General features: G+C 73.0%; 100 protein-coding genes and 5 pseudogenes (1 of these 105 running past the window's edge). 54 read left to right on the top strand and 51 right to left on the bottom strand.

Annotated elements, in window-relative coordinates:
* The 3 genes from ACWC0C_RS26640 to ACWC0C_RS26630 all read left to right on the top strand — a co-directional run.
* Positions 1–757 carry the 3' portion of an alpha/beta fold hydrolase gene (locus ACWC0C_RS26640; protein ID WP_449193890.1) on the top strand. Its footprint begins 545 nt before the window's first position, so only the last 757 of its 1302 coding nucleotides appear in the window; its start codon lies beyond the left edge, outside the window; the stop codon is at positions 755–757.
* 122 nt (positions 758–879) lie between these two features.
* Positions 880–1623 carry a PIG-L deacetylase family protein gene (locus ACWC0C_RS26635; protein WP_450866315.1) on the top strand — a complete coding sequence of 248 codons (744 nt, stop codon included), beginning with the start codon at positions 880–882 and terminating at the stop codon, positions 1621–1623.
* 26 nt (positions 1624–1649) lie between these two features.
* On the top strand, positions 1650–2498 hold the full coding sequence (locus tag ACWC0C_RS26630) for a pentapeptide repeat-containing protein (RefSeq protein ID WP_450866313.1): 849 nt from the start codon (positions 1650–1652) through the stop codon (positions 2496–2498).
* Here ACWC0C_RS26630 and ACWC0C_RS26625 read toward each other — a convergent pair.
* Positions 2460–4013 carry a cytochrome P450 gene (locus tag ACWC0C_RS26625; RefSeq protein ID WP_450866311.1) on the bottom strand — a complete coding sequence of 518 codons (1554 nt, stop codon included), beginning with the start codon at positions 4011–4013 and terminating at the stop codon, positions 2460–2462. The two genes, ACWC0C_RS26630 and ACWC0C_RS26625, sit on opposite strands and share 39 nt — an antisense overlap.
* Before the next feature lie 103 nt (positions 4014–4116).
* Here ACWC0C_RS26625 and ACWC0C_RS26620 point away from each other — a divergent pair, with 103 nt between their 5' ends.
* Together ACWC0C_RS26620 and ACWC0C_RS26615 are read left to right on the top strand one after the other, a co-directional pair.
* The gene (locus ACWC0C_RS26620; protein WP_450866309.1) at positions 4117–4722 is read left to right on the top strand and encodes a TetR/AcrR family transcriptional regulator; all 606 of its coding nucleotides are present in this window, start codon (positions 4117–4119) and stop codon (positions 4720–4722) included.
* 92 nt (positions 4723–4814) lie between these two features.
* Positions 4815–5540 (top strand): DUF2470 domain-containing protein, encoded by a 726-nt coding sequence (locus tag ACWC0C_RS26615; RefSeq protein ID WP_450866307.1) that lies wholly within the window; start codon positions 4815–4817, stop codon positions 5538–5540.
* Here the strand turns inward: ACWC0C_RS26615 and ACWC0C_RS26610 are convergent.
* From ACWC0C_RS26610 to ACWC0C_RS26600, 3 genes are all read right to left on the bottom strand, one after another.
* Positions 5508–6728, bottom strand: a complete 1221-nt coding sequence (locus tag ACWC0C_RS26610) for a lactonase family protein (protein WP_450866306.1) — start codon at positions 6726–6728, stop codon at positions 5508–5510. The genes ACWC0C_RS26615 and ACWC0C_RS26610 overlap by 33 nt on opposite strands.
* Before the next feature lie 112 nt (positions 6729–6840).
* Entirely contained in the window at positions 6841–7899 is a 1059-nt protein-coding gene (locus ACWC0C_RS26605; RefSeq protein WP_450866304.1) for a hypothetical protein, read from the bottom strand.
* Positions 7900–7969: 70 nt separating this feature from the next.
* Positions 7970–9223, bottom strand: a complete 1254-nt coding sequence (locus ACWC0C_RS26600; protein ID WP_450866302.1) for an FUSC family protein — start codon at positions 9221–9223, stop codon at positions 7970–7972.
* Between the two features lie 119 nt (positions 9224–9342).
* On the opposite strand from ACWC0C_RS26600, the gene ACWC0C_RS26595 reads away from it, so the two are divergent.
* Both ACWC0C_RS26595 and ACWC0C_RS26590 read left to right on the top strand, forming a co-directional pair.
* Complete coding sequence (locus tag ACWC0C_RS26595; RefSeq protein ID WP_450866300.1) at positions 9343–9504, top strand: hypothetical protein; 162 nt, start codon at positions 9343–9345, stop codon at positions 9502–9504.
* Between the two features lie 21 nt (positions 9505–9525).
* Positions 9526–9810, top strand: coding sequence for a hypothetical protein (locus ACWC0C_RS26590; protein WP_450866299.1), 285 nt, complete (start codon positions 9526–9528; stop codon positions 9808–9810).
* Between the two features lie 134 nt (positions 9811–9944).
* Here the strand turns inward: ACWC0C_RS26590 and ACWC0C_RS26585 are convergent, their stop codons facing one another.
* Positions 9945–10523: a CGNR zinc finger domain-containing protein gene (locus tag ACWC0C_RS26585; protein ID WP_450866297.1), complete on the bottom strand. Its 579-nt coding sequence runs from the start codon at positions 10521–10523 to the stop codon at positions 9945–9947.
* Between the two features lie 131 nt (positions 10524–10654).
* Between ACWC0C_RS26585 and ACWC0C_RS26580 the strand changes: the two genes are divergently transcribed.
* Positions 10655–11647 (top strand): quinone oxidoreductase family protein, encoded by a 993-nt coding sequence (locus ACWC0C_RS26580; RefSeq protein ID WP_450866296.1) that lies wholly within the window; start codon positions 10655–10657, stop codon positions 11645–11647.
* A gap of 9 nt (positions 11648–11656) precedes the next feature.
* On the opposite strand, the gene ACWC0C_RS26575 is transcribed toward ACWC0C_RS26580, so the two are convergent.
* Positions 11657–12151: an FBP domain-containing protein gene (locus ACWC0C_RS26575; protein WP_449193902.1), complete on the bottom strand. Its 495-nt coding sequence runs from the start codon at positions 12149–12151 to the stop codon at positions 11657–11659.
* 131 nt (positions 12152–12282) lie between these two features.
* The gene (locus ACWC0C_RS26570; protein WP_450866294.1) at positions 12283–12924 is read right to left on the bottom strand and encodes a PAS domain-containing protein; all 642 of its coding nucleotides are present in this window, start codon (positions 12922–12924) and stop codon (positions 12283–12285) included.
* Positions 12925–13158: 234 nt separating this feature from the next.
* On the opposite strand from ACWC0C_RS26570, the gene ACWC0C_RS26565 reads away from it, so the two are divergent.
* Complete coding sequence (locus ACWC0C_RS26565) at positions 13159–16374, top strand: cytochrome P450 (RefSeq protein WP_450866293.1); 3216 nt, start codon at positions 13159–13161, stop codon at positions 16372–16374.
* 153 nt (positions 16375–16527) lie between these two features.
* A complete protein-coding gene (locus tag ACWC0C_RS26560; RefSeq protein ID WP_449193905.1) occupies positions 16528–17817 on the top strand; it encodes an ROK family protein in 1290 nt (429 codons plus the stop codon).
* A gap of 86 nt (positions 17818–17903) precedes the next feature.
* Here ACWC0C_RS26560 and ACWC0C_RS26555 read toward each other — a convergent pair whose 3' ends face one another.
* Entirely contained in the window at positions 17904–18155 is a 252-nt protein-coding gene (locus tag ACWC0C_RS26555) for a hypothetical protein (protein WP_449193906.1), read from the bottom strand.
* Between the two features lie 35 nt (positions 18156–18190).
* Positions 18191–19222, bottom strand: coding sequence for an SDR family oxidoreductase (locus ACWC0C_RS26550; RefSeq protein WP_450866291.1), 1032 nt, complete (start codon positions 19220–19222; stop codon positions 18191–18193).
* Positions 19223–19399: 177 nt separating this feature from the next.
* Here ACWC0C_RS26550 and ACWC0C_RS26545 point away from each other — a divergent pair, with 177 nt between their 5' ends.
* Entirely contained in the window at positions 19400–20284 is an 885-nt protein-coding gene (locus tag ACWC0C_RS26545) for an alpha/beta fold hydrolase (protein ID WP_450866289.1), read from the top strand.
* A 246-nt stretch (positions 20285–20530) separates the two neighbouring features.
* Here the strand turns inward: ACWC0C_RS26545 and ACWC0C_RS26540 are convergent, their stop codons facing one another.
* The gene (locus ACWC0C_RS26540; protein WP_450866288.1) at positions 20531–21571 is read right to left on the bottom strand and encodes a PHP domain-containing protein; all 1041 of its coding nucleotides are present in this window, start codon (positions 21569–21571) and stop codon (positions 20531–20533) included.
* A gap of 85 nt (positions 21572–21656) precedes the next feature.
* Between ACWC0C_RS26540 and ACWC0C_RS26535 the strand changes: the two genes are divergently transcribed.
* Positions 21657–21902, top strand: coding sequence for a hypothetical protein (locus ACWC0C_RS26535; RefSeq protein ID WP_449193910.1), 246 nt, complete (start codon positions 21657–21659; stop codon positions 21900–21902).
* A gap of 12 nt (positions 21903–21914) precedes the next feature.
* Here ACWC0C_RS26535 and ACWC0C_RS26530 read toward each other — a convergent pair whose 3' ends face one another.
* Complete coding sequence (locus ACWC0C_RS26530; protein WP_450866286.1) at positions 21915–23150, bottom strand: lectin; 1236 nt, start codon at positions 23148–23150, stop codon at positions 21915–21917.
* 361 nt (positions 23151–23511) lie between these two features.
* Between ACWC0C_RS26530 and ACWC0C_RS26525 the strand changes: the two genes are divergently transcribed.
* The 8 genes and pseudogenes from ACWC0C_RS26525 to ACWC0C_RS26490 all read left to right on the top strand — a co-directional run bounded on the left by ACWC0C_RS26525 (position 23512) and on the right by ACWC0C_RS26490 (position 28892).
* Positions 23512–23706: a hypothetical protein gene (locus ACWC0C_RS26525; protein ID WP_450866284.1), complete on the top strand. Its 195-nt coding sequence runs from the start codon at positions 23512–23514 to the stop codon at positions 23704–23706.
* Positions 23703–24155 (top strand): MrpF/PhaF family protein, encoded by a 453-nt coding sequence (locus ACWC0C_RS26520; RefSeq protein WP_450866283.1) that lies wholly within the window; start codon positions 23703–23705, stop codon positions 24153–24155. Before ACWC0C_RS26525 ends, ACWC0C_RS26520 begins: the two co-directional genes overlap by 4 nt.
* A gap of 473 nt (positions 24156–24628) precedes the next feature.
* Positions 24629–24889, top strand: coding sequence for a Na(+)/H(+) antiporter subunit B (locus tag ACWC0C_RS26515; RefSeq protein ID WP_450866281.1), 261 nt, complete (start codon positions 24629–24631; stop codon positions 24887–24889).
* Positions 24886–25626 carry an MnhB domain-containing protein gene (locus tag ACWC0C_RS26510; RefSeq protein ID WP_450866279.1) on the top strand — a complete coding sequence of 247 codons (741 nt, stop codon included), beginning with the start codon at positions 24886–24888 and terminating at the stop codon, positions 25624–25626. The genes ACWC0C_RS26515 and ACWC0C_RS26510 overlap by 4 nt, the downstream gene beginning before the upstream one ends.
* Positions 25627–25634: 8 nt before the next feature.
* Positions 25635–25982: a sodium:proton antiporter gene (locus ACWC0C_RS26505; RefSeq protein WP_450866415.1), complete on the top strand. Its 348-nt coding sequence runs from the start codon at positions 25635–25637 to the stop codon at positions 25980–25982.
* The gene (locus ACWC0C_RS26500; RefSeq protein ID WP_450866278.1) at positions 25982–27754 is read left to right on the top strand and encodes a complex I subunit 5 family protein; all 1773 of its coding nucleotides are present in this window, start codon (positions 25982–25984) and stop codon (positions 27752–27754) included. Before ACWC0C_RS26505 ends, ACWC0C_RS26500 begins: the two co-directional genes overlap by 1 nt.
* Before the next feature lie 36 nt (positions 27755–27790).
* A pseudogene (locus ACWC0C_RS26495) lies at positions 27791–27883 on the top strand (short-chain dehydrogenase); the annotation flags it as partial.
* A gap of 61 nt (positions 27884–27944) precedes the next feature.
* Positions 27945–28892 (top strand): ribose-phosphate diphosphokinase, encoded by a 948-nt coding sequence (locus ACWC0C_RS26490; protein WP_449193917.1) that lies wholly within the window; start codon positions 27945–27947, stop codon positions 28890–28892.
* 10 nt (positions 28893–28902) lie between these two features.
* Here ACWC0C_RS26490 and ACWC0C_RS26485 read toward each other — a convergent pair whose 3' ends face one another.
* Complete coding sequence (locus ACWC0C_RS26485) at positions 28903–29283, bottom strand: anti-sigma factor antagonist (protein ID WP_450866276.1); 381 nt, start codon at positions 29281–29283, stop codon at positions 28903–28905.
* Between the two features lie 153 nt (positions 29284–29436).
* Positions 29437–30387 carry an NADP-dependent oxidoreductase gene (locus tag ACWC0C_RS26480; protein WP_450866275.1) on the bottom strand — a complete coding sequence of 317 codons (951 nt, stop codon included), beginning with the start codon at positions 30385–30387 and terminating at the stop codon, positions 29437–29439.
* Positions 30388–30458: 71 nt separating this feature from the next.
* Between ACWC0C_RS26480 and ACWC0C_RS26475 the strand changes: the two genes are divergently transcribed.
* The gene (locus tag ACWC0C_RS26475; protein ID WP_449193920.1) at positions 30459–31421 is read left to right on the top strand and encodes a GlxA family transcriptional regulator; all 963 of its coding nucleotides are present in this window, start codon (positions 30459–30461) and stop codon (positions 31419–31421) included.
* A gap of 39 nt (positions 31422–31460) precedes the next feature.
* Here ACWC0C_RS26475 and ACWC0C_RS26470 read toward each other — a convergent pair whose 3' ends face one another.
* Both ACWC0C_RS26470 and ACWC0C_RS26465 read right to left on the bottom strand, forming a co-directional pair.
* Positions 31461–33086, bottom strand: coding sequence for an amidohydrolase (locus ACWC0C_RS26470; RefSeq protein ID WP_450866273.1), 1626 nt, complete (start codon positions 33084–33086; stop codon positions 31461–31463).
* 18 nt (positions 33087–33104) lie between these two features.
* The gene (locus tag ACWC0C_RS26465; RefSeq protein ID WP_450866272.1) at positions 33105–34607 is read right to left on the bottom strand and encodes an APC family permease; all 1503 of its coding nucleotides are present in this window, start codon (positions 34605–34607) and stop codon (positions 33105–33107) included.
* A gap of 124 nt (positions 34608–34731) precedes the next feature.
* On the opposite strand from ACWC0C_RS26465, the gene ACWC0C_RS26460 reads away from it, so the two are divergent.
* Entirely contained in the window at positions 34732–35451 is a 720-nt protein-coding gene (locus ACWC0C_RS26460) for a TetR/AcrR family transcriptional regulator (RefSeq protein WP_450866270.1), read from the top strand.
* 44 nt (positions 35452–35495) lie between these two features.
* Complete coding sequence (locus tag ACWC0C_RS26455) at positions 35496–35960, top strand: pyridoxamine 5'-phosphate oxidase family protein (protein ID WP_449193924.1); 465 nt, start codon at positions 35496–35498, stop codon at positions 35958–35960.
* On the opposite strand, the gene ACWC0C_RS26450 is transcribed toward ACWC0C_RS26455, so the two are convergent.
* Together ACWC0C_RS26450 and ACWC0C_RS26445 are read right to left on the bottom strand one after the other, a co-directional pair.
* Positions 35947–36270, bottom strand: coding sequence for a DUF4235 domain-containing protein (locus ACWC0C_RS26450; protein ID WP_449193925.1), 324 nt, complete (start codon positions 36268–36270; stop codon positions 35947–35949). The genes ACWC0C_RS26455 and ACWC0C_RS26450 overlap by 14 nt on opposite strands.
* Positions 36271–36298: 28 nt before the next feature.
* A complete protein-coding gene (locus ACWC0C_RS26445; RefSeq protein ID WP_450866268.1) occupies positions 36299–37315 on the bottom strand; it encodes a glutathione S-transferase family protein in 1017 nt (338 codons plus the stop codon).
* Positions 37316–37414: 99 nt separating this feature from the next.
* On the opposite strand from ACWC0C_RS26445, the gene ACWC0C_RS26440 reads away from it, so the two are divergent.
* On the top strand, positions 37415–38437 hold the full coding sequence (locus ACWC0C_RS26440; RefSeq protein WP_450866266.1) for a cation diffusion facilitator family transporter: 1023 nt from the start codon (positions 37415–37417) through the stop codon (positions 38435–38437).
* 79 nt (positions 38438–38516) lie between these two features.
* Here the strand turns inward: ACWC0C_RS26440 and ACWC0C_RS26435 are convergent, their stop codons facing one another.
* Entirely contained in the window at positions 38517–38966 is a 450-nt protein-coding gene (locus ACWC0C_RS26435; protein ID WP_450866265.1) for a nitroreductase family deazaflavin-dependent oxidoreductase, read from the bottom strand.
* A 193-nt stretch (positions 38967–39159) separates the two neighbouring features.
* On the opposite strand from ACWC0C_RS26435, the gene ACWC0C_RS26430 reads away from it, so the two are divergent.
* From ACWC0C_RS26430 to ACWC0C_RS26420, 3 genes are all read left to right on the top strand, one after another.
* Positions 39160–39618, top strand: coding sequence for a nuclear transport factor 2 family protein (locus ACWC0C_RS26430; protein WP_450866263.1), 459 nt, complete (start codon positions 39160–39162; stop codon positions 39616–39618).
* Between the two features lie 169 nt (positions 39619–39787).
* Positions 39788–41017, top strand: a complete 1230-nt coding sequence (locus ACWC0C_RS26425; protein WP_450866261.1) for a cytochrome P450 — start codon at positions 39788–39790, stop codon at positions 41015–41017.
* 12 nt (positions 41018–41029) lie between these two features.
* On the top strand, positions 41030–41230 hold the full coding sequence (locus ACWC0C_RS26420; protein WP_449193931.1) for a ferredoxin: 201 nt from the start codon (positions 41030–41032) through the stop codon (positions 41228–41230).
* Here ACWC0C_RS26420 and ACWC0C_RS26415 read toward each other — a convergent pair.
* Positions 41205–41792 carry a TetR/AcrR family transcriptional regulator gene (locus tag ACWC0C_RS26415; protein WP_450866260.1) on the bottom strand — a complete coding sequence of 196 codons (588 nt, stop codon included), beginning with the start codon at positions 41790–41792 and terminating at the stop codon, positions 41205–41207. The two genes, ACWC0C_RS26420 and ACWC0C_RS26415, sit on opposite strands and share 26 nt — an antisense overlap.
* A gap of 126 nt (positions 41793–41918) precedes the next feature.
* On the opposite strand from ACWC0C_RS26415, the gene ACWC0C_RS26410 reads away from it, so the two are divergent.
* Positions 41919–42377, top strand: a complete 459-nt coding sequence (locus ACWC0C_RS26410) for a nuclear transport factor 2 family protein (protein ID WP_450866258.1) — start codon at positions 41919–41921, stop codon at positions 42375–42377.
* A gap of 25 nt (positions 42378–42402) precedes the next feature.
* Positions 42403–42927, top strand: a complete 525-nt coding sequence (locus ACWC0C_RS26405) for a flavoprotein (RefSeq protein WP_450866256.1) — start codon at positions 42403–42405, stop codon at positions 42925–42927.
* Here ACWC0C_RS26405 and ACWC0C_RS26400 read toward each other — a convergent pair.
* Positions 42924–43781: a hypothetical protein gene (locus tag ACWC0C_RS26400; protein ID WP_449193935.1), complete on the bottom strand. Its 858-nt coding sequence runs from the start codon at positions 43779–43781 to the stop codon at positions 42924–42926. The genes ACWC0C_RS26405 and ACWC0C_RS26400 overlap by 4 nt on opposite strands.
* Before the next feature lie 198 nt (positions 43782–43979).
* Positions 43980–44159 (bottom strand): annotated as a pseudogene (locus ACWC0C_RS26395) (endo alpha-1,4 polygalactosaminidase); the annotation flags it as partial.
* 158 nt (positions 44160–44317) lie between these two features.
* On the opposite strand from ACWC0C_RS26395, the gene ACWC0C_RS26390 reads away from it, so the two are divergent.
* Positions 44318–45286, top strand: coding sequence for an aldo/keto reductase (locus tag ACWC0C_RS26390; protein WP_450866255.1), 969 nt, complete (start codon positions 44318–44320; stop codon positions 45284–45286).
* Positions 45287–45314: 28 nt separating this feature from the next.
* On the opposite strand, the gene ACWC0C_RS26385 is transcribed toward ACWC0C_RS26390, so the two are convergent.
* Positions 45315–46124, bottom strand: coding sequence for a phytanoyl-CoA dioxygenase family protein (locus tag ACWC0C_RS26385; RefSeq protein ID WP_450866254.1), 810 nt, complete (start codon positions 46122–46124; stop codon positions 45315–45317).
* A gap of 74 nt (positions 46125–46198) precedes the next feature.
* Between ACWC0C_RS26385 and ACWC0C_RS26380 the strand changes: the two genes are divergently transcribed.
* From ACWC0C_RS26380 to ACWC0C_RS26370, 3 genes and pseudogenes are all read left to right on the top strand, one after another.
* Positions 46199–47098 (top strand): helix-turn-helix domain-containing protein, encoded by a 900-nt coding sequence (locus ACWC0C_RS26380; protein ID WP_450866252.1) that lies wholly within the window; start codon positions 46199–46201, stop codon positions 47096–47098.
* A gap of 301 nt (positions 47099–47399) precedes the next feature.
* Positions 47400–48186, top strand: a pseudogene (locus tag ACWC0C_RS26375) (hydrolase); the annotation flags it as partial.
* Positions 48187–48623: 437 nt separating this feature from the next.
* A complete protein-coding gene (locus ACWC0C_RS26370) occupies positions 48624–49886 on the top strand; it encodes an RICIN domain-containing protein (protein WP_450866413.1) in 1263 nt (420 codons plus the stop codon).
* 61 nt (positions 49887–49947) lie between these two features.
* Here ACWC0C_RS26370 and ACWC0C_RS26365 read toward each other — a convergent pair whose 3' ends face one another.
* From ACWC0C_RS26365 to ACWC0C_RS26355, 3 genes are all read right to left on the bottom strand, one after another.
* Positions 49948–51186, bottom strand: a complete 1239-nt coding sequence (locus ACWC0C_RS26365) for a hypothetical protein (RefSeq protein ID WP_450866251.1) — start codon at positions 51184–51186, stop codon at positions 49948–49950.
* A 199-nt stretch (positions 51187–51385) separates the two neighbouring features.
* The gene (locus ACWC0C_RS26360; RefSeq protein ID WP_450866249.1) at positions 51386–52081 is read right to left on the bottom strand and encodes a DUF4232 domain-containing protein; all 696 of its coding nucleotides are present in this window, start codon (positions 52079–52081) and stop codon (positions 51386–51388) included.
* A gap of 166 nt (positions 52082–52247) precedes the next feature.
* Positions 52248–53639 carry a serine/threonine-protein kinase gene (locus ACWC0C_RS26355; protein ID WP_450866248.1) on the bottom strand — a complete coding sequence of 464 codons (1392 nt, stop codon included), beginning with the start codon at positions 53637–53639 and terminating at the stop codon, positions 52248–52250.
* A 59-nt stretch (positions 53640–53698) separates the two neighbouring features.
* On the opposite strand from ACWC0C_RS26355, the gene ACWC0C_RS26350 reads away from it, so the two are divergent.
* Positions 53699–54235, top strand: a complete 537-nt coding sequence (locus ACWC0C_RS26350) for an RNA polymerase sigma factor (RefSeq protein ID WP_449194253.1) — start codon at positions 53699–53701, stop codon at positions 54233–54235.
* Between the two features lie 87 nt (positions 54236–54322).
* Here ACWC0C_RS26350 and ACWC0C_RS26345 read toward each other — a convergent pair whose 3' ends face one another.
* Positions 54323–56704: a SpoIIE family protein phosphatase gene (locus ACWC0C_RS26345; protein WP_450866246.1), complete on the bottom strand. Its 2382-nt coding sequence runs from the start codon at positions 56702–56704 to the stop codon at positions 54323–54325.
* Positions 56705–56969: 265 nt separating this feature from the next.
* Here ACWC0C_RS26345 and ACWC0C_RS26340 point away from each other — a divergent pair, with 265 nt between their 5' ends.
* Positions 56970–60068, top strand: a complete 3099-nt coding sequence (locus tag ACWC0C_RS26340) for a glycoside hydrolase family 2 TIM barrel-domain containing protein (RefSeq protein ID WP_450866244.1) — start codon at positions 56970–56972, stop codon at positions 60066–60068.
* A 26-nt stretch (positions 60069–60094) separates the two neighbouring features.
* On the opposite strand, the pseudogene ACWC0C_RS26335 reads toward ACWC0C_RS26340, so the two are convergent.
* Positions 60095–60605, bottom strand: a pseudogene (locus tag ACWC0C_RS26335) (methylated-DNA--[protein]-cysteine S-methyltransferase).
* Between the two features lie 164 nt (positions 60606–60769).
* Here ACWC0C_RS26335 and ACWC0C_RS26330 point away from each other — a divergent pair.
* The 3 genes from ACWC0C_RS26330 (at position 60770) to ACWC0C_RS26320 (ending at position 63423) form a co-directional block, all read left to right on the top strand.
* Positions 60770–61009 carry a hypothetical protein gene (locus tag ACWC0C_RS26330; protein ID WP_356316855.1) on the top strand — a complete coding sequence of 80 codons (240 nt, stop codon included), beginning with the start codon at positions 60770–60772 and terminating at the stop codon, positions 61007–61009.
* 3 nt (positions 61010–61012) lie between these two features.
* Entirely contained in the window at positions 61013–61390 is a 378-nt protein-coding gene (locus ACWC0C_RS26325) for a hypothetical protein (RefSeq protein ID WP_023544880.1), read from the top strand.
* 311 nt (positions 61391–61701) lie between these two features.
* Positions 61702–63423 (top strand): RICIN domain-containing protein, encoded by a 1722-nt coding sequence (locus ACWC0C_RS26320; RefSeq protein ID WP_450866242.1) that lies wholly within the window; start codon positions 61702–61704, stop codon positions 63421–63423.
* Between the two features lie 113 nt (positions 63424–63536).
* Here the strand turns inward: ACWC0C_RS26320 and ACWC0C_RS26315 are convergent, their stop codons facing one another.
* A complete protein-coding gene (locus ACWC0C_RS26315; RefSeq protein ID WP_450866240.1) occupies positions 63537–64223 on the bottom strand; it encodes an alpha/beta fold hydrolase in 687 nt (228 codons plus the stop codon).
* Positions 64224–64612: 389 nt separating this feature from the next.
* Here ACWC0C_RS26315 and ACWC0C_RS26310 point away from each other — a divergent pair, with 389 nt between their 5' ends.
* Positions 64613–65047, top strand: coding sequence for a protease inhibitor (locus ACWC0C_RS26310; RefSeq protein ID WP_450866238.1), 435 nt, complete (start codon positions 64613–64615; stop codon positions 65045–65047).
* A 199-nt stretch (positions 65048–65246) separates the two neighbouring features.
* Here the strand turns inward: ACWC0C_RS26310 and ACWC0C_RS26305 are convergent, their stop codons facing one another.
* The 5 genes and pseudogenes from ACWC0C_RS26305 to ACWC0C_RS26285 form a co-directional block, all read right to left on the bottom strand.
* The gene (locus tag ACWC0C_RS26305; protein ID WP_449193949.1) at positions 65247–65456 is read right to left on the bottom strand and encodes a CDGSH iron-sulfur domain-containing protein; all 210 of its coding nucleotides are present in this window, start codon (positions 65454–65456) and stop codon (positions 65247–65249) included.
* 43 nt (positions 65457–65499) lie between these two features.
* Positions 65500–66513 (bottom strand): iron-containing redox enzyme family protein, encoded by a 1014-nt coding sequence (locus ACWC0C_RS26300; RefSeq protein WP_450866237.1) that lies wholly within the window; start codon positions 66511–66513, stop codon positions 65500–65502.
* A gap of 48 nt (positions 66514–66561) precedes the next feature.
* Positions 66562–66729 (bottom strand): hypothetical protein, encoded by a 168-nt coding sequence (locus ACWC0C_RS26295; RefSeq protein ID WP_449193951.1) that lies wholly within the window; start codon positions 66727–66729, stop codon positions 66562–66564.
* A 60-nt stretch (positions 66730–66789) separates the two neighbouring features.
* Positions 66790–67287, bottom strand: a complete 498-nt coding sequence (locus ACWC0C_RS26290) for a methyltransferase family protein (RefSeq protein ID WP_449193952.1) — start codon at positions 67285–67287, stop codon at positions 66790–66792.
* A gap of 76 nt (positions 67288–67363) precedes the next feature.
* Positions 67364–68025 (bottom strand): annotated as a pseudogene (locus tag ACWC0C_RS26285) (MFS transporter); the annotation flags it as partial.
* Between the two features lie 84 nt (positions 68026–68109).
* Here ACWC0C_RS26285 and ACWC0C_RS26280 point away from each other — a divergent pair.
* From ACWC0C_RS26280 to ACWC0C_RS26260, 5 genes are all read left to right on the top strand, one after another.
* Entirely contained in the window at positions 68110–68430 is a 321-nt protein-coding gene (locus ACWC0C_RS26280) for an ArsR/SmtB family transcription factor (RefSeq protein ID WP_449193953.1), read from the top strand.
* A 29-nt stretch (positions 68431–68459) separates the two neighbouring features.
* Positions 68460–68987 (top strand): SRPBCC family protein, encoded by a 528-nt coding sequence (locus tag ACWC0C_RS26275; RefSeq protein WP_449193954.1) that lies wholly within the window; start codon positions 68460–68462, stop codon positions 68985–68987.
* Positions 68988–69233: 246 nt separating this feature from the next.
* The gene (locus tag ACWC0C_RS26270; protein WP_450866234.1) at positions 69234–70088 is read left to right on the top strand and encodes an SDR family NAD(P)-dependent oxidoreductase; all 855 of its coding nucleotides are present in this window, start codon (positions 69234–69236) and stop codon (positions 70086–70088) included.
* A gap of 6 nt (positions 70089–70094) precedes the next feature.
* Positions 70095–71009: a DMT family transporter gene (locus tag ACWC0C_RS26265; protein ID WP_450866232.1), complete on the top strand. Its 915-nt coding sequence runs from the start codon at positions 70095–70097 to the stop codon at positions 71007–71009.
* Complete coding sequence (locus ACWC0C_RS26260; protein ID WP_450866230.1) at positions 71009–71746, top strand: polysaccharide deacetylase family protein; 738 nt, start codon at positions 71009–71011, stop codon at positions 71744–71746. Before ACWC0C_RS26265 ends, ACWC0C_RS26260 begins: the two co-directional genes overlap by 1 nt.
* A gap of 432 nt (positions 71747–72178) precedes the next feature.
* Here ACWC0C_RS26260 and ACWC0C_RS26255 read toward each other — a convergent pair whose 3' ends face one another.
* Positions 72179–73288, bottom strand: coding sequence for an MGDG synthase family glycosyltransferase (locus tag ACWC0C_RS26255; protein ID WP_450866411.1), 1110 nt, complete (start codon positions 73286–73288; stop codon positions 72179–72181).
* Positions 73289–73470: 182 nt separating this feature from the next.
* Here ACWC0C_RS26255 and ACWC0C_RS26250 point away from each other — a divergent pair, with 182 nt between their 5' ends.
* A complete protein-coding gene (locus tag ACWC0C_RS26250) occupies positions 73471–74298 on the top strand; it encodes a ribonuclease BN (protein WP_449193958.1) in 828 nt (275 codons plus the stop codon).
* A 29-nt stretch (positions 74299–74327) separates the two neighbouring features.
* Here the strand turns inward: ACWC0C_RS26250 and ACWC0C_RS26245 are convergent, their stop codons facing one another.
* The 5 genes from ACWC0C_RS26245 to ACWC0C_RS26225 all read right to left on the bottom strand — a co-directional run bounded on the left by ACWC0C_RS26245 (position 74328) and on the right by ACWC0C_RS26225 (position 81353).
* Positions 74328–77144 (bottom strand): NHLP bacteriocin export ABC transporter permease/ATPase subunit, encoded by a 2817-nt coding sequence (locus ACWC0C_RS26245; RefSeq protein WP_449193959.1) that lies wholly within the window; start codon positions 77142–77144, stop codon positions 74328–74330.
* Between the two features lies 1 nt (position 77145).
* Positions 77146–79365 carry an NHLP family bacteriocin export ABC transporter peptidase/permease/ATPase subunit gene (locus ACWC0C_RS26240; protein ID WP_450866229.1) on the bottom strand — a complete coding sequence of 740 codons (2220 nt, stop codon included), beginning with the start codon at positions 79363–79365 and terminating at the stop codon, positions 77146–77148.
* On the bottom strand, positions 79362–80168 hold the full coding sequence (locus tag ACWC0C_RS26235) for an HlyD family efflux transporter periplasmic adaptor subunit (RefSeq protein ID WP_450866228.1): 807 nt from the start codon (positions 80166–80168) through the stop codon (positions 79362–79364). The genes ACWC0C_RS26240 and ACWC0C_RS26235 overlap by 4 nt, the downstream gene beginning before the upstream one ends.
* A 100-nt stretch (positions 80169–80268) precedes the next feature.
* Positions 80269–80484 carry a type A2 lantipeptide gene (locus ACWC0C_RS26230; RefSeq protein WP_449193962.1) on the bottom strand — a complete coding sequence of 72 codons (216 nt, stop codon included), beginning with the start codon at positions 80482–80484 and terminating at the stop codon, positions 80269–80271.
* 455 nt (positions 80485–80939) lie between these two features.
* Positions 80940–81353: a PaaI family thioesterase gene (locus ACWC0C_RS26225; RefSeq protein ID WP_450866225.1), complete on the bottom strand. Its 414-nt coding sequence runs from the start codon at positions 81351–81353 to the stop codon at positions 80940–80942.
* A 184-nt stretch (positions 81354–81537) separates the two neighbouring features.
* Here ACWC0C_RS26225 and ACWC0C_RS26220 point away from each other — a divergent pair, with 184 nt between their 5' ends.
* Positions 81538–82965, top strand: coding sequence for a S1 family peptidase (locus tag ACWC0C_RS26220; RefSeq protein ID WP_450866224.1), 1428 nt, complete (start codon positions 81538–81540; stop codon positions 82963–82965).
* 205 nt (positions 82966–83170) lie between these two features.
* On the opposite strand, the gene ACWC0C_RS26215 is transcribed toward ACWC0C_RS26220, so the two are convergent.
* Positions 83171–85315: a SpoIIE family protein phosphatase gene (locus tag ACWC0C_RS26215; protein ID WP_450866222.1), complete on the bottom strand. Its 2145-nt coding sequence runs from the start codon at positions 85313–85315 to the stop codon at positions 83171–83173.
* A gap of 375 nt (positions 85316–85690) precedes the next feature.
* Here ACWC0C_RS26215 and ACWC0C_RS26210 point away from each other — a divergent pair, with 375 nt between their 5' ends.
* The gene (locus ACWC0C_RS26210; RefSeq protein ID WP_449193965.1) at positions 85691–86299 is read left to right on the top strand and encodes a LuxR C-terminal-related transcriptional regulator; all 609 of its coding nucleotides are present in this window, start codon (positions 85691–85693) and stop codon (positions 86297–86299) included.
* On the opposite strand, the gene ACWC0C_RS26205 is transcribed toward ACWC0C_RS26210, so the two are convergent.
* The 4 genes from ACWC0C_RS26205 to lanKC form a co-directional block, all read right to left on the bottom strand.
* On the bottom strand, positions 86229–88139 hold the full coding sequence (locus ACWC0C_RS26205; protein WP_450866219.1) for an ATP-binding cassette domain-containing protein: 1911 nt from the start codon (positions 88137–88139) through the stop codon (positions 86229–86231). The two genes, ACWC0C_RS26210 and ACWC0C_RS26205, sit on opposite strands and share 71 nt — an antisense overlap.
* Positions 88140–88479: 340 nt before the next feature.
* Positions 88480–90261, bottom strand: a complete 1782-nt coding sequence (locus ACWC0C_RS26200; protein WP_450866217.1) for an ABC transporter ATP-binding protein — start codon at positions 90259–90261, stop codon at positions 88480–88482.
* Between the two features lie 286 nt (positions 90262–90547).
* Entirely contained in the window at positions 90548–90661 is a 114-nt protein-coding gene (locus tag ACWC0C_RS26195) for a SapB/AmfS family lanthipeptide (RefSeq protein WP_449193968.1), read from the bottom strand.
* A 37-nt stretch (positions 90662–90698) separates the two neighbouring features.
* The gene (gene lanKC, locus ACWC0C_RS26190; RefSeq protein ID WP_450866216.1) at positions 90699–93311 is read right to left on the bottom strand and encodes a class III lanthionine synthetase LanKC; all 2613 of its coding nucleotides are present in this window, start codon (positions 93309–93311) and stop codon (positions 90699–90701) included.
* 194 nt (positions 93312–93505) lie between these two features.
* Between lanKC and ACWC0C_RS26185 the strand changes: the two genes are divergently transcribed.
* The 3 genes from ACWC0C_RS26185 (at position 93506) to qcrB (ending at position 98327) form a co-directional block, all read left to right on the top strand.
* On the top strand, positions 93506–95965 hold the full coding sequence (locus ACWC0C_RS26185) for a SpoIIE family protein phosphatase (RefSeq protein WP_450866214.1): 2460 nt from the start codon (positions 93506–93508) through the stop codon (positions 95963–95965).
* 596 nt (positions 95966–96561) lie between these two features.
* Complete coding sequence (locus tag ACWC0C_RS26180) at positions 96562–96837, top strand: hypothetical protein (RefSeq protein WP_449193971.1); 276 nt, start codon at positions 96562–96564, stop codon at positions 96835–96837.
* Positions 96834–98327: a cytochrome bc1 complex cytochrome b subunit gene (gene qcrB, locus ACWC0C_RS26175; RefSeq protein WP_450866213.1), complete on the top strand. Its 1494-nt coding sequence runs from the start codon at positions 96834–96836 to the stop codon at positions 98325–98327. Before ACWC0C_RS26180 ends, qcrB begins: the two co-directional genes overlap by 4 nt.
* On the opposite strand, the gene ctaF is transcribed toward qcrB, so the two are convergent.
* Positions 98263–98646: an aa3-type cytochrome oxidase subunit IV gene (ctaF, locus tag ACWC0C_RS26170; protein ID WP_450866211.1), complete on the bottom strand. Its 384-nt coding sequence runs from the start codon at positions 98644–98646 to the stop codon at positions 98263–98265. The genes qcrB and ctaF overlap by 65 nt on opposite strands.
* Positions 98643–100307 (bottom strand): aa3-type cytochrome oxidase subunit I, encoded by a 1665-nt coding sequence (gene ctaD / locus ACWC0C_RS26165; RefSeq protein WP_449193974.1) that lies wholly within the window; start codon positions 100305–100307, stop codon positions 98643–98645. The genes ctaF and ctaD overlap by 4 nt, the downstream gene beginning before the upstream one ends.
* Positions 100308–100490: 183 nt before the next feature.
* Here ctaD and ACWC0C_RS26160 point away from each other — a divergent pair, with 183 nt between their 5' ends.
* Positions 100491–100676 (top strand): hypothetical protein, encoded by a 186-nt coding sequence (locus ACWC0C_RS26160; RefSeq protein WP_449193975.1) that lies wholly within the window; start codon positions 100491–100493, stop codon positions 100674–100676.
* 159 nt (positions 100677–100835) lie between these two features.
* Here the strand turns inward: ACWC0C_RS26160 and rfbC are convergent, their stop codons facing one another.
* From rfbC to ACWC0C_RS26135, 5 genes are all read right to left on the bottom strand, one after another.
* A complete protein-coding gene (gene rfbC, locus ACWC0C_RS26155) occupies positions 100836–101444 on the bottom strand; it encodes a dTDP-4-dehydrorhamnose 3,5-epimerase (RefSeq protein WP_449193976.1) in 609 nt (202 codons plus the stop codon).
* Between the two features lie 4 nt (positions 101445–101448).
* A complete protein-coding gene (locus ACWC0C_RS26150; RefSeq protein WP_450866210.1) occupies positions 101449–103398 on the bottom strand; it encodes a glycosyltransferase family 2 protein in 1950 nt (649 codons plus the stop codon).
* Positions 103399–103548: 150 nt separating this feature from the next.
* The gene (locus ACWC0C_RS26145) at positions 103549–104133 is read right to left on the bottom strand and encodes a hydrolase (RefSeq protein WP_450866208.1); all 585 of its coding nucleotides are present in this window, start codon (positions 104131–104133) and stop codon (positions 103549–103551) included.
* A gap of 7 nt (positions 104134–104140) precedes the next feature.
* Complete coding sequence (locus tag ACWC0C_RS26140; RefSeq protein ID WP_450866207.1) at positions 104141–105550, bottom strand: MFS transporter; 1410 nt, start codon at positions 105548–105550, stop codon at positions 104141–104143.
* Positions 105547–105984 carry a MarR family winged helix-turn-helix transcriptional regulator gene (locus ACWC0C_RS26135; protein ID WP_450866206.1) on the bottom strand — a complete coding sequence of 146 codons (438 nt, stop codon included), beginning with the start codon at positions 105982–105984 and terminating at the stop codon, positions 105547–105549. Before ACWC0C_RS26135 ends, ACWC0C_RS26140 begins: the two co-directional genes overlap by 4 nt.
* A 138-nt stretch (positions 105985–106122) precedes the next feature.
* Here ACWC0C_RS26135 and ACWC0C_RS26130 point away from each other — a divergent pair, with 138 nt between their 5' ends.
* The 3 genes from ACWC0C_RS26130 to ACWC0C_RS26120 all read left to right on the top strand — a co-directional run bounded on the left by ACWC0C_RS26130 (position 106123) and on the right by ACWC0C_RS26120 (position 111361).
* Positions 106123–109164, top strand: coding sequence for an FAD-binding and (Fe-S)-binding domain-containing protein (locus tag ACWC0C_RS26130; protein ID WP_450866204.1), 3042 nt, complete (start codon positions 106123–106125; stop codon positions 109162–109164).
* Complete coding sequence (locus ACWC0C_RS26125; RefSeq protein WP_450866202.1) at positions 109161–110270, top strand: enolase C-terminal domain-like protein; 1110 nt, start codon at positions 109161–109163, stop codon at positions 110268–110270. The genes ACWC0C_RS26130 and ACWC0C_RS26125 overlap by 4 nt, the downstream gene beginning before the upstream one ends.
* A gap of 80 nt (positions 110271–110350) precedes the next feature.
* Entirely contained in the window at positions 110351–111361 is a 1011-nt protein-coding gene (locus tag ACWC0C_RS26120; RefSeq protein WP_449193982.1) for an SDR family oxidoreductase, read from the top strand.
* Positions 111362–111452 lie beyond the last annotated feature (91 nt).

The following is a 111452-nucleotide window of genomic DNA, read 5'->3' as shown; positions in this document are numbered from 1 at the left end:
CGCGGCCTACCCGCGCATCGAACGCAAGGTCAGCGCGCACTACGCCCGCTACCCGCAGGACGTGGAACGGGCCCGCCGTATCGCCGACCACCTCCTCACCAACGAGGTGGTCCTGCCCAACGGTTACCGGTTCACCGTCGAGGCGTTCCAGTCCCTCGGCCTGATGCTCGGCGGGGGCGACGGCAGCCACCGGCTGCACCACCTCCTCGAGGACGCCTTCGTGCGCACACCGTTCGGCCTGGAGCTGTCCGACGCCTTCCAGGAACAGGCCCAGTCCCTGCTGTCGTACGCCGGCCACCCCCTCTACGCCCTCGTCCACGAGTCGATCTACGGCCAGGACGCCCGCCCCACCGCCTGGGCCGCCGAACGGATCCGCGCCGAGTTCCCGCAGTTCGACGCGGCCAAGGCGCTGGCGGGGGACACCCCGGTGCTGTTCACCGGCGAGACGATCCACCCCTGGATGTTCGACACCGACCCCGCACTGCGCCCCCTGCGCGAGACCGCCGACCTGCTCGCCGCCCGCACCGACTGGCAGCCCCTGTACGACCCCGCCCGCCTCGCCGCCAACGAGGTCCCGGTCGTGGCTGCCGTCTACCACGACGACATGTACGTCGACACCGCACACTCCCTGGAGACCGCCCGCGCGATCCACGGCCTGCGCACCTGGATCACGAACGAATTCGAACACGACGGCCTCCGCGCAGGCGCCCCACGAGTCCTGGACCGACTCCTGGAGATGGCACGCGACGACGCGTGAAGCGCCCGAAGGGGCGCGGGGAACTGCGCGCCCAGCCACGACGGCGCCGCAGACGAAACACGGCCTGACGCGGCACACACCTCCATCGCGGCCCACCCAGCGGAGCGCCTAGGCTGCGAGCCATGACCGAGCCCAGCATCCCCCAGCTCCGGCCCATGCCCGACGACTGGCAGCGCGCCCTGGCCGTGGTGGCCCACCCGGACGACCTGGAGTACGGGTGCTCCGCCGCCGTCGCAGCCTGGACCGGCGGCGGCCGGGAGGTCACCTATGTCCTGGCGACCCGTGGCGAGGCGGGCATCGACACCATCGACCCCGCGACCTGCGGCCCGCTGCGCGAACGCGAGCAGCGGGCCGGCGCGGCGGTCGTGGGCGTCGACGCCGTGGAGTTCCTCGACCACCGGGACGGGGTGATCGAGTACGGGCCCGCGCTGCGCCGGGACATCGCCGCCGCGATCCGCCGGCACCGGCCCGAACTCGTCCTCACCCTCAACCACCGCGACACCTGGGGCGACGTCGCCTGGAACACCCCGGACCACGTGGCGGTCGGTCGGGCCACCCTGGACGCCGTCGCGGACGCCGGCAACCGGTGGATCTTCCCGGAACTCACCGAGCAGGGCCTCGACCCCTTCAACGGCGTCCGCTGGGTGGCGATAGCGGGCTCCAGCAGGCCCACCCACGCGGTCGACGCGGGGCCCGGCCTGGAGCGGGCGGTGCGTTCGCTGCTCGAACACCGCACCTACATCGAGGCGTTGACCGACCAGGACCCCGAGACCTACGTCCGCGACTTCCTGACCACGCAGACCACGGCCAACGCCGCGCGCTTCGGCGGCACACCGGCGGTGGCGTTCGAGGTGTTCAGCCGTTGACCGAGCAGGTCAGTAGGCTGTCCCTCATGCCAGATCAGATAGCCGGCCTTCCGGAGCTGCGCGGGGACTGCGCGCGCTGTTTCGGGCTGTGCTGTGTCGCCCTGCCCTTCGCCGCGTCCGCCGACTTCGCGCTCGACAAGCCCGCCGGGAAGCCGTGCCCGAACCTCCAGGGTGACCACCGCTGCGGCATCCACGCCGACCTGCGCAAGAAAGGGTTCACCGGCTGCACGGTCTACGACTGTTTCGGCGCCGGACAGAAGGTCTCGCAGGTCACCTTCGGCGGGCAGGACTGGCGTACGGGGACACAGGAGCACGCGCGCCGGATGTTCGACGTGTTCCCGGTCGTACGCCAGCTGCACGAGCTGCTGTGGTACCTGACCGAGGCGCTTGGCCTGCCCGCCGCCCGTCCCGTCCACGCCGAGCTGCGGCGGGCACTGGAGGAGACCGAGCGGCTGACCCGGCAGACCCCCGAGGAACTGGCCGCACTGGACGTGGCCGCGCACCGCGGGCAGGTCAACGTGCTGCTGCTGCGGACCAGCGAACTGGCCCGGGCCGGTGCCGCCTCCGGGAAGGGCAAGAAGGGCAAGGGCAAGGACCGCCGGGGGGCGGATCTCATCGGGGCCCGGCTCCGGGGCGCCGATCTGCGCGGGGCGAGTCTGCGCGGTGCCTATCTCATCGCCGCCGACCTCACCGGCGCGGATCTGCGCGACGCGGACATGATCGGCGCCGATCTGCGGGACGCCGACCTGACCGACGCGGACCTCACCGGCGCCTTCTTCCTCACCCAGCCGCAGTTGAACGCGGCCCGGGGGAGTGCCGGGACCCGGTTGCCGGGGTCAGTCAGCCGGCCGGTGCACTGGACAGCGGACCGCTGACGTTTCGACGTGCCGCGAGGTACGTTGCTCCTCAGCCCCGCTCAGCGGTATCGCCCGCCGCTCCAACCCCAGCCGCAGCCCCTCCGGCATCACCGTCAGGCGTTCGGTGACGGTCAGGCGGTAAGCGGGGTCGGCCCGCAGGTCGTAGCGGCGTAGCAGCAGGCCGAGGACCAGTGTCGCCTCGTGGAGGGCGAACTGGCGGCCGATGCAGGCGCGTGCGCCGGTGCCGAAGGGCTTGAAGGTGTGCGGGGTCCGGGCCCGTACGGCCTGGGCGTCGAAGCGGTCCGGGTCGAAGCGTTCGGCGTCCTCGCCCCAGACCTCCGGGTCGCGGTGCAGCATCGGTGTCAGGACCAGCGCCCAGGCGCCCTGGAGCATCGGGTGCTCGTCGGCGAGGACGGTGTCGTGCCGGGCCTCGCGGGCGAAGGCCGGTGCGGTCGGCCACAGGCGCAGGGACTCGTCCAGCACCCGGCGGACGTAACGGAGCTTGGCCACCTGGTCGTAGTCCGGTAGTGCGGTGTCGCCCCAGACGCGGTCCACCTCGGCGCGGGCCCGGGCGGCGATCTCGGGATGCCGGGCGAGGTAGTACAGGGCGAAGGAGAGCGCGCCCGAGGTGGTCTCGTGGCCCGCGACCAGGAAGGTGATCACCTGCTTGCGGACGTTCTCCGCCGACAGTCTCTCGCCGGTCTCCGGGTGGGCCGTCTCCAGCATCCGGTCCAGCAGGTCGCCTTCTGCGCGGCCCGACCGGCGCCGCTGCGCGACCAGGTCGTCGACCGTGCGGTTGAGGAAGGCCATGTCGGCCGCGTTGCGCCGGGCGGCGGTGCGCAGCAGCAGCGGAGCCAGCGGAGCGGGCACGCTGTTCAGGCGCTGGGCGTAGGTGAGCGTGCCGACCATCGCGGTGACGAAGGGGTGCGGCCGGTCCCGCTCGAAGGAGCCGAAGTCGTGCCCGAACCCGGTCCGCGCGATCGTCTCCAGGGTCAGCTTGGTCATGTCCCCGGGCACGTCCACCGTGCGCCCGGCCGCCGCCTCACGGTCCCAGTGCCCGGTCAGGCGCTCGGCGACCGCCAGCATCATCCCGTGGTAGCCCTCCATGGCCTCCCGGCTGAAACCGGGCGCCAGGACGTCGTGCGCCAGCTGCCAGTTGGGCTCGTGGTTGTAGGCGGTGAACAGGCCGTCCCCGGCGACCGGCCGCAGATTGGCCACGCCCAGACCTACGTGCTTGGCGAACCGGGACTCGTCGGCCAGGTCCGCGGCCAGTCGGGTGCCCCACACGAACACGAACTCCTTGCCGAAGGCCCGCCGCCGGAAGATCGGCCCCAGCTCGCGCGCGAAGCGCATGGAGTCCTGCACCGGCTTGCGCCGGTCGGCGCCGAGCACATCGCCGAGCAGCGGCAGCCGGCGCGGCGGATGTGGGATGCGGTGCAGCTCGGGCCAGCCCAGTTCGGCGCTCCGGAAACCTTTCGGCAGGCCCGCGTCCGTCGGCTGCGTCGTGTCCGTCCTCTGCGTCGTCTGCGCCATGACGCCGATCTCCCTTGATCCAGCGGCCGCGTGTTGTACGTGGGTTCAATAACCGGCTTCAGTCTGGTCCGCCTGTTGAACCCACGTCAAGTAAAGTGACGCCATGCCCGCGAACCAGGGGGAACGCACCCGGCGCAGACTCAGCACCGAGGAGCGTCGTGAGCAGCTGCTCTCGGTCGGCGCGAAGCTGTTCTCGGAGAGCCCCTACGACGACGTGTGGATCGAGCAGGTCGCCGAGATCGCCGGGGTCTCCCGGGGGCTGCTGTACCACTACTTCCCGACCAAGCGGGACTTCTTCGCGGCGGTCGTGGAGCGCGAGAGCGAGCGGATGCTGCGTATGACCGCGGCCGTGCCCGGCGTGCCGGTGCGCGAGCAGCTCGCCGCGGGCCTGGACACCTACCTCGGTTACGTCCAGGCCCACGCCCATGGCTTCCGCGCCTTCCACCGCGCCGACGCGGCCGGCGACCAGGCCGTACGCCGGGTCTACCAGAGGGCCCTGGCCGCCCAGGAACAGCAGATCCTCGCCGCGCTCGCCGCCGACCCCGAGTTCGGCCCCGTCCTGGAGGGTGCCCCGCATGTCCGCCTGGCCGTGCGCGGCTGGCTCGCCTTCACCACGGCCGTGTGCCTGGAGTGGCTGCGCGATGGCGAGTTGAGCCGCGAGCAGGTGCGCGACCTGTGCGCGCGGGCGCTGTTGGGTGTCATCGCCTGATCGGTGTCCGCTCCTGTCCGCCGGTGGGGACGTGGTTGGCGCGCGCCCCGATCTCCGATAGGTTAGGCAAGGCTTACCTAAGGAGGTCGAGGATGGGTGACACGCAGGACTGGACGGCCGCACCCGGCGCGGCGGAGCGGGCACGGTCGGTGCTGGCCGCTGCCTGGTCGTGCGCGGTGACCGCGGACGGCGCCCGCGAGGAGTACGTCGGCGCGCACACCGTGACCGACGACGGCGCCGTACGGCTGGCGGTGCCCGATGACAGCGCCCTGCTCACCGCGGCCATCTGCGCCCCGCGCCAGGAACCCGCCGCCGTGCTGGAGTTCGCCGACGTGGCCCCCGTACCCGTACGGGGCCGGATCCGGGCCCGGCTCTATCTCGCCGGCTGGTTCGCCCCGGACCGCGGCGCCCTGCTGCTGCGGCCCACCCGTGTGGTGCTCCGGCAGTCCTCCGGATCCGTCGTCGTCGACCTCGACGAGTACGCGGCCGCCCGGCCCGACCCCCTCGCCGAGGCCGAGGCGCGGCTCCTCACCCACCTCGCCGACGCCCACCCGGACGCCGTGGAGCGGCTGACCCGCCTGGTGCGGCCGGAGAGCCTGCACGCCGCGACCCGGGTGCTGCCCCTCGCCGTGGACCGGCACGGACTGACCCTGCGCATCGAGCGCACCCGCGCCCACGGCGACGTACGACTGCCCTTCCACACGCCCGCCGACGACGTCGCCCAGCTCACCGAGCGCATGCACGCCCTGCTGGCCCAGGCCGTCGCCGCCGCCTGCCCGCGCGCGCTACAGCGGCAGCGCGCAGACGGCGACGGGTGAGGCGAACGGCTCGCCGGCCGACCGGAGTTCGCCGCTGTCCGCGTCCACGTGGAAGACGGTGACCGTCCCCGAGCGCTGGTTCGCCGCGAACAGCAGCCCGCCGTCCGGACAGAGGGCGATCTGCCGCGGGAAGTCCCCGCCCACCGGCACCGTGCCGAGCAGCCGCAGCCGTGCCCCGTCGGCCTCGATCGCATACCGCGCGAGGCTGTTGTGGCCCCGGTTGGCCAGGAACGCGTACCCGCCGTTCGCCGTCACCACGAACTGCGCCGGGTAGTTGGTGCCGCCGCCCGAGCCCGTGGGCTGCGGCTCACCGATCATCAGCCGGCCGGAGCCGGGGTCGTAGGCGCAGACGGCGACCGTGTCGTCCACCTCGTTGGCCAGATAGGCGTAGCGGCCGCCCGGATGGAAGGTCAGATGGCGCGGTCCCGCCCCGGGCCGGGTGTGCGCCTGCGCCACCTCGGTCAGCGTGCCCTCGGCCTGGTCGAGTCGGTAGCTGTAGACGGTGTCGGTCCCGAGGTCGACCGCGAGGACGTGGCCGCCGTCCGGACTCGTGATGAACTGGTGTGCGTGCGGCCCCTGTTGACCCGGGCCGGGTGATGGGGTCGTGTGCGTGACGACGTCGGTGTGCTCGCCGAGGGCGCCCGAGGCGTCGACCGGATGCACGGCCACACTGCCCGACCCGTAGTTCGCGCTCAGCAGCCACCGCCCGGAGGGATGCACCGACACGTGACACGGGCTCGCGCCGCCCGTGCTCCGGGTGCCGAGGATCCGCCGGTCGGCGAGGCGTACGGCCGTCACCCCGCCGTCCTGGCGCTCGTCCACCGCGTACAGCGTGCGGCCGTCCGGGTGCACGGCGAGATACGACGGGTCGGGGGCGCCGGTGAGCGTGCCGGAACCGGTGATCCGGCCGGTCACCGGGTCGTAGGAGGCCAGCCCGATGCCGGTGCCGCCCCCGTCGGCCGAGGTGTAGGTCCCCACGTACAGCGGACGCGGCCCGGACGCCCCGCGGGGCGGTGCGGCGGCCCCGGGTCTGTCCGCCACGGCCGGGTCGTCCGCCGGCGGGGCCGCCGGGGCCGGCACCGTCACCACGGCGGCCGTGCCCGCCAGGGCTCCGACGAACCGGCGCCGGCTCCAGCCGCCCCGGGAGCCCCCAAGCCTGCCTCGCGCCGCCCGTGCCTCCCCGTCCATGCCGCACCTCAGGTCGTCGGTTGCCCCGGTCGTGACAGCCACCTTGGCCCCAACCCGCCGCCAAGGGCAACCCAGGCAACGGGCATTGCGCGAAGCGCAACAGGCGGCGGGTCTACCAGTCCCCGTCCTCGACCGGCTTGCCCGGCGCGTCCTTCAGCGGGGTCACCTGGCCGGCCGACGGCGCCTGCCACGGGTCCAGATCGTCCCCGAGCCACTCGCCCACCGGCTTGACCGCCCCCAGGGTGTCGGTGGGGGCCAGATCCGCGGCATCCGCGTCGTAGTAGTCGTACCAGGGCAGTCCCGCGCTCGTGTACGCCGCCCGGTCCACCGGCGACGGCGGGGGCGCCTCGCCGGTGATGCGCCGCCACTGCGGCGGGGTGACCAGATGGACGAACACGCGCCCCGCGGGCTCCTCGGACCAGTCCGTCAGCGGCCGGTCGTCCCGGTACACCTCCTGGCGCATCGAGCCGCCGACACCGAGCCCCATGGCCGCGGCCCGCTGCGGTGCGGCACCGCCGACCGGCGGCGTCGGCGCGCCGGGGGCGGCCGGCCCGTAGGCCATCATCGGCGCGCCGTACATGCCCGCCGGTCCGGCCGCCAGGGCCCTGCGGCGCGCCTCCTCCCGCTCCCGCTCGCGGCGCCGCCACTCGGTGAGGAGCGGCTCGCGCAGCGGGAACGACTGCAGCTGCACCCCGCCCCACACCTCCTCGCCGGTGACCTGCCCCTCGACCGTCGCGCCGAGACCCAGCGGTACGGCGACGAACTGGCGGACCGTCCCCTTGCCGGAGTTGATGCCGTCCAGCCAGGGCTGGCGGGGCAGCACCACGTAGTTCTGCGGATCGCGGGCGAGACGGTCGCTCCAGGGCCGACCGGACACCGCGCACACCTTGCCGACCCCGACCTGGAGCGCGGCCGGCTCCCTCGAACCGGAGAAGCTCAGCCACATCGCCTCGCGCAGGTACACCGGCAGCATCACGCCACCGCGCGCCCGCCACTCCTGCGGAACCGTGTCCGCGTAGTCCGCGACCCGCCGGACCGGGAACTCGCCCAGCCCCGGCGGCAGCGGGTGCGTGCCCGTCTCCGGCAGCCGCAGCGTGCGGATGAACCGCACCGCCACCCCGCCCGGCAACCGCAGTGTGTTCCCTTCGATCCGCACCTCGGAACCGGCCATCCGGTCGCCCCCTCGCGCTCTGCGCCGGCTGTCCCGGCGCCGTCCCGCCGGGCCCCGCCCGGCATCTTCCTCACCGAGAACGTTCGCCGAACCCCGTACGGTTCCGCCACAGCTCCTCCTGCACCCCGAGCCGCTCGCGCAGCCGGGTCATCCGCGGCAGCTTCGCCCGGTTCCTGCGGGACACCCGGTCCAGTTCCTCCAGCAGGCGGCGGGTGCGGTGCTCGGTGTTCAGCTCGTCGATGATCCGGGTCGTCTCGGTCAGCACGGCCCCGTACAGCTGCCAGTTCGCCCAGTCCGCGCCGATCTCCTCGCGAAGCAGCTCGGCCAGCCGGTCCCGGGTGCCGGCCGCCGTGTGCAGCTCGGCGGACAGGCGGGCCTCCGCCGACTCGGCGTTCGTGCTCAGATGCGTGGTGACCAGGACCGCGAAGCTGACCACCGCGTCGGCGATCTCCGACAGCAGCTGTTCCACGGTCGCCCCGACCCGGGGCGGGAACAGGTCCTCGGCCCCGCGGGCCTTCGCCAGGTCCGTGAAGGACCGGGCCAGCACCCGCAGGACCACCGTGCAGATCTCCAGCGCGTCCAGACCGGTGCGCAGCACCACCCGGTGCAGCAGGCCCTCCTTGACCCGCGGGTTGAACCGCAGACTGTCCTCGGCCTGCCGCAGCGAGGCGTCCACCTGGCTGATGTGCTGGTCCAGCTGCCGTGCCTCGTGCAACCGCTCGGCCGCCCGCTCCCAGGGGATCCGGCCGCCCGCCTCCTCGCCCATGCGCAGCATCAACTGCCGCACCCGGCGCGCCTGGTCCTCGATCGAGTGGCCCGCCTCGTCCACCCACACCGGGGGCGGGAGCAGCAGATTGCAGGCCGTCCCGACGACCGCGCCGATCAGGGTCTCCACGATGCGCGCCCAGGCGGTGAACCCGACGGTGGTGACCCCGAGGACCAGCATGGCGCTGATCGCCACCTCGGCCACGTACTCGTCGACCCGCACCAGGTGCCCGACGGTCAGCGAGGCCACGATCAGCAGCGCGAGGCTCCACCAGGTGAGCCCCACCAGCCCGCTGAAGGCGATGGCGACCAGCACCCCGGCCACCACCGAGTTCACCCGGCGGATGCCGTTGGTGAGGGTGGCGTAGAAGGTCACCTGGACGACCAGCAGCGCGGTCAGGGGGGCGGTGAGCGGGGCCGGCTCGGGGCTCAGCCGCAGGGCGACGACATAGGCGATCGTCGCCGCGGTCGCCGACCGCAGCGTCTGGACGACGACCGGCTCCCGGCGGCGCTCCACCAGGCGCAGCAGTCCCGTGGTCCACTTCCGTTCGTCGTGCATCCCTTGGCCTGTTCCCATTCCTCGGGTGGGTCGAACGTGCCGTGATTGAGGACCGCAACTGTCCGCAAGTGTTCGTACGGTGTTCTCGGTGGGTGGGGAAGCCGCCGCATCGAGAGCCGATGAGAGGCCGACGAGAGGCCTTCGACCAGCAGGCCTACGGCCTCGCGCTCGCCGCCGACCGGCCCGGAGAGGACCCGTTCCAGCCGGCCGACGCCCTGCACGGCGACCCGGTGGCCGAGCTGGACAAGGTCCTGGACGCCGTGGCAGGCGCCTATGCGTAGCTGGCCGCCGGCGCCGAGTCCGTGCCGACGCCGCTCGGCCCGCTGCCCCTGCCGCAGGCCGCCGGTGCGGCCGCGCTGGACGCCGCCGTGCACGCCTGGGACATCGCCGTCGCCACCGGTCAGAACGGGCCACTCACGACGGCACTGGCCGCGGGCCTGCGGCCGACCGCCGACCAGCTGGTGCCCGGGCTGCGCGCGTACGGCGTGTTCGCCCCCGCCCTCGCGTCCGGCGGTCCCTCGGACGACGCGGCGGCACTGCTCGCCTTCCTCGGCCGCGACCCGGAGTGGGCGCCCCCGGCATCCTGACCGCGCGGCACATCGGGCCGAGTTCTTCGCCCTCAAGGACCGGGTGTTGCGCCATCCGGCCGAGGGGAAGGGATGCCGAACCTACTGACGTCCGCAGCGGCTGTCGGCCCGCGGCCACGATCCGGTGTCGATCTTCACCGGGTCGCGGCCGCCCGGCTGCGCGACCGGTAGCCGGCGACCTTCGCGAGGTTGCCGCAGCGCTCCATGGAGCACCAGCGCCGCCGCCGGGCCTGGGAGTCGTCGAGGAACAGCAGCGAGCAGTCCGGGTTGCCGCACTCCTTGACGCGCTCCAGCAGCGGGCCGCCGACCAGCAGGACGGCGTCCCGGGCGACCGTCGACAGGGCGGCACGTGCCGGATGGTGTGCCGTCCAGCGCCGGGCGCCCAGCTGGGGCGCGAGGTCGGGCCGGGCGGCGACCTCGTTGACCAGAGCCGCGTCCTGCGGGTCCGGTTCCCGCGCGGCCATCGCCGCCCGCAGGACCCGGTAGACCGCCTCGCGCAGGGCGCGGGCCTCGGTGAGGTCCCGTACGGCCACCGGGACCGGGCCGTCCCCGGCCGCCAGGCCCGCCTCGGCGATCCAGCGGGCCAGGGCGTCGGGATCGGGGATCCGCTCCACGGGCGTGGCGTGCCGCTTGCCGAGCGTGGCCACGAAGTCGAGACAGGGGCGGCCGCCGACGAAAGGGAAGGCGAGCGCGGGGTCGGTCGGCGTGGTCATGGCATCAGCCTAGCGTGCGACACCGTTTCATGGGGTGTCTTGACACCGGTTGAAGCGGTGTCGCATGGTGACACCACTTCAACCGGTGTCCGCAGTGGGTGCCGGAGGGTTCCGAGCAGGGTGGGTGTGTCATGCGTGCGGTGCGGATCGAGGAGTTCGGCGGGCCCGAGGTGCTGGTGCCGGTGGAGGTACCGGACCCGGTGCCCGGCCCCGGACAGGTGCTCATCAGGGTCGCGGCGGCGGGCGTGAACCGCGCGGACGCGCTGCTGCGCGCCGGTTCCTACCATCGGGCGGGCCGGCCTCCGCTGATCCCCGGCGCGGAGGCGGCCGGCACCGTCGCCGCCGTGGGGGAGGGGGTGACCGGACTACGCGCCGGGCAGCGGGTGATGGCCCTCGACGGCATCGACTCGCCCGGCTTCTACGCCGAGTTGGCCGCCGTGTCCGCCACGCATGTGGTCGCGGTGCCCGACGGGCTGGACCTCACGACGGCGGCGACCCTGCCCATCGCCTGGCTCTCCGCCTGGTACTGCCTGCTCCGCCTGGCCAGGGTCGCCGAGGGGGATACGGTCGTGGTCAAGGCCGCGGCGAGCGGGGTCGGCAGCGCGGCCGTCCAGATCGCCGCCCGGGCCGGAGCCCGCGTCATCGCCCTCGCCGGATCGGCCGAAAAGGCGGCCTGGGCGGGGGAGTTCGGGGCCGCCGACGTCGTCGACACCTCGCGGTACGCCGACGAGGGCGAGGTCGAGGAGGTGCTGCGGCTGACCGGCGGGCGTGGCGCCGACATCGTCCTCGACACCGTAGGCGGCCCGGCCCTCGGGCGGAGCCTGCGCGAGACCGCGCACGGCGGCCGGGTCGTCTCCCTCGCCAACGTGGCCCTGGAGCCGAGCACCCTCGACACCCGCGACTTCTACCCGAAGAACATCGCGATCCTCGGCTTCCAGCTCACCAACCGGCAGATCCACGGCTACGACCCGCGCCCCGACCTGCGCGAACTCGCCGAGCGCGTGGCCGCGGGCGACTACCGGGTGCCGGTCGAGACCGTGCTGCCGCTCGAACGGGCGCGGGTCGCGCACGAGCGGCTGGAGAGCCGGGACAACCGGGGCAAGATCGTGCTCACCGTGGAGTGAACGGCACCCTCACGCGTACAGCTTGTCGATGAACGCGGACAGATTGCCCGTCGTACGGGCGATCTGCTCCTGCGTCGTCAGGGTCTCCTCGAACCGGGCACCGGACTCCGGCACCTTCCTGCCCCGCACATACAGCGAACACGCCAGGTCGGTGCACATGTACAGGCCGACCGAGTTGCCCTCGCGGCCCGCCGCCCCCGCCTTCCGCGCCGCCATCAGCGTCACGCCGCCACCGGGATGCGTGGTGAGACACACCGAGCACATGCTGCGGTGCAGAAACCCGCGCTGAGCCGCCTGGAAACGCAGGGTCACGCCGACGAGCCGGTCGTCCCGTTCGGTGACCAGATAGCTGCGGTCGGGTGCCCCCGGATCCCGCCAGCCGAGGAAGTCCAGGTCGTCCCAAGGGCGTTCACCGAGGTCCCGCGGCACCGCCAGTCGCTTGGCCTCCCCCTTGGAGCAGTTGATGAAGGAGTTACGGATGTCCTGCTCGGTGAGCGATCTCATGGGGGAGTCCTTCTGGAGGCGTCATTCATCGGCATGCGCCGATGGAACCTAATAGGTCTAGGTTCATGGCTAGCCTAGGTAGTCATGGGGAGGGTGGGCCAATGGATTTCTTTGAGTCCCCCGGCCGCTGCCTATCCCTCCTCCGCCGTCCTCGCCTCCGGTGGCCACACCCCCGGTCTCAGGACGCCCAACGCGTAGGCGCGGGCGACCAGTTCGGTGCGGTTGGACGCGTTCCAGCGGGCCGACAGGCGCCGTAGGTGGTAGGTGACGCCGTCCTTGCTGAGGCCCAGTTCGCGGGCGGCGCCGGCCGTGGTGGCGCCGCCGGCCAGCAGGGCCAGCACCCGGCCCTCCACCGGTGTGACCCGCGCCGGCTCCGGCTCGGGCGGCGCGCACTCGCCCCGCACCCGCAGCATCACCAGCAGGGCCGGCGTCTCGTCCACACTGTCGCTGACCGGGTCCGCCGTCAGCTCCCCGAACCGCTCGGTCCCGCCGGGCCCCTGCCAGCGCACCGACACCTGGTACCGCGAGCGGTGCCGCAGCCGCAGCGCCTGGGCGATCCGCTCCACCTGAGTGGCCTCCTGCGGACGGAACAGCTCCAGCACGTCCCGGCCGCGCAGCCCGCCCGGCGTCGTACCGCACTCCGCCGCCATCGCGGGATTGGCCAGCACCACCCGGCCATGCACATCGCACACCGCGACCGGCACCGACACCCGGTCGAAGACCATCAGGGCCCGGTTGCGCCACACGACCCCGTCGGCCCGCCGCAGGTCCATGCCCACCTCCCGAAGTGCCGAGCCACCCCCTCATCCAAGACGAAGATCCAGGTCAGCGGCAAACCTGGCGGGGGACCCTGGAATGCGGCGCCGTGCTCGGGACCCGCGGTCGGCGCAAGCCCCGTGAGCAACTTTTGACTGCGCGATCGTGTAGTGCCGGGGCGCCGCTCCGCGCCGCCGCTCGCCCACTCTGGAGCGCAGTACTCGGTTACCGCGAAAGGCAGTTGTCGCGCCATGCCCCCCACCGCACTGCACCCCGATCCGGCCGGAACCCTGCCCGGCGTCCCGGTCGTCGACATCACCGCCACCGGTCCCGGCCGCACCCCTCTCCAGCAGATCATGGGCCTGATGCGCACGCACGGCCCGGTGCTCGTGCGCCGGCTGCACGGCCGGGACGCGCTGTTCGTCGCCGACGCCGACCTGGTCGCGGACCTCGCCGACGAGGAGCGCTTCGCCAAGCACATCGGGCCCGCGCTGGAGAACGTGCGCGCCTTCGCCGCCGACGGCCTGTTCACGGCGTACAACGACGAACCCAACTGGGCCAAGGCGCACGAGATCCTGATGCCCGCCTTCGCGCTCGGCTCGATGCGCACCTACCACCCGGTGATGCTCAGGGTGGCCCGCCGGCTCGTCGACTCCTGGGACCGCGCGGCGCACGCCGGGCAGCCCGTCGACGTAGCGGACGATATGACCCGCATGACCCTCGACACCATCGGCCTGGCCGGGTTCGGCTACGACTTCGGCTCCTTCGAGCGCGGTGAACCGCACCCCTTCGTGGAGTCGATGGTCCGCTGCCTGGAGTGGAGCATGACCCGGCTGGCCCGCACTCCGGGACAGGACTGCACCGCCGCCGACGCGGCCTTCCGGGGCGACGCCGACTACCTCGCCGGAGTCGTGGACGACGTCATCGCCTCCCGCACCGGCACCGACCAGAGCGGTGCCGAGGACCTGCTCGGCCTGATGCTCAGCGCGCCGCACCCGGCCGAAGGCACCACCCTGGACGCCGCCAACATCCGCAACCAGGTCATCACCTTCCTGATCGCCGGCCACGAGACGACCTCCGGCGCCATGTCCTTCGCCCTGTACTACCTCGCCAAGCACCCCGCCGTGCTCCGGCTGGTGCAGCGCGAGGCCGACGCGCTGTGGGGCGACACCGCCGACCCGGAGCCGACGTACGACGAGATCGGCCGGCTCACCTACACCCGGCAGGTCCTCAACGAGGCGCTCAGGCTGTGGCCGACGGCCGCCGCCTTCGCCCGGCACGCCCGCGAGGACACCCTGCTCGGCGGCCGGATCCCGCTCGCCGCCGGCCAGGCCGTCACCGTGCTCACCCCGATGCTGCACCGGCAGCCCGTGTGGGGCGACAACCCGGAGCTGTTCGACCCCGAGCGGTTCACCGCCGAGGCGGAGGCGGCCCGCCCGGTGCACGCCTTCAAGCCCTTCGGCACCGGCGAACGCGCCTGTATCGGGCGGCAGTTCGCGCTGCACGAGGCGACCATGCTGCTCGCCATGCTGGTCCACCGCTACCGGCTGCACGACCACGCCGACTACCGGCTCACGGTGAAGGAGACCCTCACCCTCAAGCCCGAGGGCTTCACCCTCACGCTCACCCCGCGCACCTGCGCCGACCGCGCGCACGCCCCGCTGCCCGGCGCCGCGCGCCCGCACGAGGACGGCGCCCCGGCCCCTGACACGCTGCCCGCCCGGGTCCGCCCCGGCACCGGCGTCCTCTTCCTGCACGGCAGCAACTACGGCACCTGCCGCGCCTTTGCCGCCCAGCTCGCCGACGAGGTCGCCGCCGTCGGCTGCGCCACCGAGGTCGCCGCCCTGGACGCATACGCCCAGGGACTGCCCGCCGACCGGGCCGTCGTCATCACCGCCGCCTCCTACAACGGCCGCCCCACCGACGACGCCGGCGCCTTCACCGCGTGGCTCGACGGCACGCCCGACCTCACCGGTGTGACCTACGCCGTCCTCGGCGTCGGCGACCGCAACTGGGCCGCCACCTACCAGCAGGTCCCCACCCGCATCGACGCCCGCCTCGCCGAACTCGGCGCCACCCGGCTGACCGACCGCGCCGCCGCCGACGCCTCCGGCGATCTCACCGGCACGGTCCGGGAGTTCACGGCCTGGCTGCGCACCGCTCTCCTCACGGAGTACGGCGACCCGGACGCCCTGCCGGGCACCTCCACCGAACCCGCACACGCCTACGAGGTCCGCACCCTGAGCGGCGGCCCGCTCGACGCCGTCGCCGCCCGGCACGAACTGGTCCCGATGACCGTGACCGAGGCGTACGACCTGACCGCGTCGGGATACCCGCGCACCAAGCGTTTTCTGCGCATCGCGCTGCCCGAGGGCGTCACCTACCGCACCGCCGACCACCTGACCGTCCTGCCCGCCAACGCCCCGGACCTGGTGGACCGCGCCACCGTCGCGTTCGGTCTCGACCCCGATGCCGTCCTGGACATCCGGGCCACCCGTCCGCGCCGCGACCGCCTCGCCGTGGACCGTCCGCTGACCGTACGCCACCTCCTGACGCACCACGTCGAGTTGCAGGAACGGCCGACGCCCCGGCAGCTGGCCCTGCTCGCCGAGGCCAACCCCTGCCCGCCCGAGCGCGCCGCGCTCGCCGCCCTGACCGGGGACGATCCGCGCACCCTGGTGGAGCTGGCCGAGGACCACCCCGCCCTGCGCGGCGCCCTCGGCTGGCCGCTGCTGCTCGATCTGCTGACCCCGCTGCGGCCCCGCCACTACTCGGTCTCCTCCTCGCCGGCCGTCGACCCGGGCCACGTGGACCTCATGGTCTCCGTCCTCGACGCCCCATCCCTCCCCCACTCTCGACTGCGCTCGAGCGGGGGGACCCCCATCGGCCGTGGCCGCTACCGGGGCACGGGCTCCGGCCACCTCGCCTCCCTCAAGCCCGGTGACACGCTCCACGCCCGGATCCAGCCCTGCCGCGAGGCATTCCGGATCGACGGCTCGGCACCGGTCGTGATGGTCGCCGCCGGCACCGGGCTCGCCCCGTTCCGCGGTGCCGTCGCCGACCGCGCGGCAGCCCGCGCCCGAGGAGCCGAACTCCCGCCCGCGCTGCTGTACTTCGGCTGCGACGCGCCCGACGCCGACTTCCTGCACGCCGGGGAACTGCGGGCCGCCGAGGCGGCCGGCGCGGTCTCGCTGCGCCCGGCCTTCAGCGCCGCCCCCGTGCACGGCGCCGCCTTCGTGCAGCACCGCATCGCCGCCGAGGCCGACGAGGTCTGGGAGCTGCTGGAGTCCGGCGCCCGGGTGTACGTCTGCGGCGACGGCGCCCGGATGGCACCCGGCGTCCGCGAGGCGTTCCGCACGCTGTACCGGGAGCGCACCCCCGGCGGCGACGAGACGGCGGCCGGGCAGTGGCTCGACGCGCTGGTGGCGGACGGGCGTTACGTGGAGGACGTCTACGCGGCGGGCTGAGCGGCACATCGAACACGCCCCGCGCCCCTCGCGGCGCGGGGCGGATCCGGTTCCGCTTAGCTCATATCGTGAACTAAGGCATGGGAGAATGTCGCATGCCGACTGCTCGAAGGGGTATGTTGCAGGTCGGGCAGGGTTCGTGAAGGGAGCCGCATGGCGGGGCGGAACGGGCGCACGGTACGCGACCTCAGGCGGGGCAACCGCACGGCCGTGCTGCAGAAACTGTACTTCGACGGCCCGCTGAGCCGCTTCGAGCTGGGCCCGGCCACCGGCCTGAGCTCCGGCTCGGTCAGCAACGTGGTCGCCGACCTGATCGCCGACGGCCTGGTCGAGGAGGCCGGCAGCGTCGACTCCGACGGCGGCCGGCCCCGCACCCTTCTGCGCGTCGCCCCGGACAGCGGACAGATGATCGGCGTCGACGTCGGCGAGACCCGGGTCCGCGTCGAGCTGTTCGACCTGGCCCTGACGGAACTCGCGCGCACCGAGCGCCGGCTGGCCCCGCAGGGCTACGACGTCGAGGTGATCGCCGGTCACATCCGCGACGGCATCGCCGAGGTCCTCGGCGCCCAGCAGGCCGCGCCCGAGCGGCTCCTCGGCGTCGGCGTCGGTGTCCCCGGCATCGTCGAGCACACCCCGGACCAGGGTGCCGTCGTCCACGGGCAGACCATCGGCTGGGACGCGGTCCCGCTGGAGCGGCTGCTCCGCTCGGCCTCACAACTCCCCGACCGGATCCCGTACTTCATCGACAACGGCGCCAAGACCCTGGGCCAGGCGGAGATGTGGTTCGGCGCGGGACGCGGCGCCCGCAACGCCGTGGTCGTGCTCTTCGGCTCCGGCGTCGGCGCCTGCGTGGTCACACCCGAGGTGGAGAACGGGCGGGCGGTCGAGTGGGGGCACCTGACGGTACGGGTGCGCGGGCGCCGCTGCCGGTGCGGTGCGCCCGGCTGCCTCGAGGCCTACGCGGGCGCGGAGTCGTTGCTCGCCCGCTGGCGGGAGGCGGGCGGCCGGCCGCCCGAGGGCACCGACGAGGAGACCGCGCTCACCGCGATGCTCGCCGCCGCCTATCCGGCCCGAGGCGGCGAGCCCGACCCGGTCGCGCTGTCCGTCCTGGAGGAGACCGCCGAGTATCTCGGCGCCGGTCTGTCCGACCTGATCAACCTCTTCCAGCCCGAGCGGATCCTGATCGGCGGCTGGGCCGGGCTCCAGCTGGGTGCGCGCTTCCTGCCCGCCGTACGCCGGCACGCGACGACGTACGCGCTGCGCCATCCGGCCGACAGGGTGACCATCGACCTCGGCCGGCTCGGCCCGGACGCGGTCACCGTCGGCGCGGCGATCCTGCCGCTGGCCGACTTCTTCGCCGGCGGGGGGCGCCGCCCGGAACCCATCACCGAGGACCGGCTGCCGGCGTGGCGGGCGGCACTGCGGCAACGGGCGCCGCGCTGAGGCCTGCCGTGCCGTGGCACCGCCGTCGTGCCGGCCGATCGTCGTCCGAGCCGGGCCCGGTGCTGACGGCCCCCGCCGTCCGCCGCCTACGCGGGCGGTTCGTCCGGGGCCGGGTGTTCCGGATGGACCGTCCCCGACCGCGGCGCGCCGCGCGGGCCCGTGCCGGCCTCGTCCGTGTCGGGTACGTCGTCGGGCGGGGCCGAGTCGTCCTCGGGCGGGCGGCCCGCCGCGACCTCCCACGGATCCTCGCCGGCGCCCGCCTGCTGGTCCGGCATGTCCCTCGGTACGGGCCCCGGGCCCGGCTTCCGGCCCGGCTCAGGGTCTTGTCGTGCGGCCATGGTGTACTCCCCTCGGCCCGTGCGCACGGCGCGCGTCAGCCGACCTTGCGTCCGCGCAACGGCTCGGTGTCCATCCCCGCGCCCTGCTGCAGCCCGTCCAGGAACTCCTGGACCACCTCGGTCGCCGTACGCCGCGGCTGCCAGCCCAGCTCGGTGCGGGCCCGGCCGCAGTCCATCAGCGGCAGCCGCAGCACGGCGTCGAACAGGTGCGGTGAGGCCGGCAGCAGACGCAGCCCCCAGGCCGCGGCGATCGCCGACCGGGCCGCCGTACGCGGCAGCCGTAGCGGACGGCTGCCCAGCAGTCCGGCGAGTACCCCGGCGTCGAGCGGCGGGTCGGCGGCGAGGTTGAAGGCGCCCCGCGCGCCGGCCGAGCCCACCGCGAGCCGGTAGGCCTCCGCGGCGTCGTCCGTGTGCAGGGCCTGCACCCGGAGCCCCGGGACGTCCGGCAGGAACGGCAGCAGCTCCGGCCGGGCCAGCGGACCCGGCAGGAACCGCCCGCCGAAGATCCGCCGTTGCTCGCTCGCCGACTGCCGCTTGAACAGGAACGCCGGCCGCATCCGCACCACCCGCACCTCCGGATGGTCGCGCTCGAACACGTCCAGCGCGCGCTCCAGATAGGCCTTCTCCCGGCAGTACGCGGCGCCCGGCCAGCCGTGCGTCGGCCAGGACTCGTCCACCGCGTGGTCCTTCGGGCCCGGCGAGTACGCGCCCACGGAGGAGGCGTGCACCAGCACCGGCACCCGCGCCGCGGCCACTGCCTCGAACATCCGGATGCCGCCGAGCACGTTGGTCCGCCAGGTGGCCGCCGGATCGTGCGTCGGCTGGAACGCCCAGGCCAGATGGATCACCGCGTCCGCGCCCTCGCACCGCTGCGCGAGGTTCGCCTCGTCGGAGGCGATGTCGACCGCGGACCACTCGGTCTTCGGCGGCGACCACTCGGGCGTACGCCGGGCCAGTCCGCGCACCGACCTGATCCCGGGGTCCGACGCGAGCAGCCGTACGACACTCGTGCCGACATTGCCGGTCGCGCCCGTGACGACGACCCTGCTGCCCGCTGCGCTGCTCACCCGCGCCTCCTCTCGGTCCCCGGCTCGGCGGACGGCCGGGTACCCGGGCCCGGGCCCGCGCACACCCGGCCATGACGTGACAGGTAATCGACCCGTGCGCGGGATCCGGGCAGCATCGAGGACGTCAGCGCGACCGAGCCGAGTCGCACCTGATCCGGACAGCCCGAGGAGGCACCCATGCCGTACTACGAGAGCCCCGTCGACGGCACCCGTCTGCACTACGTCGACCACGGCCCCGCGACCGGGCCCGTCGCCGTCTTCGTCGCCAGTGCGTATGTGGGCCACGAGATGTGGGAGTACCAGATGCTGCCCCTCGCGGAGGCCGGTTACCGCTGCGTAGCCCTGGACCGCCGCGGCCACGGCCGCTCCGACGACACCTGGTCCGGCTACGACCTCGACACCCTCGCCGACGACCTGAACGGTCTGCTCGACCACCTCGACCTGCGCGAGGTCACCCTGATCGGCCACTCGGTCGGCACCGGCGAGGTGGTCCGCTGCGTGAGCCGCCACGGCCTCGCCCGCGTGGCCCGGCTCGCCCTCGTCGCGGGAGTCGCCCCCGGGGTCGTCCGCTCGCCGGGCACCCCGGACGGCCTGGACCCGGAGGCCGTACGGGCCGACGACGAGGTGTTCCGGCGGGACCGGGCCGCGTACTTCACCGCCCTGGCCGACGATTTCTTCGCCGTCCACCTGCCCGGCAACCAGATGTCCCCGCCCTACGTCCGCTACCTGATCGACCGCTGCCTGAGCGCCACCCCGCGTGCCGCGAACGGCGTCCGGGCCGTGGTGGCCGCCCTGGATCTCGCCGCCGAGCTGCCCGCACTGGACCTCCCGGTGCTGGTCGTGCACGGCACCCACGACACCTCCGCACCGCTGGCGCTCACGGGTGAGCGCGCGGCCCGGCTGGTCCCGGACGGCACCCTGAAGGTGTACGAGAACGGGGGGCACGGACTGTTCGCCACGCATGCCGCACGGCTCACCGCCGACCTGCGGGAGTTCATCGAGGCGGGGACCGGCCGCACCGCCGAGCTGGCCGGTGCCGGAGCCGTCGGCCGGTGGGCATGAGAAAGCCCCGGCCGTGACGGGGGAATCACGACCGGGGCGGCCAGGTGGTGGGCACGGATGGCGGTCGCCTCTCGGCGAAAGGCTCCACGGGGCTTCAGCCGAACGGTCGTCCCCGTGGGCAAAAGGTGAGGCCCGGGGACACTGTCCCATCCACACCCACGGCTTGTTCAACGGACAACTACCCGGTGGTGTTCCAGCCGGTCATGTGACCTGCACCACTCTCGGTGGTGTTCAGCTCCCGGCAGGTCAGGAAGCCGTCGCGCGAGCCGGGAGACGGCCCTCGCGGGTCCAGGCCAGCAGCTCGTCGGCGGACCAGGTGGTCACCACCCGCTCGGCGGGCACCCCGCACTCCTCGGCCCGGGCGCAGCCGAGGATCTGCCAGTCCAGCTGGCCGGGCGCGTGCGCATCGGTGTCGACGGAGAACAACACCCCCGCGTCCACGGCCCGGCGCAGCAGCCGGCGGGGCGGGTCGAGCCGCTCGGGCCGGCTGTTGATCTCCACGGCCGTACCGGACTCGGCACAGGCGGCGAACACCGCGTCGGCGTCGAACTCCGACTCCGGCCGCCCCCGGCCCGTCACCAGGCGCCCCGTGCAGTGCCCGAGGACGTCGGCGTGCGGATCCCGTACGGCGGCCACCATCCGGCGGGTCATCGAGCGGGCGTCCATCCGCAGCTTGGAGTGCACGGACACCACGACCACGTCCAGCCGCTCCAGCAGCCCGGGCTCCTGGTCCAGCGAGCCGTCCTCGAGGATGTCGCACTCGATGCCGGTGAGCAGCCGGAACGGCGCCCACCGCGCGTTCAGCTCCGCCACCGCCTCCAGCTGCTCACGCAACCGCTCCGGCGACAGGCCGCGGGCCACGGTCAGCCGCGGGGAGTGATCGGTGAGGGCGGTCCACTCGTGCCCGAGCGTGATCGCCGCCCGCCCCATCTCCTCGATCGGGCTGCCCCCGTCGGACCAGTCCGAATGGGTGTGACAGTCCCCGCGGAGCAGCGCCCGCAACCCGGCGCCGGAGCCCTCGGCGGGCGCGGTCCCGCTCTCCTCCTCCAGCCTGCGCAGATAGCCCGGCACCTCCCCGGCCAGCGCCTCCCGCACCACCTGCGCGGTCTTCGGCCCGACCCCCTTCAGTGCCTCCAGGGTCCCGGCGGCCGCCCGCTCGGCAACCTCACCCTCGGGCAACGCGGCCAGCGCCCGCGAGGCGGTACGGAAGGCCTTCACCCGGTAGGTGGGCGCGAGCGACCGCTCCAGCAGGAAGGCGATCCGGTCGAGAGCGGCCACGGGATCCATGCAACCAAGGTTGCCCCAGGCGCCCCGGAGGGGCGCGGGGGACTGCACATCTCGTTGCCGACCGATGCGTTCTACGCTCTATTGCATGACCGAACAAGCAGCTCCCCACATCTCCCATCCGCGGATCCTGGTGCTCGGAGTGTGCCCGGGCAAGCCCGGCGAGCGGCCCTTCCGGATCATGGAGATCGACGGTCAGGTGATCGGTGAGGCCAGGACCGTCACCGACGTACTGGAGGCCGCCGCCTCGTACGGCATCACCATCCACGACATGGACGACCCCGACGTGGTCCGCTGGGTCGGCGGGGACAAGTACACCTGGACGCTGCACTGAGCGAGGGGCGGCTCAGCCGACCGTCCACTTCTGGTTGGCGCCGCCCGTGCACGTCCAGATCTGCAGGCGCGTGCCGTTGGCCGAGTTGTTCCCGGTGACGTCGAGGCACTTGTTCGCCTGCGGGTTGACGATGTCGTGCGCCCCGGTGACGGTCCACTTCTGGTTCGGGCCGCCGGTGCAGTCCCACAGCTGGACCGTCGAGCCGTCCGCCGTGCCGTTGCCCGTGACGTCCAGGCACTTGCCGAGTGCCCGGAGCGTGCCGTCCGAGCCCACCGTCCACTGTTGCGCGGCCGTGCCGTTGCAGTCGTACAGCTGCACCGGTGTGCCGTTCGCGGAGTTCGCGCCGGCCACGTCCACGCACTTGCCGGCCAGACCGCGTATCGGCACCCCGGTCGCGCTGTCGCTCGTCGTCACCGACACCGAGTCCACCACCAGCTGCTGGGGGAACCGGGTGCTGCCGTCCGGGTCGCCGGGCCAGTAGCCGCCCACGGCCAGGTTGAGGATCAGGAAGAACGGCTTGTTGTCGAACACCCAGGTCTTGCCGCCGAGGTCGGCGGGCGTACGCCGCTCGTAGACGTTCCCGTCCACGGACCAGGTGATCGAGCCGGGTGCCCAGTCGACGGCGAAGGTGTGGAAGGCGTCCGCGAAGGCCTGGCCGCCCGGCAGGGTGTAGGCCGCGCCGATGCCGCCGGAGCCGGAGTAGCCGGGGCCGTGGATGGTGCCGTGCACGGTGGAGGGTTCGAAGCCGACGTTCTCCATCACGTCGATCTCGCCCGAGTCCGGCCAGTTCACGGGCGTGCCGAGCATCCAGAACGCCGGCCACATGCCCTGCCCGCGCGGGATCTTCATCCGCGCCTCGACGTGCCCGTACTGGGCGTTGAACCTGCCGGCCGTGTTCAGCCGGGCGGAGGTGTACTGACAGGGGCCGTACCAGCACTGGTAGCCGGCCGGGTTCTCCTTGCGGGCCGTGATCACCAGGTGGCCCTGGCCGTCCAGGGCCGCGTTGTTCGTCCCCGGGGTGTAGTACTCCCGCTCGTGGTTGTTGACGTTGTCGCCGGTCTCCAGATTCCACTTCGAGGAGTCGACGGCGGAGCCGGCCGGCCCGTCGAAGTTGTCGGAGAAGGTGCTGACGGTCGCCGCCGCCGGCGCGGCGTCCTGGGCCCGTCCCGGGCCGACGGCGGCGGAACCGACCAGTGCGGCGGACAGGGCGGCGAGGAGGCATCTGCGGAGCAGACGTGGGGAGACCATGGCTCTCCGTTCGGGGTGGGGGGTGTGATGCCTCTTGATTTAAGGAGTGAGAAAAGAGGTCGTCAATACTCCGGTACGGACCTGTTGTTGACGATCCATCAGAGGGCTACTCCGATCACGGGATCCCTCGAAGGGTCAACTTCCCCGCTCCGCAGGCCGGTTGCCCGGCAACCGGCCCGGGATGCCGCAGCCCGGTCGGCTCCGGGCGCACGGCGGGGTTTGCGTTCACGCTCCCGGGGCACTCCGGCTGCGGACCAGCGTGCCGCCACCCCTCCATGGGCCCGGCGGTGCTTGGATGCCCCGAGCGGCGCGTCGGGCACATCGCCGCGCATCTGTACAGAGCGGACCGAGGAGGCGGCCGATGAACCGGCGTACGGCCCCGCGTACCGCTCTCCGCGCCATCGGTGAACTCCTCGCCTGGTGGGGGGCGCTGGCGCTGCTGTGGCTGGTCTTCATCACCTCGGTCGACACCCTGGAACGCATCGTCGGGTCCGGCGCCGCGGCCGTCGGGGCGCTGCTGGCGCGGGCCGGCCGGCGGGCGGTGACCTGGCGGTGAACGGCTGGATCCTCGCGGCGACCGTCGAACTCGGCGGGGGAGGGGCGGCGGCCCTGTGGGGCGCCACCACCGGAACCCCGGCCCGCCGGGTCGTCGCCCAGAACATGACCACCTCGGCCCTGTGCCCCGCCTTGCTGCTGCTCTCCCAGGGCTACGCACGCCCGTCCTACGTCGACCTCGCCCTCCTGCTCGCCCTGCTCGGCCCCGTCGGCACACTCGTCTTCGCCCGGCTCCTCTCCGACGACCTGGAAGGCGAGCGGCCCAGCGCCTGGGGGCTGACCTGGACCGCTGCCGGCCTCGGCGCGGCAGTAGTGGCCGCCGTCTCCACGGCCACCGGCCCGGGCCGCGCCATGGCGAAACTCCTGGTCATCGGCGCCCTCCTGATCACCGGCAACGTCATCGCCTCACGCGCCCTGTCGGGCGGATTCCGGGGGGTGCGGGGTGGCTGACATGCACTCGGTCGCCCGGGCGGCCACGGAGCCCGGAGGGCGGCTGCGGGGATGTGCGGCGCCTGAGGTAGGTGCGGGACGGCTACGGGAATGTGAGGCGGCCGATGCGCTTGCGGGTGAGGTGCGGGGGCGTGCCGTGCCCGCCGTCCCCATGGGACGGCTACCGGGATCCACGGTGGGCCGGTCACAGGCATGCGCGGTGCCTGAAGTGCCCGCAGGCCGGCCGCAGCGGCGTCCGGTACCTCAACTGCGTGCGCGCCGGCTGTACGGGCGTGCGGTGTCCGAAGCGCGTGGGCGCCGGTTGCGGGGGATGGTGGCGGCCGATGCGCCTGCGGGGCGGTTGCCGGGGTGTGCGGTGCCCGCAGGGTGTGTGGGTCGGTTGCCAGGGGCTGCGGCGGCCGAAGCGCGCGCATGCCGGTTGCCGGGAGGCCTGGGGTTCGGTGGGCCCCCGGCGAGGGCGGTGGGGGTGTGGCATGGATGAGGGCGTGATCGTCGTCGCGTTGCTGCTGATGGCTGCCTCCGCCACCGCTGCCGTGGCCCAGCGCGATCCCGCCCGGCAGGCGCTGGTGCTGTCTGTGCTCGGGGCCGTGCTGGCCGTGCTGTTCACCGTGCTCCAGGCGCCGGACGTCGGTCTGTCCCAGCTGGCCGTCGGCTCCGCGCTCACCCCGCTGCTGATCATGCTGAGCGTGCGCAAGGTCAGACGCCGAGGCCGCTCGAAGGACGGTGCGAAGTGAACCGGCTCCGGCTCGCCCTGCTGGCGGCCGGCGGCACCGGGCTCGCCGCGCTGCTCGTCGCCGCCTGTCTCGACCTGCCCGGCTTCGGCGGCAGCAGCCACCCCTACGGCACCCGGGCCGTGCACGCCTCCCTCACCCGGCGCACCGCCAACACCATCGCCTCCGTCAACTTCGACCAGCGCGCCTACGACACCCTCGGCGAGATGAGCATCCTGTTCGCCGCCGTCCTCGGCTGCGTGGTGCTGCTCCGCCAGGCCCGCGACGAGCACCGGGCACAGCCGGAACCGGCCGAGGTGGCCCGGCCGGTCCGCCGCTACGCCCTGATCGTGCTGCCCGTCGCCCTGATCACCGGCCTCTACGTCATCGCGCACGGCCAGCTCAGCCCCGGCGGCGGCTTCCAGGGCGGCGTCGTCGCCGCGACCGCCCTGCACCTGCTCTACCTCGGCGCCGACTACCGCGCACTCGAACGCGTCCGCCCGATCGCCGTCTACGAGACGTCCGACGCGCTCGCCGTATCCGCCTACCTCCTGCTGGGCATCGCCGCGGTCCTGGCCGGCACCGCGTTCCTGGCCAACACGCTGCTGCCGTACGGCACCTTCAACACCCTGTCCTCCGGCGGCACCGTCCCCCTGCTGAACGCGGCCGTCGGCGTCGAGGTGGCGAGCGCGGTCGTCGTCCTGCTCGCCCACTTCCTCGACCAGGCCGTCGAGATCGAGGAGGAAGACGGGAGCCGATGACCGCCGTGATGCACGTCCTTCCCTATATGATCGCCGCCTACATCTTCCTGACCGGCTGTTACGGCCTCGCCACCAGCCGCAACCTCATCCACGCCGTGGGCTGTCTGGCTGTCTGCCAGTCCTCCACGTACGTGCTGCTGCTGGCCGTCGGCTACCAGGACGGCGCCACCGCCCCCGTCTTCTCCGATCTGAAACCCGGTTCCCGGCCGGTGGTCGACCCGGTCGTGCAGGCACTCACCCTCACCGACATCGTCGTCGGCGCCACCGTCACCGCGCTGCTGCTCGCGCTCGTCCTGCAGATCGCCAAACGGCACGGCACGGTGGACCCCGACGAACTGCGGGAGCTGCGCGGCTGATGCACCGCCTGCTCCCGTTGCTCCCCGCGATCCCCCTGCTCGGCGCCGCCCTGCTGGTGGCCACCGGCAGCCGTCTGCCCCGGATCGCCGCCGAGATCACCGGCTACGCCGTCTCCGGCGGTACCGCCGCCCTCACGCTCGTACTGCTGCTGAACTCCTCGCCGCCGATGGTCGAATGGGTCGGCGGCTGGCTGCCCGTCGGCGGTGAGAGCGTCGGCATCGTCGTCGTCGGCGACGGCCCCGCGCTCGGCATGGCCACGCTGGCCTCGCTGCTGACACTGGCCGCCCTCGCCTACTCCTGGCGCTACTTCGACGAACCCCCGCGCGGTCACCCCGGCGCCTTCACCGCGCTGATGCTGGTCTCCCAGGGCGCCATGTGCGGGTTCGCCATCGCCGGCGACCTGTTCAACGCCTTCGTGTTCTTCGAGCTGATGAGCGTGGTGGCCTACGCCCTCACCGGCTACCGCATCGACGAGGCGAAGGCCGTACAGGGCGCGCTGACCTTCGGTGTCGTCAACTCCCTCGGGGCGTATGCGCTGCTGATGGGCATCGGCCTGCTGTACGCCCGTACCGGCGAGCTGGCCATGGCGAAGATCGGGCGCGGACTCGACACGGCGGCGGGCCACGGCGGACCGGACGCGCTGGTCCTCGCCTCCTTCGTGCTGGTGCTGACCGGGCTGCTGGTGAAGGCGGCCGCCGTCCCCTTCCACTTCTGGCTGCCGGACGCGCACGCCGTCGCCCCCACGCCGGTCTGCATGCTGCTGTCCGGCGTGATGGTCGAACTCGGCGCCTACGGCGTCTGGCGGGTGTACGGCTCCGTCTTCGCCGGACCCGGCGGCATCCCCGCCGCCGACCTGACCCGGGCCCTGGTGACCCTCGGCACCCTCACGGCCGTGACCGGTGCCGTCATGTGCTGGTACCAGCGGCACATCAAACGGCTCCTGGCCTACTCCACCATCGCCCACACCGGCCTGTTCCTCGTGGGCCTCGGCGTCCTCACCCCGGAGGGCGACGACGGGGTCGCCCTGTACATCCTGGGGCACGCCGGGGTGAAGGCCGCGCTGTTTGCCTGCGCGGGGGTGCTGCTCGACCGCTACGGCTGCGTCGACGAGCACGCCCTGCACGGCCGGGCCCGTGAACTGCGCGCCACCGCCGTGATGTTCGCCGTGGGCGCCCTCGGCCTCGCCGGTCTGCCCCCGTTCGGTACGGCGCTCGGCAAGGCGGTCACCGAGGAGGCGGTCGGGGCCCCGCTCACCGTGGTGTACGTGGCCGCCTCAGCGATCACCGCCGGTGCCGTCCTGCGCGTCACCGCACGGGTGTTCCTGGGCCTCGGGCCGCGCCCCGAGGACGCCGACTCCGACCTCGAGACCAGCGGATCCGAGGAGGAACCCGAGACGACCGGCCCGCTGAGCCGGATCCCGGACACCATGACGACGGTGCCCGCCGTGCTCCTCGCCGCCGCCCTCGCCGTCGGCGTGGCGCCCGGCTTCGGCGGCCTGGTCGCCCGCTCCGTCAACGAGGCCGGATCGGGCGGCGCCCACGCCGCTGTGCAGTGGACGGCGCACGGCGTACTGCTGGGCCTGGCCTCCACCGCGCTGGCCGTGGCCCTCGCCGGCCTCGCCGTGACCCGCCCGGACTGGACCGCCGCTCCCGACTGGGCCCGCCCCCTGCGACGACTGCAGTCCGGCCACGTCGGCGACTACGTGGCCTGGCTGCTGGTGGGCGCCACCGTGCTGGGCGCGCTTGCCCTGCCGGGTGTGCTCGGCGGCTGATCGGACTTCCGGCGGACGTACGGGACGAAGGTCAACGCGCCGCGCGGGGCCGTGCGGCCGGCGCTGCCGCCGTACGACGGGCCGACCGGCGGGTTCTCCTCCTGGGACGGGACGCCGATGCCCTGGTGAGCCGTGTGCCGCCAGTAGCATGACGGCCCACAGCCCGTGACGATTCTGCGAGGAGCGGATCGTGCGAGACATCGCCGTCTTCAGCGGCAGCGCCCATCCCGACCTGGCCCACGAGGTCTGCGCCCACCTCGGGGTCCCGCTGCGCCCGACCCAGGTCAGCCGGTTCGCCAACGACTGTCTGGGGGTGCAGCTTCAGGCCAACTGCCGGGAACGGGACGTCTTCCTGATCCAGCCGCTGGTCCGGCCGGTGCAGGAGCACCTGGTGGAGCTGCTGCTGATGTGCGACGCCGCCCGGGGCGCCTCCGCGGCCCGGATCACCGTCGTCATGCCCCACTACTCCTACGCCCGCTCCGACAAGAAGGACGCCCCGCGCATCTCCATCGGCGGCCGGCTGGTCGCCGACCTGCTCGTGGCGGCGGGCGCGAGCCGCGTGCTCGCCATGACCCTGCACTCCCCACAGGTGCACGGCTTCTTCTCGGTGCCGGTCGACCACCTGAACGCCCTGCGCGAACTCGCCGCGCACTTCCGCCAGTACGACCTGACGCGCACCACCGTCGTCTCACCGGACCTCGGCAACGCCAAGGAGGCCGCCGCCTTCGCCCGGCTGATCGGCGCCCCGGTGGCGGCGGGCGCCAAACAGCGGTTCGCGGACGACCGGGTGAGTATCAGCTCCGTCATCGGCGATGTCACCGGCCGGGACGTCATCGTGCTGGACGACGAGATCGCCAAGGGCAGCACCGTGCTGGAACTCCTCGGCCGCCTGCGCGAGTTGGGCGCCGGGTCGGTCCGGGTGGCGTGCACGCACGGGCTGTTCGCGGCCGGTGCGCTGAAGCGGCTGAGCGAGCAGCCGGACGTGCTGGAGATCGTCTGCACCAACACCGTTCCGCTCCCCCTGGAGGAGGAGCACACCGACAAGCTGCGCGTGCTCTCCATCGCCCCGGCGCTCGCCGAGGCGGTACGGCGCATTCACAACGGTGAATCGGTGAGCGCCCTGTTCGAGCAGTCGTGAGGTGAGCGACTCACAGTGAGCCGGACGCGGCCTCGGACCGGGCCAGGGCCGCGTCCAGCGTGGGGTGCGGGGGCAGCAGCCGGGACAGACCGGTGACCCGGAAGACGCGCAGGGTCAGCGGGTGCGTGCACACCACGTGCAGCTGCCCACCGCCGTCCAGCACCCGGGCGCGGGCCCGGTACAGCAGCCGCAGCCCCGAGCAGTCGAAGAACGTCACCGGCCGCAGGTCGACGACGACCCGGACGCCGGGCCGGCCGGTGACCCGGTCCAGCGACGGGCCGATCTCCGTCGCCGAGACCAGGTCGATCTCGCCCCGCAGCTCCAGGACCGTGTGCGCCCGGTGCTCGTACGCACGGAGGTGACGGGTGAGTGGTGCTGGCTCGTCCCGCACGACGGCTTCACCTCCCACCCGCGCCCGGACGTCGGTCTCCCGATCGTCAAGTTACCCTCGATGGAAGGAATTTGAGCATGTTCGATTGACATATGTCTTCGAGTTTGAGGCGTGACGACCGGTATCCCTGCTCAAACGGCCGGGTGCTGATGCTCAGTCGACCAGAAGGACCAGCTTCCCGATCGTCCGTCCGGTGTCGCCCACTTCGTGCGCCTTCGCCGCGTCTGCCAGCGGGAACGTCCCGGCGATCGTCGCCTTCAGCTTCCTCGACTCCACCAGCTCCGCGATCTTCTCCATCCCCGCCCGGTCCGCGTCCACCAGCATCCGCACGGCCCGTACGCCGAGCCGCTCGGCCTCGTCGTAGAACTCCTGCGAGCCTCCCGGCAGGATCGACACCACGACACCGCCCGGCCGCAGCACCTTCAGCGACGCGACGGACGTGTCCCCGCCGAGCGTGTCCAGGACCACGTCGACGTCCCGCACCGCCTCGGTGACCTCGGTCGTCCGGTAGTCGATCGGCTCGTCCACGCCGATCTCCCGCAGGAAGTCGTGCTTGCCCGCGCTCGCCGTGCCGATCACATACGCGCCGCGCGCCTTGGCGATCTGCACGGCCACGTGCCCGACCCCGCCGGCCGCCGCGTGGATCAGCACCCGCTGCCCGGGCCGTACGTCCGCGTGCTCGGTCAGCGCCTGCCAGGCGGTCAGGGACACCAGCGGCAGCGCGCCCGCCTGGGTGTGGTCGATCGAGGCCGGCTTGTGCGTCAGGGCGCGGACCGGGACGATCACATACTCGGCGTGCGAGCCGTGGCCGTAGGGGTAGGGAACCATGCCGAAGACCTCGTCGCCGGGCTCGAAGGCGGCCACGCCGATCCCGGTCTCGGCGACCTCGCCGGAGACGTCCCAGCCGAGGACGAACGGCGGTCCGCCCAGGAAGCCGCCGGTGGCCCGGTGCTTCCAGTCGGTGGGGTTGACCCCGGCGGCCCGCACCCGGACCAGCACCTGGTTGGGGCCCGGCTTCGGCCGCTCCACCCGCACTTCCCGCAGAACCTCGGGACCGCCGAGGACGTCCTGGCTGATGGCTCGCATCGTGTTCTCATCGCTCATGGTCACCCAGCCTGCCGGGCGCCACCCGCCCGGGAAATGGCATGAATGCCAAGCTCCGATAGGATCGTGCCATGCGTGGCATGCCGAAAACGAAACCGGAGCGGGTGGTCGTCCTGGCCCTCGACGGCGCCTACCCCTTCGAGCTGGGCATCCCCAGCCGCATCCTCGGCGCCGCCGACGGCCGCTACGAGGTACTGACCTGCACGGTCGACGGCCGGCCGGTGCGCACCAGCGCCGACTTCACGATCGGTGTGGAGCACGGCCCCGAGATCCTCGAGACGGCGGGCACGGTGGTGGTCACCTCGATGCCGCCCGCGTACATCCCCGCGGAGCTGCCGGACGAGGTCGCCGCTGCCCTTGCCCGGATCCGCCCGGACGCGCGGATCGTCTCGATCTGCACGGCCGCCTTCGTGCTCGCCGAGGCCGGCCTGCTCGACGGCCGCCGGGCGACCACGCACTGGCAGGTGGCCGACGGGTTCCGCCGCCGCTTCCCGCGCGTGGACCTCGATCCGGACGTCCTCTTCGTCGACGACGGTCGCATTCTCACCTCCGCCGGCGCCGCCTCCGGTGTGGACATCTGCCTGCACATCGTCCGCACCGACCACGGCAGCGAGCTCGCCAACTCCGTCGCCCGCCGCTGTGTCGTCCCGCCGTTCCGGGACGGCGGCCAGGCCCAGTACATCGAGCAGCCGGTCCCGGTCAGCGGGGTGGCGAGCACGGCCGCGACCCGGGCCTGGGCCCTGGCGCGCCTGGACGAGCCGCTCACCCTGACCGACCTCGCCGGCCACGCCCGGATGAGCCTGCGCACCTTCGCCCGCCGCTTCAACGACGAGGTCGGCCTCAGCCCCGGCCGCTGGCTGATCCAGCAGCGCGTCGCCCGCGCCCGGCACCTGCTGGAGTCCAGCGACCTGCCGGTCGACCGGATCGCCGCCGAGGTCGGCTTCGCCACCGGCGCCTCGCTGCGCCAGCACCTGCACGCGGCGATCGGCGTGTCACCGCAGGCGTACCGCCGCACGTTCCAGCAGACCCACTGAAGGCGCGGGCGGATCGATCGCCACGGGCGGCTACGGACGTCACCCGGCGCCGTACACCCGCTCACCCCCCACATAGGTGAGCGCCACGGCCGTCTCCGCGATCTCCTCCGGCGGCCCGGCGAACGGGTTGCGGTCCAGCACCACCAGATCGGCGAGCGCGCCGACGGCCACCCGGCCGGTGTCGTCCAGATGGTTCACGTACGCCGATCCGGCCGTGTACGCCGTCAGCGCGTCCGTGAGAGTGAGCCGCTCCTGCGGCAGGAACACCGGTCCGGTGCCGCCCGGCTCGACCCGGTTGACCGCGACATGGATGCCCTGCAGCGGATCGGGGCTGCTCACCGGCCAGTCGCTGCCCGCCGCGAGCCGCGCCCCGGACCGCAGCAGCGCCCCGAAGGGGTACTGCCACGCGGCCCTCCGCGCCCCGAGGAAGGGGATCGTCAGCTCGTCCATCTGCGGCTCGTGCGCGGCCCACAGCGGTTGGATGTTCGCGGTGGCGCCGAGCCGCGCGAACCGGGGGACGTCGTCCGGGTGCACGACCTGGAGGTGGGCGAGGTGCGGCCGGGTGTCGCCGGGCCCGTTCGCGGCGCGGGCCGCCTCGACCGCGTCCAGCGCGTCGCGTACGGCCCGGTCGCCCAGCGCGTGGAAGTGACACTGGAAACCGAGGGCGTCCAACTCGGTGACGTACTTGGGTAGTTGGGCCGGGTCGATGAAGCTCTTGCCGTGGTTGGCGGTCGCGCACCCGCACTTGTCCAGATAGGGGTCGAGCAGCGCGGCCGTACCGTTCTCGGCGACCCCGTCCAGCATCAGCTTCACCGTGCCCGCCCGGAACCGGCCATGGCTCAACGCCGCCCGCTTCTCCACGAGTTCGGGGATCTGCTCGGCCCCGCGCTCCCGGTCCCACCACAGCGCGCCCACGACCCGCGCGGTGAGCGAACCGTCCCGCGCCGCCGTGAGATACGCCCCGGCCGGGTCGTCCATGCCGAGGAAGTCACCGACCAGCGCGTCCTGCCAGGCGGTGATGCCGAGCGTGTGCAGATGCCGCTGGGCGTGCAGCAGCGCGGCCAGCCGGTCGGCCTGGGTGGCGGGTGGGGTGAGCCGGCCGACCAGCTGCATCGCACCCTCCTGGAGCGTGCCGCTCGGCTCCCCGGCGGCATTCCGCTCGATCCGCCCGTCAGCCGGGTCGGGCGTGTCCCGGTCGATGCCGGCCAACTCGAGCGCCCGGCTGTTGACCCAGGCGCCGTGGTGGTCCCGGTTCGGCAGATACACCGGCCGGTCCGGTACCACCGCGTCCAGCAGCTCCTTCGTCGGCGTACCGCCCGCGAACGCCTCCATCGACCACCCGCCGCCCAGGATCCACTCCCGCTCCGGACGGGCGTCGGCGTACGCCCGTACGGCGGCCACGGTCTCCTCGGCCGTCGTCGCGGCGGACAGATCGCACTGGGCCAGCTCCAGGCCCGCCGGCACCGGATGGACGTGCGCGTCCTGGAAGCCGGGCAGCAGCAGCCGTCCGGCGAGGTCTACCACCTGCGTGCGCGGGCCGGCCAGGTCCCGCAGCTCGTCCCCGCCGACGGCGGTGACACGGCCGCCCGTGACGGCCACGGCGGTCGCGGTACGGCCCTCGGGCGTGAGGACGGGGCCGCCGGTGAACAGCAGATCAGCGTGCATGATGCCTTTCCTGGTCGGTCAGTTGGAGGTGGTGAGCAGCTCGGGCGCGTCGGCGTCGGTGCCCGCGCCGGTGCGGAAGTAGGGCGACCTGCGCACCCACTTCGCCCACGCGGCCACCGCGAACCCGGACGCGATCATCGCGACCGGCATCAGCAGCAGGAACCAGCCGTTGTCCGCGCGGAGTTCCAGATGGTCGGCGGAGTCGTAGAAGGACCAGCCGAGGTAGCCGCCGAGGCCCAGCAGGGCCAGCGCGCTGAGCGTGGGCAGCAGCACCGCCCGGACACCCTGCCGCCAGTCCTCCCGCAGCAGGGCGCGGAAACGTACGGCCGCCGCGAGTGCGGTCAGCGCGTAGGACAGGGCGACGACGATGCCGACCGCGTTCACGATCGCGTCGATCATGTCGGCGAGCCGCGGGATCACCAGCGCGCCCGCCGCCACCACGACGGCCAGCGCCCCGATCAGCAGCGTCCCGGCCGCCGGAGTCCCGTACCGGGTACTGATCCTGGACCACACCGGTCCGAGGGTATGGTCCCGGCTCATCGCGAACATCCCGCGCGCCGTCGGGATGACCCCGGCCTGCAGCGAGGCCACCGCCGAGAACATCAGGGCGACCAGCGGCAGCGCCGCCAGCGGCCGGTCGGCCAGCCGGTCCCCGTAGTACGCGAGGCCCTGCGCGCCATGACCCGCCAACTCACCCTGAGAAAGCACCCGTTGGAAGGCGACCGAACCCAGCAGGAACAGTCCGAGCATCGTCACCAGGGTGATGGTCCCGGCCCGGGAGGCGTCCCGGGGGTCGCGCACCTCCTCGTTGACGGTGAACGCCGCCTCGAAACCCCAGTAGCAGAACACCGACAGCAGCAGGCCCTGTGCCAGCGCGGTCGCCGAGGGGATCGCGAACGGGTCGAACCAGGAGAGGCTGAAGGAGTGCGGTCCGGTGACGATGCCGTAGCCGCAGAACGCGAGCAGGACGGCGTACTCGAAGACCAGCAGCCCGGTCTGCAGCCGGGCCGCCGTGCGGACACCGGTCACGGCGGTCAGGGTGACCGCGACCAGGACGACGATCCCCACCGCCGTCGTCTGCGCGGTCGAGCCCGGATCGAGGCCGAGCGAGCCGACCCGGTGCAGACCCGCCTCCCCGGCCAGCTGGAGCAGCGCCGAGCCGGTGACCGCCGTGGTGTAGGCGAGGAAGGCCACGCTCGCCACGAAGTTCACCCAGCCCACCATGAAGCCGAGCCAGGGGCTGAGCGAACGGCCCACCCACACATAGCCGTTGCCCGCGTTCGGCTCCACCCGGTTCAGCCGCGAGTAGGCCCCGGCGATGCCGAGGACGGGCAGGAACGCCAGCAGCATGATGGCCGGCAGATGCGGGCCGACCACCCCCGCGGTCACCCCGAGGCCGATGCCGATGCTGGTCGTGGCGGCCGTACTGGAGGCGGCGACGGCGATGCCGTCCACCACGCTCAGGGACCTGCGCAGCTCGGGCCGCGCAGGGGGATCCACTCCGAGGGGTCTGTCGCTCATGGCCGGTTCTCCGCTCGCACCGCGGGGCCCTGGACGGCCCCGGTGACCGGACATGAAACTGCCGGGGTACTTAACAGGTCAACGCTGTTGTCATAAGGTGCCGGGCACGAACCAGGGAGGCCCCATGACCGACCGAGTCGTCCCGCCCGCCGCCCGGCAGCGCCGCCGCCCCACCAAACAGGGCGTCGTGCTGTCCGAAAAGCTGATCGTCGCCACCGCCCTGCGGCTGATCGAGGAGCACGGCGCGGACGCGCTCTCCGTGCGCCGCCTCGGCCGGGCCCTCGGCGCCGACCCCAGCTCCCTCTACCGGTACTTCCGGCACACCGACGACCTGATGCTGGCCATCGCCGACGAGCTGATCGGCCAGACCCTGCGGACCTGGCGGCCGACCGGCGACTGGGCGGCCGACCTGCGCGATCTGGGCCTGCGCATGCACGCCGGCGCTCTCCGGCACCCCCGCGCGGCGATGCTTAGCGCCCACCGTGTCACCGGGCGCGCCCATGAGATCCAGGCCGTGGAGAGCATGCTCGGCGTGTTGCGCGGGGCCGGGTTCCCGGATCCGGAGGCGGTGCGGATCTACCACGCGTTCGTCGACCAGGCCCTCGCCTTCGGCGCCCTGGACTCCGCGGGCACCGCCCTGCCGCGGGCCGCGCGCGAGGCCGAGGCGGAGGTGTGGCGCGGCACCTACGGCCGGCTGCCCGCCGACACCCACCCGCACATCGCGGCCACCGCACCCCACCTCGTCGCCACCATGCGCTCCAGCTCCTACCCGGCCGCCCTCGAACTGCTCCTGGAGGCCGCCCGGACACGCCTTGATCACGTTCGTGCGGGGAGCCGGGGCTGACGGCCACACTGGACGGGATCCGTATCCCGAGGAGGCCGTACGCCATGACCCCACCGCCCGCCCGCACCTTCGCAGACCGCAAGAAGGACACCCTCCACCGGCTGGAGAACGACGTCGACGTCTGGGTCGCCACCGCCGGCCCCGACGGCGGTGCCCCCTATCTCGTGCCGCTGTCCTTCGTGTGGGACGGCGCCACCGTGCTGATCGCCACCCCGGCCGAGAGCCCCACCGGCCGCAACCTCGTGACCACGGGCCGGGCCCGCCTGGGCCTCGGCCCGACCCGGGACGTCGTCATGATCGAGGGCACCGCCCAGGCGGTGACCCCGGAGGACCTCCCCGAGGAGGACGCCGAGGTCTTCGCCGGCAAGACCGGCTTCGACCCCCGCCAACTCACCACCCACTACCTGTACTTCAGGATCCTCCCGCGACGCGTCCAGGCCTGGCGCGAGGCGAACGAACTGAAGGGCCGGGAGTTGATGCGCGACGGGGAGTGGCTCAGCGCCCCGTGAGGGGCGCGGGGCGGTGCTGCTCCTTGGAGGCCACAGGCCAAACCCCCGTAGACCGGGCAATGGCCCGCGCCCCCGCGCGGTGAACCGCACTCTGCACCACCGCGAAGATCGCCCCCTGCACCGCCGCCGCCAACAGGATCTCCCCCCACCCCCGGTCCTGGTCCAGCGCATCCGGCGCCTCCTCCTCGTGCCGGAGCACCGTCCACGCCTTCCGGAAGGCGATACCGGCCAACGCGCCGCTCGCCCAGCTGAGCACGAGACCGATCGGCTGGTAGACGAAGGGAAGCTTCTTCTTCTTTGTCTTGGCCATGTGTGACATCTTCCTCGCCGGACGGCCCTCATGCGGGCCGTCCCCCGGCGGCCACCCGTTCGCCAGCGGCCACCGGTCCCGGCGGGGTACCGTCCCCGAAGGGGCGTCCGCCCAGGTCCTCGCGGTGGTGCGGAGTCAGCCAGCCGGCGAGATCGGGGCCGAGAGGCACGATGCCGGTGGGGTTGATGCCGCTGTGCACCTGGTAGTAGTGCCGCTTGATGTGGTCGAAGTCGACCGTGTCACCGAACCCGGGTGTCTGGAACAGGTCCCTGGCGTACGCCCACAGCACCGGGTTCTCCGCCAGCTTCCAGCGGTTGCACTTGAAGTGCCCGTGGTAGACGGCGTCGAACCGGACCAGCGTGGTGAACAGCCGGATGTCCGCCTCGGTGAGGGTGTCGCCGACCAGATACCGCTGTCCGGCCAGCCGCCCGGCGAGCAGTTCCAGCCGCCGGAAGACACCCGCGCACGCCTCCTCGTACTCCTTCTGGTGCGTGGCGAACCCGGCCCGGTACACACCGTTGTTCACGTCCTCGTACACCTCGGCCATCACCCGGTCGATCTCCTCGCGCCGGCCGGCCGGGTACAGGTCGGGCGCGCCGGTGCGGTGCAGAGCCGTCCACTCGGTGGCCAGGTCCAGGGTGAGCCGCTGGAAGTCGTTGGTGACCAGCCGTCCGCTGGGCACGTCCACGACCGCGGGCACGCTGACCCCGCCCGGGTATCCGGTCTCGCGCCGGTCGTAGGCCTCGCTCAGGAAGCGGATGCCGAGCACCGGGTCCCGGCCGTCCGGGTCCAGGGTGAACCGCCAGCTGCGGTCGTCCTGGATCGGATCGGCCACGGCCATCGACAGCGCGTCCTCCAGACCGAGCAGCCGGCGCGAGATCACCGCCCGGCTCGCCCACGGGCAGGCACGCGAGACCACCAGCCGGTAGCGGCCCGCCACCACCGGCCAGCCGTCGCGGCCGTCGGCGGTGATCCGGTCGGTGAAGTGGCTCCTGGACCGGGTGAACGCCTTGTGCCCGTAGGCACGGTTTCCGTCGCCGCCCATGTCTCCTCCTCGCACGCCCGGTGCCTCTCGGGCAACGCGTTCCCCGTTTCCCGCCTGCCGCACGGTGTGATCCGCCCGCCGGGGGGCAGTCGGCGTTAGGTGAGTGGGAAGAACGAGCAGAAGAACGAGCAGGAGAACGGGGAAGAGCGCGGCGAAACGGCCGGTACGGGCACCAGGGCCGACCGGCACACCAAGGTCACCGTCCTCGTGGCGCTCGCCGCCAACCTCGTGATCGCGGTCGCCAAGGGCGTCGGCGGTGTCCTCGCGGGCTCGCCCGCGCTGCTGTCGGAGGCCGCGCACTCCGTCGCCGACAGCTTCAACGAGGTGTTCCTGCTGGCCGCGCTGCGCCGCAGCCGCCGCCCCGCGGACAAACGGCACCCCTTCGGCTACGGCAAGGAACGCTTCTTCTGGTCCCTCCTCGCCGCCGTCGGCATCTTCGTCATGGGCGGCTGCTTCTCCTTCTTCCAGGGCGCCGAGGCGCTGCGCCGGGGCACCGAGGAGACGTTCAGCGGGTATGTCGCGGGCCTGATCGTGCTGGGCGTGGCCCTCGTCGCCGAGGGCCTCTCCCTGCTGCGGGCCCTGTACCAGGTGCGGCGGCAGGGCGGCGGCCCCGGCTCGCTGAACGACCCGGCGCTGCGCACGGTGATCGCCGAGGACGGCACGGCGGTGCTCGGTGTGACGCTCGCGCTCGCTGGGATGGGCCTGCACATGGCGACCGGGCAGGTCGCGTGGGAAGCGTCCGCCTCACTGGCCATCGGCGTCCTGCTGGTCTACGTCGCCTACCGTCTGGGCCGCGACGCCCGCGACCGGCTCATCGGCGAGGCTGCCGACCCGGAGTTGAGCGACCGGATCCGCTCGCTGCTCGAGCGCCAGCCGGAGATCGACAGCGTGGAGGCGCTGTTCACGATGAAGATGGGCCTCGACGCCACTCTGGTGGCCGCCCGCATCGACCTGGTGCCGGGCCTGGACAGCGAACGGGTGGAGCAGGTCGCCGTACGCATCAAGCGGTCCCTGGCCCGGAAGTTCCCCGAGGCCGACCAGATCTTCCTGGACGTGACCGACCGGCCGGCGGGCGAGGCGCGCGAGAGCCCCGCCGCGACGGGGGAACGCGGCGGGGCCTGACGCACGGGTGCCCGCCCCGAGGCGGGTTCACACATGCCCGGCGTGGATTTTTCTGAATCCGGCCGGTTCCCGGCGCGAATCAGCTCTCGTCGAGGGGCTCCAGCACGAAGACCGGGATCTCCCGCGAGGTCTTGTTCTGGTAGTCGGCGTACGGCGGGTACGCGGCGACGGCCCGCTCCCACCACCGGGACTTCTCCTCGCCGGTGACCTCACGGGCCCTCATGTCCCGCTTGACCGGCCCGTCCTGCAGCTCGACATGCGGATCGGAGGTGACGTTGAAGTACCACACCGGGTGCTTGGGCGCCCCGCCCTGCGAGGCGACCACCGCATACACCCCCTCGTGCTCCACCCGCATCAGCGGCGTCTTGCGGATCTTTCCGCTCTTCGCGCCCCGGGTGGTCAGCACGACGACCGGCAGCCCGGTGTCCATGAGTGTCGTGCCCTTCGTCCCGCCGGAGCTCTCGTACAGCTCGACCTGCTCGCGCACCCACTGCGCAGGGCTGGGCTCGTACTCGCCCTCAAGAGGCATGGGATCCGTCCCCTTCGTCGGTCCGACAGATGTCTGCCACCGGCATTCAACACCCGTGGCACCGCGAATCATCCGTAGCGCGGACGACTTGGGCCGAGGGGGTGATGACCTCGGAGGTAATCGCGCCACGGCGGCGCGCGCGGCACAGTGGTCCGCGTCCCGACCGCCTACCCACGCACGGAGCCGATCCACCATGACGACCAGCCACGTTCCGTCGACCCGCGCCGTTGTCGAGGAGCTGCTGCACAGGATCGGCCAGGGCGATCCGGAGCGCATCGCCGAGCTGTACGCCGACGGTTGCGACTGGCGCCTGGACTGGCCGCAGGAGGAGCACGGCCGCGCGGACACCCCGTGGATCCGGCACCGCTCCGGCCGCGCCGACGCCGCCGCGCACTTCCGGGAGCTGGCCGCGCACCACGTGCCGGAGCGGGCGGACACCCGCATCGAGCAGATCCTGGCCGACGGCGCGGACGCCGTCGTGCTGGGTGTCATCCGGCAGACGGCCGCACCGACCGGCCGCGCCTACACGGCCCGGTTCGCCCTGCACCTGACCGTCCGGGACGGTCTGGTCGTACGGCACCACGTGTACGAGGACAGCCTCGCCGTCGCACGCGCCTTCGCCCCTTCCCCCGCGAGCCACCGGCTCCCCTGACCGGTGGTGGGGGCGTGCAGCGGTCCGGCCGGAATCCGTCCCTCCGACCCCTGTTCTTCGGCCAGATCACCCGGATCGGCGAAGTGGCCGAACTTGGCGTCGACCTATAGATGCCCGAGGCATCTAATGAAGATCGGCACGACGCACTTCTTCGTCTGCGAGGTCTTCCATGACGGAACTGACGGACATCCCCGGCCCCGCGCACCAGGCCGACCCCGTCGCCTTCCCACAGGACCGCACCTGCCCCTACCACCCGCCCACCGGATACCAGCCGTTGCGCGACGGGCGAGCCCTGTCCCGCGTCACTCTGTTCGACGGCCGCGAGGTCTGGGCGGTCACCGCACACGCCACCGCCCGCGCCCTGCTCGCCGACCCCCGTCTCTCCAGCGACCGCCGCCGTCCCGGCTTCCCCGTGCCCTCCGAGCGTTTCGCGGGCGCCCGCGACCGCCGGGTGGCCCTGCTCGGGACGGACGATCCCGAACACCAGCGGCAGCGGCGGATGATGATCCCGTCGTTCTCCGTCAGGCGCGCGGCCGAGCTGCGGCCGTGGATCCAGCGGACCGTGGACGGGTTGCTGGACGCCATCATCGCGCAGGGGCCGCCCGCCGAGCTGGTCTCCGCCTTCGCGCTGCCCGTCCCGTCCATGGTGATCTGCGACCTCCTCGGAGTGCCGTACGACGACCACGAGTTCTTCGAGGAGCAGTCCCGCCGGCTGCTGCGCGGCCCGACGGCGGCCGACACCCAGGACGCCCGCGACCGCCTGGACGACTACCTCGGACGGCTCATCGACGAGAAGGCGAAGCGGACCGACCCCGGCGACGGCATCCTCGACGACCTCGTTCACCACCAGCTGCGCGAGGGCAGCCTGGACCGCGCCGAACTGGTGTCACTGGCCGTCATCCTGCTGGTCGCGGGCCATGAGACGACCGCCAACATGATCTCCCTCGGCACCTACACCCTGCTCCAGCACCCTGACCGGCTGGCGGAGTTGCGCGCCGACCCCGCGCTGCTGCCCGCCGCCGTCGAGGAGCTGATGCGCATGCTGTCCATCGCGGAGGGCATGCAGCGGGTGGCGCTGGAGGACATCGACGTCGCCGGTACCACGATCCGCGCAGGCGAAGGCGTGCTCTTCTCGACCTCGGTCATCAACCGCGATCCCGCCCTGTACGAGGACCCCGACGCCCTGGACTTCCACCGCCCCACCCGCCACCACGTGGCGTTCGGCTTCGGGATCCACCAGTGCCTGGGCCAGAACCTGGCCCGCGCGGAGCTGGAGATCGCCCTGGGCAGCCTGCTGACCCGGCTGCCGGGGCTGCGGCCGGCCGTCCCGGCCGAGGAGATCCGCTTCAAGCGCGGCGACACGATCCAGGGGATGCTGGAACTCCCCGTGACCTGGTAAGAGGCTCTGCTCATGCACATCGACATCGACAAGGACGTCTGTATCGGCGCCGGCCAGTGCGCGCTGGCGGCACCGGGCGTCTTCACCCAGGACGACGACGGCTTCAGCACCCTGCTGCCCGGACGCGAGGACGGCGCGGGCGACCCGATGGTCCGGGAGGCGGCCCGCGCCTGCCCGGTGGGCGCGATCACGGTGACGGAGACGGCCGGCTGAGCCCGCCCGGGCCGGCGGCCGCCACCAGCGCCCGCGCCGCCTCGCGGGCCTCGGCCGCCGGACCGGTGCGGCCCGTGATGCCCGCCGTGACCATGGCTCCCTCGGCCAGCAGGAACAAGGGGCCGGTGAGCGCGGCGGGCAGACCGGCCTCCGCCACGAGCGAGGCGAGATAGTCCCGGAACGCCTCCTTGTGTGCGCGCACCTGCTCGGCCACCAGGGCCGAGGTGGCGCCCAGCTCGCCGTAGGCGTTGATCCAGGCGCAGCCGCGGAAGCCGGCCTCGCCGAACCAGCCCTCCAGCCAGTCGAACACGGCCGGGATCCGCTCCCGCGCATCCCGCTGCCGTGCCACATGCGCGGCGAGGCGCCCGCGCCAGCGCTCGTCGCGCCGCGCCAGATAGGCCGCCACGAGCTGCTCCTTGGCGGGGAAGAGCTGGTAGAGGCGTTTGAGCGACAGGCCCGAGGCGCCGCGCAGTTCGTCCATGCCCACGGACTGCACCCCGCGGGCGTAGAACAGCTCCTCGGCGGCGTCGAGCGCCTTCTCGCGGGCGGCCGCGCTGTCCATCGGCGACACCATCACTCCTCGATGCGGTCCACGACGCTCCTTGACGAGAGAACGAGCGTTCTCCTACTGTAGCAGCCCCATGGAGAACGATCGTTCTCCACTGCTTCCTGAACCCAGGAGGAGACCATGGACGACCGCCCGCCCCTGCCACCGTTCACCCGCGAGACCGCCGCCCGGAAGGTCCAGGCCGCCGAGGACGCCTGGAACACCCGCGACCCGCACAAGGTCGCGCTCGCCTACTCCGAGGACTCGGTCTGGCGCAACCGCGACACCTTCGTCACCGGCCGCGCCGAGATCGTCGCGTTCCTGACCGCCAAGTGGCAGCGCGAGCTGGACTACGCGCTGCGCAAGGACCTGTGGGCCTTCGACGGCAACCGCATCGCCGTCCGCTTCCAGTACGAGTGCCGCGACGCCGACGGCCGGTCGTGGCGTTCCTACGGCAACGAGCTGTGGGAGTTCGACGAGCACGGCCTGATGACCCGGCGGGAGGCCAGCATCAACGACGTACCCATCGAGGAGAAGGAGCGCCGCATCCACGGACCGCGCCCGCAGGCCGAGCGAGGGCAGTCCTTCCCGCTTCGGTAAGACTCCCGTTCAGTAGGGTTCCCGGATGACCGAACAGGCCGAGAAGCCCTTCCTCTACGTCGTCGTCTGCGCGGCCGGGATCGCCGCGGGCGTCAGCAAGCTGATCACCGCGGCCCAGGAACGGGACTGGGAGGTCGGCGTCATCGCCACTCCGGTCGCAATGGCCGGCTTCTTCGACACCGGGGCCGTGGAGGCACAGACGGGCCGTCCGGTCAGGTCCGCCTGGCGCACGCCGGCCGACCCCCGCCCCTTCCCGCCGCCGGACGCCGTCGTGGTGGCACCCGCCACCTTCAACACCGTCAACAAGTGGGCGGCCGGCATCGCCGACACCCTCGCGCTGGGCACCCTGTGCGAGGCCGCGGGCCTGGGCGTACCGGTGGCCGTCCTGCCCTGCGTCGCCGACGCGCTGGCCGCCCATCCCGCCTACCAGGACAGCCTGGCCCGGCTGCGCGGCATGGGCGTCCGCTTCGGTGACCCGTACACGGGCGAAGTCCGGCCGGACGGCGGCCGGCCGGACTTCGCCTGGGAGAGGGCGCTGGATCTGCTCTAGCGGCAGGTCAGCGTCGGCCCCGCCAGCATGTTCCCGGTGAACATGTCCTGACCCTTCGGCACCCAGTAGCCGAGCTTCGAGACCACCGTGGAGCACTTCGCCCCGACGGTGAAGCTCACCTTCAGCTTCTCCGGGTGGCCGGGCTGCAGCTCGGTCACCGTGCAGTCCAGGGAGTGCGCCAGCCGGGCCTTCGCCGGGTACCGGCCCACCAGCGGGTTGACACAGCGCTTGTCGGCCGTGGCGATCCGCACACCGGTGCCCTCCTGGCCGATCATCCCCAGCCGCGCGTTGCCGTCGCCCTCGTCACTGTCCCGGCGGATCGTGTAGGTCACGGTGGTCGTGGCGTTGCGGCGGAGCACGGTCTTGTCGACGGTGACGGCGTGCGTGACCTTCGCCTTGGGCGCGGTCAGCGACACCGTGGCCCGCACCGTGCCCTTCAGGTCGACACCCGCGGGCGTCGACCGCACGCGCACGGTGGCGCTGAGGTCGTAGGTGCCCGGCCCCGGGTACAGGCCCGAGCCGGGCAGTGTTCCGGCGCCCAGGGTCTTGCCGGACCGGGTGGCCTTCCAGGTGCCCTCGGTGCGACAGGCGTACTGGACCCGGGTGCGGCCGATCCGGCAGGTGGCCGGGGCCGTGATGTTGAATCTCGGCGAGCCGGTGTCCGCGCACAGGCTGACATCGGCCCGCTCACCGTGCGCCCCCTGCAGCGTGCCGGCGAGCGCGCACAGCGTCGCCGGGGTCTCGGGCGTCGCAGCCGGTGCGGGAGCGGATTGCCCCCAGGCGGGGGTGACAAGGGCCAGCGGCAGCAGCGCTGCTCCGGCCAGGGTTCTCAGAGTGGTCGGACGAGTCGGCACCGCGTTTTCCTCCGGGGCGGCCGAGACCGGCCGGATGCCGGTCGTCTGCGCCGAGGATGAGCCGACGGTACGACGATCCGCCGCATCCCACGCCGGACGGTCACCTAGGGGTACCAACGCAAGCCCCCGAAGGGGCGCGGGGGGTGAACACCAATGCGCGTGCCGGGACAGCAAAGTCAGGAAGGCGGTAGCGTCGGCCGCGGGGGAGTCGGAGCGGTCGCGGCTGACGACCCGCACGCCCTTCGGCGGGGGATAGGCGCCGCCGATCTGGTAGTCGAACCCGGCACCCCGCGGGGGCAGCCGCACCGCGGCGGGCTTCCGCGAGCGGTTCGTCTCCTTGCCCCCGGAACCGCAGCCGGCCAGCGCCGAAAGGATGATGACCAGGGTCGCTGCCAGGGCGCCTGCGGTCCTTCGGGAACGCCCGGCGCGGCACGCGTCGGGATCAAAGCGTCCCCCTGCTTGGTCGTCAAGTCGGTGCCGGGGGCCACGTCGTAGGCTCGTTGCCGACCATCGTCCTGAAGGCGGGAGCAGCAACGATGCAGTACGTGAAGCTCGGTTCGACGGGCCTGGACGTGTCGCGGATCTGTCTGGGCTGCATGACCTACGGCCTGCCCGACCGCGGCGTCCACGAGTGGACCCTCGACGAGGAGGCGTCCCGCCCGCTCATCCGGCAGGCGCTGGAGGCGGGCATCAACTTCTTCGACACCGCCAACATCTACTCCGACGGCACCAGCGAGGAGATCGTCGGCAAGGCCCTGCGCGACTTCGCGAACCGCGACGAGATCGTGCTGGCCACCAAGGTCAACGGCCGGATGCGGCCGGGACCCAACGGGGCCGGGCTGTCCCGCAAGGCCGTCATGACCGAGATCGACCACAGCCTGCGCCGCCTCGGCACCGACTACGTCGACCTCTACCAGATCCACCGCTACGACCACGCGACTCCGGTCGAGGAGACGATGGAGGCGCTGCACGACCTGGTCAAGGCGGGCAAGGTCCGCTACATCGGGGCGAGTTCGATGTACGCCTGGGAGTTCTCCAAGCTGCAGTACACGGCGGAGCGGCACGGCTGGACGAAGTTCGTGTCCATGCAGAACCACTACAACCTGCTCTACCGCGAGGAGGAGCGGGAGATGCTGCCGCTCTGCGCGGACCAGGGCGTCGGCGTGCTGCCGTGGAGCCCGCTCGCCCGGGGCCGGCTCACCCGCGACTGGGGCACGGTCACCGAGCGCAGCGCGAACGACAACTTCGGCAGCCGTCTGTACCTGGAGAGCGACCGCTCGATCGTCGAGGCCGTCACCCGCATCGCGAACGACCGGGGCGTGCCCCGCGCCCAGGTGGCCCTGGCCTGGCTGCTGCACCGGCACACGGTGGCGGCCCCGATCGTGGGCGCCGCCAAGCCCCACCACATCGAGGACGCGGCGGCGGCCGTAGACCTGGAACTGACGGAGAAGGAGATCGAGGAGCTGGAGCAGCCCTACACTCCCCGTGCCATCAGCGGCCACTGAAGGGCCCCTTGAGGGGTGCTCAGTGCGCTCAGTGCGGTCCGTGCGGTTCGAACTCGGTGCCGCACGGACCGGCTCCCACGCTCTCCGCCAACGGCACCCGCTCCCCGGACATCGAGAGCGTCCGGTAGTACGCCCCGATCCGCTCGGCCGAACGGCCGACATAGTGCCCGATGAACGAGCGCCGGAACCGGTCCGTAGTCCGATTGGGCCCGGAGCCGTGCACCATGCTGCCGTTGAAGAACAGCACGTCACCCGGCGCCAGATCCACGGGAGTCGGGGTCAGCCCCGCCGGGGGCGGAACGTACTCGCGGGCGAACGACAGCCCCTCGTCGGCGAGTTCGGGACAGAACAGGTCCATCCTGTGCGTACCTTGGACGACCTCGAGACCCCCGTTGTCCCGGTCGATCGGCTCGCAGGCCAGCCAGGCCGCCACACAGGTGCCCGGCTCGACCCGGAGATAGAAGTTGTCCTGGTGCAGCGCCTGCCCGCGCGCACCCGGCGGCTTGAAGTAGAACATGCTCTGCGCGGCCAGCACCTCCTCGTCGAACAGCACTTCGAGCACGGCCCGCAGCCGGGCGTCCAGCAGGAACTCCCGTGCCACCGGGCTGAATTCGTGCGGCTGCATCACGCGGGGATAGCGGCGCAGCGGATCCGGGTCCGCCGGGCGGGGCGCGAAGTGTCCCGGCACCGGACCGGCCGCGTGCAGCGCGGCGAAGGCGGCGCACAGCCGCTCGGTCTCGCCCCGGCCGAACAGCCCCCGGACGACGATGAATCCGTCGTCTGCGAACTGCTGCCGGAGCGCCTCGGGCAGGATGGTGTCTTTGTCCGTGGCTGTCATGTGTCCGCTCCTGGAAATCCGGTGGTCACTCACCCGTTGCGTCGCCACGCTAGGCCGATGCGCCTGACGGGAGGATGCCTGTGCGTGCTGACGACCTGCCCGTGACGGCTGCCACCGCCGACCCGTCCCCGCCGCCCGGTCTTGTGGTGACCGGCCGCTACGACCAGGGGCCGGGCTACGGCGTGAACCGGCCCCGGGGCTCGGACAGCTGGCTGTTCACCTTCACGCTGGGCGGATGCGGACTGCTCCGGCAGGGTGCCGCCCGGACCCGCGCCGGCGCCGGGGACCTCGTCGTTCTCGCTCCGGGCACCGCCCACCGCTACACCGTCGCGCCCGGCGCCGAGCACTGGCGCTTCTGGTGGGCGCACTGCCAGGCCCGCCCGTCCTGGACGCCCTGGCTCGCGCCGCACGCCGTGTCCGACGGCCTGTACGCGGTGCCGTCCGTACCCGGCGCCCTGTACGCCCGGATCGACGCGGCGTTCGGCCGGATGCTCGCCGACGCCCGCGGATCGGTCGGGAGCGTGCCGGGCGAGCCGGACCCGGTGGCCGTGGCACACGGCAGCCTGGTGCGGGAACTCGCCCTGTGCGCACTGGAAGAGGTAGTCCTCCTCGCCGTCGGCGGCCCCCGGAAACCGCCGGCCGCACCGGATGCCGACGCCCGGGTGCGCCGCGCCGAGGAGTTGATCGCCGCCGACCCCGGTGCCCCGCACACCGTCCGCTCGCTCGCCGGGAGCGTCGCGCTGTCCCCGTCTCGGTTCGCCCACCTGTTCACCCTGCGCACCGGCCGTTCCCCGATGCGGGCCCTGCGCGAGGCACGGCTGCGGCACGCGGCCCGGCTCCTGGAGGTCACCGACCTGACCGTGGAACGGGTGGCCGCGGCCTCCGGATTCGGCAGCCCCTTCCACTTCAGCCGGGTCTTCCGGGAGCGTTACGGCGTGCCGCCCGGCGCGTACCGGGCGGGCGAACGGCGATAAGGGACGACAAAGGATTTCGCCTGACCGTGAGTCAATAAAGGAAGGCGGTGAGGAACCGCCGCGCGCCGTACGTCATTGTCGATAATCGAGAGATCTCTTGTTCGGACGTGCGCGGCTGTGCAAAGGTGTGCGCTGTCGGCGCGCAGGCACATAGCATTTCCGCTGTATGCGCCAGGCCGCTCCCCGTACACCCCCCACGCTTCAAAAGAGCCGCCTCAGGTGGACGTTCGAGCAGCCCCACCACCTTCCCATACTGCTTGGTATGGACTAATTTCCGTATCACGTCTGGAGGAATGCAGTCGTGAATGAGGCCGGCCCGTCGGACGAACAACTGAGTGCCGAACTGAAGAAGTGGACCGGAGCGTCGCCCGCACTCCATCCCGTCGGTGAACTGCTCGACCGGCACTGGGAAGCGGCCTTCGCCTACGCCCGGTTGTGCACGGACGGGACGCGCGCCGCCGGCATGCTCACCACCGCCGCCTTCACCCGGCTCTTCGGGGAATCGCTCCGGCAGGCCGGCCCGACCGCCGCCTGGCGGCCCCATGTACTGGTCGCCGTCCGCCGGATCGCGGCGGAGTGGGACACCGACGGCCGCCAGGAGCTCCTCCACCCGGCACTGCGGTCCGACGCCACGGGAGAGCGCGCCGCCGCCCGGCTGCTGCCGCCGCCCGGCCGGCGACAGCTCTCCCGCGCGTTCCAGCGGGTGCCCCAGGTCTCCCGCGCCGTGCTGTGGCACACCGAGGTCGAGGCCGAACCGCTCGCCGTACCCGCGGCCCTGCTCGGCCTGGACCAGGAGGACGCCCGCATCGAGCTCCACCGGGCCCGGGAACGGCTGCGCGAGGAGTGCCTCCAGGTCCACCGTGAACTCGCCCCCGAGACCGAGTGCCGGCGCTATCTGCGCATGCTCGACGTGACGTTCCGGCGCGGCGGCATCGACATCGACCCGGATCTACGTGAACACCTGGGCCGTTGCGACCACTGCAGCCGGACCGCCGACCAACTCACCGCCTTCAACACGGGACTTGGGCTCGCCCTCGCCGAGGCGGTCCTCGGCTGGGGCGCCCGCGCCTACCTGGACTCACGGGCGAGCCGCCCCGAGCAGTCGGCCGAACCGGCCCCGCAGCCCGAGACCGTCGCACCCCCGTCCGGCGAGCCCTTCCTGCCCGCCGACCCGCCGCGCCGGGACGGCTCGGGTGAGCCCCCACGCCGTGAGGGTTCCTCCGACTCGACACGCCGCGGGGGCTCCGCCGAGTCGACACCCCGTGGCGGTTCCGCCCGGTCCACGCGTCCGGATGGTCCCGCCGACTCGACGGGCGGGGCCGCTTCCGCCGGACCCGGGCGCCGCCGCGGCTCCGGCAAGCCCGCGCGCCCGGGCGGTAGCGGCGAGTCCGAGCGTCGTGACGAAACCGCCGAGGCGAAGGGCTGGAACGCCTTCGCCGAGCCTGCGCGCCGTGGTGGTTCCGTTGGTTTCGCGCCTTGGGGCGATGTCCCCGAGCCGACCGGCGGGGGCGAGTCCGGCGAGGCGATGGGTTGGAGTGCTTTCGCCGAGCCTGCGCGTCGTCATGGTTCTGCTGGTTCCGCGGGTCGGGGTGATGTCCCCGAGCCGGGCGGCGGGGAGGGCTTCGCCGAGGCGACGGGCTGGAGCGCTTTCGCCGAACCGGCACGCCGTCATGGCTCCACCGGTTCCGCGGATCGGGGTGATACCCCAGAACCGGGCGGCGGGGAGGGCTTCGCCGAGGTGACCCGCCGCCATGGCTCCGCCGGGCTCACGCAGCGGGACGGCGCCGCCGGGTCCCTCCGCCGCGACAGCACCGCCGGGTCCTCGCGCCGCCGTGCCTCCGTCCCCGACGCCGGAGCGGCGGGCGACGTCGGGGAAACCATTCCCTCCGGCCGGTCGGCCCAGCGTGCTGCTCGTGCCCGCCGTGCGCGGCGCCGTAATCTCGCGGTGGCCGTCGTCACCGTCAGCGGTCTGGTCGTCCTGCCCCTGGTGCTGTGGTCGGTGCTCGGCTCGGATGACGGAACGGCACCGGCCGGCGGCGCGTCCGCCTCTCCGGGGCCGGGCAAGGACGCCGCAAGTCCCGGCGCTTCCTGGGCCGGTGCCAACGCGGCCGGTCAGGGCCCCCTGCACGGCCGGCTGCACAACCTGGCCTCCGGCCTGTGCGTCGGAGTCGTGGGGAAGAAGGCCGTCGAGGGCGCCGAGACCGAACTCGTCACCTGCTCCGCGACACCGAGCCAGCAGTGGACGTACGAGACCGACGGCCTGTTGCGCAACTCCGCCGCGCCCGGCCTGTGCCTGGACTCCCACCTCGGCTACTCGGTCCGCCTCGCCCCCTGCTCCGCCACCGGCAAGGCCGGCCGGAACATCCGCTACGACTTCACTCTCCAGGGCGCCCTGATACCCCGCTGGAACCAGGACCTGGCCCTCACCCCGGCCGCCACCGACGGCTCCGGCGCCCTGGTCCTCAAGACCCGCGCCCCCGGCGACGCCCAGCGCTGGGCCGTTGACACCGCCAAGCCCGAGCTGCAGATGCAGAACGTCAACTGGGACAGCGACAACGCCCCGGCGCCGCCCGCCACTTCACGCCGGGCCCCCGAGGCGACACCCACCCCCAAGGCCTCCCAGACCGCCCCGCCGCAGACACCGAGCCCGACTCCGACAGCGACCGAGTCCCTCCCCACACCGACGCCGCCCGCCACGACCGACCCCTGCTCCACGTACCCGTACTACTGCGGAGGAGGCGGCTGGGGCGGCGGGGGCTACGGAGGCGGCGGGTGGCACCACCGCTGACTCAGCCACGGTGGTGTGGTGACGGGGTGCCCGCCCACGAAAACTGACGAAGTCGAACGCGCTACGACGCCTTGCTGCCCGCCGCGCCCAGGAACTCCGCCCAACCGCCCACCGGGGCCTGCCCGGGAACCAGCGTGCGCATCTTGCGCAGCACCGCCGGGTCCTGCGCCTCCAGCCAGGCCACGAGCTGCTTGAACGACACGAAACGCACGTCGTCGCCGTACGCGGCCATCTTGCCGATCGCCTCCTCGACGGCGTCCATGTAGATGCCGCCGTTCCAGCGCTCGAAGTGGTTGCCGATGAAGAAGGGGGCGCGGTTGGACTCGTACGCCCGCCGGAAACCGGCGACATAGGCGTCGCGGGCCTGGGAGCGCCAGACGTCGTACTGGGCGCGGTCGCCCGTCGGGTTGCCGCCGGACTGGTTGTACATGATGTTGTAGTCCATCGACAGCACCGGGAACTTGTGCCCGGGGAACGGTATGGACTGCAGCGGGAAGTCCCAGATCTTGCCGCCCTGCACCTTGCCCGGCCAGATCTGGAGTCCGCCCGGGGAGCTGGCGTCGTACTTCCAGCCGAGCGCCGCGGCCGTGGGCAGCAGGTTCGACTGGCCCTCCAGGCAGGGGGTGCGGCCGCCGATCAGCTCCTTGCGGTAGTCGAAGGGGAGCGGCTCCAGGTCGGTGAAACCGGTGTTGGTCTTCCACTGGGTGACGAAGGCCATCGCCTGGTCGATCTCGCTGCGCCACTCGGCCGGGGACCAGTTGCGCACCCCGGTCGGGCCGCAGAAGTGCCCGTTGAAGTGGGTGCCTATCTCATGGCCCTCCAGCCAGGCCGCGCGCACCTGCTGGAGGGTGGCGTGGATGTGCCGGTCGGCGAGGTAGCCGATGTCGGAGGCGCCGACCGCGTGCTGCGGCGGACGGTACAGGTGCTTCTTGGACTCGGGCAGCGCGTAGATGCCGCTGAGGAAGAAGGTCATCTTGGCGCCGTGGTCGGCGGCGACCTTGCGGAACCGGGAGAACAGCTGGTTGCTCAGCTCCCCCGCGCCGTCCCAGGAGAACACCACGAACTGCGGCGGCTTCTGGCCCGGCTTCAGCCGCTCGGGCTTCGGCTGGTGCGGCTGGGCTCCGGTGTCGGCCGTGGAGCCGTCGCCGATGGGCTTCACCGGCCGCGCCTGGGCGGTGCCCTTGCCGTCCGCCGGGCCGCCGACCGAGAGGCCGGTGCCGGAGGAGCACGCGGTCAGCGCGCCCAGGGCGCCCGCCGCCGCGCCCGCCGTCAGCACCCGCCTGCGTGAGATCCCGCTCATCTTGTCCCCGATTTCCTTGTCACGGCCCCTGCGGGGCCTGCTCAGCGGTGTGGGTCGCCGGGTTCGATGACGGGTGCGGGGAGAAAGATCGGGGCCTGCCGCGGCTGTTGCCGTCCTGTGACAGTTGTGGCGGGAGCATGACGAACCCCGCTGCCCGGGGGAGGGACAGCGGGGTCCGCGGGGGTGGGGTACGGGCAGGTCAGGGAGCGGTGCCGGGACTGAACACCGACAGGAAGACGGACGAGGAGTTCCCGGAGACGGGGACCGCTCCGCCCGCCCAGGCGACCTTCAGCGCGTCACGCTCGTCCGGGGGCGTGACCACCAGGGCGGCCGGTGTGGCCGTCTTGGCGCCGCTGACACCGGGGTTGGAGAAGGTCAGCCCGGCCCAGGCGCTCTGTCCCGGCCCGAGGGTGATCGTCGTCGGGGAGCCGGACTCACGCTTGGGGTCCGCGCCGAGCTGGGTGCCGGAGGCGTTCACGAACGCCGCGCCCGGATAGCCGCGCACGGTGCAGGACCGGCCGGACTTGTTGGTCAGCACGACCGGGAAGTTCTCCTGGCCGGCGCCCGGGTCGTTGCGGCCCACCGAGGCCCGCAGTTCGGAGGTGTGGCAGCGGGCGCGCGCCGCGGCCGTGGTCGTAGCGCCGCCGCTCGCGGAGATGGTCGCCTTGCCGGCGGACGACGAGGCGGCGCCACCGGTGGCGGTGGCGGCCGGGGCCGATGAGCCGGACGCCGGGCTCGTCGTGCCGCCCGTCGCCGGCGCGGCCGTACCGGAGGCCGTCAGCGGTGGGCTGCTGTGGACGTCATGGCCGTTGCCACAGGCGGTCAGGAGGCCCAGCACGGCGACCGTGCCCACGAGCAGGGCCCCGTGCCGCGCGGACCGGGGTGTGTACACCATGTCGCTCAACACTCCTGGTTGGTCACGGCACGCGACGGACCGCGTGCCTTACGGCGCCGAGTGCACCGTCATCCCACTCCGATGCGCGCAGCGCCGGAAAAGTTCGGCACACGCAGGGTTCTTTTCCCCATCGTGACCGTCGGCAGGCATCCTGGCCCCACGCCCATCAGGTCACGGTCAGCGACCGGAGTATTCCTTCGGTCGCGTCCCCGTCGCCCCGCTGGCGCACCTGCACGTACACCTGCGGCCGGCCGGCCCCGTTCGCCGGGGCCAGCGCCGACTCCGTGACCGAGCCGCCGTCCGGGCAGCCGCTCCAGGCCCGCACCAGGCCGCGGAAGTCGGCGTCGGCGAAGGTGCGGCTGCCGGAGTAGTGGCAGCCGGAGTGGGCCAGGGCCTTCACCTTCGCGGTGACATCGCCGTGCTCGCTGACCCCGACGAACACACCGTCCACCGGCGCCCCCAGATCCGGCCACCGGCTCAGGTCTTCGGCGACCACCAGACCCGGTTCGTGCCCCTTGCCGAGGCCCAGCGCGCTCGGATCCCAGCCGGAGTCCCGCAGCTCGTGGCCGAAGCCCGCCGGCACCTTGACGACCACCCGCCCGGTCGCATCCGCGACCCGCACCTCGTCCGTGGCGCCGCCGCGGTGGAGCACCACGGTCACCGCCGCCGCGGCCGCGGCGGCGGTGAGGACCGCGGCCAGGGCCAGCGTCACCGCGTTCAGCCGGCCGCGGACGCCGTCCAGCCGCCGGGCCGACCGCAGCGCCGGCGGCCCCGCCGCCAGCCTGTCCAGCTCGTGCGCGAACGCCTGCGCACCGGGCCAGCGCCGCGCCCGGTCCGGCTCCAGCGCGCGCAGCAGCGCCCGTTCCACGTCCTCGCCGAGGTGCGGGCGCAGCCGCCGGGGCGGTACGACCTTGCCCGGCGGGCCCGGCACGCTCCCGGTCACCAGCTCGTAGCCGACCGCGCCCAGGCTGTAGACGTCGGCGCGCTCGTCGATGCCCTCGCCGGGTTCGGCCTGCTCCGGCGGCTGATAGCCGGCCGAGCCCGCGGCCAGCGTGAGTACCGAGGCCTGCGCCAGGCTCTTGGCGAGCCCCAGATCGGCGAGCAGCACCCGCCGGGTGCCGTCCGGGGCGGTGTGCAGCAGCACGTTGGTCGGCTTGATGTCCCGGTGCACTATGCCCGCCTCGTGCAGCGCGGCGGCGGCCCGGGCGGCCTCCGCCGTCAGCGCGAGCGCGTGGCCCACCGGCAGCGGACCGCCCGCCAGCAGGTCGGCGAGGGTGCCGCCGTCGGCGTACTCCATCACGAAGTACGGCCTGCCGTCGGGCAGTTCACCGATGTCGTAGACCTGCACCACCCGGTTGGAGCCGGCCCGGCGCAGCAGCCGGGCCTCGGACAGGAACCGGTCCCTGATGTCGAGCCGGTGCGCCCAGTTCTCGGCGAGGACCTTGACCGCGACCGGAGCCTGCAGCTCGTCGTCGTGGGCGAGCCACACCGTGGCGAACGCGCCGGTGCCCAGCGGCCGAGCGAGGCGGTAGCGGCCGATCCGCTCCAGGTAGTGCATACGACTATCATGCCTGGCCTGAGATCGACTTGGAGGGGAGCCCGTCCGTGCAGGACCAGATGCCGTTGGAAGACCTCGCCCGGCGGGCCGCCACGGGCGACAGTGCGGCCCTGGACCGGCTGCTGCACGAGATCCGGCCGGAGGTGGTGCGGCGCTGCGGGCGCTTCCTGCCGTGCCGGGAGGACGCCGAGGAGGCCGCCCAGGACGTGCTGCTCCAGGTGGCCCGGTACATCTCCGCCTTCGAGGGCCGCAGCCGCTTCGGCACCTGGCTGTACACGGTGGTCGCCAACTGCTGCCGGCAGAAGTACCGCGAGCTGAAGCGGCGGGCTGCCGAGCAGCCGGCCGCCATCGAGCCCTCGTACGCCGTCGACCCGCGCACCACCAGTGTCATCGCCGGCTCCCGGGTGGACCTGCTGGAGGCGCTGGACCGGCTGGAGCGGACGCATCCGCATCTGGTCGCGCCGCTGGTCTACCGGGACATCTGCCAGCTGGACTACGCCGAGGTCGCCGAGCGCGTCGGCATCCCGCTCGGCACCCTCAAGTCCCGCCTGCACGAGGCCCGCAAGCAGGTACGGCCCTGGCTGGCGGGCGGCTGAGCGACGTGTGACCGCAGCGGCGGGGCAGCGCTACCGGATCTCCTCAGCGCTACCGGTTCTCCTCGCCGCTACCGGTCCTCCTCAGCGTTACCGCTCCTCCTCGTACAGCGGCAGTTCCGACCAGATCGTCTTGCCCTCCGGGGTGTGCCGGCTGCCCCAGCGCTGGGTGAGCTGGGCGACCAGCAGCAGGCCCCGGCCGCCCTCGTCGAAGGTCTTGGCCCGGCGCAGGTGCGGGGCGGTGTGGCTGGTGTCGGACACCTCGCAGGTCAGCGTGGCCGCGTCGTGGATCAGCCGCAGCCGGATGGGGCGGGAGCCGTACCGGATGGCGTTGGTGACCAGCTCGCTGACCACCAGCTCCGCCGTGAACGCGGCCTCGCTCAGCCCCCAGGTGTCCAGCTGCTCCACGACCTGCTTGCGGATCGGCGCGACCAGCGCCGGATCGGCCGGGATGTCCCAGGTGGCCACCTGCGCGGCGGGCAGGCCCCGGGTGCGGGCCAGCAGGAGCGCCACGTCGTCGGCGGCGCCGCCCGGCGGCAGCAGGGTGTGCAGGACGCGGTCACAGGTCTCGTCCAGGGAGCCCGCGTACGCCCCGAGCGCCTCGTGCAGCAGCTCCCGGCTCGTGTCCGGGTCCCGCTCCCGGGACCACACCAGCCCGTCGGTGTACAGCGCGAGGACGGTGCCCTCGGGCAGGTCCACCTCGGTGGACTCGAAGGGCAACCCGCCCAGACCCAGCGGGGGACCGGCGGCCAGATCCAGCGCGTGGGGCGCGCCGCCCGGCCGCACCACCACGGGCGGCGGATGCCCGGCGCGGGACAGGGTGCAGCGCCTGGACACCGGGTCGTAGACGGCGTACAGGCAGGTCGCGCCCATCTCGCCGGGGCTGCCGTCGACGCCGGACTCCTCCGACAGCCGGACCACCAGGTCGTTGAGGTGGGTGAGCAGCTCGTCCGGGGCGAGGTCGATGTCGGCGAGCGTGCGCACGGCCGTGCGCAGCCGGCCCATGGTGGCCGACGCCTCGACGCCGTGTCCGACGACGTCCCCGACGACCATCGCGACCCGCGTCCCGGACAGCGGGATCACATCGAACCAGTCGCCGCCCACTCCGGCCCGCGCGGCCGGCAGATAGCGGGAGGAGGCCTCCAGCGCGGCCGTGCGCGGCAGGGTGCGGGGCAGCAGGCTGCGCTGGAGCGCGAGCGCGGTCTCCCGTTCGCGGGAGAAGCGGCGGGCGTTGTCGATGCAGACCGCGGCCCGCGTGGTGATGTCCTCGGCGAGCAGCCGGTCGTCCGCGGCGAACGGGTCCGCACGCCGGTGCCGGGTGAAGACGGCGACGCCGAGGGTGAGCCCGCGGGCCTGGACGGGCACCGCCATCGAGGCGTGGATGCCGAATCTGCGCACCCGCTCGCCCCGGGCGGTGCTCCAGGTCAGCCATGGCAGCATCTCGCCCACGGCGACCGAGGCGGTGATCGTGTGGCCCGCGGTCAGCGAGTCCGCCTGGGGGGAGCCGGCCGGGTACGCCTCGGTCTCCCCGGGCTGCAGCACCGCCTCCGGCACGCCGTCGAGGACCGACCGATGCGCGGCCCGGCGCAGGCTGACCGGCGCGGTGAGGCGGGCCGGGGGCTCACCGCCGTAGTCCTGCGGGTCCAGCAGGTCGATGGTGACGAAGTCGGCGAGCGCGGGCACGCACACGTCCGCCAGTTCCTGGGCCGTACGGGTCACGTCCAGCGTGCTGCCGATGCGTACGCTCGCCTCGTTCACCAGCTGCAGCCGTTGCCGGGCCCGGTAGTTGTCGGTGATGTCGTGCGCGGCCAGGGACACCCCGTGCACCCGGCCCTGCGCGTCCCTGACCGGGGCCATCCGGGCAAGCCAGGCGTGGGCGCGGTCCTCGCCACCGGTGTGCACGTCGGTCTGCATGTCCAGCGGCCGGCCCGTGGTCAGCACCTGGAGCATGCCCTGCTCCAGGTCCTCGCTCTGCGGCTTGCCGCCGATCTCGGCGAGCCGCAGCCCGCGCAGCCGCTCCTCCGGCAGGCCCATGACCTCGGCCATCGCGTCGTTCATCCGGCGCAGCCGCAGCTCCGCGTCGTACACGGCGACCGCGCAGGGCGACTGGATCAGCCCCGCCGCGGCGAGCGGGTCGTTCTCGGCGGGCGGGTTCGCGCCGGTCAGCGGGGTGACCACGAGCCAGTCGCCGCCCTGTGCCCCGTGCGGCGGTCTGCGGTGGGCGAGCAGCCAGACCGGTACGGTACGGCCGTCCCGGTGGCGCAATGCGACCGTTCCCTGCCAGCGGGGGCCGGTGGGCACGGCGGGGGTGCCGTCCCCGGCCAGGAGCTGAGCGGCAGGGCGGCCCAGGACGGCGTCCGCCGGGTGGCCGAGCAGACGCCGGGCACCCTCGTTCCACTCGATCAGCGTTCCGTGGTCGTCGATGACAGCCCGGGCCGTCGCCGCTTCGTCGAACGGATAGACCCGGCTCATCGTCGCCGCTCCCAAGCGCACACTCACAGTGAACAGGTGGCACCTCTCGCGTTCCAGCGTAGTGCTTCGGGGACTCCCGTGAATCGCAACCACCGTCCACCCGGCCGGTCGGTCGAACACGGTCAACGGGGAGATCCGGTCGATCTGCTCCAGGAGGCGGACGAGCGGTTCCGGACCCTTGACGATCGTGTGTGGCACACCGTCAGAATCTGTTTGTTCACGATCAGTTGTGAGTACTTCTGGGCCCTGATGAGGGAGAGCCGCCATGACGGTCACTCGCCGCTCGGTTCTGGTCGCAGCCACCGCGGCACCCGCGGCCGGAGCGCTGACGAGCATCCCGGCGGCCCCGGCCGCCGTCGCAGCCGAGGCGCCGGCCGGCACCGGCGGACGCCACACCGTGCCCCTGCGCGACGGCTGGCGCTTCGCCCTGGCCAACCCCGGCGGCATCACCGACCCGACCGGCACCTATGCGCAGGCCGCCGACCCCGGCTACGACGACTCGGCCTGGCGCGAGGTCGCCGTCCCGCACGACTGGAGCATCGAGCAGACCCCGACCACCGACCACGGCACCACCAGCGGCACCGGCTTCTTCCCGGGGGGCCTCGGCTGGTACCGGCTCGCCTTCACCCTGCCACCCGCGTACGCCGGCAAACGCGTCTCGGTCGAGTTCGACGGCGTTTACATGGACGCGTACGTCTACTGCAACGGCACCCAAGCCGGCCGCCACCCCTACGGCTACACCGGCTTCGCCCTCGACCTCACCGGCCTCGTGCACACCGACGGCGGCACGCCGAACGTGCTCGCGGTCAAGGTGCAGAACCAGCTGCCCAGCAGCCGCTGGTACTCGGGCAGCGGTATCTACCGCGAGGCCCGGCTCGTGATCACCGAACCGGTGCACGTGGCCCGCTGGGGCACCTACGTCACGACCCCGGAGGTCTCCGTCGACCGCGCCCTGGTCCGGGTGGCGACGACGGTCGTGAACGAGTCCGGTACCGGCACGGACGTACAGGTCCTGTCCCGGATCACCGGACCCGACGGCCGAACGGTCGCTCGTACGTCCACCACGGCCGCCGTCTCCGACCGGGCCACCGAGACCCACGAACTGACCGTCGACAAGCCGCTGTTGTGGGACTTCGCGACCCCGGAGCACCGCTACACCCTGCACACGGAACTGCGCGTCGCGGGCCGTACCACCGACACCCGGCACACGCCCTTCGGTATCCGCACCTACCGCTTCGACCCCGACGAGGGCTTCTCCCTCAACGGCACGTACACCAAGATCAAGGGTGTCGACCTGCACCACGACCAGGGCGCCCTCGGTGCCGCGATCAGCATCGACGCGGTGCGCAGACAGATGCGGATCATGAAGTCGATGGGGGTCAATGCCTTCCGCACCTCCCACAACCCGCCCTCGCCGCAGATGATCCAGGTCTGCGAGGAACTGGGCATCGTGATGATGGTGGAGGCCTTCGACTGCTGGCGCACCGGCAAGACCAGGTACGACTACGGCCGCTTCTTCGACGAGTGGTGCGAGAAGGACGCCACCGAGATGGTGCTGGCCGCCCGCAACTCACCGGCCGTCGTCCTGTGGTCCATCGGCAACGAGATCCCGGACTCCACCTCCACGGCCGGGCTCGCCATGGCCGACCGGATCATCGGCGCGATCAAGGCCGCGGACGACACCCGCCCGGTGGTCATCGGTTCGAACAAGTACCACGGTGTGCCCGCCGCAGGGTCCGCGGCCGACCGCATGCTCGCCAGGCTCGACGGCCTCGGCCTGAACTACAACACGGCCCGATCCGTCGACGCCCTGCACGCCAAGTACCCGCATCTGTTCCTCTTCGAGTCCGAGTCCTCCTCGGAGACCTCCACCCGCGGCACCTACCAGGAGCCGGAACACCTCAACACGGGCGAGAACCACACCCCGGGCAGACGGGAGACGTCCTCCTACGACAACAACCTCGCCTCCTGGACGATGAGCGGCGAGTACGGGCACAAGAAGGACCGGGACCGGAAGTGGTTCGCGGGCCAGTTCCTGTGGTCCGGCATCGACTACATCGGCGAGCCCACCCCGTACGACGTCTTCCCCGTCAAGGCGTCCTTCTTCGGAGCCGTCGACACGGCCGGCTTCCCCAAGGACATGTACCACCTCTTCAAGAGCCAGTGGACGACCGAGCCGATGGTCCATCTGCTGCCGATGAGCTGGAACCACGAGGACGGTGCCACGGTCGAGGTCTGGGCGTATGCGAACGTGCCGTCGGTCGAGCTCTTCCTCAACGGAAAGTCCCTCGGCGTACGGCAGTTCGACGTCAAGCAGACCACCGACGGGCGAGGTTACCTGGAGACCACCGAAGCCACCGGCGACGACAAGACCTTCACCGGCGGCCCCTACCCAGGTAGTTACACGAGCCCCAACGGCAGCGCTGGCAAGCTGCACCTGACCTGGAAAGTGCCCTACCAGCCGGGCGAGTTGAAGGCGGTGGCCCGGCGGGACGGCAAGGTCGTCGCCACCGATGTGCTGCGCACCGCCGGCGCCCCCCACGCCGTACGCCTCAGCGCCGACCGCAACTCCCTTGCCGCCGACGGCCGTTCACTGGTCTTCGTCACCGCCGAGATCGTCGACGCACACGGCGTGGTGGTGCCCGACGCCGAGCACCTCATCAGCTTCGACGTCACCGGCGGTTCCCTGGCCGGGGTCGACAACGGCCGTGAGGAGAGCGCCGAACGCTACCAGGCGAGCACCCGCACCGCGTTCCACGGCAAGGCCCTCGCCGTCGTCCGCTCCGGTACGAAGCCGGGTGCGCTGACGGTGACCGCACGGGCGGACGGCCTGCACACGGGCACGGTGGGCGCGCGCGTCACCCCGGCGCGCGAGACGGCCCGCACCCCGGCGGCCGGCTTCGAGCCCGACCACCCGGTCCCTGTGAACTACCCTTATGCGGACGCCAGTTACTCCGGCCGCCCCGACACCCTGCCCGCCGCGACGCTCGACGGCGATCCGGCCACCGGCTGGTCCAACGCCTTCGCCAAGTCGGCCACCGCGCTGCTGCCCGCGTTCAGCGGGGCTCGCGGGAAGGACTGGGTGTCGGTCGACTTCGGGCGCACCCGGACCTTCGACCGGGTCGAGGCCTCCTTCACGGTGGACGCCACCCACGCGCTGCCCGCACACGCCGAGGTGGCGGTCTGGGACGGCCGTGCCCATGTCCCGGTGACGGGTGCGAAGATCGAGTGGGCCACCGCCTCGGACAGCCCGACGGTGATCACCTTCGAGGCGGTACGGGGCTCCCGGCTGCGGCTGACGCTCACGAGCGCCTCCCCGGGTGAGACGAAGGGGGCGGTGCGCATCAGCCGGCTGGAGGTGTAGCGCCGGCCAGGGGCGGGGGGCCGCATTCACACCAGGGCCGGCTGCAGCGCGCCCTCGTGCGTGAGCAGCCACAGCTTGCGCTCGACCCCGCCCGCGTACCCGCGCATCGAGCCGTCCGCGCCGATCACCCGGTGGCAGGGGCGGACGAGGAGCAGGGGGTTGGCGCCGAGGGCCCGGCCCACCGCGCGGAGGTCGGCGCGCGGCACGCCCAGCCGGGCGGCCAGCTCGCCGTAGGTGGTCGTCGTGCCGTAGGGGACGTCGTCAAGGGCCTGCCACACCGCCTGCTGGAACGGGGTGCCGACGGCGGTGAGCGGCAGGTCGAATCGGGTCCGGCGGCCCGCGAAGTAGGCGTCCAGCTGGCGGTGCGCCTCGGCGAACGGTTCGTCGTCGCGGTCCTCCGCGCGGACGGGGGGGCGCACCGCGCTGCCCGGGCATGCTGAGCGAGGTGAGGGCAAGGCCCGCCGGTGTGACCGAGCCGGTCAGCAGGAGTTCGCCGAGCGGGCTGGGGTGGACGGTGTGGGCGGTGCGAGTGCTCATGGGGTGCTCCTTCGATGTTTCTTCCCTGCTGTCGAGTCTGCTGCGTCGCGCGCCCGGTGACCGGCGGGAATCGGACATGGCTGTCGGCTGCCGTAGGTACCGTGGGAGAGGGCATCTGACCTGGATGTATTTACGGGTAAGTACCCGAGCGGTACGGTGAGGACATGCCAGCTCTCAATGTGGAGTTCAGCGAACGGGAACTTGAGGACCTGCGGCAGATCGCCAAGGAGCGCGGTACGTCGATGAAGGCCCTCGTGCGCGAGGCCGCCGCCGCCGACATAGCCAGGCACCGGGCCCTGCAGGAGGGCGCCGAGGCCTTCCGGCGGTTCTTCGCCGCGCACGCCGAGGAGTTCGCGGCGGCCTTTCCCGACGACGAGTCCCCCGCGAAGGACGAGGCAGCCTGACGCATGCCCTCCGTCATCCACATCGACGTCCCCTGGCTGCTCCAGCGCCACGAGGAGGTCCTGCCCGACCAGCCCGCGGTCGACGACTTCTCCGCCCTGGTCGCCGCCGTCGCCCGGCACCGCGTGGATCCGCCCCGGCTCGGCGTGGACTCCGACCCCGCCTGGCGGGCCGCCGCCCTGCTGCACACCCTCGCGGTGCTCAAGCCCCTGCCCGCGGCCAACGCCCGCTTCGCCTGCGCGACCGCCGTGGCCTACATGTTCGTCAGCGGCGTCGGCATCGACCCGCCCTACGGCGCCCTCGTCGACCTCGCCCGCGACCTGATCTCCGGCAAGGCCGACGTGTACGGCGCGGCCGACCGCCTGCGCTCCTGGCAGATCTGACCGGCCCCCGCGGGGCCGGCGGCCCGTTTCGCGGCACACGGGGCGCATGAAATGCGGAAAGCCGGTGCACGGGAGCACGACAGAGGGCGGTTTTCTGACTTTCTTTCAAAACGTTCGATGTTGTGCGGGTGCCTTGTTGCTCGTGTGGAAGTTGTGCAAGGGTTGCAACACTCGTGCGGAGGGTAAAATCTGGGGTTCTCAAGGCACTTGCGGAACCGTCATCGGCCCAGCGCCGGCGAATTTCCCTCCCGCGCACCGCAGAGGTACGTACCAACGCAGCACGCATGACACGCACCAAAGGAACCCGCTCCGTGCCCACCCCCCACCCCCCTCGTCCTCCCTTTCCGCCGCCCGGCGGCGATACCGGGGAGTCCGACGAGTCGCTCGCCGGTCCGCTGCGGGCCGGCTCCGACGCGGAGGCCTCCCGGTCCGCCGCCCTGCTGATGGCCCGGCACTGGCAGCCCGCCCAGGACTACGCGGTGGTCTGCCTTGCCCTTTCCGGACCGCTCGCCCACATGGTCACCGCCACCGCCTTCCACCAGGTCCTCGGCCGGCTCGCACTCGGCGAACCCGGCGAGGCGCTGCGACCCCGGCTGCTCGTGGCCGTCCGGGACACGGTGGTCAACTGGTCCGGTACCGAGCGGATCACCGCCGTACTGCCCGGACTCGGGAAACCCGCCGGCGGCCGCGGTATGCGCGCCGCGAAGACCCTGATACCGGAAAACCGCGCCCTCTCCGACCGCTCATTTCACGCCCTTCCCCGACTGGAGCAGGCGCTGCTCTGGCACATCGAGGTCGAGGCCGAGCCGATAACCGTTCCGGCCGCACTGCTCGGTGTGGACGTCGACAGCGCGACGGTCGCGCTGGAACAGGCGCGCGAGAAATTCCGGGAGGGCCTGGTCCGTGCCCACCGGGAACTCGCGCCCGGCAAGGAATGCCGCTACTACAACCGCCTGCTCGACGTTCCGATCCGCCGCGGCGGCGCCCTGCTGCCCGATGTCCAGGAACACCTGTCCGCCTGCTCCTACTGCCGGCATGCCGCAGAGCAGCTGGGCCACATCGATGCCGCCCTGGGTCTGCTGCTCGCCGAGGCCGTACTCGGCTGGGGTGCCCGCCGCTACCTCGAGTCACGCCCCGGCCGCCGCCCCGGCCCCGCCCGCACCCGTGGGGGCTCCCGGCGCTCCGGCGGACGCCGGCGCGGCGGCGACAAGCGCGACAAACCCGGTCTGCTGGCCCGCGCCGCCCTGCCCGGCACCCGGCGGCGCGGCGAGGGCGAACCCCGGATCCCGGAGTCCCGCGGCCGGCGGCGTGGCGGCGAGCCCGGACCGCTCGCCCGGCTCCCCGTCGCCGCCTGGTCCTCCAGAACGCTGCTCACCGGCGTCGGGGTGGCCTCGGCGGGGCTGCTGGCGACCGTCCTCGCGGTCAGCGTGTGGCCGGACGGCGGCGACGGCACCGACCCGGTCGCCTCCACCAGCGCCGTCCCCGGCACCGCCGCCGGCCAGTCCCCGCCCGCCTCGGCCACCAGCCCCGGAACCGCGGGACTGCCCGCCGCCGGCCGCCCCACCCGGCTGCGCAACGCCGCCGCCGGCCTGTGCCTGGACATCAAGGGCACGCCGAAGTCCGGGGCGGGCACGGTCCTCGCCGTCTGCTCGGCGGCACTCACCCAGCAGTGGACGTACGACGCCGACGGGCTGCTGCGCAGCGCGGCCGACACGGGGCTGTGCCTGGACTCGCACGCCGACGCCGGAGTGGTGATCCTCGGTACCTGCGCCGACGCGGGCACGAAGCGGGGCGACGACGTGCGCTACGACCGCACCGTGCAGGGCGAGTTGCTGCCCCGCTGGGACCGGACCCTCGCCCTCGCCCCCAGCGACGCGAACGCGGGTGCCGACCTCGTCGTCAAGGTCCGGGACCGCTCGGCCCCCCAGCGCTGGACGACCGACGCGGCCACGGCGAGCCCCGGGTCCCTCTCGATCGCCGGCACGGACGGCCCCTCCGCCCGCCCCGCGAGGCTGTCGGCGAAGAACGCCTGAGGCGGTGCCGGCAGGGGTTCGCCCTGGAGCACGATCGCGCCGGTCCCGGTACTCCCGCAGGAGCACCGGGACCGGTTGCCGGGGCCGACGACGCCGACGCGCCCGCCGTGGGCTCAGTCGCGGGTGGCCGCGTCGGCCAGGATCCGGGTCAGCTCGCGGGGCCTGGAGAACATCGGCCAGTGACCGGTGTTCAGCTCCACCAGGTCCCAGCGTCCGCCCGCGAGGGCCTCGGTCACGGCGGGCAGCGGGGGGCGGCTGCACTTGATGTACGTCGCCGGCAGCTCGCCCAACGGCCGCTTGAGGACGGCCGGTTCGCCGAGTGTGGTGCCGGGGTGCGGAGTGCCGTCGGTGATGATCCGGCCGATCTGCTCGTCCGTGAGGTCCTGGCCCGCGTAGGCCGCCGGGGGCAGGGGCGGCCACACACCCCCGTGCTCGGCGAGGGACTGCCGGATGTGGTCGCTGGGGAAGCCGTCCAGGAACGACACACCGTCCGCGGGCAGGTTGGAGTCGACGAACACCACCCGGCGCAGCCGGTCCCCGATCCGCTCGGCCGCCTGCCCGACCGGGACGCCCGAGTAGCTGTGCCCGACCAGGACGACGTCCGTCAGGTCCCGCCGTTCGATCTCGTCGACGATGTCCTGGACATGGGTCTGCTGTCCGGCGGGCAGATCCTTCTTCTCGGCGAGCCCGGACAGGGTCACGGCGTGGACCTCATGTCCCCCGGCGCGCAGCTCGGCCGCCACCTCGTCCCACGCCCACGCCCCGAGCCACGCCCCCGCCACCAGTACGAATGAAGTCATGCCGGTCAATCTAGAACACGACTGTGCCAATCGCCCCTCCGGTCACGGAAGTCGAGGCACCCCGCACCGGCAGGAAGAGTGATCACTTCATGAACACAAGGAGTCATGAAGGGGCTAGGAGGGCTCAGAGTCGGAATGTTTCAGGACGATTAACGAAGCGCTGATTTTCGGCCATCCGGCACGATCCAGAGGGCGGAACCCGCGTAGTTACTGGGTCACGGTGTGTGGATTCCGTGACATCACGCCACTGATTCAACACGAAAGGTTACCGAAACCCATGGGTTCGATGTGAGTTTCGACGGCGGACTCGGCAGAGTGGCGCTCGCCGCCCCGGCGCCCGACCGGGACCGGGCCGGCACCTCGTTTGTTCGAGCGGAAGGATGCACACAATGCGGAACACCGCGCGCTGGGCAGCGGCCCTCGGCCTTACGGCCGCCGCCGTCTGCGGACCCCTGACCGGGGCCGCCGTCGCTGCACCGAGTGCCGCCCCGTCGTCGCTCTACGCCCCCTCGGCGCTGGTCCTCACCACGGGCCACGGCAACGACGCGGCCACGGCCACTCCAGAGCGCGCCGTCACCCTGACCTGCGCCCCCACGGCCTCCGGCACCCACCCGGCCGCCGTCCAGGCCTGCGCCGAACTGCGCGGCACCGGCGGCGACTTCGAAGCCCTGAAGCCCAGCGGCGACGTGTGGTGCACCAAGCTGTACGACCCGGTCGTCGTCACGGTCCAGGGCGTCTGGCAGGGCAAGCGCGTCTCCTACGAGCGCACCTTCGGCAACACCTGCATGCGCGACGCCACGGGCGGCGGCGTCTTCGCCTTCTAGGGACCGGGATCGCACGGGCCCCGCACACGCCGGAACAGGTCCGCAACCGGGGAGTGCGGCCCCCGCGGCGGGGAACTTGCGATCTCGCACCGGAGCCGACGGGCGGAGTGGGGCCGCCCGCCGGTTTCCGGGCACACAGCCGCCCCCCGGGCAGGTCCGTGGGGGGCCTTTCCCGGGGGGCGGCGAAAAACCACCGGTTTCAACCGGTGTCCTTGGCCTTGTGCCGGTGACTCGTGTCGCACCACGGGTAGCGGAGACTGCGCCCGCAGGTACACAGAGCGACACGGAAGCGGTCCGAGCAGACCGTGGTGCCGTCCTCCAACTCGACCTCCACCGGCCCCTCCACCAGCAGCGGCCCCTGCCGCTGGACGCTGATCCGGCGGGCCCGGTCAGCGGGTTCGTTCGGCACGGACGACCTCCAGCCCGATCACACCGCGCGAGTACCCCGGCCATCAGGATGTATGGGTCATTCGCGGTCCGAGGGGTGCGTGCAAGGACGAGCGTCCGGCGCGCCAGCAGGCGAGCAGCCGCCCGGCCAGGCGGTCCTCCAGGTACTCGGTCACGTCGATCCCGAAGGCCACGTCGCCCGCGAGCTCCGGCTCCTCGGCGAGCAGTCCGCCGATCACGTCGTGGCGCACGACCTGCTCATGGACCGCGTCCGCCACGACGTGCTCGTCGTAGAAGAACTCGGCTGCGGGCCCGGCGCCCGTGCGGCGCATGGCCTCGGCGAGCCGGCGGGAACCCGGCGAGGAGGTGATCTCCACCGCGGCGAAGTGTCCCACCAGCGCGCCGCGCAGCCCGCGGTGCAGGCCGCACAGGGACATCAGGTTGACGACGGCCAGCATCTCCGCGCGGGCCGCGTCCACATAGCGGCCGTAGGCGGTCTCCAGGCCCAGGTCCGCCAGCAGCGCGGCGAACAGGCGCGCGTGGATCCGGTCGGCCCGGCCCCCGCCGAACTCGTCGAACTCCACCGCCGCCATCGCCGCCTTGGCCCGGCCCCACAGCCGCGGCAGCACCCAGGCGTGCGGGTCGGCCTCCTTCAGGTGGTACAGGGAGCGCTGGGCGGCGTACTCGCGCAGGTGCCACAACTCGCCCTCGGCGCACAGGAAGTCCGTGACCCCGCTGCCTCCGGCCGGTTCGGCCAGCAGCGCGGCGAGCGCCTCGTTGAGACTGCCGTGACCCGGCGTGCCGCGGCGCAGTGCGGACAGGAAGCGGCGCTCCAGCACGGCACGGACGCGCAGCAGCTCCGGGTCCCACTCGAACTGCGGGCCGACTCCGGCGAAACCCCGGTAGTGCAGCTCGTAGCAGAGATACAGGGCGAGTTGCGCATCATCGCCGTAGGGATCCGCTTCCCCGGCCTCGGCGGGGCGGGGGAGGGGGCCCGTGCCGCGCAGGTACGTGGCGACCGCGGCCGAGAGCGGGCCTCGGGGCGGGGGCAACCGGGGTCCGCGTTCGTGGCTGTTCATGAGGCTCGACTCCCGGGAAGGCACCAGCAGTCCCTCGTCCGGGCCGCCTCAGTCCCCTTCCGCCTGCTCCTGCGCCCCGGTGTTCGGGCTGAGGGCATCCCCGGCCCGGCCGCCGATCGCCCTCTCCTCGTCGCGCCTCTCGGCCTCCTCGACCTCCCGGAGGACCTCCTCCAGGGCCGACTCGGTCCGGTCCTCGTGGCCGTTCCCATCCGGCATGGCCTCTCGCCTCCCGTCCTCGCCGTCGTCCTGATCCACGGGTTACCCGCCCGCACCGTCTCAAGCGCCCCGCCAGGGGGCACGCCGCGGCCACCACGCCGGCACCGCCCGCCGGTAGCGCTCGTACTCGGCACCGAACCGGCGCACCAGTCCCGGCTCCTCGTACCAGCGGACGAACGCCCAGCTCAGCACCCACGCACCGGCGGCATAGCCGAAGAGCACCGGCCGGGCGAGCAGCAGGCCCTGCCCGGTGAGTACGGCGACGACCGCGACGTAGATCGGATTGCGCACGTACCGGTACGGGCCGTCCACCACCAGCCGGACCGGCGGGGCGACGGGCGCGGGGGTGCCGAGCCCTTCGAGGGCGAACCGGGTGAAAGCCGCCAGGATGACGGCGGTGCCGGCCGCCAGCGGGACCAGTCCGAGCAACCGCAGCGGCAGCCACCAGTGGCCGGCCCGCCAGCCGCCGGTCAGCCACCACGGCACCACCACGGACGCGCTGCCCGAGACGAAGACGAGGAACAGGGCGCTGCCGAGCGCCGCCGACGCCTTGCGCATACCCCCACCATGACAGGGCGAGGGGCCGCCGTCTCCCTGCTGACGGCGGCCCCTCGGGCTCGGTCGTGCGTGACGGTCACATGTGGACGACCGGTGCGGCTCCGGCGTCCTGCCGCGGCACCCCGCGCCGGTAGAGCAGGAAGGCGAGCAGCGCGCCGACGGCGAAGAAGCCCGCGGACCACCAGAAGGCGGTCGTGTAGCTCTCGATCGTCGCCTGCGCCCGCACCGGCTTGCCGGTGGCGTCCCGGCCGGACAGGTAGTTGGTGGCGGCGGTCGTGGCGAGGGTGTCCAGCAGCGCCGTACCGATCGAACCACCCACCTGCTGCATGGCGTTGACGGCCGCGGAGACGACGCCCGCGTCCTCCGCCGCGCCCCCGCCGATGGCCAGCTGCATGGCCGGCGGCCTGACCAGGCCGAGGCCCACACCGATCACGATCAGCTGGGGCAGCACCGCGCCGGAGTACTGCGAGCCGAGGCCGATGCCGATGCCGGTCGCCGGGTCTGCCACCAGGCGAAGGTCGCCGGCAGCACACCGCCCGCGATCAGGAAGCCCCAGGTCAGCGGCGAACCCCAGTCGTGGGTCTCGGCGTTGGAGAAGCCGTAGGCCAGGGCGAACAGTCCGGCGGCCACCAGGACCGTGCCCGACACGTCGAGCCTGGCGTTCGCCGCGTCGCGGTGGTTGCCCAGCAGGATCCAGCCGCCGGCGAAGGCGACGACGGCGATGGCCACGTTCACGTATCCGTGGGCAGGCTTAGCGAAACGGCAACGTTTCTCTTGTGTATTCCTTGACGTGCATATAACTGCTGAGGCATATTAGATCTCATGTCCGACGCAGCGCTCTGGTCCGCACTCGCCGATCCCCACCGGCGGGCCATCGTCGCGCTCCTGCTGGAACGCCCCCGCCCCGTCGGGGAGATCGTCGAGGCCTGCGGACTGAGCCAGCCCAGCACCTCCAAGCACCTGAAGGTGCTCCGGGAGGCCGGCCTGGTCCGGGTCACACAGGACGCGCAGCGCCGCGTCTACGCCCTGGACCCGGCCCCGATCGCCGCCCTCGACGCCTGGCTGGAGCCCTACCGCAGGCTGTGGAACAGCAGCCTGGACGCCCTGGGCCGACGCCTCGACGAGACGTCGGACGACACCTGACACCCCCCTCACCGAAGGACTGAGACACCATGCCCGTCGACCTCACCGGCACCTATGTGACCCTGGACGACGGCCGCCCCGCCGTCCGGTTCAGCCGTACCTACGACCACCCCGTGGACCGCGTCTGGCGGTTCGTCACCGATCCCGACGAACTCCAGCAGTGGTTCCCCTCCCGCGCCGAGATGGAGCTGCGCCCCGGCGGCACCATCCGCTTCAGCGGCGACCCGAACATGCCCGAGTCCACCGGCCGGGTGATCGCCGTCGACCCGCCCCGGCACCTGTCCTTCGAGTGGGGCGGCGACGAACTCCGCTTCGACCTGGAAGCCGTCGGCGAACGGCGCACCCGGTTCACGCTCACCAACGTGCTCTCCGAGGCGAACACCGCCGCCCGCAACGGCGCCGGCTGGGAGGTGTGCCTCGCCGCCCTCGACGCCAAGGCGCGCGGCGAGCGCTTCGAGGGCCCGCACGCCGGGGCGAGCCCGGCCTGGAAGGACTTCTACGACGGCTACCTCACCGCCGGAGTGCCCTCCGGCGCGCCCGTGCCGGGCCTGGACTGACGTCGGCCCGCGAACACCGGGCCAGGGCCGCGGCCGGCGCCGGACCCGCGTGGCACGGCCTTCTCCCGCCAGGCGTCCCGGCGTACGGTCGTACCGTCGGTTCTCGCGCCCCGCGGTCCTGTGGCGGGCGTTCGGCGGGACTCCGCCGTGCGCGGTGTTTCAGTGTGTGGCGCCCTGGATACACCGCGAAGGTTCGGCCCCGGAGTTCGCGAGCCCGTGCACGCATGTCGCAGTGAGGTCGTCACCATGTCCCAGGCCCCGCCCCCCGCAGGACCGTCGAACCGCATCGGGCCGGTCACGACGTCCGCCCCTCGGACGGGTACGGTCCTGCGCCCCGCCGGGAACCGGGCCGGCCGGGGCGGCACCGCCCTGGTGACGGGCGCCTCCTCCGGTATCGGCGCCGTCGTCGCCCGCCGGCTGGCCGCCGAGGGAGGCTGGCGGCTGGTGCTGAACGGGCGGGACGCCACCCGCCTGGAGCAGGTGGCCGCCCAGGTCGACGCGCTGGCCGTGCCGGCGGACCTGACCCGGCCGGGTGCCGACCGTCTGCTCACCGATCTCGTACTGGACCACGTCGGCCGCCTCGACCTGCTGGTGGCGAGCGCCGGGGTGGGCTGGGCCGGCGACTTCACCGGCATGCCGCCCGCGCGCATCGACGAGATCGTCGGCGTCGACCTGCTGGCCACCCTGCGCCTGGTGCGCTCCCTGCTGCCCCACATGGTCGCCGCCGGCTCGGGACGGATCGTGCTCATCGGGTCCGTCGCGGGCAGCGTCGCCGTGCGCGGCGAGGCCGTGTACTCCGCCGCGAAGGCCGCCCTGGCCGCCTTCGCCGACGCCCTGCGCTACGAGCTGCGCCGCACCGGGGTGGGCGTCAGCCATGTCATCCCGGGCGCGGTCGACACGCCGTTCTTCGAGCGGCGGGGAGTCCCCTACACCAGGACCTGGCCGCGGCCGGTTCCTCCCGAGCGGGTCGCGGACGCCGTCTGGACCGCGGTCCGGTACGGCAAGGACGAGGTGTACGTGCCCGGCTGGCTGCGGTATCCCGCCCTGGTGCGCGGCGCCGCGCCGGGGCTCTACCGGCGGCTCGCCGCCCGCTTCGGGTGAGCGGACATGACCGCCGTCACGGTGCTGCTCGCGCTGCTCGCGGCCTTGACGAACGCGTCCGCGTCCGTGCTCCAGCGCCGGGCCGCCGTACAGGAGCCGTACGAGGACGGCGGGTCCGCCGTGGGCCGGCTCGCCCGGCTGTTGCGGCGCCCCTACTGGCTGGCGGGCGCCGCGCTGCTGGCGGTCTCCGGACTGCTCCAGGCCGGGGCGCTGGCCGTGGGCAGCCTCTCCCTGGTCCAGCCGCTCCTCGCCACCGAGCTGCTGTTCACCCTGGTCGTGGGCAGTGCGGTCTTCCGGCGCCGGGCCGGCCTCGGGACCTGGCTGGCCTTCGTCGCCCTCGCCGCCGGGCTGGCCCTCTTCCTGCTGTCCGCCGCCCCGGCCGCGGGCCGGCCGACCGCGTCGCCCCGGGCCTGGCTCCTGGGCGGCGGCGGGGCGCTCGGCGCGGTCGTGCTCCTGGTGGCCGTGGCCCGCCCGACGCGGGGCGCGCCGCGGGCCGCGCTGATCGGGCTCGCCTCCGCCGTCTGCTTCGCCACCACCGCCGCGCTCCTCAAGGAGGCGATGGGCCGGCTCGGACACGGGCCCGCGGCGATGTTCGCGCACTGGTCGCCGTACGCCACGGCCGGCGCCGGACTCGTCGCCTTCCTGCTGCTGCAGAGCGCGCTGGCCGCCGGGTCGCTCACGGCCTCCCAGCCTGCGCTCACCCTTGGCGACGCGCTCACCAGCGTCGTCCTCGGCTGGGTCCTGTTCGCCGAGGCGATCCACCTCGGGCTGCGGATGCTGCCGGAGGCGATCGGGGTGGTGCTCATCGGGGCGGGCAGCATCGGACTGGCCCGGGCGCAGGCCGCCGGACGGGACTGGGACGCCTCCGCGCGGGGCGGCAGGGGCACCGGCGCTTACGCCTACGGGAAGGCAGGTCAGTGATGCCTCTCGGCTCCGGCCGTCCATGGCGCGCGGCGGCCGTCCTGCTGCCGGCCGCCGTCGCCGCCGCGCACATCGGACCTGCGGCCACCTGGCTCCCGGGGGTCCGGCTGCTGCTGTTCCCGCGGCTGTCCGGCTCCGGCCGCCGCCGGCACATCGCGCTGACCTTCGACGACGGTCCGGACCCGGGGTCCACGCCACGCTTCCTCGACGCGCTCGACGAACTCGGCGTGCGGGCGACCTTCTTCGTGCTCGGCGAGAACGTGGTGCGCCATCCCGCGCTGGTCCGGGAGACCGCCCGGCGGGGCCATGAACTCGCGGTGCACGGCTGGACCCACGACCGTCCCTGGCTCCCCGCCCCCGCCCGCGACGCCGAGCAGGTCGCGCGTACCGTCCGCGCGGTGCACGACATCTCCGGGCACCGGCCGCAGTGGTACCGCCCGCCCTACGGCATCCTCACCTCCGGGCGCTGGCTGGCCGCGCGGCGGGCCGGGCTGCGGCCGGTGCTGTGGACGGCCTGGGGCAGGGACTGGACGGCCGACGCCACCCCGGCGTCCGTGCGGGCCCTGATCGCGGCGGACCTGCGCGGCGGCGGCACCATCCTGCTCCACGACTCCGACCGCCTCGCGTCCCCCGGCTGCTGGCACTCCGCCCTCGGTGCACTACCCGTCCTGGTACGGGACTGCCGAGAGGCCGGCCTCTCGATCGGCCCACTACGCGAACACGGTCCGCCACCCTGAGGAGGAGGGCGCGTGGGGGTGTGGGCTGGCGGCAGGGTGGTGGGGGGGGGCGGGTGCGGGTCGGCGGCCTGAGGTGCGGCCCCTGGCGAGCGGCGGCCGACTCCCCGGAGGTGGGGCGTTTGGCGGGTGCGGGCTGACGGCTTCGAGTGGCGCCCTTTGGTGGGTCGGCGGTTGGAGTTGGGGGGGCTGACGGGTGCGGGCCGACGGCCTGAAGTTGCAGTCTCTGGCGAGCGCGGGTCGACTCCCCGAACGTGGGGCGTCTGGTGGGTGCGAGCCGTCGGCGTGAAGCTGTGGCTGCTGGCGAGCGCGGGTCGGCGGTCTGAGGTTGCGGCCTCTGGGGAGCACAGGTTGGCGGCCTGACGTTGGGGTCCCCGGCGAGCACGTGCGGGCGCCGCTGGATGGTGGCACCGGTCGAGCGTGTGGGTCATGTCGTCACAACCGGGCCACGTACGTCATCGGATCGCCGCGGAACAGCGCGTGTCCGCGGGCCACCCGTTCCGTCCGTTCCCGGCCGTCCTGCGTGAGCCTGGCGAGGGCTGTCAGCAATGTGGGCCCGTCCGGGGGAAGTTCCGACACGCCGAGGGCGGACATCCGGCGGACTCCGTCCGTCCCGTGGCCGGGCAGCGGCCGGTACCCGATCACGGGCAGCCCGGCGGCCAGGGCCTGGACGGCGGTCTGCCCGGCCGCGTTGTCCACCAGGGCGTACGCGGCGGACAGCAGCCCGGGCATGTCGTCCACCCAGTCCAGGGCGAGGACCCCGGGCACCCGGGCCATCCGCGCCCGCAGCCGTGGGTTGCGCCCGCACAGCACCACCGGTAGATAGCCTGCCCCCGTCAGCAGCCGGGCGGTGGCGTCCGGGCGGGACGCGGCACCCCAGGCACCTGCGGACAGCAGGACCGCCGGCCGGCCGGGCGCCCGCCCGGCGAAGCGCTCCCGCCACCGCCCCGCCCCGGGCGCCGGTGCGCGGAACCCGGGAGCGACCGCCGGTCCGGTCGTCACCGCGGGCCTGCCCAGGGCCCGCCGCACCTCGTCCGCCGCGCCGTCCGTCAGGCACAGGTACTGGTCGTTGCCGGGGTGCAGCCACTGCCGGTGCACGGCGAAGTCCACCAGGAAGACGGCGCTCGGCACCCGCAGCCGGCCCCGGGCCCTGAGGTGGCCGGTGAGCTGTGCGGCCAGATGGAAGACGGACACCACCACATCGGCGTCCAGCCGTTCCACGAGATCCGTCAGCCGGCCACCGGCGAGCCGGGCCAGCGGCACCCCGCTGGGCCGCGGCCCCCTGCCGCCGCGCAGGAATGCGCCGTAGACGCCGGCGTACGCCCACGGAAAGTGCCGTACCGAGGCCTGGTAGGAGGCGCGCAGCCCGCCGCCCAGGCCGTACGGCAGCAGCCCCAGGACGTCGGCCACGTGCGGCTCGTGTCCGCATGCCGCGGCCCGGCGCGCCAGTTCGGCGGCCACGGTGTCGTGACCGGCGCCCATGCTGGCGCTCAGGATCAGCGGGCGCCGCGGGCCGCGCGGCCGGGCGGGTTCCGTGGAGGGCACCTCGGCAGGAGTACGCACGGGGTCCGATTCTCCGGTGGGCGCCGCCCGCAAACCGCTCACTCGGCCGCCGTGTCGCCGGACCGGGAACGTGCGGACACGGCATCGACGCGAGTTGCCCGGAGCGCGCCGGGGTGGATGAATCGGCTCAGGAGAGCGAGTGGGCGGCGAGCACGGGAGGAGCCGTGAGGCGGTGGCGGCGCGGCCTGCACCGCGCTTGGGAGTGGCTCAGGGCCGGGGCCCTGCTCGAACACGGCCGTGAGCTGGAACTGATGCACCGGGCCATGGGGTTCGCCACCCTGGCGCTGGTGACGCTGGCGCCGCTGCTGATCGTGGTCGCCGCCGCCGATCCGCTCGTGCGGGGTGGTTTCGCCTCGTGGCTCACCGACGGCATGGGCCTGTCCGGGCGGTCCGCGCACGTGCTCACCGATGTCATCAGGCCGCCGCGCAACGTCATCGGCACGACCAGCATCTGGGGTGCCGTCCTGCTGTCCGTCTTCGGCGTGTCCTTCGGCGGCAGCGTGCAGAACGCCTACGAACGGATCTGGGACGTGCCCTCCGGCCCCTGGCACCGGGTCTGGCGGCAGGCGACCTGGCTGGTGGTGCTCACCGGCTACCTCTACCAGGAGGTGGCGAGCAAGAACACGCTGTACGGGGCCCAGCGGATCGCGCTGTCCACGGTGAGCGGCATCCTCTTCTTCTGGTGGGGGCAGCGCTTCCTGCTGGGCGGCCAGGTCCGCTGGCGCTCCCTGCTGCCGGGCGCCCTCGCCACCGTGATCGGCCTGGCCGGCCTGCGAGCCTTCTCGTACCTCGTCTTCACCCCGCTGATCGTCACCAACGCGCTCAGCTACGGCGCGGTCGGGACCGTGCTCGTGGTGGAGTCCTGGCTGATCGGCGTCGGGTTCGTCATCTACGGCGGTGCCCTGTTCGGCCGCTGGTTCACCGAACACCACTGGATGCCGACCCACCACCGAGGGGAGGAGGCACGCAAGCCGGGCCGGGGAAAGTACTGAGCGCTCCCGACCCCCGGTCGCGGCGGACGCTACGTCAGCTGCCGACGCACCAGCTCGTGCAGCCGGCCGGTGGTGTCGGCGAGCAGCTCCGCCGGTGTGCCCTGCTGGACGACCTTGCCGTCCTCCATCACGATCACCCGGTCGGCGTCCAGGACCGTCGACAGCCGGTGCGCGATGACCACGCGGGTGGCGTTCAGCTTGCGGGTGCTGTCGATGACGATGCGCTGCGTGTCGTTGTCCAGGGCGCTGGTGGCCTCGTCGAAGAAGAGGATGCGCGGGCGCCGGATCAGGGCCTGGGCGATCATCAGGCGCTGCCGCTGACCACCGGAGATCGCGCCGTTGCCCGCGACGATCGTGTGCAGGCCCATCGGCATCCGCTTGATGTCCTCCGCGAGCCCCGCCATCTCGGCCGCCGCCATCGCCTCCTCCGGCGTGTACGGCTCGGTGCCGCAGATGACGTCCAGGATGGAGCCGGTGAAGGGCTGCGCGTGCTGGAGCACCACCCCGCACTGGCGGCGGACGGCCGACTGGTCGAGCGCGGCGAGGTCCTGGCCGTCGTACAGGACGCTGCCGGAGACCGGTTTGTCGAAGCCGATGAGGAGCCGCAGCAGCGTGGACTTGCCGCAGCCGCTCGGGCCGACGACCGCCACGAACTCGCCCGGCCGGATGGCGAAGGACACGTCGTCCAGGACGAGCGGGCCGTCGTCGGCGTACCGGAAGGAGAGCCGGCGGGCCTCGATCGCGCCCGACAGCGGGCCCGGACGGGTGCTCGACGTCCGCACCTCGGGCGTCGCCTCGAAGACCGGCTTGATCTCCTCGAACAGCGGAAGCGCGGCCACCGCCGACACGAAGGAGCCGGTCAGCTGGGTGACCGAGGTCAGCACCATCGTCACCGAGGTGTTGAAGGTCAGGAAGTCCGCCGCCGACATGGCGCCCCTGGCCGGGCCCGCCAGCAGCATGAACATCAGCAGCGTGCACACCGGCAGGTAGATCCCGCCGAGCACCGTGGTGAGGTTCTTGATCCGGCCGACCTTCTGCTGCAGCTCCCGGCTGTGGGCGAACTCCCGCGCCCAGGCGGCGTACGCGTAGTTCTCGGCGGCCGCCACCCGCAGCTTGGGCAGGCCGCGCAGGGTCTGGAAGGCCTGGTTGTTCAGCTTGTTGCCGAGCACCGTCAGCTTCCGCTGCCAGCGCACCTGCCACAGCCCGAGCCCCAGGAACACCGCCGCGATGACCACGAGCATGCCGACCGCAGCCATGGCCATGGACGGGCTGTACCAGAACAGCAGGCCCAGGTTCATCGCACCGACGGTCACGGACTGCGCGACCACCGGGCCGACGCCCGCCAGCAGCCGGCGCATCGCGCTGATGCCCATGGCGGCACTGGCGAGTTCACCGGTGGAGCGCTGGGTGAAGAACCGGGTGGGCAGCCGGAGCAGTCTGTCCCACACGGCGGGCTGGAGCGCGGCCTCGATCCGGCCCTCCAGACGCAGGATGGACAGGTTCTCCAGCAGCGTGAACGCCGCCGCCACCACCCCGCTCACCATCACGGCCAGGCACACCTGGACGATCAGGCCCGTCCGCGCCTCGGGCACGTACTCGCCGAGCACGTTGCCGGTCGCGATCGGCACCAGTGCGCCGATCGCCACCGTCACCAGGCCCGCGAGGAGCAGACCGAAGAGGTCGCCGCGGGTGCCCTGGAGGCTGAACCGCAGCAGGCCGAAGGGAGAGAGGGCCTTGTCGGGCAGCGGACGGTAGAACATCACCGCGCGCGGCTCGAACTCCTCCGCGTTCGCCTTCTCGATCGGCGTCTCGCGCCCCGTCCCGGGGTGTACGGCGACATAGCCGCCGCGCCGCCACAACAGCGCGACCGGCGCCCCGGACAGCGCCCGGTGTCCGACCAGCGGGCCCACGTTCTCCCGCCACCAGCGCCCCTGCAGCCGTACGGCCCGGGTGCGCACCCGGGAGGCGAGCGCGACCCGTTCCACGGGATCGAGGCGTTCGCTCTCGGTGCCGCTCTGCGCGGGCTCGGCGAGTTTGATCCCGGCCGCCTCGGCGACCAGCTTGCAGGCCGCGTAGCCGGCGTCGGCGTCGGCGGCCGTCGTCCGGCGGGCCGAGCGCTTGCCGATGGAGGCCAGCAGGGTCTGGTCGGCCTGGGCGCGCACGGCCTCACCGGCCTTGATCCCGGCGGCCGTGCGGTTCTCGTGGGTGCGCTCCAGCTGCTCGATCCACCGGTCCAGCGCGGTCAGCAGCCGGTACTGCTGGTCGACCATGGTCTGCCACAGCGCCGGGTCCATCAGCAGGTCGGCGGCGGCCTCCGCGCCGTACAGCGCGCCGTACTGGACGCTGCCCGGCGGTACCTGCATCCAGAACACGTCGTCGTCGGTGGGCGTGGCCGCCCGTTCCTCCGCCATCGGCGCCTGGAACAGGACGGACAGGCCACGGCCGACGCCGAGGGCGACCGCGTACTCCAGCGGGCTGGTGGCCGGAGGCACGTACTGGGGGTTGCCGTACTCGTCGTACGACCAGGTCTGGGTGTTCGCGGGCTGGTACAGCTCGCGCAGGTTGATGCGGTGCACCACGCAGTCCCGGACCGGGCGGGCCACCAGGGTGTGCTGGGGCCCGGCGACCGGGCCGAGCAGCAGCGCACCCGCCTCCAGCCGGCCCAGGTGGTGCCAGTGGCCCTGCTGGACCGCGTCCACCGCGAACAGGTCCAGGCCGCCCGCCGCGACCAGCCACAAAACCTGCGGGCCTTCGAGGTCCAGGCGGTTGAACCCGGCGCAGTCGATACGGGTGCCCATGGACCCCAGCGCACCGAGAACGAGGTCGCCTTCGCCGACGGTCGTCATCTCATCGCTCCCTGACCAGCGCGGCGTACGCGCCGCCGTGCGCCACCAGCTCCTCGTGCCGCCCGCGCTCGACGACCGTGCCGTGCTGGAGCACCACGATCTCGTCGCTGTCCCGGACCGTGCTCAGCCGGTGCGCGATCACCACGCAGGCACAGCCGCGCCGGCGCAGGTTGTCCATCACGACCAGCTCGGTCTCCGCGTCCAGCGCGCTGGTCACCTCGTCCAGGACGAGGATGCTCGGCCTGCGGACCAGGGCCCGGGCGATCTCGAGCCGCTGGCGCTGGCCGCCGGAGAAGTTGTGGCCGTCCTGCTCGACCTTGCTGTGGATGCCGCCGGGCCGGCGCATCACCACGTCGTACAGGGCCGCGTCCTTCAGCGCCTCCACCACGGCCTCGTCCGGGATCGACGGGTCCCACAGCGCCACGTTGTCGCGGATCGAGCCCTCGAAGAGGAACACGTCCTGGTCCACGAAGGAGACGGAGGACGCCAGGGCCCCGCGCGGGATGTCCTCCAGGCGGCGGCCGTCGATGCGGATCACGCCGTCCCACGGGGCGTACAGGCCCGAGATCAGCCGGGACACCGTCGACTTGCCGCTGCCGGAACCGCCCACCAGCGCCACCTGCTGTCCCGGGCCCACGGTCAGGTCGAAGCCGCTGAGCAGCGGCTGGTCCAGCGGGCTGTAGCCGAAGGTGACGTTCTCCAGCTCGACGTGCCCGTGCAGCCGGCGCGTGGAGTCGCTGCCGCCCGGGCGGGCGTAGAGCGGGTCGGCCTGGAAGTTCTCCACGTCCTTCAGCCGGGCGACGTCGGCCGCGAAGTCCTGGATGCGGCCCGCCACGCCGTTGAGCCGGGTGAGGGGAGCGGTGAAGCGGGTGACCAGCGCCTGGAAGGCGACCAGCAGACCCACCGAGATGTGCCCCTCGACCGCGCGCAGGCCGCCGATCCACAGGATCAGCGCGCTGTTGAAGGTGGCGAGGGTGGGGGCGACCACGCCCAGCCAGGCGCTCGGCACGCCCAGCCGCTGCTGCTCCTCCAGGGTGGTGGCGTGCTGTCCGGCCCACTTGCGGAAGTAGCCGTCCTCACCGCCGGTCGCCTTCATCGTCTCGATCAGCTGGAGGCCGGTGTACGAGGTGTTGGTCAGCCGTGCCGTGTCCGCGCGCAGCTTCGCCGTACGGGTCGCGCGCAGCCGTACGACCAGCCGCATGGCGACCACGTTGAGCAGCGCCACGCCGATCCCGACGAACGTCAGCTGCGGGTCGTAGGTGTAGAGCAGGACGGCGTAGAGGACGACGACGATCGCGTCCACGCCGGCTGCCGCGAGGTCGCGGGCCAGGGTCTCGGCGACCTGGTCGTTGGACTGCAGCCGCTGCACCAGGTCGGCGGGGGAGCGCTGGGCGAAGAACGTCACCGGCAGCCGCAGCAGATGGCGCAGGAAGCGGGCGCTGGAGAGGGTGGAGGAGATGATCCGGCCGTGCAGCAGATTGGCCTGCTGCAGCCAGGTCAGCACCAGGGTGAGCAGCACACAGGTGCCCATCGAGGCGAACAGCACGCCCAGCAGCGAGGTCTGGCCGCCGATGAGGAACGTGTCGATGTAGGTACGGCTGAGCGCGGGCACGGCCGCGCCGACCGCGACCAGCAGCAGGCTGGCCAGGACCGCGGCGGGCAGGGTGCCGGCGGTGCCGCGCAGCCGGGCCGGCATCGCGCCGAGCACACCGGGCTTGCGCCCGCCCTTGGTGAAGCCGTCGCCCGGCTCCATCACCAGCACCACACCGGTGAAGCTGCCGTCGAACTCCTCCATGGGCACGAACCGGCGGCCCTTGGCGGGATCGTTGATGTACACACCGCGCCGGCCGAAGCGGCGGCCCATGCCGTCGAAGACGACGTAGTGGTTGAACTCCCAGAACAGGATGGCCGGTGCCGTCACCTCGGCGAGGGCGGCCAGGTCCATCTGCATGCCCTTGGCGGTCAGACCGTAACTGCGCGCCGCCTTCAGCAGGTTGGAGGCGCGCGAGCCGTCGCGGGAGACACCGCAGGCGATGCGCAGCTCCTCGAGCGGGATGTGCCGGCCGTAGTGGCCGAGGACCATGGCGAGCGAGGCGGCGCCGCACTCGACGGCCTCCATCTGGAGCACGGTGGGCGTACGGACCGTGCCGCCACGGGGCTTGGGGACCGGCCGCTTGGCCGGTGCGGCACGTCTGCGGCCGCGTTCCTGTGTGGTGGTCACGGCAGCAGCCAATCCATGGGGTGCTGGTCGGCCAGCTTGATCGAACCGGAGGCGAGCGTCATGGAGTCGAGCCGGAACGGCGGCCCGTCGGTGGTGGACCAGCGGTAACCGCTCCGGGTGGCCGTCGACCTGTCGAGCGCGACCAGGACGGCCACCGGGCGGCCCTTGCTCGTGAACTGCCGGCCGAGCTGGCTGTCGCCGAGGAAGGCGGAGATCGACTGGGCGGACTGCGCGGTGCGGTCCACCGACTTCACCTGCCCGCGCAGCACGCCGTACGTCTGCGTCGGCACCGAGGACACGGTGAGGTCGACGGAGGCGTGCGCCGGGATGGCGGCGGCGTTCTCGGCGGGCACGTACACGGTCGCGTACAGCGGGTCGGAGGCGTGGGTGACCTTCTCCACGGCGGCGACATCGGTGCCGGTCTGGATGATCTGCCCGATGGCGGCAGCGAGGGTGGTGACGCGGCCCGCGGCGACCGTGCGGACCACCGCATCGCCCTGGGCCGTACGGACCTTCAGGACCGGCGCGTTCGCGGGGAGCCGTTCGCCCTGCCTGGCGAGGACGGCCGTCACCTGGCCGGACACCGGGCTCTGCAGCAGGTAACTGCCCTGCCCGTGGGTGAGGATGGCCGGCGCGCTCACCGTGGAGGCGACCGAACCGGTCACCGCCCAGACGGAGGCCGCCGCCATGACGACGACGGTGACGCCCAGGGCGAGCCAGCCCTGGGGGCGGGCCAGGCGCACCGGGAGGTCCAGCTCTTCCGGTGACTGGAGCTTGGCGAGGGCCTGTTGGCGGAACTGCACGGGACTTCCCTCACCTGTGGGAGAGACGCTGGTGTTTCAGAGCATCCGAGAGCCCCGGAGCCGGCGAACGACTCCGGGACTTCGATGCGACGCGGTGCGATCAGAGACCGGCGACCAGGTCGGTGACCGGCTGCACGTTCAGGCCGGTGACGCCCTCGACGGTGCCGATGGCGGTGTTGACCGCGCCGGAAACCGGGGCAACGCCGTTCACAGCGCCGGTGACGGTGTTCAGGGTGTTCACGGACAGACCGCCGGAGACGCTGTCCAGCTCGGCGTCCGAGATCTCGACGGTCTCAACCTGGGGGGTGGAGTTCATGATGGAACTTCCCTTCCTAATGGATATTTCACAAGGGGGGAGCGGCCCCCCTCTGGGGACAGACGGACGGCCGCGACCGCGGGCGCCGGGCCCCCGTCTCCGGGAGCCCGCCGCGACCCCCGCGGTGCGATGGATCAAAGCACGCAGGCGGGGCGCGCTTCCAATCAACCAGGGCTCTCACCAGGGAACTTGATGTGTGAAGGGTTCCATCCGTGCAGGCATGCGCACGCTACGTCGGCGACTCCTTCACATGCGCCACGGCATCGGCGCGTCCGGCCTCTTGCCCGCCCGGCGGCGAATCCGGCACTCCTCGCCAAAGGAGTGACGAGGGGCGCGCGGATGTGCAGATCCCCGGTCGTCAGTGACTTGGTTGAGTATTCAATGTGTAGATTCCCTGAAGGTGGGATTCCGTATCGCACCTGAAACAGTCCGTTACTGATCGGTAGCGGATCGTGTCAGCCCAGAATCGCGTACACCGTGCTCGCCCGGGCCGCGAGCGCGCCCGAATCCGCGTCGCTCAGGGTGATGTCCGCGAAGGCCATGCGGCGCCCCAGCTTCGTCAGGACCGCTTCGATCCGGACATCCGAACCGGTCACCGCCCGCTGGAACGACGTCGACTGCTGAACCGTCGTCATCGGCACGAAGCCGCCGCGCGCGGCCGACACCGCGATCACCGTCGCCGTGTCGGCGGCCGCCATCAGCGCCTGCCCCGACAACCCCCCGCCCTCCCGGGCCAGCCGCTGCGACCAGGGCAGTCGCAGCACGGCCCGGTCCTCTCCCACCGCCTCGACACTCAGCCCGAGATCGAGCACCCAGGGGGCGAAATTGGCGGAGAGGATCTTGTCGGCTTCGGCGGGGGTCATCGTCATAGGGCGGATTGTTCCCGGCCGCCCACCGCGACACGCGGAGCATGGCCGATTCGCCCACCCGGCACGGCCGTTGGGAAACGGAATTGAACACACCACGCGGCCGGTGCGTACGTACGGCCATCCAGGCGCCCCGATACGAACTGCCCGACAGTGGCAGACCCCCGTCCCCAGGAGGTCGAGAAGTTTGAGTCACAAGCGAATGCCCAAGCGCAAGGCCGCGATAGCGGTGGGCGGTGTCGCGGCGCTCGGTGCGGCGGCCCTCCTGCTGCCCCACGCCAATGCCTCACAGGGCAACAACCAGGCGTCGGACGGCACCGGCACCGCGAAGACGCTGAAGGCCACCCAGGCGTCCGGCCTCGCCGCCCAGCTCCAGAAGGCCCTCGGCGACGCCTTCGCCGGGTCGTACTTCGACAGCGGCAAGCAGCAACTCGTCGTCAACGTGGTCAACGGCGACAGCAACACGATCGCCCAGGTGACCAAGGCCGGCGCGGTCGCCCGCCAGGTGAAGAACAGCACCAGCACCCTGAAGGCCGCCGCCGGCACCCTGAAGACCAAGGCCACGATCCCCGGCACCTCCTGGGCCGTGGACCCGCGCACCAACAAGATCCTCGTCACCGCCGACTCCACCGTCACCGGCGCCAAGTGGAACAGACTGCAGTCGACCGTGCAGGGCCTCGGCTCCGGCATGGCGACGCTGAAGAAGTCCGCCGGCGCCTTCAAGACCTTCGTCTCGGGCGGCGACGCCATCTTCTCCCAGACCCAGCAGGGCGGCGTCCGCTGCTCCCTCGGCTTCAACGTCACCGCCTCCGACGGCAGTCCCGCCTTCCTGACGGCCGGTCACTGCGGGGTCGCCGCCAAGGACTGGTCCGACTCGCAGAACGGCCAGCCCATCGCCACCGTCGACCAGGCCAAGTTCCCCGGCAACGACTTCTCGCTCGTCAAGTACAACGACAAGACCACCCAGGCGCCGAGCGAGGTCAATGCCGGCAACGGCCAGACCGTGCAGATCACCCAGGCCGCGGACGCCACCGTCGGCGAGACCGTGTTCCGGATGGGCTCCACCACCGGCCTGCACAACGGCCAGGTCACCGGGCTCGACGCCACGGTCAACTTCCAGAGCGAGACGAACCCCGGCGGCGTCGACACCGTCAACGGGCTCATCCAGACCAACGTCTGTGCCGAGGCCGGCGACAGCGGCGGCTCCCTGTTCACCCAGGACGGCAGCGCCGTCGGCCTCACCTCCGGCGGCAGCGGCGACTGCACCAGCGGCGGCGAGACCTTCTTCCAGCCGGTCACCGCGGCCCTCCAGGCCACCGGCGCGACCCTCGGCAACGGCGGCAACGGCGGCAACGCGGGCAACGGCGGCAATGCCGGCAACGGCGCGGGCGACCAGTCGGGTTCCGCCGACCCGTCGGCCTCGGCGGGCGACCAGTCCGGCGCCGGTGACCAGTCCGGTGCGGGCGGCGACCAGGTCGGCGGCTCCGCCGACCCGTCCGCCTCGGCAACCGACCCGTCGGCTTCGGCCACCGACCAGTCCGGCAGCGGAAGCGATCAGTCCGGTAACGGTGCCGGATCCGCGAACGACGGGTCGTCGCTGACCAGCACGCGGTAACGCTCCGCTCGGGGGGCGATGGGCGTCCTTGGTCTGCGGCGCCGTCGTGGCTGGTCGCGCCCACGCGGCGGAGCCGCATATTGATACGGCCCCGCGCCCCTTGGGGGGCGCTGCCCCCCACCCCCCACCCCATCTCCCCGCCGCCCTCACCCGCGGTTCCGGCCGGCGGGGAACGGTCCGGCCCTCCGGCGGGAGGGCCGGACCGTCAGGCGTTGCCGCAGGCCCGCAGCAACATCACCGCCACGTCGTCCACCCGCTCCCGCGCCGCCACGCTCTGCCGGACCACCTCGTCCGCCAGCTTCTCCAGCGGCTGGTCGCCGATCTCCGACAGCAGGGCGCCGAGGCCGGCCAGCGCTTCCTCCATGTCGACGCCGGGTGCCTCCACCAGACCGTCGGTGTACAGGACGAGCACCGAGCCGGCAGCGAGGGAGACCTCGGTCGTGGGATACACCGCGGCCGCGTCGATCCCCAGCAGCGGTCCACCTGCCAGGTCCAGCACCCGCACCCGCCCGTCCGGCCGTCTCAGCAGTGGCGGCGGATGCCCCGCCCGCGCCATGACGGCCCGCCCGTGCGCCGGGTCCAGCCGCAGATACAGACAGCTGGCGAACAGCTCGGTGCCGAGGTCGATCAGCAGCCGATTGGTGCTGCTCATGACCTCGTGCGGTGCCTGCCCGACCGTGGTGTACGCCCGGACGCCGGTACGGATCTGCCCCATCAGGCCCGCCGCCGTCACGTTGTGCCCCTGCACGTCCCCGATCACCGCCGCCGTCAGCGGCAGCGTCGGCACCAGGTCGTAGAAGTCGCCGCCGATGTCCATGCCGTGGGTGGCCGGCAGATAGCGGGCGGCCGCCTCGATGCCGGGCGGCGGTGCCAGCGAGTTCGGCAGCAGGGCCTGCTGGAGCCCCTGCGCGAGCCGGTGCTTGGCGTCGTAGAGCCGGGCCCGCTCCAGCGCCTGCGCGATCAGCCCGCCCAGCGACGTCAGTACGGCGCGCTCGTCGGCCGGGAAGACATGCGGCTCGGCGTAGGCCAGCACACAGGTGCCCACCGGCCGCCCGGACGCGATCAGCGGCAGATACGCCCAGGCCGCGAAGCCGTCCGGGATCGCGTGCCGGCGCGGATACAGCCGCTCCAGCTCCTCCTGCGAGTCGAAGAACGCGGGCACGCCGCTGCTGAGCGCATGGGTGCCGGGGGTCCGCTCGGTCAGCGGCAGCCCGTGGAACCGCTCCACGAGGTGCGCGTCGGGGTACCCGCGATGCCCCAGCACATGCAGCCGCCCGCCCTGCGAGCCGAAGATCACCATCGCCTGGCTGCCGACCGCCGGGGCCACCTCGTCCCAGACCAGCTGCACCACGTCCTGCACGCCCACCGCCTCGGTCAGCGCGCCCGCGAAGCTCAGCACCTGGGAGATGGTCACCAGCCGCGACGGGGACCGGTCCGGCTGCGGCGCCCCGCGTGCCATCTCCGCCACCGCCCGGGCCCGGCTGATGCGCACGCTCAGCCCGTTCGTGCTCGGATACATCCGGAACGACAGCCACTCGCCCGGTGGCCGCAGTGCCACGAACGACGTCGTCTGCTGACTGAGCAGCGCCCCGCGGTAACGGTCCTCGTACATCGGGTCGTTCAGCCACGGCACGGACACCCACGGCAGTGTGCCCAGCAGCTCACCGGCCGGTCTGCCGAGCAGCTCGGCGGCGGCCGGGTTGACGAACCCGATCCGGCCGTGCAGATCCAGCGACACCAGCCCGTACGGCAGCCGGGACACCATCCGCGCCGCCTCCAACGAGCCCAGCGTGTCGGCCACGCCCGTCACCGGCGTCGGCACCACGTCGGTCTGGCAGGTGATCGGCCGGTCCTCCTGCGCGGCCCGCTCCAGGCGCAGTGCCAGCCGGTCGCAGGCCGCCCACAGATGGTCGCGCTCCCCGGCGGACAGCTCCGCCGGATGCGCACCGGGCCAGGTCACGAACACCGCGCCGTACAGCCGCTGCTCCGTCGCCACGGGCAGCGCGGCCAGCGCGAACGGGTACGGCAGCACCACCGCGATACGCGGATAGCAGCGGGCCATCTCCTCCTCGCCGCCCACCCACACCAGGCGCCGCCCGCGTGCCGCGTCGGCCACCGGGATCGGCGCGCTCAGCCCGACCCGCTCCCACGGCGCCGCGAACTCCCGGGGCATGCCCGCGTGCACCGTCATCTCCAGGACCGGCTCGTCCGGCCGGAGCAGGTACACCGCCCCAGAGTGCGCCTGTACTTCCTGCATCATCGACACCAGCGCAAGCGACAGCAGCGGCAGGGCGACCGGTGCCCCGTCGGCCGCCGGTGCCGGTCCTGGCCCGTCGGACACGCCGCCCACCTCCTCGCACGGCCGATGCGCGCATCCTGGGGACAAGATTCCCCCGCGGGGGCGCGCCGCGCACGGCGAGCGCCTCGGCCGCGGCCCGAGGTCGGACATGCGGAACGCCTCCGGATACCCCGTCCGCCCGCACCCATGCCCGGGCAGCGGAAGCGCGGGCGGCGTACGGGCGCCCCGCGTGCGCCCCCGCGCACCCTGATGGCCGGATCTCCGCGCCCGCGAACGGTACCGGCGGCCAAGAATGGGCACGCGTTTTCCGTGTCCGCGTCATGGCGCGGATCGTGGCGGCCCGCGAGGGGAGCCAGGGAGCGGGCCACGACGGCACGGCGACGCCGGGGAACGGGCGTAGGACGATCTTTCCGAGGGGGCGGAGTAGTGATCCGGGTGCTTCTGGTGCACGACGCGTGTCTGGTGCGATCGGTCCTGGCCGAGTGGCTGCGGCGGGAACCGGGGCTGGACGTGGACGACACGCCGTGGCGGGGTGCCGGCGCGCGGGTGCGGTCCTTATGCCCGGACGTGTGCGCGGCGGACCTCGAGTGCGCCGACGGTCAGGGCGCGGTACCCCTTGGCGACCTGTGTCCGCCGCACACCGGTGGCAGACCCCCGGCGCTCGTGGTGCTGGCCCAGGCCAACCGGCCGGGCCTGCTGAAGCGGGCCGCGGAGGCGGGCGCGCTCGGCTTCGTCGACAAGGCCGGCTCGCCGGACCGGCTGGTGCGCGCCATCCGCTCCGTCGCCGAGAGGGAACGTTTCGTCGATTCCTCGCTGGGCTTCGGTTTCCTCAAGGCGGCCCAGATGCCGCTGACCAGACGCGAGCTGAGCGTGCTGTCCCTGGCGGCCGGGGGCGCGTCCATCGCGGAGATCGCCGGCGATCTGCACCTGTCCCATGGGACGGTTCGCAACTACATGGCGTCGATCACCCGCAAGACCGGCGCGCGGAACCGGATCGACGCGATTCGGATATCGCGGGGCGAGGGGTGGGTGTGAGGGACGGGGGCGATTGCCCGGGCAGGGGCGCCGGGTGCGTCCAGTGGCCGGCCAGGTCCCGGTACAGGGCCGAGGTGCGCAGCAGCTCGGCGTGAGTGCCGCAGGTGGTGCGGGCGCCGTCCATGACGAGGATCCGGTCGGCGCGGCGGGCGGAGCTCATCCGGTGGGCGACGACGATCAGCGTGCCGCCCGGGCGCGCCGCGAAGGCCCGCTCGGCACGTGCCTCCGCCTCCGGGTCGAGATGGCAGGTCGCCTCGTCCAGCAGGGCCAGCGGGGCGGGGGAGAGGTAGGCCCGGGTCAGCGCGATCAGCTGGCGCTGGCCTGCGGAGAGCTCCGCCGGGTCGACGGGGGTGTCGAGGCCGCCCAGCGTTGTCAGCAGTGGGGTCAGCCCGATGGCCCCGGCGGCGGCGAGGAGTTCGGACTCGGGAACCGGGTCGCAGCGGTGGAGGGTCAGGTTCTCGGCGAGGGTGCCGGTGTGGACGTAAGCCTCCTGTGGGATGAGGACGCCTGCCTCGTGCACGCGGAGGGTGCCGTGCGCGGGAGTGAGCAGGCCGGAGATCAGTGCGGTGAGTGTCGACTTGCCGGTTCCGCTGGGGCCTACGACGGCCAGGTGGGCGCCGGTGGGGAGGGTGAGGTCGAGATTGTGTACGACGGGTTCGCCGGCGGGGCCGTAGGCGAAGGTGACGTTGGTGAGGGTGAGGGCGGTGTGCTCTGCGCCGGAGGGAGGGGGGAGCGCGGTTGTCGGGCGGGTGCGGGTCCGTTGTGGCTGGTCGCGCCCCGCGGCGGAGCCGCTGATGCATGCGGCCCCGCGCCCCTCGGGGTGGCGGACCGTAAGCCGGCGAAGAACCACTGTGAGACGGGAGCCGCTCGTGCCCAGGCCGTGGATCAGGTTGTTGAGGGCCGGGAGGAGGGACTGGGTGACGTAGGCGAGCGCGCCCACCAGGGCACCCGGGGTGACGCCGTGGCCGAGCAGCCAGGGGGCGGTGAACAGCAGGAGTACCGCAGGGAGTTCGCCGCCCACCGCCAGCGCGGCCACACGGGCCGTGCTCCAGCGGGCCAGGGCGCGGGCGGCCCGCAGTTCGGCGTCGGTGCGGTCGCCGACGGCTTCGGCGATCCGTTCCTCGGCGCCTGCCGCGGTGATGTCCCGGAGCCCCGGGCAGACCGTGCCCAACTCGTGGGCCAGTGCCTCGTCCGCGGCCAGGAGCGCCTCCTGGCGGCGGGCCAGTGGTCGGAGCGTCGCGCCGAACAGGGCCACGCCGGTGAGCAGCGGAGGCACCACGACCGTCAGCAGCAGTGGGGCCAGCGAGAACAGGCCGATCAGGGCGCCGGCGGCGGTGAACAGGAACGAGAGGGACACCAGCACCACGCCGGCGAGTGTGTCCCGTGCGATCTCCACCTGCTGGGTCAGCCCGGACAACGCACCCGTGTCCGCCTCCCGCACCCCGCGCGCGACCACCTCCGTCACCAACCTGTCCCGGGCCGGTTCCACCAGCCCGGCGACCACGCCGTACACCCGCCCGGTCCCGTACGCCCCGGCACCCACGGCGAGCGCCGCGGCCCCCAGCCACAGCAGACCGATCCGCGCGTTCCCGGCCAGGAACCCGGCGTCCAGGGCCCGCGCGAGGGCGTATCCGGCGAGGAAGGTCTGTCCCGCCTCCAGCACGGACCAGGCGCCGAGCCGGACCAGCACCCGCCACCGCGCCCGCAGGAACCGGCGGGCTTTCTGGCGCACGAGCGCCGCCGACCCGCCGGCCGACCCACACGTCCCGCCTCCGTCCACCGCGCCGGAAGCCCGTTCCCCACCACACACGCCGGTCAACTCCCGTTCCCGCCTGGTCATGGCCGCTCCTCGCCGCGTAGGTCCATCGGCCCGTGCCTGCGCTGCGGTGGCCGTCGGGTGTGGTCGCGTCGTGTCGTGTACGGCCGCCGGTTCGTGCCCGGGTTTCGGCCGCGGTCCGGTGTGGGTGGTCGGGTGCCGTGTGGTGGGGCTATCGGTCCGTGGCTGCGGTGCGGTGGCGGTTGGGTGTGGCCGTGTCGCGGCGCGTATGTCCAGCGGCTCGCGCCCAGAGTGCGGCCGCGGTTCGGGGTGGGCCGTTGGGCGTACCGGAGGGACATCGGCCGGGGGCCGGAGGCGGGCGCCGGTCGAGTGCGGTGCGCCCGGGAATGCGGCAGGACCGCCATCAGCCCCGCGCCTCCCTCTCGACCGTGTGGTCGCCGGCGGCCGCGAACTCCGGGCCCGGCTCCGTGCCGACTGCCCCTTCATCCCCGAACACCGCCCGGTACTCCGCCTCCCGCCAAAGCTCCCGGTGGGTCCCGATCGCCCTGACCCGGCCCGCGTCCAGCCAGGCGACCCGGTCCGCGCGGGACGCCGTCGTCGCGCGGTGGGCGATCAGCAGGCGGGTCCGGTCCGGGTCGGGGGCCAGCAGGGTCTGGGTGATGCGGTGTTCCGTGACCGTGTCGAGGCTGGACAGGGCGTCGTCGAGGATCAGCAGCCGACCGCCGTGTGCGAAGGCCCGGGCGAGACCCAGGCGTTGGGACTCGCCGCCGGAGCGGGGCGCGTCGGCGGTGCGGGTGGCGTAGCCCGCGGGCAGGCGCCGTACGAAGTCGTCGGCGTGGGCGCTCAGGGCGGCGGAGCGTACGGCGGCGGGTGGGGCGGCTACGCGCCCGAAGGCGATGGTGTCCTCGATGGTCGTGCCCAGCAGAACGGGGCGGTCGAAGGCGTAGCCGACGGCACGGCGCAGCTCGGCGTGGGCGAGGTCGCGCAGCGGGACGCCGTCGAGGAGGACCTCGCCCGCGTCGGGGTCGGCCAGCCGGCCGGCCAGCTCGGCGAGCAGGGACTTGCCGGTGCCGGAGCGGCCGACGACCGCCAGGGTGGTGCCGCCCGGGACGGTCAGGTCGACCCCGGCCAGCACGGTTCGCCCGCCCCGGCGTGCGGTCACCGCCCGCAGCTCAAGCCGGCCGTTGCCGGGCGGCAGGCCCCCGGTGCCGTGGGCGGGCGCGGGCTCGGCCCGCACCTCGGCGAGCCGGCCGGTCGCGGCCCTGGCTCGCGCGAGCGCGGCCAGCTGCCCGACCACCGTGCCGACACCCGTGGCGAGCACCGCGTAGCGGGACGCGGCCAGCACCTCGCCCACCGACAGCCGGTGCCGGGCCAGCAGCAGCCCTGCCACCGCCAGCACGCCCAGGTTCAGCAGCGGTGCCACCGTGACCGCCTGCGCGGCGGCCCGCCCCTGCACCCGCCACATGCGGTGCCCGGCGCGCGACAGTTCGGGCAGCGGGGTCAGGATCCGGGCCGTCTCGCGCTCCTCGGCGCCCGCGGCCCGGATCGTACGGAAACCGCCGACCGCCTCCGCCAGCGCGCCCGCGATCCGGCCCTGCGCCCGCTGGTAGTCGGCCACGCACGCCGACGTGTTCCGGGCGAAGGCGCGCAGCAGCAGGGCCAGGACCGGCGCGCCGGCGAGGAACACCGCCGCCAGCCACGGGTCGATGAGGCCGAGCGCCACCACACCTCCGACGGGCCCGGCGAGCGCGGCGAGCAGCGCGGCCAGCGCACCCGGCGCCGTCCCGGCCTGCGCGGCGTTGCCGACCAGCCGTGCCACCAGATCCCCGGAGCCGAACCGGGCCGTCGCGCGCGGGCCCAGCGCCAGGACATGCCCGGTGAGTTGTCGGCGCAGCCATGCGGTGGCGTGCGCGTCGGTAGTGCCGGTGAGCACGCCCGCGCAGCCGTCCAGCAGGGCGAGCAGCAGGACGAGGCCGGCACAGCAGCCGCCCCAGCGGGCGGCCGGGGCGTGGGCCAGCAGCAGATCCAGGGTGTGTCCGAGCAGCGCGGGCAGCAGCAGGCCGGCCGCCGTCGCGGCCGTACTCACGGCGCACAACGCGACGCAGCGGGCGGCGCCCTGCCGCAGCGCCGCCCGCGACAAGGCACGGACGGGCGCGGAAGCGGCGCTGTCGGGGCGGGAGTTCATCGGCTGCGGCCTCACTCGGGTCGGACGGAAACGGGAGGGCGGCCGGGCGTCGGGCAGACGGCCCCCTGCCAGGCGGACGCTCCGGATGGCGTCTCGTTCGCCGGTGGGAGGGGGGCCGAACGGCGGTCTCCTGCCGAGGCTTTGGGCACCTCTTCCCAGGTGGGTGGAGTGCGCCGGAACGGTCACCCTCGCGGAGGCTTCCGACGGGCCCCGCCCAGCCGGAGGCCCCGGACAGCCCCTCCCCTGCGGGAGGGCGCCGTCCGGAGCCGTGGGCTCGCCGGGGCGGTCAGAGACAGAGCAGAACGCTCGCCGCGGAGACACAGGAGAGCAGGCTCACGGTGCTCGCGCCGGTGTGGGTGTACTCCTCGGACTCGAGGGTCTGCAGGTCGAGCAGTGCCATGGTGGTGTCCTTTCCTGATGGGGGACGGGGTGGTGCGTCACGGCTCCGTCGGTGCGGAGCCGCGTGTGCGGGCCGCCGGTGGCGGCGGAAGGAAGGGCAGGTGTGCCGTGCGGGCGTCGTCGCGGGCCGCGGCGAGCGCGAGCAGGCAGCCTGCCGTACCGGTGGCGAGGTCCATGGAGAGGCGCATCATCTGGTGGCCGGGGAAGGCGAGTTGGCCCTGGTAGGCCATCGCGAACCAGCCGAGCCCCGCGATCTGCTGCGCCAGCCGTTCGCGGGTGGCGCCGGGCGCGGAGCCGCGGGCGAGGTGCAGGATCATTCCGGCGCGGCCCTGGAAGAGGCCGGGCTGGGCGTAGAAGCGTGAGGTGGCGGCGGTGAGGATGCCGGACCGGGCACGCTCGAACTCCGGGCTGTCCGCGTGCGCCAGGTAGTCGTCCAGGACCAGTCCGATGCCCGCGCTGCCGTCGCCGAGGTACGGCAGTGTCCGCCAGCCCTCGTCGACCTCCAGGCCGCCTCCCGCCTCCTGGGTCACACAGCAGTCCAGGTCACGCCGCAGCGCCTCGGCCGCCCCCGTCAGGAAGCGGGCCTCGCCGGTCTCCTCGTACCGTCGGAGCAGGAACAGGGCGGGTCCGCTCGCTCCGCGCAGCAGACCGGCGCGCCGGCGCGGGGTGTCCGGGACCGGTTCGGCGAGTCGTCGTACGAGGATGTCGGCGGCCTCGGCGGCGTGTTGCCGCAACTCCGGCTCGCCGGTCGTGTCCGCGAGCCGGCCGAGGACCAGGCCGAGCCCGGCGAGACCGCCGTGCAGATCGGAGGCGAGGCTGCGCCAGTTCTCCCGCAGGATGCCGTCGAGCAGGTCCAACGCCCGCTGCCGGTGGCCGAGTTGGTCGAGTACGAGGGCGACGCCCGCGAGCCCGTCGTACAGGCCGAGTGGGGTGCCGGGCGGCGGCGGGGCGGTGTGGTCCAGCAGCCAGCGTTCGCCCTCGTCGTACGGGGCGGCGCCGGCGGCCTTGAGGGCGTACAGGACTCCGGCCGCGCCGTGGGCCAGGCCGAGGCCGCCGCCGTCCGAGAACTGGGCGATGTCACCGGGAAAGAGCCGGTCGTCGCGTTCCGGGGTGGCGGAGGCGAGGATCGCCTTCACCATCGAGTCCCGGCTGTAGGGCCAGTCGCCGGGCACCACCGGCGGGGCCGGCCGGCTGCGCCGTCCGCCCGCAGGGTCCCGGGTGATCTCCGCGACCGCCTCGTCCAGGAAGGCGCGCGGCACGTCCGGGAACTGCTCCGCGATCACCTCGGCGAGATGGGCCGCCTTCCCGCGGTCCACCACGAACAGCGTGGTCACCGGCAGGAACAGGGCGAGCCGCAGACAGGCCAGCGCATAGCTGTCGACATCGGTGCCCCGGCGGTCCGGCGGGGCGAAGAAACCGGGGTGGGCGACGGTCTGCCGGGCGTACTCCTCGGCCGGCGCGGCGGCCTCGAAGTCGATGAGGTACACGGACTCCTCGTCCTCGGCCACCATGATGTTGAAGACATGCAGGTCGTTGAAGACCAGCCCGCGCGCGTGCACCGCCGCCACCGCCCGCTCCACCGCCGCGTTGATCCGCAGCGCCCACGCCGTGTACGCGGCGATCGCGGCCGGGTCGGGGTCGGGCGTGAGCAGCGGATGGCGCTCGGCGAAGAAGGAGTTGAGCGGGCGGCCCGACAGATGGTCCATCACCAGGAACCGGTGCTCGCCGAGCAGGAACCAGTCCCGTACCTCCGGCACCACACCGGTCCCGGCGACCCGCTCCAGCGCCGTCTTCTCCCGCTCCAGCCGGGCCACCGCGTCCGCGCCGTCCGCGGCGAGCCCCGCGTGCGGCCGGGCCTCCTTCAGCACCACCCGGCGCCCGTCGCGCGTGTCGGTGCCGGCGTACACCCCGCCGCCGTTGGAGAAGTGCAGCGCCTTCTCGATGCGGTACGGCAACTCGCCCACCGTCGTGGTGTTGCGCGCCTGCAGATGCGGCCGCAGGAACTCCGGCAGCGTCACCCACTCCGGCACCTGGAAGGACGGCGCCCGCCGGTCCGGCACCAGTCTGCCCGCACCGTCGGTCACCGCCGGGACCAGCGAGCCGCGCTCGTCGACCACGTACCGGCGGGCGAACGCGCCGTAGCGGACGTAGAGCGGACCGTCGGACCAGCGCAGGTCGGTGAGGATGTACGGCCCTTCGAAACCCTCCAGCAGCGCGCCCAGTTCACGCAGCGTCCGGTGCAACTGCTCCTCGTCCGCCGGATAGAGCGTGACGAACTTGCCACTGGTGTCGCGGCCCGCGTACTTGGCGTTGCGCAGGTGCAGCAGGTGCGGGCCCGGCACGAACTTGAACGGGATGCGGCGCGGCAGGCAGTAGTCCCACACGATCTCCGCGATGCGTTCCGCGTTCGCGGCGGTCGCCGAGGAATGGATCTTCCAGCCCTGCGCCGGCGACGGAAGCGGCGCGCCGTCCGCGTCGAGCGGGGTCAGGGTCAGCCAGTCCCCGGACCGCGCCGCGTGCCAGCCCTCCGGGACGGCGCGACGCGCCGTCGCGAACAGCGGCGCCGGCTCACCGCCCGCCCCCGGCAGCCGGTCGGGCGTGTCGTAGAAATGCCCGTCGGCGAGCGCGTACACCTCGTACCGCTTGTCCATGCGCCTCCCGCCCCTCGTCGTGTGGCCGGGACAGACACTCGCAGGAGTCGGACGGTGGCGGACAGTAACAACTGTCACGAGGTCACCATGCGGAACTCATGGGTCAAGATGTGTTCGGCGGCTTTCGAGTCGACGGGCGCAGCGAGCACCCCGAGCGTTCACAGGGGCTGCGCAGAAGCCCCACACGCGCTGTAATGGCGAACGTGGTGAGGAGTGAGGGCGCTGCGATCAGCAGAACGAGAACGGAGCGTGCCGAAGCCGCCCTGGACACGCTCACCGCGTCACCCGCCACGCCCGACCGGCTCCGCCGGGTTCTCGAACAGGCGCTGGTGTTCGCAGGCGCGGCCTTCGCCGGTGTCTACACACCCGGCGACGACCCCTCCCAGCTGTGCCTCGCCGAGTCGGCGGGCCTGCCGCGCACCCTGTACGGCCTTCGCGACGGCTATCCGGCCGCCGGCGGTTCCCCGGTCGCCGAGGCCCACCGCACCGGACGCCCGCTCTGGCTCGGCCCCGAGGACCTGGCCGGCTGCCCCGAGGCCCGGCGCACCCCGTCCGCGGAGTTCTTCATGGCCGTCCTGCCGCTCGGCCAGACGGGCGGCAGCTGTCTGCTGGCCGTCAGCGAGCACCCCGGCGGCTTCGGCGCCGACGACCGGACCTGCCTGGAGCTGGTCGCCCGCGCGATCGCCGTACCCGTCCCGGCCGCCCCCGCCGGCGACACCGGTGAGCTGCCGCCGGACGCCTTCAGCCTGGCCATGGACAGCGGCTGGGTCGAGGTCGGCGACGAGATCCTGCGGCTGTTCGGACTCTCCCGGGACGCCTTCGACGGCCGGGTCGAGACCCTGCTCGCCCTCACCGTGCCCGAGGACCTGCCCGCGCTGATGTCCGTGGTCGAGGCCGACCACATGTCCATCGGCGACCGCGAGCTGGAGTTCCGCATCCTGCAGCCCTCCGGCGCGCCGAGGTGGCTGCGGCTGCGCGGCCGGCTGCTGCCCGGCGGCGAGGGCCGCTCCGCCCGGCTCGTCGGCACCGTCGCCGATGCCTCCACCCTGCGCTCCGACGTCACCGACGTGGCCCGGGTCCAGCGCCTGGCCGCCGCCCTGGCCACCGCGGGCACCGTCAAGGACGTCGGCAAAGCCGTCGTCGCCGCCCTGCGCGGACCGCTGCAGGCCGACCGGATCGCGCTCGCCGAACTGGAGAACGACCGGCTCGTCGTCACCGTCCTCGACCCGCCCGAACCCGAGGCCTGGCCCGAGGTGTGGCGCACCGAATGGCGCACCGAGTGGCCCGACGCGCCGGTGCGCGACATGCCCACCCTGGCCGCCGCGCTGCGCGAGGGCCGCTCCCGGATCTGGCCCGCCGGCACCCCGCTGGAGCCCGCCCTCGCCGACGTCGGCCCCGGAGGCCTCGCGGTGCTGCCGCTGCCGGCCGGCGGCCGCATGGCCGGCGCCTGCCTGATCGGCTGGGACCGCCCGCGCGACTTCGGCCCCGACGAACGCGCCCTGCTCACCGCCTGCGCGGGCCTCACCGGGCAGGCGCTGCTGCGCGCCCACGCCTTCGACGCCGAGCACGAACTCGTCGGCATGCTCCAGCGCACCCTGCTGCCGCGCCGCCTGCCCCGGCTGCCCGGCGCGGTCGCCGTCGCCCGGTACCTGCCCACCACCGCGGGCCTGGAGGTCGGCGGCGACTGGTACGACGTGATCCCGCTCGCCGACCATCACGTCGCCCTCGTCATCGGCGACGTCCAGGGCCACAACGCGGGCGCCGCCACCCTGATGGGCCAGATGCGCACCGCGCTGCGCGCCTACGCCGCCGAGGGCCACTCCCCGGACGTGGTCGTGGCGCACGCCAACCGGCTGCTGCTGGACATGGAGACCGACCTCTTCGCCACCTGCTGCTACGTCGACGTCGACATGGAGGAGGGCACCGCCTGGTGCGTGCGCGCCGGTCATCTGCCGCCGGTGCTGCGCCACCCGGACGGCTCCACCGAGATCGTCCACGCCGAGGGCGGCCCGCCGCTCGGCGTGCTCACCCAGGCCGACTTCCCGATGACCCCGCTCCGGCTCCAGCCCGGCACGGTGATCGCGCTCACCACCGACGGCCTGGTGGAGTCACCGGACGCCGACATCGACGTCGGCATCGACCGGCTCGCCGCGGAGCTGGCCGCCGCCGACCCCGCACACCTCGGCCTGATCGCCGACGCGCTGCTCACCGGCGCCCACCGGGGCGACGACGTCGCCCTGCTGCTGATCCGCTACGACGGCATGACCGTACGCCCGCTGCGCGAGACCTGGACGGTGTGGCGGGTACCGGAGGCGGTCCGCCACGCCCGCCGCTTCACCCGGCGCACCCTGCGCACCTGGGGCGTGTCGCAGGACACCATGGACGCGGCCCTGCTGGTGGTCTCCGAACTCGTCACCAACGCCCTCGTGCACACCAGCGGACAAGTCCGCCTCGACCTCAGCCTGGTCAACCACCGCCTGCGGCTCGCCGTCGCCGACGCCTCGCCGCGCAGCCCCGTAAAACCGGCCAGCATCGGCTGGGAGGCCACCGGCGGCCGGGGCATCCTCCTGGTGGAGGCGGTATCGGCGGCCTGGGGAACGATCCCGGTCAGCGGCGGCAAGCAGGTGTGGGCGGACCTTGTGCCTGGGCGCTGACGGTTGTGGTGGGTGGTGGGGTGTGGTGGCTGAGGGTTGTGGTGGGTGTGGGGTGTGGTGATTGACGGTCGTGGTGGGTCTGGGCTGGGCTTGGCGGTCGGGCTTGTTCCGGCCGTCCGGCCTCGCAGCGGTCGGCTTCGTACCTGCCCCGACGCCGTCCCGGTTCGCCTCGTACCCGATGGCCGAGCGCCGCTGCCGATCCCGTACCTCCCCGACGCATCCGTCGCGGCCGATCTCGTACCTCGCCAACGGACCCGCCACAGCCGAACAGTGCCCGCCGGCCGCCCCAGCACCGTCGGCCGCGTACTCACCGGTCGGTCCTGGGACAGCCGGCCGTGTATCCACCGGTCGGCCCTGGCACCGTCGGCCGCGTTCCCACCGGCCGAACCTAGGACAGCCGGCCGCGTACCCACCGGTCTGTCCTCGCACCGTCGGCCGCGCACACACCAGCCGGCCCTGGAGCGGCCAGCCCCGTATCCACCAGTCGTGCACGCTGCCGACGGCCCCCGTGGCTGACCGCCACACGGGTGCGTTTCCCGCAGGTTGGTGAGGCTTGGGGAGGCGTGGGGCGGGAGCGGTGCCTAGGGTCGATTAGTGTGGCACACACCTTCGAGGAACTCGTGCAGAAGCAGCGTGCGGCCGAGGCGGCGCACGCCACGGTGGAGGAGCTGCGGGACACGTACGGTCCGCCGGCCGAGCGGCGGATGACCGGGGCTCAGTCGGGGACCTATGAGACCGCGCTGCGCGCCTGGCGGGACCTGGCCAGGGACGTGCAGACCGCCGTGAGCGAGTACGCGAAGGAGACGGGCCGGCCGCGCCCCGAGGTCGAGGACGAGGTGGCCCGCGCGGCGGCGGAGCCCGAGGACGCATGAGCCGTGCCGGCCGCCGCGCCGAGCGGCTCGTGGACGCCGCGGACGCCCGGCTGCCCGTCCTGGAGGGCGGCCCGCTGCTGCGCAAGGCGTTCCCCGACCACTGGTCCTTCCTGCTCGGTGAACTCGCCCTGTACAGCCTCCTGGTGCTGATCCTGACCGGGGTCTGGCTGACCCTGTTCTTCCAGCCGGAGATGCGCGAGGTCGTCTACGCGGGCCGCTATGTGCCGCTGCGCGGCGTGCGCATGTCGGCCGCCTTCGACTCCACCCTGCACATCAGCTTCGACGTGCGGGGCGGACTGCTGATGCGGCAGACCCACCACTGGGCCGCGCTGGTCTTCGTCGCCGCCATCGGCGTGCACATGCTGCGGATCTTCTTCACCGGCGCCTTCCGCCGGCCTCGCGAGCTGAACTGGGTGATCGGGCTGACCCTGTTCGTGGTCTCGCTCGCCGAGGGCTTCGCCGGCTACTCGCTCCCCGACGACCTGCTCTCCGGCACCGGACTGCGCATCGCGCAGGGCATCATGCTGTCGATCCCGGTCGTCGGTACATACGTGGCCTTCTTCGCCTTCGGCGGCCAGTACCCGAGCCACGACATCATCACCCGCCTGTATCCGCTGCACGTCCTGCTGCTCCCGGGTGCCCTGATCGCACTGGTCGCCGTGCACCTGATCCTGGTGGTGCACCTGAAGCACACGCAGTGGCGCGGCCCGGGCCGCACCCACCGCAACGCCGTAGGCAAGCCGTTCTTCCCGCAGTTCACCGGTTCCTCCGGCGGCCTGGCCGTCATCGTCACCGGCGTCCTGGTGCTCCTGTCCGGCATCGCCCAGATCAACCCGGTCTGGAACTACGGCCCCTACCGCCCCGACCAGGTCTCCACCGCCTCCCAGCCCGACTGGTACGTAGGCTTCCTGGAGGGCGCGCTGCGGCTGGTCCCGCCGTGGGAGACGAACGTCGCGGGACACACCCTCATGTGGAACGTCCTGCTCCCGGCGGTCGTCCTGCCGGGCCTGCTGTTCGCCGTGCTCTACGCCTACCCCTTCGCCGAGCAGCGGCTGACCGGGGAAGGACGCACCGAGCGGCACCTGTGCGACCGGCCCCGCGAGCGGCCCGTCCGCACCGGGCTCGGCGTCGCGGGCACCGTGTTCTACGGAGTGCTGCTGCTGGCCGGCGGCAACGACGTCATCGCCCAGACCTTCCGTGTCTCCGTCAACGCCATCACCTGGGTTCTGCGCATCGCCCTGATCGTGGCACCGGTCCTCGCCTTCCTGGTGACCCGGTGGCTGTGCCGGGCCCTGACGGCGGCCGAGATCGAGCGGCTGGCCGAGGGTGTACCCACGGGCGAGATCCGGCAGAGCGTCACCGGCGGTTACGAGACCGATCACGAGCCCGTCGGGGCGTTCCGGCCGGGTGCCCCGCGCAGACCGCTCACCGGTGCGCGTACTGGAACACCAGCCCGAACACCCCGCGCGCCAGGACGCCCAGGCCGATGACGAACAGCCACAGACCGAAGACCACGCCGGTCGCCGTCAGCGCGAAACCCAGCGCGGTGACGATCGGCCACAGGCTCTCGTCGGGGAAGAACGCCACCGGCCCGGCCCCGTCCGCCACTTCCGCCTCCGTGCGGTCCTGCGCCCGCGCCCCCCGGCGCCGGTACTGGATCAGGCAGAAGAACGCGACCAGTGAGGCCATCCCGCACGCGACGACGAGCGCGACCGTGCCCGTCTCGTCCTGCGACCACATCCCGTACAGCGCCGCGGACCCGCCGAAGAAGACCGCGACCCCGCCGAACAGCAGCGCCTCCGCCTTCACCGGCTTCCCTCCTCCTCGGCCATGCGCCCGACCTCCGGATGGTGCAGGTCGAAGGCGGGTGACTCCGAGCGCACCCGGGGCAGCGCCAGGAAGTTGTGCCGGGGCGGCGGGCAGGACGTCGCCCACTCCAGGCCCCGCCCCCATCCCCAAGGGTCGTCCACGGTGACCTTCTCGCCCCTGGTGGCGGTGCGCCACACGTTGTACAGGAACGGCAGGGTGGAGATGCCCAGCAGGAAGGCGCCCGCCGACGACAGGGTGTTGAGCAGGGTGAAGCCGTCCGCGGGCAGATAGTCCGCGTACCGGCGGGGCATCCCGGCCTCGCCGAGCCAGTGCTGCACCAGGAAGGTCAGCTGGAACGCCGGGAACAGCAGCCAGAAGTGCAGCTTGCCGAGCCGCTCGTCCAGCATCTTCCCGGTGAACTTCGGCCACCAGAAGTAGAACCCGGCGAACATCGCGAACACCACCGTGCCGAACAGCACATAGTGCAGGTGCGCCACGATGAAGTAGGTGTCGGTGAGATGGAAGTCCAGCGGCGGCGAGGCGATCAGCACCCCGCTCAGCCCGCCCAGCAGGAACGACACCAGGAAGCCCAGCGACCACAGCATCGGCGTCTCGAACGACACCGAGCCGTTGGTCATCGTGCCGATCCACGCGAAGAACTTGATGCCGGTTGGCACCGCGATCAGGAACGACATGATCGAGAAGAACGGCAGCAGCACCGCGCCGGTGGCGAACATGTGGTGCGCCCACACCACCGCCGACAGCATCGTGATCGCGATGGTCGCCCCGATCATCGGCAGATAGCCGAACAGCGGCTTGCGGGAGAACACCGGAATGATCTCCGAGATGATCCCGAAGAACGGCAACGCCACGATGTAGACCTCGGGATGCCCGAAGAACCAGAACAGGTGCTGCCACAGCAGCGCGCCGCCGTTCGTCGCGTCGAAGACGTGCGACCCGAACTTCCGGTCCGACTCCAGCGCCAGCAGCGCCGCCGTGAGCACCGGGAACGCCGGCAGGATCAGGATCGAGGTGAACAGCACGTTCCAGGTGAACATGGGCATCCGGAACATCGTCATGCCCGGCGCCCGCAGCGACAGGATCGTGGTGATGAAGTTCACCGCGGTCAGCGTGGTCGACACACCCGAGACCACCAGCCCCATCGCCCACAGGTCACCACCGGCGCCGGGGGAGAAGTAGGCGCTGTTCAGCGGCGCGTAGGCGAACCAGCCGAACGCCGCCGCCCCGCCCGGCACCAGGAACCCGGAGACCACCATCAGGCCGCCGAACAGGTACATCCAGTACGACAGCGCGTTCAGCCGCGGGAAGGCCAGGTCGGGCGAGCCGATCTGCAGCGGCATCACCGCGTTGGCGAACCCGGCGAACATCGGGGTCGCGAACAGCAGCATCATGATCGTGCCGTGGACCGTGAAGAACTGGTCGTAGCCCTGCTCGCTCAGGAACTGCAGACCCGGCCGGGCGAGTTCCGCGCGCATCCCGAGCGCGAGCAGGCCCGCGAGCAGGAAGAAACAGAACGCCGTGACCATGTAGAGCCGGCCGATCACCTTGTGGTCGGCGGTGGAGACCCAGCGCAGTACGGCCCGGCCGGGACGCGGGGCGGGTGCCGTGTAGCGCGCGACGATCTCGCGCGTGTCCGACATTTCAGGTAGTTCCGTCATCGCCGGTGACGCTACCCCCGGTGACCTGCGGCCCCGCGCGCGCCACGCCCGAACACCCGGGCGCCGGGGGCTGCGAGCGGTGGCCGGGGCTGAACGGCCGGAGCCCGTCCGGGTTTGAGGACCGGCGATACGGCTACTCGGCCCGGTACAGCTCGCAGAAGGAAGATGAACGACGTGACCGCGCAAGCCAGTGAGAAGCCCGCCCCCATCGACCCCGAGACCGGCCGGGCGCAGGCCCGCCGCCGGCGGGACCGGGGAGTGCGCACCTGTCTGCCCGCCGTACTGGACCGCACCTCCGCCGACCAGCGGGGTGACGTGTCCGAGGACAACATCGTCCGGGGCGAGGACTGAGCGAGCGGGCACACCGTCGTAACAGCCCACGCGCGTTCCCGGCTCGCACGCCTCGGGTCGCCGAACTTGCGAGCGGATCGGCCGTGTTGCGTACCGGCTGGCCGTACGGCGTGCACGGCCGGAGCTTCGTCCGCGCCATGCCGACCCGCCCGTGCGCCGTCAGCCGCTGAAGTCCCCGGAGCGCAGCCGCTCGTAGTGGGCGGTGCAGTCCGCGTATGCGGGCAGCAGCCCGGATCGCTCCGCCTCGGCCAGCGAGGGCGCCTCGGCGTCCTTGGGGGACAGCACCGGTGCGATGTCCTCGGGCCAGGTGATGCCCAGCGCCGGGTCGAGCGCGTGCAGCCCGTGCTCACGCCGTGGCGCGTACCCGGCCGAGCACAGGTACACCACCGTGGCGTCGTCGGTGAGTGCCATGAAGGCGTGCCCGAGGCCCTCGGCGAGGAACACCGCACGCCGGTTCCCGTCGTCCAGCCGTACGGCCTCCCACTGCCCGTAGGTGGGGGAGCCGACGCGGATGTCCACGACCACGTCGAGGACGGCTCCGCGCACACACGTGACGTACTTGGCCTGGCCGGGCGGCACGTCCGCGAAGTGGATGCCGCGCAGCACACCCCGCCGGGACACCGAGCAGTTGGCCTGGAGGAGTTGCAGGTCGTAACCGGTGGCCTCGCGGAACTCCGCGCCCCGGTACCACTCGTGGAAACTGCCCCGGTCGTCCGGGAACACCTGGGGCTCCAGCACCCAGGCGTCGCCTATCCCCAGTTGCCGCACGCCGTCATGCCTTCCGTGTAGTCGTGGCCGTACGCGTTCCTCGTACCCGGCCCAGCAGCCGCCGTACCCCGCGCACCAGCCGGCGCAGCCGCCCCGGGGGTGCCGGGCGGACCACCTCGACCGCCCCGCGGGTGCGGCCCACCCGCAGCAGCAGCGGCAGTCTCAGGATCCGGCCGCCGGCCAGGCGCAGCTCCGTGCGCCACAGGGCGCCGCGCAGCTCGTGCAGCGGCAGGCCGGTCTCCAGCAGTGCGTGGACGCCGTCGGCGGGCGTGAGCACGGCCGGCCGGTCGAGCGTCCGGCCCGAGGCGCCGACCAGGCCGACCGTGGCCGCCGTGGTGTCGGGCACGTACAGCGGCAGCGCGACGGTCAGGGTCGCGGCGTCGGAGACCGCCGCGTCCGCCGGCGTGAGCCGGTGCAGACCGAGGGACTTCACCGCACGGTCCACGTCCAGGGTCAGGTTGCGGCACCGCTGCGTCCAGTACGGCAGGACGACCCGGTCCGTGACGATCCCGGCCGGCGGCAGTGCGAGCTCCTCGGCCGGGGCCGGGCCCAGTCGGCACTCCTTGGTCCAGCCGCCCAGGCCGACCCGCACGTACAGGTCCCACAGCCCGCCGTGCAGCGGGTCGCCGCCGGCCGCTGTGGCGGGGTCGACCGTGGCCGTGGCGTGCAGCAGCAGCCGGGTGCCGCCGTCCTCGGCGGGGACCCGCTCGCGGGTGACCCGTACCGGCTGGGAGAAGAAGGCCTCGCTCTCCCGGTCGCGCACGATCAGGTCCACGGTGGCGGCCTCGAAGCCGTCCTCGGCGGCCGCGGCCAGCCAGGACACGGCCTCGGCGAGATCGCGGGGCGCCCCGTCAGCCGGTGGCCCGGGGGCGTCCGCCGGGACGGAGAGCGGGCCGTCCGCGGTGGTGTACTCGGCGGTGAAGCCGATACACAGGGCGCCGTCCCGCCAGTCGACCGTGGCCGGGACGGCACGGGGCCGCACCCCGGCCTCCCACTCGGCGTGGGCGACCAGGTCGTCGTAGCGGTCCTCGCGGATCAGCGCGGCGACGATCCGCCGGCCGGGGCGCAGCCCGGGGGCGACCCCGGGCCCGAAACGCTCAGCGACGACCGCCCGCATCTCCCGCAGCAGCTCGCGCCGGTGGTCGTCGGGCAGCGCCAGCAGCCGGCGGCCGCTCATCCGCTCGACCATCTCCACCCGCAGCCAGCGGCGCAGCAGCTTGTCGCGCAGCGGGCCCGGCTCGGTGTACCGCTCGACCACGTCGAGGGCCTCGCGGAGGTTCTTGAAGTAGCCGACCGGGTCGAATCGCCGGGAGCCGGCGTCGGCGGCGTCGTCGCGTTCGCGGTGGTGGTAGCAGACGTAGTCGCCGAGGACCGAGACGTTGTCCGCGCGCAGATAGGCCTCGGTGACGAAGACGTGGTCCTCCAGGTGACGCGGGCCCTCGGGGAAGCGCAGTCCGGTGCGGTCCAGGAAGGAACGCCGGAGCATCTTGTGCGGGGTGAGGCTGTCGATCAGGGGCGCGTTGTCCACCGTGGCGTGCGGGTGGTTGCGCCGGAACAGCTCCACCGGCACCGGGCGGCCCGCTGCGGCCGTCTTGCCGACGATCACGTCGGCCTTGTTGGCGACCCCGTAGTCGTACATTCGCTCCAGGGCCTCGTCGCCGAGCCGGCCGTCGTGGTCGACGAACACCACGAACTCGCCGCGGGAGGCCTCGATGCCCACGTTGCGGGGCCTGCCGGAACACCCGGAGCCCTCCTGGTGGATGACGCGGACGTGCGGGTGCTCGGCGGCGAGCGCGTCCAGCCGGGCCGGGGTGGAGTCGGTGGAGCCGTCGTCCACGAAGATCACTTCGTAGGAGTCGGGAGACAGCGACTGGCGCAGCAGCGAGGCGATGCAGTCCTCGATGTGCGGCCCCGGGTCGTACACGGGGACGATGACGCTGACCTTGACCGGCATCCGGCTCCAAGCCCCCTTTGTTCGCCTGCCGTTGCCTCCGTGGCACGGGGGGCGTGGCCGCATGCTAACCCGGCCCCCGGCGCGGATGTGCGGGTACCCCCACTCCGCCCCAAGAGGCCGGGCCGGCCGACCGGTTGTGGAACTCGGCGGTCAGGCGCGGGTCTTGGCGAGCAGCTCCAGGATCTCGGCGGTGGTGCCGCTCTCGCCGAGCCGCGGGAAGATCCGCTCCACGCTGTTCGCGTGCGCCTCGGCGTCGGCGTCGGCCATCGCGTCGGTGGCGAGGGTGACGTGGTAACCGTGGGCGTAGGCGTCCCGGGCGGTGGACTCCACGCCGATGCTGGTGGCGATGCCGGTCAGCACGATCTGCGTGATGCCGCGACGGCGCAGCTGGACGTCCAGGTCGGTGCCGTGGAAGGCGCTCCAGTTGTGCTTGGTGACGCGGATGTCGCCGGGGTGGCCGGAGAGTTCGTCGACGACGGTGTCCCAGCCCTCGGGGAAGGCGAGGCCCCGGGCCTGGCGCTCGGTGCGGCCGGGGACGGCGTCCGCCCAGTCGGGCGCGAAGGAGACCCGGACCAGGACCACGGGTAGCCCGTGCGTGCGGAAGGCGCCTGCGAGTTCGGCCGTGCGGGAGACGACGTCCGGGGCCGCGTGCGGCTGGACCGGCATGCCCACGATGCCGTTCTGCAGGTCGATCGCGACGAGGGCGGTACGGGGGTCGAGCGTGGTGAGCGACATGAGTCGGTCAGGCCTTTCCAGGGGTTGGAGGTGAGGTGGTGCCGAGCCGGCCGAGTGAGCGGTCCGGCAGAGTCGTCGCCGACAACAAGGCGGAGCCGGCGAGCATGAACAGGGCCAGGCCGTGCAGCCCGGCCGTGTCGGCGCGGTGCGGGTAGAACGCCGCGGTGGCGGCGGACGCGCCCAGCGCGCCGAGGTAGGAGAAGGTCCGCAGCAGCCCGGCCGCGGAGGCGATCCGCTCCGGATCGGCCTGCCGGTACAGGGCGTTCTGCGTGGCCAGGCCGATGAGGCCCTGCGGAATGCCGAGCAGTGCGCCGACCGCGAGCAGCAGCCACAGCGGACTGCCGGACCGCACCACAAGCAGCAGGGCACAGCCCGCGAGCTGGAGCGCGGAGCCGATCAGCAGCTTGGCGCGCACCGCCTCCCGGCGACCGGTGAACGCGGAAACGACCAGCGCGGCCACCGACTGCGGCAGCAGCACGAGACCGGCGGTGGAGGCACTGAGCCCGCGCCCCTGTTCCAGCCACTGTGTGTAGCCGTACATGAAGGCGTAGGAGGTGGTGTAGGCGAGCAGCTGGCGCAGATAGGTGGCCAGCAGCGGGCCGTTGCCGCCGAGGACGCGCAGGTCGATGAACGGGTCCGGCACCCGCAGCTCGCGCACCGCGAAAGCGGCGGCAGCGGCGGCCGACAGCACCGGCAGGTACCAGCGGTCGGCACGGGGGTCCATCAGGAACAGCAGCAGCGCGACCAGCAGCAGCGCGAACAGGGCCATGCCGGTCAGGTCGACGCCGCGCCGCCGGATCGTCCCGGACCGGGGTAGCCGCAGTGCGCCGAGCACCAGGCAGGCCGCCGAGAGCGGCACGTTGACGGTGAACACGGCACGCCAGCCGCCCAGACCGATCAGCAGGCCGCCGAGCGCGGGCCCGACGACGGCCACCGTCTGGTTGGCGACGGCCAGCACGGCCAGCACCCCGGCGGGGCTGTCCCGCCCGGTGCGTTCGGCCTCGCCCCGGGTCAGCCGCATGGCCGCCGGGTACGCCGCCGACGTCCCGAAACCCAGGAGCACCCGGGCCGCGATCAGCGCGCCCAGCGAGGGCGCGAGCGCGCCGAGCAGTCCGGCGATGCCGACCAGGGCCGTACCGGCGAGGTAGAGCCTGCGCGGGCCGTACATGTCCACCAGCCGGCCGATGACGGGCTGCCCGACGGCCGTGGCCAGGTAGAGCGCCGTCACCAGCCAGGCCGTCTCGGCGGGCGGGGCGCCGAAGGCGACGCCGATCGGCACCAGGGCCACGGCGATCATGGAGGAGTTGACCGGATTGAGGACCGAGCCGATGACCATCGGCGGGATCAGCCGGCGGTCGAATCCGGCGGGGGAGGGGCGGGTGGCCTTCGCGGTGCCTCCGCTGGGCCCCGGTATCACGGCTGCGACAGCCGTTCCATCAGCTCCAGTGCCATGAGGACGGTCTGCCGCTCCTCCTCGGTGTAGCGGTCCTGGAAGGCGCGGGCCAGCCACTCCTCGCGGACCTGCCGGTTGCCCTCTATACGGGCCCGCCCGGCGTCGGTCAGCGTGACCAGCTGGCGGCGGCCGTCGTCCGGGTCGGGGGCGCGTCGGATCAGACCGTGCTGGTCCAGCGCGGTCAGTGTGGTCGCCATCGACTGCGGCCGTACGCCCTCCGCGGCGGCCAGGGCGCTGGCGGTGGCGGCGCCGTGCTTGCCGACCAGGGTGAGCGCCGACTCCTGCGAAGGGCTGAGGTCGGTGTCCTGTGCGACCTCGCGGATACGGCGCCGCAGCCGGCTGAACACCACGCGCAGATCGCGCGCGGCGCGGGCGGCGGAGTCGGAGATGTCAGGCATGACGCCCACCCTAGAACCGGCAGCTGGAACTGTCCAGCCCAAACTGTTCAGTTCTCCTGTTCAGTTTTGCCTGAACGATTGCCGGGTACTCGCCCGTCCTCGGGCAGGACAGCACGCCGGTGAACCCAAGGAGCGCAGATGACCCCTCCGGACAGGTCCGGCCTGGAGGCGGCCCTTCACGCCGAGGTGGACGGCGAGGTCCGCTTCGACGCCGGCAGCCGCGGCACCTACGCCACGGACGGTTCGAACTACCGGCAGGTCCCCCTGGGCGTCGTCCTCCCCCGCACGGTCGAGGCCGGTGCCCGGGCACTGTCGGTGTGCGCGGGCTTCGACACCCCCGTCCTCTCCCGGGGCGGCGGCACCAGCCTGGCCGGACAGACGGCCAACACCGCCGTGGTGATCGACTGGAGCAAGTACTGCACCCGGCTGATCTCCGTCGACCCCGAGCGGCGCACCTGCGTGGTGGAGCCCGGGATCGTCCTGGACGAACTCAACCGCCAACTCGCCCCGCACAGGCTCCAGTTCGGGCCCAAACCCGCCACCCACAGCCACTGCGCGCTCGGCGGCATGATCGGCAACAACTCCTGTGGCGCCTCCGCGCAGGCCTACGGCAAGACCGTCGACAACGTCCGGCGCCTGGAGATCCTCACCTACGACGGACAGCGCGCCTGGACCGGGCCCACCCCGCCCGACGAGCGCGCTCGGATCATCGCCGGCGGCGGCCGGCTCGCCGAGCTCTACGGCGGCCTCGACCGCATCGCCGGCGAGTACCTCGCCGACATCCGCCGCGGCTACCCGAAGATCCCGCGCCGCGTCTCCGGCTACAACCTCGACTCCCTGCTGCCCGAGAACGGCTTCGACGTGGCCAAGGCGCTCGTCGGCAGCGAGGGCACCCTGGTCACCGTCCTGCGCGCCGAACTCGACCTCGTCCCGGTCCCGCCGTACCAGTCGCTGCTGGTGCTCGGCTACGACGACGTCTGCGCCGCCGCCGACGACGTACCCCGTCTGCTGCAGCACTGCTCGCCCACCCAACTGGAGGCGCTGGACGACCGGATGGCGCAGCTGATGCGCGAGGAGGGTGCCTACCTCGACTCGCTCGCCTTGCTGCCCGAGGGCGCCGGCTGGCTGATGGTGCAGTACAGCGGCGACAGCCAGGACGACGTCGACGAGCAGGCCCACGCGTTGCTGCGCGCCATCGGCCGCGACGAGAAGGACGCGAAGGTCGCCTTCTCCGACGACCCCGAGCGCGAGCAGAGGATGCTCAGGGCCCGTGAGGCGGGACTCGGCGTCACCGCACGCCCGCCGGACGACCGGGAGACCTGGGAGGGCTGGGAGGACTCCGCCGTACCGCCCGAGCGGCTCGGCGACTATCTGCGCGACCTGAAGGTGCTGTTCGACGAGTTCGACTACGACCACCCCTCCCTGTACGGCCACTTCGGACAGGGCTGCGTGCACACCCGCATCCCCTTCGACCTCCGGACCGCCGACGGCGTGGCGGACTTCCGCCGCTTCGTGGAACGCGCCGCCGACCTCGTCGTCTCCTACGGCGGCTCCCTCTCCGGCGAGCACGGCGACGGCCAGTCCCGCGGCGAACTGCTCACCCGTATGTTCGGCGAGCGGCTGGTGACCGCCTTCGGCGAGCTGAAGGCCCTCTTCGACCCCCGCGACCGGATGAACCCCGGCAAGGTCGTCCGCCCCAACCCCGTCGACGGACAGCTGCGGCTCGGCCCCGGCTGGCGACCGGCCACGTCCCCGACCCACTTCGGTTTCCCCGAGGACGACCACTCCTTCAACCGCGCGGTGCTGCGCTGCGTCGGCATCGGCGAGTGCCGCCGCCACTCCGGCGGCGTGATGTGCCCCTCCTACCGGGCCACCAGGGAGGAGGAGCACTCCACCCGCGGCCGGGCCCGGCTGCTGTTCGAGATGCTCGACGGCCACACCGACTCCCCCATCACGGACGGCTGGCGCTCCACCGCCGTACGCGACGCCCTCGACCTGTGCCTGGCCTGCAAGGGCTGCAAGTCCGACTGCCCGACCGGCGTCGACATGGCCACCCTCAAGGCCGAGTTCCTCGCCCACCACTACGAGGGCCGGATGCGCCCCGCCGCGCACTACTCCCTGGGCTGGCTCCCGGTGTGGGCGCGGCTGTCCCGCCTGGCGCCCTCCCTGGTCAACTCCGCGCTGCACGCGCCCGGCCTCGCCCGCGCGGGCAAGCTGCTGGCCGGCGTGGACGGCGCGCGCTCGGCACCGGTGTTCGCCGAGGAGTCCTTCGTCCAGTGGTGGCGGGCCCATGACGAGGAGGAACCCGATCCGGCCGACCCGCACACCGTGGTGCTGTGGCCCGACACCTTCAGCACCTACTTCCACCCCGCGATTGCGAAGTCGGCCGTACGGGTCCTTCAGAACGCGGGCTTCCGGGTCGCCGTGCCCACCGAGCCGGTCTGCTGCGGTCTGACCTGGATCTCCACCGGCCAACTCGCCGTCGCCAAGCGGGTGTTGACCCGCACCCTCGGAGTGCTGCGCCCCTATCTGGAGGCGGGCACCCCGATCATCGGCCTCGAACCCTCCTGCACGGCCGTCTTCCGCGCCGACGCACCCGAACTGATGCCCGGTGACCAGGACGTGCGGCGGCTGGCCGGACAGGTCCGCACCCTCGCCGAACAGCTCGTCCACCACGCCCCCGACGGCTGGCGGCCCCCGCGGCTCGCCCGGCAGGCGACCGTGCAGACCCACTGCCACCAGCACGCCGTCATGAAGTTCGACGCCGACCGCGAACTGATGCGCCGCGCCCACCTGGACGCGGAGGTCCTCGACGAGGGCTGCTGCGGGCTCGCCGGCAACTTCGGTTTCGAACGCGGTCATCACGAGGTCTCCATGGCCGTCGCCGAACAGGGCGTCCTGCACGCCGTACGAGGAGCGGTGCCCGACAGCCTGATCCTCGCCGACGGCTTCAGCTGCCGCACCCAGATCGAGGAGGGCGGCACCGGCCGCCGCGCCCTGCACCTCGCCGAGGCCCTGGCGTTCGCGCTCGACGGCAATCTGCCGAGCGACCAGCCGGAACGCCTGGCCGACCGCCCGCCCGAGCCCTCGCGCACGGCCCGCTGGGCGACGACCGCCTCCGCCGCGGCGCTGGCCGCGGGCGCCGGGTACGGGCTGGGACGGCTGGGGAGGCGAGCGTGAGCGACCGGCCGACCGTCGACGACGTCGACACCGCCGTCTACACCGTCCCCACCGACGCCCCCGAGGCGGACGGCACCCTCGCCTGGGACCGGACCACCCTCGTCCTGGCCACCGTCCGCTCCGGCACCACCACCGGCCTCGGCTACACCTACGCCCCCGCCGCCACCGCCCACGTCGCGCGCGAACTCCTCGCCGGCACCGTCACCGGCCTGCCGGCGCTCGATGTGCCGCGCGCCAACGAGCGGATGTGCCGGGCCGTGCGCAACGCCGGACTGCCAGGGGTGGCCGCCCAGGCGATCTCCGCCGTCGACATCGCCCTGTGGGACCTCAAGGCCCGGCTGCTCGGCCTGCCCCTCACCGGCCTGCTCGGCGCCGCCCGCGACGACGTGCCCGTCTACGGCAGCGGCGGCTTCACCACGTACGACGCCGAACGCCAGGACCGCCAGCTGCGCGGCTGGACCGAGGACGAGGGCATCCCCCGCGTCAAGATCAAGATCGGCGAGTCATGGGGTGCCCGCGAGAGGCGCGACCTCGAACGGGTCGCCCGCGCACGGGCCGCCATCGGCGACGCGGCGGAGCTGTACGTGGACGCCAACGGCGGCTACACCGGCGCACAGGCCGCCCGCGTCGGCCACGCGCTCACGGACCAGGGCGTGACCTGGTTCGAGGAACCGGTCTCCTCCGACCACCTCACCCTGCTCGCGGACCTCCGCGGCCGCCTCCCGATGGACGTCACCGCCGGCGAGTACGGCTACACGCTGCCGTACTTCGAGCACATGCTGGCCGCCGGAGCCGTCGACTGCCTCCAGGCCGATGTCACCCGGTGCGGCGGCATCACCGTCTGGCTGCGGGTCGCCGCGCTCGCCCACGCGCGCGGGATCGACGTCTCCGGCCACTGCGCACCGCACGCCCACGCGCATGCCGCCGCTGCCGTGCCCAACCTGCGGCACCTGGAGTGGTTCCACGACCACGTCCGCATCGAGCGGCTCCTCTTCGACGGTGTCCTCGACCCCGGCGGCGGCAGCATCACCCCGGGCGCCGACGGGGCACCCGGACTGGGACTGACCCTCGTCGAGGAACGGGCCGGGCCGTACCGGGTGGAGTGAAGCCACCCTGTGCAGCCACCTCGTGCAGCCACCTCGTGCAGTCACCTAGTGAAGTCACCGTCTGGGAAAGGGAGATGACCATGCCCTCGACCGTCGTCATCACCGGCGCCAGCGCCGGGATCGGCCGCGCCACCGCCCGCCTGTACGGCCGGCGCGGGAGCAATGTCGTCCTGGTCGCGCGCGGCGAGGGCGGCCTCGCGGCTGCGGCGGACGAGGTCGCGGCCCTCGGCGGACGCCCCCTCGTCCAGGCGGCCGACATGGCGGACCAGGCCCAGGTGGAGGCCGTCGCCGAGGCCGCGGAGAAGGAGTTCGGCCCCGTCGACGTATGGATCAACTGCGCCTTCGCGACCGTGTTCGCGCCGTTCGACGAGATCACCGCGGAGGAGTTCCGGCGGATCACGGACGTCACCTACCTCGGCTTCGTCAACGGCACCCGCACCGCCCTCAAGCGCATGCTGCCCCGCGACCGGGGCACCATCGTGCAGGTCGGCTCGGCGCTCGGGGAGCGGTCGATCCCGCTGCAGTCGGCGTACTGCGGCGCCAAGCACGCCGTCAACGGCTTCACCTCCGCCGTGCGCACCGAACTGCTGCACCGCGGCAGCCACGTCCGCATCACCGTCGTCCAGCTGCCCGCCGTCAACACCCCCCAGTTCGAATGGGTACGCTCCCGCCTGCCCCGGCACCCCATGCCGGTACCGCCGATCTACCAGCCGGAGGTCGCCGCGCGCGGCGTCGTGTACGCCGCCGACCATCCGCGCCGCAAGCAGTACTACGTCGGCGCCAGCACCCTGGGCACCCTCTGGGCCAACCGCCTCGCCCCGGCCCTGCTCGACCGCTACCTCGCCCGCACCGGCTTCGACTCCCAGCAGACCGACCGCATCCCGCCCGCCGGCCTCGACAACCTCTTCGCACCGGTGGACCAGGACCCCGCCCAGGACCAGGGCGCCCACGGCTCCTTCGACGACAGCGCCCACCCCCGCTCCTGGCAGCAGACCCTGGCCCGGCACCCGACCGCCACCGCCCTCGGCACGGGCGCGGCTCTGCTGGGCGCCGCACGCGGAATCCGCCGGCTGACCTCCCGGGCCGCATAGACACCTCAGGCGCTTAGCGTGTCAAGCGACGGCGGCGAGTTCGTAGGGGAAGGCCGTGTGTTCGTCGAACAGTTTGCGGTGCTTGAGGCAG

It is taken from the genome of Streptomyces sp. NPDC001709, from assembly GCF_053596375.1.
Note: the sequence above shows the minus strand (reverse complement) of the source record. Positions and strands in the feature narration are given on the sequence as shown.

What these genes read in the sequence shown, in the direction of transcription:
- ACWC0C_RS26635 (WP_450866315.1), top strand. Translation starts at nt 880, where the DNA reads ATGACCGAGCCCAGCATCCCCCAGCTCCGGCCCATGCCCGACGACTGG.
- ACWC0C_RS26630 (WP_450866313.1), top strand. Translation starts at nt 1,650, where the DNA reads ATGCCAGATCAGATAGCCGGCCTTCCGGAGCTGCGCGGGGACTGCGCG.
- ACWC0C_RS26625 (WP_450866311.1), bottom strand. Translation starts at nt 4,013, where the DNA reads ATGGCGCAGACGACGCAGAGGACGGACACGACGCAGCCGACGGACGCG.
- ACWC0C_RS26620 (WP_450866309.1), top strand. Translation starts at nt 4,117, where the DNA reads ATGCCCGCGAACCAGGGGGAACGCACCCGGCGCAGACTCAGCACCGAG.
- ACWC0C_RS26615 (WP_450866307.1), top strand. Translation starts at nt 4,815, where the DNA reads ATGGGTGACACGCAGGACTGGACGGCCGCACCCGGCGCGGCGGAGCGG.
- ACWC0C_RS26610 (WP_450866306.1), bottom strand. Translation starts at nt 6,728, where the DNA reads ATGGACGGGGAGGCACGGGCGGCGCGAGGCAGGCTTGGGGGCTCCCGG.
- ACWC0C_RS26605 (WP_450866304.1), bottom strand. Translation starts at nt 7,899, where the DNA reads ATGGCCGGTTCCGAGGTGCGGATCGAAGGGAACACACTGCGGTTGCCG.
- ACWC0C_RS26600 (WP_450866302.1), bottom strand. Translation starts at nt 9,223, where the DNA reads ATGCACGACGAACGGAAGTGGACCACGGGACTGCTGCGCCTGGTGGAG.
- ACWC0C_RS26595 (WP_450866300.1), top strand. Translation starts at nt 9,343, where the DNA reads ATGAGAGGCCGACGAGAGGCCTTCGACCAGCAGGCCTACGGCCTCGCG.
- ACWC0C_RS26585 (WP_450866297.1), bottom strand. Translation starts at nt 10,523, where the DNA reads ATGACCACGCCGACCGACCCCGCGCTCGCCTTCCCTTTCGTCGGCGGC.
- ACWC0C_RS26580 (WP_450866296.1), top strand. Translation starts at nt 10,655, where the DNA reads ATGCGTGCGGTGCGGATCGAGGAGTTCGGCGGGCCCGAGGTGCTGGTG.
- ACWC0C_RS26575 (WP_449193902.1), bottom strand. Translation starts at nt 12,151, where the DNA reads ATGAGATCGCTCACCGAGCAGGACATCCGTAACTCCTTCATCAACTGC.
- ACWC0C_RS26570 (WP_450866294.1), bottom strand. Translation starts at nt 12,924, where the DNA reads ATGGACCTGCGGCGGGCCGACGGGGTCGTGTGGCGCAACCGGGCCCTG.
- ACWC0C_RS26565 (WP_450866293.1), top strand. Translation starts at nt 13,159, where the DNA reads ATGCCCCCCACCGCACTGCACCCCGATCCGGCCGGAACCCTGCCCGGC.
- ACWC0C_RS26560 (WP_449193905.1), top strand. Translation starts at nt 16,528, where the DNA reads ATGGCGGGGCGGAACGGGCGCACGGTACGCGACCTCAGGCGGGGCAAC.
- ACWC0C_RS26555 (WP_449193906.1), bottom strand. Translation starts at nt 18,155, where the DNA reads ATGGCCGCACGACAAGACCCTGAGCCGGGCCGGAAGCCGGGCCCGGGG.
- ACWC0C_RS26545 (WP_450866289.1), top strand. Translation starts at nt 19,400, where the DNA reads ATGCCGTACTACGAGAGCCCCGTCGACGGCACCCGTCTGCACTACGTC.
- ACWC0C_RS26540 (WP_450866288.1), bottom strand. Translation starts at nt 21,571, where the DNA reads ATGGATCCCGTGGCCGCTCTCGACCGGATCGCCTTCCTGCTGGAGCGG.
- ACWC0C_RS26535 (WP_449193910.1), top strand. Translation starts at nt 21,657, where the DNA reads ATGACCGAACAAGCAGCTCCCCACATCTCCCATCCGCGGATCCTGGTG.
- ACWC0C_RS26530 (WP_450866286.1), bottom strand. Translation starts at nt 23,150, where the DNA reads ATGGTCTCCCCACGTCTGCTCCGCAGATGCCTCCTCGCCGCCCTGTCC.
- ACWC0C_RS26525 (WP_450866284.1), top strand. Translation starts at nt 23,512, where the DNA reads ATGAACCGGCGTACGGCCCCGCGTACCGCTCTCCGCGCCATCGGTGAA.
- ACWC0C_RS26515 (WP_450866281.1), top strand. Translation starts at nt 24,629, where the DNA reads ATGGATGAGGGCGTGATCGTCGTCGCGTTGCTGCTGATGGCTGCCTCC.
- ACWC0C_RS26505 (WP_450866415.1), top strand. Translation starts at nt 25,635, where the DNA reads ATGCACGTCCTTCCCTATATGATCGCCGCCTACATCTTCCTGACCGGC.
- ACWC0C_RS26500 (WP_450866278.1), top strand. Translation starts at nt 25,982, where the DNA reads ATGCACCGCCTGCTCCCGTTGCTCCCCGCGATCCCCCTGCTCGGCGCC.
- ACWC0C_RS26480 (WP_450866275.1), bottom strand. Translation starts at nt 30,387, where the DNA reads ATGAGCGATGAGAACACGATGCGAGCCATCAGCCAGGACGTCCTCGGC.
- ACWC0C_RS26475 (WP_449193920.1), top strand. Translation starts at nt 30,459, where the DNA reads ATGCGTGGCATGCCGAAAACGAAACCGGAGCGGGTGGTCGTCCTGGCC.
- ACWC0C_RS26470 (WP_450866273.1), bottom strand. Translation starts at nt 33,086, where the DNA reads ATGCACGCTGATCTGCTGTTCACCGGCGGCCCCGTCCTCACGCCCGAG.
- ACWC0C_RS26465 (WP_450866272.1), bottom strand. Translation starts at nt 34,607, where the DNA reads ATGAGCGACAGACCCCTCGGAGTGGATCCCCCTGCGCGGCCCGAGCTG.
- ACWC0C_RS26460 (WP_450866270.1), top strand. Translation starts at nt 34,732, where the DNA reads ATGACCGACCGAGTCGTCCCGCCCGCCGCCCGGCAGCGCCGCCGCCCC.
- ACWC0C_RS26455 (WP_449193924.1), top strand. Translation starts at nt 35,496, where the DNA reads ATGACCCCACCGCCCGCCCGCACCTTCGCAGACCGCAAGAAGGACACC.
- ACWC0C_RS26450 (WP_449193925.1), bottom strand. Translation starts at nt 36,270, where the DNA reads ATGGCCAAGACAAAGAAGAAGAAGCTTCCCTTCGTCTACCAGCCGATC.
- ACWC0C_RS26445 (WP_450866268.1), bottom strand. Translation starts at nt 37,315, where the DNA reads ATGGGCGGCGACGGAAACCGTGCCTACGGGCACAAGGCGTTCACCCGG.
- ACWC0C_RS26435 (WP_450866265.1), bottom strand. Translation starts at nt 38,966, where the DNA reads ATGCCTCTTGAGGGCGAGTACGAGCCCAGCCCTGCGCAGTGGGTGCGC.
- ACWC0C_RS26430 (WP_450866263.1), top strand. Translation starts at nt 39,160, where the DNA reads ATGACGACCAGCCACGTTCCGTCGACCCGCGCCGTTGTCGAGGAGCTG.
- ACWC0C_RS26425 (WP_450866261.1), top strand. Translation starts at nt 39,788, where the DNA reads ATGACGGAACTGACGGACATCCCCGGCCCCGCGCACCAGGCCGACCCC.
- ACWC0C_RS26420 (WP_449193931.1), top strand. Translation starts at nt 41,030, where the DNA reads ATGCACATCGACATCGACAAGGACGTCTGTATCGGCGCCGGCCAGTGC.
- ACWC0C_RS26415 (WP_450866260.1), bottom strand. Translation starts at nt 41,792, where the DNA reads ATGGACAGCGCGGCCGCCCGCGAGAAGGCGCTCGACGCCGCCGAGGAG.
- ACWC0C_RS26410 (WP_450866258.1), top strand. Translation starts at nt 41,919, where the DNA reads ATGGACGACCGCCCGCCCCTGCCACCGTTCACCCGCGAGACCGCCGCC.
- ACWC0C_RS26405 (WP_450866256.1), top strand. Translation starts at nt 42,403, where the DNA reads ATGACCGAACAGGCCGAGAAGCCCTTCCTCTACGTCGTCGTCTGCGCG.
- ACWC0C_RS26390 (WP_450866255.1), top strand. Translation starts at nt 44,318, where the DNA reads ATGCAGTACGTGAAGCTCGGTTCGACGGGCCTGGACGTGTCGCGGATC.
- ACWC0C_RS26385 (WP_450866254.1), bottom strand. Translation starts at nt 46,124, where the DNA reads ATGACAGCCACGGACAAAGACACCATCCTGCCCGAGGCGCTCCGGCAG.
- ACWC0C_RS26380 (WP_450866252.1), top strand. Translation starts at nt 46,199, where the DNA reads ATGCCTGTGCGTGCTGACGACCTGCCCGTGACGGCTGCCACCGCCGAC.
- ACWC0C_RS26370 (WP_450866413.1), top strand. Translation starts at nt 48,624, where the DNA reads ATGGGTTGGAGTGCTTTCGCCGAGCCTGCGCGTCGTCATGGTTCTGCT.
- ACWC0C_RS26365 (WP_450866251.1), bottom strand. Translation starts at nt 51,186, where the DNA reads ATGAGCGGGATCTCACGCAGGCGGGTGCTGACGGCGGGCGCGGCGGCG.
- ACWC0C_RS26360 (WP_450866249.1), bottom strand. Translation starts at nt 52,081, where the DNA reads ATGGTGTACACACCCCGGTCCGCGCGGCACGGGGCCCTGCTCGTGGGC.
- ACWC0C_RS26355 (WP_450866248.1), bottom strand. Translation starts at nt 53,639, where the DNA reads ATGCACTACCTGGAGCGGATCGGCCGCTACCGCCTCGCTCGGCCGCTG.
- ACWC0C_RS26350 (WP_449194253.1), top strand. Translation starts at nt 53,699, where the DNA reads ATGCCGTTGGAAGACCTCGCCCGGCGGGCCGCCACGGGCGACAGTGCG.
- ACWC0C_RS26345 (WP_450866246.1), bottom strand. Translation starts at nt 56,704, where the DNA reads ATGAGCCGGGTCTATCCGTTCGACGAAGCGGCGACGGCCCGGGCTGTC.
- ACWC0C_RS26340 (WP_450866244.1), top strand. Translation starts at nt 56,970, where the DNA reads ATGACGGTCACTCGCCGCTCGGTTCTGGTCGCAGCCACCGCGGCACCC.
- ACWC0C_RS26330 (WP_356316855.1), top strand. Translation starts at nt 60,770, where the DNA reads ATGCCAGCTCTCAATGTGGAGTTCAGCGAACGGGAACTTGAGGACCTG.
- ACWC0C_RS26325 (WP_023544880.1), top strand. Translation starts at nt 61,013, where the DNA reads ATGCCCTCCGTCATCCACATCGACGTCCCCTGGCTGCTCCAGCGCCAC.
- ACWC0C_RS26315 (WP_450866240.1), bottom strand. Translation starts at nt 64,223, where the DNA reads ATGACTTCATTCGTACTGGTGGCGGGGGCGTGGCTCGGGGCGTGGGCG.
- ACWC0C_RS26310 (WP_450866238.1), top strand. Translation starts at nt 64,613, where the DNA reads ATGCGGAACACCGCGCGCTGGGCAGCGGCCCTCGGCCTTACGGCCGCC.
- ACWC0C_RS26300 (WP_450866237.1), bottom strand. Translation starts at nt 66,513, where the DNA reads ATGAACAGCCACGAACGCGGACCCCGGTTGCCCCCGCCCCGAGGCCCG.
- ACWC0C_RS26295 (WP_449193951.1), bottom strand. Translation starts at nt 66,729, where the DNA reads ATGCCGGATGGGAACGGCCACGAGGACCGGACCGAGTCGGCCCTGGAG.
- ACWC0C_RS26290 (WP_449193952.1), bottom strand. Translation starts at nt 67,287, where the DNA reads ATGCGCAAGGCGTCGGCGGCGCTCGGCAGCGCCCTGTTCCTCGTCTTC.
- ACWC0C_RS26280 (WP_449193953.1), top strand. Translation starts at nt 68,110, where the DNA reads ATGTCCGACGCAGCGCTCTGGTCCGCACTCGCCGATCCCCACCGGCGG.
- ACWC0C_RS26275 (WP_449193954.1), top strand. Translation starts at nt 68,460, where the DNA reads ATGCCCGTCGACCTCACCGGCACCTATGTGACCCTGGACGACGGCCGC.
- ACWC0C_RS26270 (WP_450866234.1), top strand. Translation starts at nt 69,234, where the DNA reads ATGTCCCAGGCCCCGCCCCCCGCAGGACCGTCGAACCGCATCGGGCCG.
- ACWC0C_RS26265 (WP_450866232.1), top strand. Translation starts at nt 70,095, where the DNA reads ATGACCGCCGTCACGGTGCTGCTCGCGCTGCTCGCGGCCTTGACGAAC.
- ACWC0C_RS26260 (WP_450866230.1), top strand. Translation starts at nt 71,009, where the DNA reads ATGCCTCTCGGCTCCGGCCGTCCATGGCGCGCGGCGGCCGTCCTGCTG.
- ACWC0C_RS26245 (WP_449193959.1), bottom strand. Translation starts at nt 77,144, where the DNA reads ATGACGACCGTCGGCGAAGGCGACCTCGTTCTCGGTGCGCTGGGGTCC.
- ACWC0C_RS26230 (WP_449193962.1), bottom strand. Translation starts at nt 80,484, where the DNA reads ATGAACTCCACCCCCCAGGTTGAGACCGTCGAGATCTCGGACGCCGAG.
- ACWC0C_RS26225 (WP_450866225.1), bottom strand. Translation starts at nt 81,353, where the DNA reads ATGACGATGACCCCCGCCGAAGCCGACAAGATCCTCTCCGCCAATTTC.
- ACWC0C_RS26205 (WP_450866219.1), bottom strand. Translation starts at nt 88,139, where the DNA reads ATGACCAGGCGGGAACGGGAGTTGACCGGCGTGTGTGGTGGGGAACGG.
- ACWC0C_RS26200 (WP_450866217.1), bottom strand. Translation starts at nt 90,261, where the DNA reads ATGAACTCCCGCCCCGACAGCGCCGCTTCCGCGCCCGTCCGTGCCTTG.
- ACWC0C_RS26195 (WP_449193968.1), bottom strand. Translation starts at nt 90,661, where the DNA reads ATGGCACTGCTCGACCTGCAGACCCTCGAGTCCGAGGAGTACACCCAC.
- lanKC (WP_450866216.1), bottom strand. Translation starts at nt 93,311, where the DNA reads ATGGACAAGCGGTACGAGGTGTACGCGCTCGCCGACGGGCATTTCTAC.
- ACWC0C_RS26185 (WP_450866214.1), top strand. Translation starts at nt 93,506, where the DNA reads ATGGCGAACGTGGTGAGGAGTGAGGGCGCTGCGATCAGCAGAACGAGA.
- qcrB (WP_450866213.1), top strand. Translation starts at nt 96,834, where the DNA reads ATGAGCCGTGCCGGCCGCCGCGCCGAGCGGCTCGTGGACGCCGCGGAC.
- ctaD (WP_449193974.1), bottom strand. Translation starts at nt 100,307, where the DNA reads ATGTCGGACACGCGCGAGATCGTCGCGCGCTACACGGCACCCGCCCCG.
- ACWC0C_RS26160 (WP_449193975.1), top strand. Translation starts at nt 100,491, where the DNA reads ATGAACGACGTGACCGCGCAAGCCAGTGAGAAGCCCGCCCCCATCGAC.
- ACWC0C_RS26150 (WP_450866210.1), bottom strand. Translation starts at nt 103,398, where the DNA reads ATGCCGGTCAAGGTCAGCGTCATCGTCCCCGTGTACGACCCGGGGCCG.
- ACWC0C_RS26145 (WP_450866208.1), bottom strand. Translation starts at nt 104,133, where the DNA reads ATGTCGCTCACCACGCTCGACCCCCGTACCGCCCTCGTCGCGATCGAC.
- ACWC0C_RS26135 (WP_450866206.1), bottom strand. Translation starts at nt 105,984, where the DNA reads ATGCCTGACATCTCCGACTCCGCCGCCCGCGCCGCGCGCGATCTGCGC.
- ACWC0C_RS26130 (WP_450866204.1), top strand. Translation starts at nt 106,123, where the DNA reads ATGACCCCTCCGGACAGGTCCGGCCTGGAGGCGGCCCTTCACGCCGAG.
- ACWC0C_RS26120 (WP_449193982.1), top strand. Translation starts at nt 110,351, where the DNA reads ATGCCCTCGACCGTCGTCATCACCGGCGCCAGCGCCGGGATCGGCCGC.